103 protein-coding genes and 5 tRNA genes (2 of these 108 only partly in view) are annotated in these 111497 nt (G+C 68.6%); 37 read left to right on the forward strand and 71 right to left on the reverse strand.

Features of this window, described 5'->3' with window-relative positions; genetic code table 11:
- Positions 1-1719, forward strand: the 3' portion of a protein-coding gene (locus HPF_RS21410; protein ID WP_133157767.1) for an ATP-binding cassette domain-containing protein. The gene continues 180 nt to the left of window position 1, outside the view; 1719 of the gene's 1899 nt are visible here — the last part of the coding sequence; the start codon falls outside the window, past its left edge; it ends in the stop codon at positions 1717-1719.
- 97 nt (positions 1720-1816) lie between these two features.
- Here the strand turns inward: HPF_RS21410 and HPF_RS21415 are convergent, their stop codons facing one another.
- Positions 1817-3280, reverse strand: a complete 1464-nt coding sequence (locus tag HPF_RS21415; protein WP_133157768.1) for an aminotransferase-like domain-containing protein — start codon at positions 3278-3280, stop codon at positions 1817-1819.
- A gap of 122 nt (positions 3281-3402) precedes the next feature.
- On the opposite strand from HPF_RS21415, the gene HPF_RS21420 reads away from it, so the two are divergent.
- From HPF_RS21420 to HPF_RS21455, 7 genes are all read left to right on the forward strand, one after another.
- Positions 3403-4053, forward strand: coding sequence for a LysE family translocator (locus HPF_RS21420; protein WP_133157769.1), 651 nt, complete (start codon positions 3403-3405; stop codon positions 4051-4053).
- The gene (locus HPF_RS21425) at positions 4050-5012 is read left to right on the forward strand and encodes a DMT family transporter (protein ID WP_133157770.1); all 963 of its coding nucleotides are present in this window, start codon (positions 4050-4052) and stop codon (positions 5010-5012) included. Before HPF_RS21420 ends, HPF_RS21425 begins: the two co-directional genes overlap by 4 nt.
- A complete protein-coding gene (locus HPF_RS21430; RefSeq protein WP_066160413.1) occupies positions 5009-6184 on the forward strand; it encodes an aminotransferase-like domain-containing protein in 1176 nt (391 codons plus the stop codon). Before HPF_RS21425 ends, HPF_RS21430 begins: the two co-directional genes overlap by 4 nt.
- Before the next feature lie 88 nt (positions 6185-6272).
- The gene (locus HPF_RS21440) at positions 6273-6890 is read left to right on the forward strand and encodes a glutathione S-transferase family protein (RefSeq protein WP_079365044.1); all 618 of its coding nucleotides are present in this window, start codon (positions 6273-6275) and stop codon (positions 6888-6890) included.
- Between the two features lie 15 nt (positions 6891-6905).
- A complete protein-coding gene (locus tag HPF_RS21445; RefSeq protein ID WP_133157771.1) occupies positions 6906-7781 on the forward strand; it encodes a PhzF family phenazine biosynthesis protein in 876 nt (291 codons plus the stop codon).
- Positions 7778-8482 carry a VOC family protein gene (locus HPF_RS21450; protein WP_133157772.1) on the forward strand — a complete coding sequence of 235 codons (705 nt, stop codon included), beginning with the start codon at positions 7778-7780 and terminating at the stop codon, positions 8480-8482. The genes HPF_RS21445 and HPF_RS21450 overlap by 4 nt, the downstream gene beginning before the upstream one ends.
- Positions 8479-9447 (forward strand): threonine dehydratase, encoded by a 969-nt coding sequence (locus HPF_RS21455; protein ID WP_133157773.1) that lies wholly within the window; start codon positions 8479-8481, stop codon positions 9445-9447. The genes HPF_RS21450 and HPF_RS21455 overlap by 4 nt, the downstream gene beginning before the upstream one ends.
- An 85-nt stretch (positions 9448-9532) precedes the next feature.
- On the opposite strand, the gene HPF_RS21460 is transcribed toward HPF_RS21455, so the two are convergent.
- Entirely contained in the window at positions 9533-11845 is a 2313-nt protein-coding gene (locus HPF_RS21460) for a hybrid sensor histidine kinase/response regulator (protein WP_133157774.1), read from the reverse strand.
- A gap of 179 nt (positions 11846-12024) precedes the next feature.
- Here HPF_RS21460 and HPF_RS21465 point away from each other — a divergent pair, with 179 nt between their 5' ends.
- Positions 12025-12708, forward strand: coding sequence for a histidine phosphatase family protein (locus HPF_RS21465; protein ID WP_066160436.1), 684 nt, complete (start codon positions 12025-12027; stop codon positions 12706-12708).
- Between the two features lie 85 nt (positions 12709-12793).
- On the opposite strand, the gene HPF_RS21470 is transcribed toward HPF_RS21465, so the two are convergent.
- Both HPF_RS21470 and HPF_RS21475 read right to left on the reverse strand, forming a co-directional pair.
- On the reverse strand, positions 12794-13627 hold the full coding sequence (locus tag HPF_RS21470; protein ID WP_133157775.1) for a creatininase family protein: 834 nt from the start codon (positions 13625-13627) through the stop codon (positions 12794-12796).
- Between the two features lie 25 nt (positions 13628-13652).
- Positions 13653-14867: an SAM-dependent methyltransferase gene (locus tag HPF_RS21475; protein ID WP_084397580.1), complete on the reverse strand. Its 1215-nt coding sequence runs from the start codon at positions 14865-14867 to the stop codon at positions 13653-13655.
- A gap of 121 nt (positions 14868-14988) precedes the next feature.
- Between HPF_RS21475 and HPF_RS21480 the strand changes: the two genes are divergently transcribed.
- The gene (locus HPF_RS21480) at positions 14989-17160 is read left to right on the forward strand and encodes a protein-disulfide reductase DsbD family protein (RefSeq protein WP_133157776.1); all 2172 of its coding nucleotides are present in this window, start codon (positions 14989-14991) and stop codon (positions 17158-17160) included.
- A gap of 42 nt (positions 17161-17202) precedes the next feature.
- A complete protein-coding gene (locus tag HPF_RS21485) occupies positions 17203-17829 on the forward strand; it encodes a thioredoxin family protein (RefSeq protein WP_133157777.1) in 627 nt (208 codons plus the stop codon).
- A gap of 16 nt (positions 17830-17845) precedes the next feature.
- Here the strand turns inward: HPF_RS21485 and HPF_RS21490 are convergent, their stop codons facing one another.
- Genes HPF_RS21490 through HPF_RS21505 form a run of 4 tightly spaced genes read right to left on the reverse strand, consistent with a single transcriptional unit; the run spans position 17846 to position 19635 of the window.
- Positions 17846-18121 carry a DUF2164 domain-containing protein gene (locus HPF_RS21490; protein WP_127806912.1) on the reverse strand — a complete coding sequence of 92 codons (276 nt, stop codon included), beginning with the start codon at positions 18119-18121 and terminating at the stop codon, positions 17846-17848.
- 9 nt (positions 18122-18130) lie between these two features.
- Positions 18131-18613 carry a CYTH domain-containing protein gene (locus tag HPF_RS21495; protein ID WP_133157778.1) on the reverse strand — a complete coding sequence of 161 codons (483 nt, stop codon included), beginning with the start codon at positions 18611-18613 and terminating at the stop codon, positions 18131-18133.
- A gap of 24 nt (positions 18614-18637) precedes the next feature.
- Positions 18638-19099 carry a hypothetical protein gene (locus tag HPF_RS21500; RefSeq protein WP_133157779.1) on the reverse strand — a complete coding sequence of 154 codons (462 nt, stop codon included), beginning with the start codon at positions 19097-19099 and terminating at the stop codon, positions 18638-18640.
- 53 nt (positions 19100-19152) lie between these two features.
- Entirely contained in the window at positions 19153-19635 is a 483-nt protein-coding gene (locus tag HPF_RS21505; protein WP_133157780.1) for an anthrone oxygenase family protein, read from the reverse strand.
- A 297-nt stretch (positions 19636-19932) separates the two neighbouring features.
- On the opposite strand from HPF_RS21505, the gene hemE reads away from it, so the two are divergent.
- Both hemE and priA read left to right on the forward strand, forming a co-directional pair.
- Positions 19933-21030: a uroporphyrinogen decarboxylase gene (gene hemE, locus HPF_RS21510; RefSeq protein ID WP_133157781.1), complete on the forward strand. Its 1098-nt coding sequence runs from the start codon at positions 19933-19935 to the stop codon at positions 21028-21030.
- 390 nt (positions 21031-21420) lie between these two features.
- Positions 21421-23547: a replication restart helicase PriA gene (gene priA, locus HPF_RS21515; RefSeq protein ID WP_133157782.1), complete on the forward strand. Its 2127-nt coding sequence runs from the start codon at positions 21421-21423 to the stop codon at positions 23545-23547.
- A gap of 19 nt (positions 23548-23566) precedes the next feature.
- Here the strand turns inward: priA and HPF_RS21520 are convergent, their stop codons facing one another.
- The 6 genes from HPF_RS21520 to peaA form a co-directional block, all read right to left on the reverse strand.
- On the reverse strand, positions 23567-23980 hold the full coding sequence (locus tag HPF_RS21520) for a DNA-binding transcriptional response regulator (protein ID WP_066160458.1): 414 nt from the start codon (positions 23978-23980) through the stop codon (positions 23567-23569).
- The gene (locus tag HPF_RS21525) at positions 23968-24474 is read right to left on the reverse strand and encodes a GAF domain-containing protein (protein ID WP_066160461.1); all 507 of its coding nucleotides are present in this window, start codon (positions 24472-24474) and stop codon (positions 23968-23970) included. Before HPF_RS21525 ends, HPF_RS21520 begins: the two co-directional genes overlap by 13 nt.
- Positions 24475-24598: 124 nt before the next feature.
- The gene (peaD, locus tag HPF_RS21530) at positions 24599-25726 is read right to left on the reverse strand and encodes a quinohemoprotein amine dehydrogenase subunit beta (protein ID WP_133157783.1); all 1128 of its coding nucleotides are present in this window, start codon (positions 25724-25726) and stop codon (positions 24599-24601) included.
- A gap of 20 nt (positions 25727-25746) precedes the next feature.
- The gene (qhpC, locus tag HPF_RS21535) at positions 25747-26067 is read right to left on the reverse strand and encodes a quinohemoprotein amine dehydrogenase subunit gamma (protein WP_066160465.1); all 321 of its coding nucleotides are present in this window, start codon (positions 26065-26067) and stop codon (positions 25747-25749) included.
- Between the two features lies 1 nt (position 26068).
- On the reverse strand, positions 26069-27499 hold the full coding sequence (peaB, locus tag HPF_RS21540; RefSeq protein ID WP_133157784.1) for a quinohemoprotein amine dehydrogenase maturation protein: 1431 nt from the start codon (positions 27497-27499) through the stop codon (positions 26069-26071).
- Between the two features lie 25 nt (positions 27500-27524).
- Entirely contained in the window at positions 27525-29108 is a 1584-nt protein-coding gene (gene peaA / locus HPF_RS21545; RefSeq protein ID WP_133157785.1) for a quinohemoprotein amine dehydrogenase subunit alpha, read from the reverse strand.
- A gap of 189 nt (positions 29109-29297) precedes the next feature.
- Between peaA and HPF_RS21550 the strand changes: the two genes are divergently transcribed.
- Positions 29298-30293, forward strand: a complete 996-nt coding sequence (locus tag HPF_RS21550; RefSeq protein WP_133157786.1) for a helix-turn-helix domain-containing protein — start codon at positions 29298-29300, stop codon at positions 30291-30293.
- A gap of 17 nt (positions 30294-30310) precedes the next feature.
- On the opposite strand, the gene qhpG is transcribed toward HPF_RS21550, so the two are convergent.
- Genes qhpG through HPF_RS21565 form a run of 3 tightly spaced genes read right to left on the reverse strand, consistent with a single transcriptional unit; the run spans position 30311 to position 34048 of the window.
- Positions 30311-31657: a flavin-dependent monooxygenase QhpG gene (gene qhpG, locus HPF_RS21555; RefSeq protein WP_207959232.1), complete on the reverse strand. Its 1347-nt coding sequence runs from the start codon at positions 31655-31657 to the stop codon at positions 30311-30313.
- A complete protein-coding gene (gene qhpE / locus HPF_RS21560) occupies positions 31654-32316 on the reverse strand; it encodes a subtilisin-like serine protease QhpE (protein WP_133157787.1) in 663 nt (220 codons plus the stop codon). The genes qhpG and qhpE overlap by 4 nt, the downstream gene beginning before the upstream one ends.
- Complete coding sequence (locus tag HPF_RS21565) at positions 32309-34048, reverse strand: ABC transporter ATP-binding protein (RefSeq protein WP_133157788.1); 1740 nt, start codon at positions 34046-34048, stop codon at positions 32309-32311. Before HPF_RS21565 ends, qhpE begins: the two co-directional genes overlap by 8 nt.
- Positions 34049-34228: 180 nt before the next feature.
- On the opposite strand from HPF_RS21565, the gene HPF_RS21570 reads away from it, so the two are divergent.
- The gene (locus HPF_RS21570; RefSeq protein WP_133157789.1) at positions 34229-35920 is read left to right on the forward strand and encodes an AMP-binding protein; all 1692 of its coding nucleotides are present in this window, start codon (positions 34229-34231) and stop codon (positions 35918-35920) included.
- Between the two features lie 73 nt (positions 35921-35993).
- Here the strand turns inward: HPF_RS21570 and katG are convergent, their stop codons facing one another.
- Positions 35994-38210 carry a catalase/peroxidase HPI gene (gene katG, locus HPF_RS21575; protein ID WP_133157790.1) on the reverse strand — a complete coding sequence of 739 codons (2217 nt, stop codon included), beginning with the start codon at positions 38208-38210 and terminating at the stop codon, positions 35994-35996.
- 321 nt (positions 38211-38531) lie between these two features.
- Here katG and HPF_RS21580 point away from each other — a divergent pair, with 321 nt between their 5' ends.
- Together HPF_RS21580 and HPF_RS21585 are read left to right on the forward strand one after the other, a co-directional pair.
- On the forward strand, positions 38532-39044 hold the full coding sequence (locus HPF_RS21580; RefSeq protein WP_133157791.1) for a hypothetical protein: 513 nt from the start codon (positions 38532-38534) through the stop codon (positions 39042-39044).
- Positions 39045-39092: 48 nt separating this feature from the next.
- A complete protein-coding gene (locus HPF_RS21585; RefSeq protein WP_133157792.1) occupies positions 39093-40391 on the forward strand; it encodes a hypothetical protein in 1299 nt (432 codons plus the stop codon).
- A gap of 10 nt (positions 40392-40401) precedes the next feature.
- On the opposite strand, the gene HPF_RS21590 is transcribed toward HPF_RS21585, so the two are convergent.
- A complete protein-coding gene (locus HPF_RS21590; RefSeq protein WP_133157793.1) occupies positions 40402-41364 on the reverse strand; it encodes an AEC family transporter in 963 nt (320 codons plus the stop codon).
- Positions 41365-41478: 114 nt separating this feature from the next.
- Between HPF_RS21590 and HPF_RS21595 the strand changes: the two genes are divergently transcribed.
- Positions 41479-43551 (forward strand): ATP-dependent helicase, encoded by a 2073-nt coding sequence (locus HPF_RS21595; protein ID WP_133157794.1) that lies wholly within the window; start codon positions 41479-41481, stop codon positions 43549-43551.
- Positions 43548-44048, forward strand: coding sequence for a hypothetical protein (locus HPF_RS21600; protein ID WP_207959234.1), 501 nt, complete (start codon positions 43548-43550; stop codon positions 44046-44048). Before HPF_RS21595 ends, HPF_RS21600 begins: the two co-directional genes overlap by 4 nt.
- Positions 44049-44059: 11 nt before the next feature.
- Here the strand turns inward: HPF_RS21600 and HPF_RS21605 are convergent, their stop codons facing one another.
- The 30 genes from HPF_RS21605 to trpE all read right to left on the reverse strand — a co-directional run bounded on the left by HPF_RS21605 (position 44060) and on the right by trpE (position 72362).
- Positions 44060-44458: a hypothetical protein gene (locus HPF_RS21605; protein ID WP_066160503.1), complete on the reverse strand. Its 399-nt coding sequence runs from the start codon at positions 44456-44458 to the stop codon at positions 44060-44062.
- The gene (locus HPF_RS21610; RefSeq protein ID WP_066160506.1) at positions 44448-44870 is read right to left on the reverse strand and encodes a YkgJ family cysteine cluster protein; all 423 of its coding nucleotides are present in this window, start codon (positions 44868-44870) and stop codon (positions 44448-44450) included. The genes HPF_RS21605 and HPF_RS21610 overlap by 11 nt, the downstream gene beginning before the upstream one ends.
- A gap of 54 nt (positions 44871-44924) precedes the next feature.
- Positions 44925-45000, reverse strand: a tRNA-Phe gene (locus HPF_RS21615).
- 40 nt (positions 45001-45040) lie between these two features.
- Positions 45041-45733: a response regulator gene (locus HPF_RS21620; RefSeq protein ID WP_127806886.1), complete on the reverse strand. Its 693-nt coding sequence runs from the start codon at positions 45731-45733 to the stop codon at positions 45041-45043.
- A 30-nt stretch (positions 45734-45763) separates the two neighbouring features.
- Entirely contained in the window at positions 45764-48082 is a 2319-nt protein-coding gene (locus HPF_RS21625) for a sensor histidine kinase (RefSeq protein WP_079365072.1), read from the reverse strand.
- Entirely contained in the window at positions 48039-48668 is a 630-nt protein-coding gene (locus tag HPF_RS21630; RefSeq protein ID WP_243721642.1) for a DUF4390 domain-containing protein, read from the reverse strand. Before HPF_RS21630 ends, HPF_RS21625 begins: the two co-directional genes overlap by 44 nt.
- Positions 48669-48708: 40 nt before the next feature.
- A complete protein-coding gene (rsmB, locus tag HPF_RS21635; RefSeq protein WP_133157796.1) occupies positions 48709-50046 on the reverse strand; it encodes a 16S rRNA (cytosine(967)-C(5))-methyltransferase RsmB in 1338 nt (445 codons plus the stop codon).
- A gap of 4 nt (positions 50047-50050) precedes the next feature.
- A complete protein-coding gene (locus HPF_RS21640) occupies positions 50051-51034 on the reverse strand; it encodes a M48 family metalloprotease (RefSeq protein ID WP_133157797.1) in 984 nt (327 codons plus the stop codon).
- Between the two features lie 19 nt (positions 51035-51053).
- Positions 51054-51647, reverse strand: coding sequence for a LemA family protein (locus HPF_RS21645; RefSeq protein ID WP_079365074.1), 594 nt, complete (start codon positions 51645-51647; stop codon positions 51054-51056).
- A 161-nt stretch (positions 51648-51808) separates the two neighbouring features.
- On the reverse strand, positions 51809-56023 hold the full coding sequence (gene rpoC, locus HPF_RS21650) for a DNA-directed RNA polymerase subunit beta' (RefSeq protein ID WP_066160524.1): 4215 nt from the start codon (positions 56021-56023) through the stop codon (positions 51809-51811).
- A gap of 26 nt (positions 56024-56049) precedes the next feature.
- Positions 56050-60174 carry a DNA-directed RNA polymerase subunit beta gene (rpoB, locus tag HPF_RS21655; RefSeq protein WP_133157798.1) on the reverse strand — a complete coding sequence of 1375 codons (4125 nt, stop codon included), beginning with the start codon at positions 60172-60174 and terminating at the stop codon, positions 56050-56052.
- 262 nt (positions 60175-60436) lie between these two features.
- Entirely contained in the window at positions 60437-60814 is a 378-nt protein-coding gene (gene rplL, locus HPF_RS21660) for a 50S ribosomal protein L7/L12 (protein ID WP_066160529.1), read from the reverse strand.
- Between the two features lie 42 nt (positions 60815-60856).
- Positions 60857-61381, reverse strand: a complete 525-nt coding sequence (rplJ, locus tag HPF_RS21665; RefSeq protein ID WP_066160532.1) for a 50S ribosomal protein L10 — start codon at positions 61379-61381, stop codon at positions 60857-60859.
- A gap of 248 nt (positions 61382-61629) precedes the next feature.
- Positions 61630-62325, reverse strand: coding sequence for a 50S ribosomal protein L1 (gene rplA / locus HPF_RS21670; RefSeq protein ID WP_066160536.1), 696 nt, complete (start codon positions 62323-62325; stop codon positions 61630-61632).
- Between the two features lies 1 nt (position 62326).
- Positions 62327-62758, reverse strand: coding sequence for a 50S ribosomal protein L11 (gene rplK / locus HPF_RS21675; RefSeq protein WP_066160539.1), 432 nt, complete (start codon positions 62756-62758; stop codon positions 62327-62329).
- 113 nt (positions 62759-62871) lie between these two features.
- Positions 62872-63441 carry a transcription termination/antitermination protein NusG gene (gene nusG, locus HPF_RS21680; protein WP_066160542.1) on the reverse strand — a complete coding sequence of 190 codons (570 nt, stop codon included), beginning with the start codon at positions 63439-63441 and terminating at the stop codon, positions 62872-62874.
- On the reverse strand, positions 63441-63824 hold the full coding sequence (gene secE / locus HPF_RS21685; protein WP_066160545.1) for a preprotein translocase subunit SecE: 384 nt from the start codon (positions 63822-63824) through the stop codon (positions 63441-63443). The genes nusG and secE overlap by 1 nt, the downstream gene beginning before the upstream one ends.
- 152 nt (positions 63825-63976) lie before the next feature.
- A tRNA-Trp gene (locus tag HPF_RS21690) sits at positions 63977-64052 on the reverse strand.
- 30 nt (positions 64053-64082) lie between these two features.
- Positions 64083-65273: an elongation factor Tu gene (gene tuf, locus HPF_RS21695; protein WP_079364208.1), complete on the reverse strand. Its 1191-nt coding sequence runs from the start codon at positions 65271-65273 to the stop codon at positions 64083-64085.
- A 43-nt stretch (positions 65274-65316) separates the two neighbouring features.
- Positions 65317-65391, reverse strand: a tRNA-Thr gene (locus tag HPF_RS21700).
- A gap of 78 nt (positions 65392-65469) precedes the next feature.
- Positions 65470-65543 (reverse strand) — tRNA-Gly (locus HPF_RS21705).
- 33 nt (positions 65544-65576) lie between these two features.
- Positions 65577-65662 (reverse strand) — tRNA-Tyr (locus tag HPF_RS21710).
- A 17-nt stretch (positions 65663-65679) separates the two neighbouring features.
- Positions 65680-66477, reverse strand: a complete 798-nt coding sequence (locus HPF_RS21715; RefSeq protein WP_133157799.1) for a uracil-DNA glycosylase — start codon at positions 66475-66477, stop codon at positions 65680-65682.
- A gap of 9 nt (positions 66478-66486) precedes the next feature.
- Entirely contained in the window at positions 66487-67287 is an 801-nt protein-coding gene (trpC, locus tag HPF_RS21720) for an indole-3-glycerol phosphate synthase TrpC (RefSeq protein ID WP_133157800.1), read from the reverse strand.
- Positions 67280-67423, reverse strand: coding sequence for a hypothetical protein (locus HPF_RS23715; RefSeq protein WP_157576303.1), 144 nt, complete (start codon positions 67421-67423; stop codon positions 67280-67282). Before HPF_RS23715 ends, trpC begins: the two co-directional genes overlap by 8 nt.
- An 8-nt stretch (positions 67424-67431) precedes the next feature.
- A complete protein-coding gene (trpD, locus tag HPF_RS21725) occupies positions 67432-68499 on the reverse strand; it encodes an anthranilate phosphoribosyltransferase (RefSeq protein ID WP_079367427.1) in 1068 nt (355 codons plus the stop codon).
- A 15-nt stretch (positions 68500-68514) separates the two neighbouring features.
- Entirely contained in the window at positions 68515-69168 is a 654-nt protein-coding gene (locus tag HPF_RS21730; RefSeq protein ID WP_079367426.1) for a LysE family translocator, read from the reverse strand.
- Positions 69169-69187: 19 nt separating this feature from the next.
- Entirely contained in the window at positions 69188-70261 is a 1074-nt protein-coding gene (gene ltaE / locus HPF_RS21735; RefSeq protein WP_133157801.1) for a low-specificity L-threonine aldolase, read from the reverse strand.
- Entirely contained in the window at positions 70258-70857 is a 600-nt protein-coding gene (locus HPF_RS21740; protein WP_133157802.1) for an anthranilate synthase component II, read from the reverse strand. Before HPF_RS21740 ends, ltaE begins: the two co-directional genes overlap by 4 nt.
- Before the next feature lie 5 nt (positions 70858-70862).
- On the reverse strand, positions 70863-72362 hold the full coding sequence (gene trpE, locus HPF_RS21745; protein ID WP_133157803.1) for an anthranilate synthase component I: 1500 nt from the start codon (positions 72360-72362) through the stop codon (positions 70863-70865).
- A gap of 362 nt (positions 72363-72724) precedes the next feature.
- Here trpE and HPF_RS21750 point away from each other — a divergent pair, with 362 nt between their 5' ends.
- Entirely contained in the window at positions 72725-73330 is a 606-nt protein-coding gene (locus HPF_RS21750) for a chalcone isomerase family protein (RefSeq protein WP_133157804.1), read from the forward strand.
- Here the strand turns inward: HPF_RS21750 and gph are convergent.
- Both gph and rpe read right to left on the reverse strand, forming a co-directional pair.
- Complete coding sequence (gph, locus tag HPF_RS21755; protein WP_133157805.1) at positions 73320-74027, reverse strand: phosphoglycolate phosphatase; 708 nt, start codon at positions 74025-74027, stop codon at positions 73320-73322. The genes HPF_RS21750 and gph overlap by 11 nt on opposite strands.
- Positions 74027-74704, reverse strand: coding sequence for a ribulose-phosphate 3-epimerase (gene rpe, locus HPF_RS21760; RefSeq protein WP_066156694.1), 678 nt, complete (start codon positions 74702-74704; stop codon positions 74027-74029). Before rpe ends, gph begins: the two co-directional genes overlap by 1 nt.
- An 80-nt stretch (positions 74705-74784) precedes the next feature.
- Between rpe and apaG the strand changes: the two genes are divergently transcribed.
- Genes apaG through HPF_RS21790 form a run of 6 tightly spaced genes read left to right on the forward strand, consistent with a single transcriptional unit; the run spans position 74785 to position 80468 of the window.
- Positions 74785-75186: a Co2+/Mg2+ efflux protein ApaG gene (gene apaG, locus HPF_RS21765; protein ID WP_066157137.1), complete on the forward strand. Its 402-nt coding sequence runs from the start codon at positions 74785-74787 to the stop codon at positions 75184-75186.
- A 13-nt stretch (positions 75187-75199) separates the two neighbouring features.
- Positions 75200-77260, forward strand: a complete 2061-nt coding sequence (locus tag HPF_RS21770) for a site-specific recombinase (protein WP_243721643.1) — start codon at positions 75200-75202, stop codon at positions 77258-77260.
- A 4-nt stretch (positions 77261-77264) separates the two neighbouring features.
- Entirely contained in the window at positions 77265-78227 is a 963-nt protein-coding gene (gene thiL, locus HPF_RS21775) for a thiamine-phosphate kinase (RefSeq protein WP_133157806.1), read from the forward strand.
- 34 nt (positions 78228-78261) lie between these two features.
- The gene (locus HPF_RS21780) at positions 78262-78792 is read left to right on the forward strand and encodes a phosphatidylglycerophosphatase A family protein (protein ID WP_079367419.1); all 531 of its coding nucleotides are present in this window, start codon (positions 78262-78264) and stop codon (positions 78790-78792) included.
- Positions 78793-78795: 3 nt separating this feature from the next.
- Positions 78796-79284 carry a CinA family protein gene (locus tag HPF_RS21785; protein ID WP_066156705.1) on the forward strand — a complete coding sequence of 163 codons (489 nt, stop codon included), beginning with the start codon at positions 78796-78798 and terminating at the stop codon, positions 79282-79284.
- Positions 79285-79292: 8 nt separating this feature from the next.
- Positions 79293-80468: a DNA alkylation repair protein gene (locus HPF_RS21790; protein WP_133157807.1), complete on the forward strand. Its 1176-nt coding sequence runs from the start codon at positions 79293-79295 to the stop codon at positions 80466-80468.
- 18 nt (positions 80469-80486) lie between these two features.
- Here the strand turns inward: HPF_RS21790 and HPF_RS21795 are convergent, their stop codons facing one another.
- The gene (locus HPF_RS21795; RefSeq protein WP_133157808.1) at positions 80487-81266 is read right to left on the reverse strand and encodes a UPF0149 family protein; all 780 of its coding nucleotides are present in this window, start codon (positions 81264-81266) and stop codon (positions 80487-80489) included.
- Positions 81267-81327: 61 nt separating this feature from the next.
- Between HPF_RS21795 and HPF_RS21800 the strand changes: the two genes are divergently transcribed.
- Entirely contained in the window at positions 81328-82947 is a 1620-nt protein-coding gene (locus tag HPF_RS21800) for an FMN-binding glutamate synthase family protein (protein ID WP_133157809.1), read from the forward strand.
- A gap of 3 nt (positions 82948-82950) precedes the next feature.
- Here HPF_RS21800 and HPF_RS21805 read toward each other — a convergent pair whose 3' ends face one another.
- From HPF_RS21805 to argS, 8 genes are all read right to left on the reverse strand, one after another.
- Positions 82951-83388 carry a putative toxin-antitoxin system toxin component, PIN family gene (locus HPF_RS21805; protein WP_133157810.1) on the reverse strand — a complete coding sequence of 146 codons (438 nt, stop codon included), beginning with the start codon at positions 83386-83388 and terminating at the stop codon, positions 82951-82953.
- On the reverse strand, positions 83385-84713 hold the full coding sequence (locus HPF_RS21810) for a THUMP domain-containing class I SAM-dependent RNA methyltransferase (RefSeq protein WP_133157811.1): 1329 nt from the start codon (positions 84711-84713) through the stop codon (positions 83385-83387). Before HPF_RS21810 ends, HPF_RS21805 begins: the two co-directional genes overlap by 4 nt.
- A complete protein-coding gene (rpoN, locus tag HPF_RS21815) occupies positions 84710-86329 on the reverse strand; it encodes an RNA polymerase factor sigma-54 (RefSeq protein WP_133157812.1) in 1620 nt (539 codons plus the stop codon). The genes HPF_RS21810 and rpoN overlap by 4 nt, the downstream gene beginning before the upstream one ends.
- A 12-nt stretch (positions 86330-86341) precedes the next feature.
- Positions 86342-87091, reverse strand: a complete 750-nt coding sequence (gene lptB / locus HPF_RS21820) for an LPS export ABC transporter ATP-binding protein (protein ID WP_066156716.1) — start codon at positions 87089-87091, stop codon at positions 86342-86344.
- A 35-nt stretch (positions 87092-87126) separates the two neighbouring features.
- Entirely contained in the window at positions 87127-87726 is a 600-nt protein-coding gene (gene lptA, locus HPF_RS21825) for a lipopolysaccharide transport periplasmic protein LptA (RefSeq protein WP_066156719.1), read from the reverse strand.
- 177 nt (positions 87727-87903) lie between these two features.
- Complete coding sequence (locus HPF_RS21830; protein WP_066156722.1) at positions 87904-88542, reverse strand: thiol:disulfide interchange protein DsbA/DsbL; 639 nt, start codon at positions 88540-88542, stop codon at positions 87904-87906.
- A 70-nt stretch (positions 88543-88612) separates the two neighbouring features.
- Entirely contained in the window at positions 88613-89281 is a 669-nt protein-coding gene (locus HPF_RS21835) for an SPOR domain-containing protein (RefSeq protein WP_066156725.1), read from the reverse strand.
- Positions 89282-89295: 14 nt separating this feature from the next.
- The gene (gene argS, locus HPF_RS21840; protein WP_066156728.1) at positions 89296-90969 is read right to left on the reverse strand and encodes an arginine--tRNA ligase; all 1674 of its coding nucleotides are present in this window, start codon (positions 90967-90969) and stop codon (positions 89296-89298) included.
- Positions 90970-91084: 115 nt separating this feature from the next.
- On the opposite strand from argS, the gene HPF_RS21845 reads away from it, so the two are divergent.
- Positions 91085-91456 (forward strand): PsiF family protein, encoded by a 372-nt coding sequence (locus tag HPF_RS21845; protein WP_066156734.1) that lies wholly within the window; start codon positions 91085-91087, stop codon positions 91454-91456.
- Between the two features lie 119 nt (positions 91457-91575).
- On the opposite strand, the gene HPF_RS21850 is transcribed toward HPF_RS21845, so the two are convergent.
- From HPF_RS21850 to eat, 4 genes are all read right to left on the reverse strand, one after another.
- The gene (locus HPF_RS21850) at positions 91576-92487 is read right to left on the reverse strand and encodes an HTH-type transcriptional regulator ArgP (RefSeq protein WP_066156736.1); all 912 of its coding nucleotides are present in this window, start codon (positions 92485-92487) and stop codon (positions 91576-91578) included.
- A 43-nt stretch (positions 92488-92530) separates the two neighbouring features.
- Positions 92531-93358: an ethanolamine ammonia-lyase subunit EutC gene (gene eutC / locus HPF_RS21855; protein ID WP_079367410.1), complete on the reverse strand. Its 828-nt coding sequence runs from the start codon at positions 93356-93358 to the stop codon at positions 92531-92533.
- A complete protein-coding gene (locus HPF_RS21860; RefSeq protein WP_424955204.1) occupies positions 93355-94689 on the reverse strand; it encodes an ethanolamine ammonia-lyase subunit EutB in 1335 nt (444 codons plus the stop codon). Before HPF_RS21860 ends, eutC begins: the two co-directional genes overlap by 4 nt.
- Before the next feature lie 101 nt (positions 94690-94790).
- Complete coding sequence (gene eat, locus HPF_RS21865; RefSeq protein WP_133157814.1) at positions 94791-96185, reverse strand: ethanolamine permease; 1395 nt, start codon at positions 96183-96185, stop codon at positions 94791-94793.
- 235 nt (positions 96186-96420) lie between these two features.
- On the opposite strand from eat, the gene HPF_RS21870 reads away from it, so the two are divergent.
- The 4 genes from HPF_RS21870 to HPF_RS21885 all read left to right on the forward strand — a co-directional run bounded on the left by HPF_RS21870 (position 96421) and on the right by HPF_RS21885 (position 100626).
- Entirely contained in the window at positions 96421-97395 is a 975-nt protein-coding gene (locus tag HPF_RS21870) for a helix-turn-helix domain-containing protein (protein ID WP_133157815.1), read from the forward strand.
- A gap of 94 nt (positions 97396-97489) precedes the next feature.
- The gene (locus HPF_RS21875; RefSeq protein WP_079367406.1) at positions 97490-98131 is read left to right on the forward strand and encodes a LysE/ArgO family amino acid transporter; all 642 of its coding nucleotides are present in this window, start codon (positions 97490-97492) and stop codon (positions 98129-98131) included.
- Between the two features lie 16 nt (positions 98132-98147).
- Positions 98148-99815, forward strand: a complete 1668-nt coding sequence (locus tag HPF_RS21880) for a flavin monoamine oxidase family protein (RefSeq protein ID WP_133157816.1) — start codon at positions 98148-98150, stop codon at positions 99813-99815.
- Between the two features lie 4 nt (positions 99816-99819).
- The gene (locus HPF_RS21885) at positions 99820-100626 is read left to right on the forward strand and encodes a carbon-nitrogen hydrolase family protein (RefSeq protein WP_207959236.1); all 807 of its coding nucleotides are present in this window, start codon (positions 99820-99822) and stop codon (positions 100624-100626) included.
- Here HPF_RS21885 and HPF_RS21890 read toward each other — a convergent pair.
- The 5 genes from HPF_RS21890 to HPF_RS21910 all read right to left on the reverse strand — a co-directional run bounded on the left by HPF_RS21890 (position 100617) and on the right by HPF_RS21910 (position 105135).
- A complete protein-coding gene (locus HPF_RS21890) occupies positions 100617-101408 on the reverse strand; it encodes a S1 family peptidase (protein WP_165961756.1) in 792 nt (263 codons plus the stop codon). The genes HPF_RS21885 and HPF_RS21890 overlap by 10 nt on opposite strands.
- A 4-nt stretch (positions 101409-101412) precedes the next feature.
- Positions 101413-102411: a LysR family transcriptional regulator gene (locus tag HPF_RS21895; protein ID WP_079367403.1), complete on the reverse strand. Its 999-nt coding sequence runs from the start codon at positions 102409-102411 to the stop codon at positions 101413-101415.
- An 83-nt stretch (positions 102412-102494) separates the two neighbouring features.
- Positions 102495-102881, reverse strand: a complete 387-nt coding sequence (locus tag HPF_RS21900; RefSeq protein WP_164868453.1) for a DUF4189 domain-containing protein — start codon at positions 102879-102881, stop codon at positions 102495-102497.
- Positions 102882-102992: 111 nt separating this feature from the next.
- Positions 102993-103910 carry a hydroxymethylglutaryl-CoA lyase gene (locus HPF_RS21905; protein WP_133157819.1) on the reverse strand — a complete coding sequence of 306 codons (918 nt, stop codon included), beginning with the start codon at positions 103908-103910 and terminating at the stop codon, positions 102993-102995.
- 7 nt (positions 103911-103917) lie between these two features.
- On the reverse strand, positions 103918-105135 hold the full coding sequence (locus HPF_RS21910; RefSeq protein WP_133157820.1) for a CaiB/BaiF CoA transferase family protein: 1218 nt from the start codon (positions 105133-105135) through the stop codon (positions 103918-103920).
- Positions 105136-105258: 123 nt separating this feature from the next.
- Here HPF_RS21910 and HPF_RS21915 point away from each other — a divergent pair, with 123 nt between their 5' ends.
- The 3 genes from HPF_RS21915 (at position 105259) to HPF_RS21925 (ending at position 109202) form a co-directional block, all read left to right on the forward strand.
- Complete coding sequence (locus tag HPF_RS21915; protein ID WP_133157821.1) at positions 105259-106176, forward strand: LysR family transcriptional regulator; 918 nt, start codon at positions 105259-105261, stop codon at positions 106174-106176.
- Positions 106177-106252: 76 nt separating this feature from the next.
- The gene (locus tag HPF_RS21920; RefSeq protein ID WP_079367399.1) at positions 106253-106963 is read left to right on the forward strand and encodes a haloacid dehalogenase type II; all 711 of its coding nucleotides are present in this window, start codon (positions 106253-106255) and stop codon (positions 106961-106963) included.
- A gap of 34 nt (positions 106964-106997) precedes the next feature.
- Positions 106998-109202 (forward strand): malate synthase G, encoded by a 2205-nt coding sequence (locus tag HPF_RS21925; RefSeq protein ID WP_133157822.1) that lies wholly within the window; start codon positions 106998-107000, stop codon positions 109200-109202.
- Between the two features lie 138 nt (positions 109203-109340).
- Here HPF_RS21925 and HPF_RS23720 read toward each other — a convergent pair whose 3' ends face one another.
- A complete protein-coding gene (locus tag HPF_RS23720; protein ID WP_066156782.1) occupies positions 109341-109742 on the reverse strand; it encodes a tautomerase family protein in 402 nt (133 codons plus the stop codon).
- 2 nt (positions 109743-109744) lie between these two features.
- The gene (locus HPF_RS23725; RefSeq protein WP_066156786.1) at positions 109745-109951 is read right to left on the reverse strand and encodes a hypothetical protein; all 207 of its coding nucleotides are present in this window, start codon (positions 109949-109951) and stop codon (positions 109745-109747) included.
- A 138-nt stretch (positions 109952-110089) separates the two neighbouring features.
- On the opposite strand from HPF_RS23725, the gene HPF_RS21935 reads away from it, so the two are divergent.
- Positions 110090-111016, forward strand: a complete 927-nt coding sequence (locus HPF_RS21935; protein WP_133157824.1) for a LysR family transcriptional regulator — start codon at positions 110090-110092, stop codon at positions 111014-111016.
- Positions 111017-111023: 7 nt separating this feature from the next.
- A protein-coding gene (locus HPF_RS21940; RefSeq protein WP_066156791.1) for a hypothetical protein crosses the window boundary here: on the forward strand, positions 111024-111497 show its 5' portion. Its footprint extends 231 nt past the window's final position; 474 of the gene's 705 nt are visible here — the first part of the coding sequence; its start codon is at positions 111024-111026; the stop codon falls past the right edge of the window.

Raw genomic sequence — 111497 nt, forward strand, 5'->3', positions numbered from 1 at the left:
CAGGTGCAAACGGGGCTGCGAGTCGCCTATGTCCCGCAAGAGCCGGATCTGGACCCGTCGGCGTCAGTGTTCGAGGCGGCCAGCCTGGGTCTGGCTGAAGCCCGCCAAGCCAGGGACCTCTACCTCAGCGGCGCGGAAGGACTGGACCTGGACTTGCTCCAGGGCAGGATTGAAGCGCTTAACGCATGGAACTGGGAACAGCGGGTTGAGGAGACGTTGCAGAGGCTCCATCTTGATGGCAACCACACGGTGGGTCAGCTCTCTGGAGGCAACCGCAAGCGGGTGGCACTGGCTCAGGCCCTGGTGAGCCGCCCCGATGTGCTGCTGCTGGACGAACCGACCAACCACCTGGACATGGACAGCATCACCTGGCTGGAGGACCTGTTGCTGGAGTACCGCGGCAGCGTGGTCACCATCAGCCACGACCGGGCCTTTCTCGACCGGGTGGTCACCCGCATGGTCGAGCTGGACCGGGGGCGGCTGCTGAGCTACCCGGGCAACTTCGCCCAGTACCAGGCACTCAAGGAAGAGCAACTGGCCCAGGAGGCCGTGATCAATGCCCGGGCCGACAAGCTGCTGGCCCAGGAGGAGGTGTGGATCCGCAAGGGCGTGGAAGCCCGCCGCACCCGTGCACAGGGACGCATCACGCGGCTGGAACGCCTGCGCGAGCAGCGCGCCCAGCGGCGCGACGCCGTGGGTCGGGTGCGGCTGGAGGTGGCCAGCGGGGGTGCCAGCGGCAAGATCGTCGCGGAACTGGACCGGGTGTCCAAGTCCTTCCCTTCCGCCGATGGAGGCATCCGCACCGTGGTGCGCGACTTCAGCGCCACCATCCTGCGCGGAGACAAGGTTGGCCTGATCGGCCCCAACGGCGCCGGCAAGACCACGCTGCTCAAGCTGATCCTGGGCGAACTCTCACCCGACAGCGGCACTGTGCGGCAGGGCAGCCAGATCAGCGTGGCCTATTTCGACCAGTTGCGCGACCAGGTGAACCTGGACGCCACGCTGGAGGACTTCATCAGCCCGGGCAGCGAGTGGATCGAGATCGGCAATCGCCGCACCCACGTCAAGAGCTACCTGAACGACTTTCTGTTCTCGCCCGCCCGGGCCAACGCACCGGTGCGCACGCTCTCTGGAGGAGAGCGCAACCGCCTGCTGCTGGCGCGCCTGTTCGCCCGGCCGGCCAACGTGCTGGTGCTGGACGAGCCGACCAACGACCTGGACATCGACACCCTGGAACTGCTGGAAGACCTGCTGCAGCAGTACGAAGGCACGGTGTTCCTGGTCAGCCACGACCGGCGGTTTCTGGACAACGTGGTCACCAGCACCATCGTCAGCGAAGGCGATGGGGTCTGGCGCGAGTATGTCGGCGACGTGGAGGACTGGCTGACCCAGTCGACGCGTGCGCAGGAGCTGCAGCGCCAGCGCGCACCGGAACCGGCCAAGCCACTGGAGGCAGCCGCACCGGCGCCAGCACCGGCCAGCCCCCCTGCCGCGGGCAAACGCAAGCTCAGCTACAAGGAGCAACGCGAGTTCGATGACCTGCCCGCGAAGATCAAGGCGCTGGAGGACGAGCAGGCTGCGATCGACAGTGCCCTGGCCGGCGGCCAGCTGTTTGCCACCGATGCCTCCCGGGCGACTCAACTCAGCGCCCGCCATGCGGAAATAGAAGAGGAATGGATGCAGGCCCTGGAGCGCTGGCAGGCGCTGGGCGGCACGTGAGAACCCCAAGCGACCGGCCGCTGCCCCTGACCACGCCCGCCGAACCGCACGGGTGGCGCAGACGGATGGCCGCCCCCCCAGGCCCTTGCGGCGCTGCTCAGCTCGCCACCAGGCGCCTGAACACCTTCCAGAACGCCGCGTCCTGCGTGGTCGCGAAGTTGATGCGCATCAGCGTGCTGGGCGCGCGCGCCGCGTGGAACAGCGCCCCGGGCGCGATCAGGTAGTCCTCGTCCAGCATGCGCTGCGCCAGCGCCTCGGTGTCCACGCCCGTGTCGACCCAGCCGAACAGGCCCGAAGGCTCGGCCACGAAGCGACAGCCCGCCGCCTGTGCCAGCTTCACGCTGCGGCTGCGCGCGGCGTCCAGCCGGGTGCGGATGCGCTCGGCGTGGCGGCGCAGCTGACCGCTCTCGATGCAGTGCGCCAGCGCGCGCTCCAGCAGGCTGGGCGTGGTCAGCGTCGCCAGCAGCTTGGTGTCCAGCAGTCGCTCGGTCAGCTCCGGCGGCGCCACCAGGTAACCCACGCGCCAGTTGGGCGCCAGGATCTTGGCGAAACCGCTGACGTAGATGGTGCGCCGCAGACCGTCGAGCACGCTCATGCGGGTGGCGTGTTCGGGCGCAATGTGGCTGTAGGTGTCGTCCTCGACGATGTGGAAGTCGTGCTGCTGCGCCAGCTGCAGCACGCGGTGCGCGCTGGCGGGCGAGAGGCAGTAGCCCGTGGGGTTGTGCAGCACGCTGACGCTCACGAACAGCTTGGGTGCGTGTGCCTCGCAGTAGCGCGCCATCACCGCCAGGTCGGGGCCGGCCGGCCCGCGCGGCACCGGCAGGATGCGCATGCCCAGCGCATCGAGCCGCGCGAACTCCACCGCCCAGCCAGGCTCCTCGACCATCACGGCGTCGCCCGGTTTGAGCAGGGTGCGACTGACGATGTCCAGGGCGTGCGTGGCCCCCACGGTGGTGATGATCTGCGTCGGGTCGGCCGGCAGGCCCAGGCTCTGCAGCCGCGCCGCCAGCACGCGGCGCAGGTGACCGTCGCCCATGGGCTCGCCGTAGCGCAGCGAACTCTCGGCCAGTGCCTTCTGGCCGCTGACCTTGCGCACCGCGGCGGGCATAAAGCTCGATTCGAGCCACTCGGGCGGCAGCACCCCCATGCCGGGCTGGGGCAGGCTGCCGCTGGGGTGGAACATGCCGCGGATCAGCGTGGCGGCCGACAGCGGCGCGGCCCTGCGCAGTGCGGCGGGCGCTGCGGCCGGCGCCGCCGCATCGGCGTCGCGCAGCGGCGCCCGCTCGCGCACGAAGAAGCCCCGGTGGGGCCGGGCCTCCACCAGGCCCTGGGCCAGCAGCAGGTCGTAGGCCGCCACCACGGTGGACGGGTTCAGGCCGTGCTGCGCCGCGCACTGGCGCACGCTGGGCAGGCGCGCGCCCGGGGCCAGCAGGCGGTCGCGGATGCGGGCGGCGAAGCGCTCGGCCAGCTGTTCGGTGAGCGTCTGGGCAGCGGTCCGGGTCAGCGCCGCAACCGCCGTGGCGTCCGGCGCGGTGTCTCTGGAATCCTTGCTATGGAACATGCGGTGTATGGCCCTCATGAACCACACAGATTCATTCCGTGACCCGGCCATCTGTATGGTTTGTGTATGGCCCACAAGGATAAAGTGCATTGCATGTCCCCACAAGTCCTCTCGGTGCAGCCATGACCGCCAGCGAGTTCAGCGCCCTGCTGGTGCTGGCCACGGCCACCAGCTTCACGCCCGGCCCCAACACCACGCTGTCCACGGCGCTGGCGGCCAACGGCGGCCTGCCACGGGCACTGCGCTTCATTGCCGCGGTGCCTGTGGGCTGGGGCCTGCTCTTCACGCTGTGTGCGGCGGGCGTGGGTTCGCTGGTGGTCGCGGTGCCGGCGCTGCGCTGGGCCATCCTGCTGGGCGGCACGGTCTACCTGCTGTGGCTGGCGCGGCGGCTGTGGGGCAGCCGGTCGCTCAGTTCGGTGGACAGCTCGCGGTTGAACGTGGGCTTCTGGCAGGGTGTCGGTCTGCAGTTTCTCAACATCAAGGCTTGGATGCTGGCGCTGTCCATCGTCGCGGGCTGGATCGCCGGCCAGGCCGACGCCCAGCAGCGCTTCGTCGCGGTGCTGCCGGTGCTGCTGGCTTTTGCCTTCTTCAGCAATCTCAGCTACGCGCTGGTCGGCTCCCTGCTGCGCCACTGGCTGGCCGGGCCGGTGGTTCATGGCCAGCCCACCGGCGCGCGCCTGCTGGTGTTCAACCGCGGGATGGCGCTGGCCCTGGTGCTGACGGCCGCGTGGATGCTGCTGGGTGGTGCGGGCCTGAACGGGGGCGCGGCATGACGACCACCACCACGCTGCCGCACCACCGCATGAGCGACGCCACCCTCGGCCTCTGGCTGGGCCTGGTCGGCGTGGTGGTGTTCGCGCTCACGCTGCCCATGACCCGCCTGGCCACCGGCACTGCCGACGCGCCCCAGCTCTCGCCCTGGTTCGTGACCTGGGCACGTGCCGCGCTGGCGGGCGGCCTGTCGGCCGTCTACCTGCTGGCCACCCGCTCGCGCCTGCCGACGGCGGCCGAACGCAGGCCGCTGCTGCTCTCGCTGGCGGGCAACGCCATCGGCTACCCGCTGCTGCTGGGCTGGGCGTTGCGCCACGTCACGGCCAGCCACGCCGCCGTCATCACCGCCCTGCTGCCGCTGGCCACCGCCGCGGTGGCGGCCTGGCTGATGCACCAGCGCGCGCGGCTGGGCTTCTGGCTGTTCGCGGTGCTGGGCAGCGCGCTGGTCGCGGCCTACAGCCTGATCCGTGCGGTGCAGGCGGGACACGGCTTCGGACTGACATGGGCCGACGCGCTGCTGCTCGGCGCGGTGCTGGCCGCGGCGCTGGGCTACGTGGGAGGCGCCAAGGTGACGCCCTCGCTGGGGGCCGAGCGCGTGATCAGCTGGGTCTGCGTGATGGCCCTGCCGCTGACCGTGCCGGGTGCGCTGCTGACCTGGCCCGAACAGCCGATCCACCTGTCGGCCTGGCTGGCGCTGGGTTATGTGGGCGTGTTTTCCATGTGGGCCGGCTTCTTCGCCTGGTTCCGCGGTCTGGCCCTGGGCGGCGCGCTGCGTGTGAGCCAGACCCAGCTGCTGCAGCCCTTTGTCAGCATCCTGGCGGCCGTGCCACTGCTGGGAGAATCGCTGGACGCCATCACGCTGGGCTTTGCCCTGGCCGTGGTCGCCACCGTCTTCATGGGCCGGCGCATGGCCGCCCCCATACCCCGACAACCACCATCCCACCCGGAGAACCGCCCATGAGCGCCCACTGGACCCTCGCAAAACGCGCCCACAAGATGAACCCCTCGGTGATCCGCGAAATCCTCAAGGTCACCGAGAAGCCCGGCATCATCAGCTTTGCCGGCGGCCTGCCCTCGCCCAGGACCTTCCCGGTCCAGGCCTTCGCCTCCGCCTGCGACGCCGTGCTGAAAACCGACGGCGCCGCCGCGCTGCAGTACGCCGCCAGCGAGGGCCTGCCGGCTCTGCGCGAGTGGATCGCCGGCCAGCTGCCCTGGGACGTGAGCCCGGACCAGGTGCTCATCACCACCGGCAGCCAGCAGGGCCTGGACCTGGTGGCCAAGGTGCTGATCGACGAGGGCAGCACGGTGCTGGTCGAGACGCCCACCTACCTGGGCGCGCTGCAGGCCTTCACGCCGATGGAGCCCAAGATCGTCAGTGTGGACAGCGACGACGAGGGCATTGATGTGGCCGACCTGGCGAAGAAGGCGCCGGGCGCGCGCTTCCTCTACGTGCTGCCCAACTTCCAGAACCCCACCGGCCGCACCATGAGCGAGGCGCGCCGCCAGGCCCTGGTGGACGCCGCACAGGCCGCAGGCCTGCCGGTCATCGAAGACAACCCCTACGGCGACCTGTGGTTCGACCAGCCGCCGCCCAAGCCACTGACCGCGCGCAACCCCGAAGGCTGCATCTACCTGGGCTCGTTCTCGAAGGTGCTGGCCCCCGGCCTGCGCCTGGGCTACGTGGTGGCGCCCAAGGCCATCATGCCCAAGCTGCTGCAGGCCAAGCAGGCGGCCGACCTGCACAGCCCCACCTTCAACCAGCGCATGGTGGCCGAAGTGCTCAAGGACGGCTTCATCGACCGCCACGTGCCCACCATCCGCGCGCTCTACAAGCACCAGTGCGAGGTGATGCTGGACGCCCTGAAGAAGGACATGGCCGGGCTGGACGTGCAGTGGAACTCGCCCGTGGGCGGCATGTTCCTCTGGGCGCGGCTGCCCGAAGGGGTGGACGCGGTGGACCTGCTGCCCAAGGCCGTGGACAAGGGCGTGGCCTTCGTGCCCGGCGCCGCGTTCTACGCCGACCAGGGCGACCCGCGCACCATGCGCCTGTCCTTCGTGACGGCGAGCGAGGAGCAGATCCGCATCGGCATCCAGGCGCTGGCCGACGCCATCCGCGAAGCCGTCAAGGGCTGAAATGACCCCCACGCTCGCCACTTCGTGTGCTTCGCTGCCCCCCGAGGGGGCGTCAGTCGCCTTGGGGCGGCCCGGCGGAGACTGAGACATGCTGCGCATCTGGGGCCGGCTGAGTTCGATCAATGTGCGCAAGGTGGTGCTGTGCGCCCAGGTACTGGGCGTGCCATTCGAGCGCATCGATGCGGGGCTGAGCTACGGCGTGGTGAACACGCCGGACTACCGCGCCAAGAACCCCAACGGCCTGGTGCCGCTGCTGGAAGACGGTGACTTCACGCTCTGGGAATCGAACGCCATCGTGCGCTACCTGTTCGCCCGTGAGGCTTCGCCGCTCTACCCTCAGGACCTGCAGCGCCGCGCCGACGCCGAGCGCTGGATGGACTGGCAGCAGACCACGCTCAACCCGGCCGGCAGCCCCGGCTTCAAGCAGCTGATCCGCACGCCCGAGGCGCAGCGCGACCCGGCCGTGATCGCTGCGTCGGTGGCGGCCACCGAGCCGCTGTTCGCACAGCTGGACGAGCACCTCGCGCGCCAGCCCTTCATGGCCGGCGACGCGCTGACCATGGCCGACATCCCCATCGCCTGCGAGGTGCACCGCTGGTGGGGCCTGCCGCTGCCGCGCCCGGCCTGGCCGCACCTGGAGCGCTGGTACGCGCAGTGGCTGGCGCTGCCCGCCAGCCGCGGCGTGCTCGACCTGCCCCTGTCCTGATCCCGGAGAGCCTTCATGCAGCAACGCCCGTTCAAACAAGTCGACGTCTTCACCACCACGCCCTACCGCGGCAACCCGCTGGCCGTGGTGCTGGACGGCAGCGGCCTGTCGACCGAGCAGATGCAGCACTTCACGAACTGGACCAACCTGTCGGAGTGCACCTTCCTGCTGCCGCCCACGCCCGAAGGGGCCGCCGCCGGCGCCGACTACCGCGTGCGCATCTTCTGTCCGGGCCGTGAACTGCCGTTTGCCGGCCACCCCACGCTGGGCAGCTGCCACGCCTGGCTGGAAGCGGGCGGTGTGCCGCGCGGCGAGCACGTGGTGCAGGAATGTGGGGTGGGGCTGGTGAAGCTGCGCCGCGACGGAAACCGTCTGGCGTTTGCCGCACCGCCGCTGATCAAGAGCGGCCCGCTGGACGAGGCCGACGTGACGCTCATCGCCCGCGGCCTGGGCGTGGCGCGCGAGGACATCACCGCGCACGCCTGGTGTGACAACGGCCCCAACTGGCGCGGCGTGACGCTGCGCAGCGCCGAGCAGGTCCTGGCGCTCAAACCCGACACCACCGTGCTGGCCGGGCTGGACATCGGCGTCGTAGGCCCGCGCGGCAAGGTCGGCGTGGTCGGCCCGCAGGACGCGGGTGACACGCAGTTCGAGGTGCGCGCCTTCTTCCCGGGCAACAACGGCCTGGCCGAAGACCCGGTGACCGGCAGCCTGAACGCGGCCCTGGCGCAGTGGCTGATCGGCGCCGGCCTGGCCCCGGATCGCTACGTGGCGGCCCAGGGCACGGCGCTGGCGCGCGAAGGCCGCGTGCACATCGAACGCGCCGCGGACGGCACGGTCTGGGTCGGCGGCGCCAGCGTCACCTGCATCGCCGGCACGGTGCAGCTGTGAACCAGGCCAGCAGGGCCGGCATCGACCACCTGGTGGTGGCCGCGCCGTCGCTGGCCGAGGGCGTGGCCTGGTGCGAAGCGACGCTGGGCTTGACGCCCGGACCCGGCGGCGCCCACGCGCTGTTCGGCACGCACAACCGGCTGCTGCGCCTGCACAGCACGGTGCACCCCAAGACCTATCTCGAAATCATCGCCATCGATCCGGCGGCCACACCCACCCGGCCGCCCCCGCTGCGGCGCTGGTTCGACCTCGACGACCCGGCCCTGCGCGAGCGCCTGCGGCGCGAGGGGCCGCAGCTGATCCACTGGGTGGCCAGCGTGCCCGACATCGATGCCGCCTGTGCGCGGCTGCGCGCCCTGGGCATCGAGCGCGGCCCCGTCATCGACGCCTCGCGCCCCACGCCGCAGGGACTGCTGCGCTGGCGCATCACCGTGCGCGACGACGGCCAGCGCCTGTTCGGCGGTGCGCTGCCCACGCTGATCCAGTGGGGCGACACGCACCCGGCCGACGGCATGACCGGTGCCGACCTGGGGCTGCAGGGTCTGACGCTGCAGCACCCCGACGCCGGGCGCCTGACCGCCGCACTGACTGCCATCGGGCTGGACGGCGTGGCCGTGCACACCGGCCCGGCCGGTCTGCGGGCCGACCTCACCACCGCCGATGGCCAACCCCTGGTCCTGAACCCGAGCACACCCGCATGAACCTGCCCACCCTCACCGACATCGAAGCCGCCGCCCAGGTGGTCTACCGCAGCGTCCCGCCCACGCCGCAATACCGCTGGGGCCTGCTGAGCGAACGGCTGGGCACCGGCTGCTGGCTCAAGCACGAGAACCACACACCGGTGGGCGCGTTCAAGATCCGGGGCGGGCTGACCTACTTCGACCAGCTGCAACAGCGCGGCGAACGGCCGCGCGAAGTGATCAGCGCCACGCGCGGCAACCATGGCCAGAGCATCGGCTGGGCGGCGCGCGAACATGGTGTGGCCTGCACCATCGTCGTGCCGCACGGCAACTCGGTGGAGAAGAACGCGGCCATGCGCGCGCTGGGCGTGCAGCTGGTCGAACACGGCAGCGACTTCCAGGAAAGCCGCGAGCACGCCATGCGGCTGGCGGCCGAGCGCGGCGCGCACATGGTGCCCAGCTTCCACCGCGACCTGCTGCGCGGCGTGAGCACCTACTGGTGGGAATTCTTCAAGGCCGTGCCGCAGCTCGACGTGGTCTATGTGCCCATCGGCCAGGGCTCGGGCGCGTGTTCGGCCATTGCGGCGAAACAGGCGCTGGGCCACCGCGCGCGCATCGTCGGCGTGGTCAGCGCGCACGCCACCACCTACGCCGACTCGATCGCGGCCGGCCGGGTAGTGGAAGCGCCGGTGACGACGCAGCTGGCCGACGGCATGGCCTGCCGCGTGGCCGACGCCGAGGCGCTGGCGATCCTCGCGCCGGCGCTGGACCACATCGTGCAGGTGACGGACGACGAAGTGGCCCAGGCCATGCGCGCGGTCTTCGCCGACACCCACAACGTCGCCGAAGGCGCGGGCGCCGCCGCGCTGGCCGCGGCCCTGCAGGAAAAAGAAACGCTGAGCGGCCTGAACGTCGGCCTCAGCCTCAGCGGCGGCAACGTCGACAGCGCCATCTTCGCCAAAGTCCTGTCCGGCGCAAGTGCCTGATGCAAGGATGCGGTGGAACCGGCTTTGCCGGGCCAATCGCATCGCCCCCTGGAGGGGGTAACGCCGCAGGCGGCGCGGGGGTGGGTCAGTTTTTTGGGGACACGAGCCGTGCCACAACCTCGCAGAAGGCCTCCACCGCGTCGGTCTTGAACACCACCTCGGTCACGCCAGCCGCCGCCGCTTCGGCCTGCAACTCATCGCTGATGTAGCCCGATGCCACCGCCACCGGCAGTTCCGGATTGATGGCCAGCACCTCGCGCGCCACATCGACGCCCGACATGCCCGGCATGTTGTAGTCCGTCATCAGCAGCTGGAAGCCCTGCGGCTGGGCCCGCACCGCGTCGATCGCCTCCTGCTGGTCGCAGACCGCCGTGACCTTGTAGCCCCGGCGCTCCAGCAGCCGGCGCACCAGGAACACCAGGGTGTCGTCGTCGTCCAGGTAGAGGATGTGTGCAGGTGCGGCGCTGGGGTCGTCGGACATGGCTGGAGGCTCCACTGAAAAGGGTGCGGGCGGAGACGGCTCGCCGCCGGGGATGGGAGCCATTGTGCCGCCATCCGCGAAGACCACTTCCGGTACCGATTCGGGGGCCGGCGGCTTGTCGGCGGTGGCCGGGAAATACAGGGTGAAGGTGGAGCCCTCGCCCGCCCGGCTCTCGACCGTGATCGCACCGCCGTGGGCCTCGACAATGCCCAGCACCATCGGCAGCCCCAGCCCCGTGCCCTGGCCCACGCGCTTGGTGGTGAAGAAGGGCTCGAAGATGCGCGCGCGCGTGGCGTCGTCCATGCCGCAGCCGTTGTCGCTCACGGCGATGCGGACCGCACCCAAGCCGCTGCGCCGGCACGGCTCCAGCAAAGCTGGCGGCAGCGCCGGGTCGTCCGGCCCGACGGTGTCGATGCGGAACCCGATCCGGCCCGGCTGCCCTTGCAGCGCATGCACCGCGTTGGTCCCCAGGTTGAGCAGCACCTGCCCCAGCCGGGTCGCGTCGGCGAGGATGGCCGGGCCGTTCGGCGCCACCTCCTTGACCAGCTGGACGTTGGAGCCGATGGCGGTGCGCAGCAGGCTGCAGGTTTCGGTGACGATGGCGTCGGGACAGACCGGTGTGCGCGCCAGCGGCTGCTGGCGGCTGAAAGCCAGGATCTGGCGCACCAGTTCGCGCCCGCGCCGCGCCGCACTGCTGATTTCGTGCAGGCTCTGCCGCGCCGGATGGCCCGTTGGTAGATCCTGGCGTGCCAGGTCGGCGTTGCCCAGGATGGCGGCCAGGATGTTGTTGAAGTCGTGCGCCACGCCACCGGCCAGCGTGCCCAGCGCCTCCATCTTCTGCGACTGCGCCAGCTGCTGCTCCAGGGCCCGCTGCTGCTGCTGCATCTGGCGCAGCGCCGTGATGTCGACGAAGGTGAAGACCACGTGGCGCAGGCCGCCCAGCACGTCGTTCTCCGGGTAGGCGTTGCACAGCGCCCAGCGGATTTCGCCTGCGATGTGGATGCCCACCACCACATCAGACACGGGCTGCCCGGTCGCCAGCACGCGCTCGAACGGCATTTCGTGTCGTGGCAGTCGCTGCCCGTCGGGGCCCAGCAGGGGCCAGACACCGGTCGCAGGCGGTTGCCCGCCCTCCGGCCAGTTCAGGAAGCGACGGGTCGCGGCATTGATCCGGGCCACGGACCGATCAGGTCTCAGCACCAGCACCCCGGCGCCCAGGTTGTCGACCAGCGCACGCGACTCGGCATCCCGTTCGGCTATGGTCTGCCGGGCCCGCTGCGCCTCCTGACGCATGCGAAGCGACACCAGCGCGCCGTAGATCATCACGCGCACCAGCTTGGTCATCAGGAACAGCATGAGGAAGGTCGCGGCCACCTCGTCGAGCGGACTCAGGTGGCCGGCCATCCACACCAGCATGGACACCAGCACCAGGGCCTCGAAGGCGGAGAGCGCCGTCAGCGCCCGGAACTCCGGCGGCGCCCGCCGCAGCCCCACGCGCACCAGGTCGCGCAGTGACAGCAGGCTCAGCATCAGGCCGGAGCCGACGTAGAGCATCTGCAGCAAGGCCGCCGGCTGCGGGCGGAAAGATGCGGCCAGCAGCGCGACCAGCAGCCCCGCGGAAGACACGCCGACGAACTTCAGCGGAAGATCCCAGCGCAGGTAGCTGCGCAGACCGACCCAGGCAAACGCATTGGCAACGAACATCAGCAGCGCCGCCATCGCGCCCATCTGGGGCGACATGCCACCGGCGCGCGCCATCAGCGCCAGCGAGCCTGCAATCGACACCACCGAGCCCAGGGACCACCAGCCCGGGCCGCCCATGGCCGGGTAGCGCCGCATGAGCGCCCAGAACGCAAACGCGATCAGCACCTCCAGCAGGAGGCGCATCAGCAGCAGGGTTGCGAGATCAGGCGTCATGCGCCGGGTCGGAAACTGGCATCGGCCCATTGGATCACGGCGCCGCCCGGCCGGGTCCGGGCAAAACGCACAAAAAAGGCCGCCATTTAAGGGTTGTGCCGACCGGCGTGGCGCCTGCGCGACCCGCAGTCGCTGCGGGGACAAAGTCCGGGAGCGGGCTGCGCCCAGAATCCCGCCCCATGGGAACCCTCTACCTCGTGCGCCACGGCCAGGCCTCCTTCGGAGCCGCCGACTACGACCAGCTCAGCGACCTGGGCCAGCGCCAGAGCGAGCGCCTGGGCCGCTACTGGGCCGAGCGCGGGCTGCGCTTCGACGCCGTCATCACCGGCACGCTGCGCCGCCACGCCCAGACCTGGGCCGGCATCGCGCGCGGCGCCGGGCTCGACCTGCCGCCCACCGAATGGCCGGGGCTCAACGAGTACGACAGCGGCGCGGTGATCCGCGCCATCCTGCCGCGCGGACAGGACCAGGCGCTGGGCGATCCGCACAGCCCCGAGGGCTACAAGGCGCATTTCCGGCTGCTGCGCGATGGCCTGCGCCAGTGGATGGCCGGCACCATCAGCCCCGAGGGCATGCCCGCCTACACCGATTTCGTGCACGGCGTCACCAGCGCGCTGGAGCATGTGCGCGCGCACCACGCGGGGCAGAACGTGCTGCTGGTCTCCAGCGGCGGACCGATTGCCACGGCGGTGGGCCATGTGCTGGGCCTGAGCCCGGACGCCACCATCGACCTGAACATGCGCATCCGCAACAGCGCGGTGACCGAGTTCCAGTTCAACCCCAAGCGCCACCACCTGCTGACCTACAACACGCTGCCGCACTTGGACAGCCTGGCCTACAAGGACTGGATTTCCTACGCCTGATCAGACGGGCCGGCCGCCGGGCCGCCCCAAGGCCGGCCCAGCCCACTCGGGGGCAGCGACCCGCACAGCGGCGGAGCGTGGGGGCTCAGTTGAACGCGGTCTGCTCGCGCAGGGTGTCGGGCGGCAGTTGGTCGATCTCCACCAGCGCCTGGGCCAGCGCCCGGCCGGCCGCGTCCAGCAGCGCGCGGCCCTTCCCGGCCGTGGCCGCCGCCGCATTGCCCACGGCGCCCTGCGGGTTGTAGTCCTGCATCATCCAGCCGAGCTTGGCGCTGCGGCCGTTGCCCAGCGTGGCGAACCGCTCGGCGCGGTCCTGGGAGGTCGAACGAAAGTACTCGGCCTTGTCCATGCGCACGCGCTGCGGGTGCAGCGCCAGCATCATCGAGGTCTCGATCTCGCCGGCGTGGATGCCGAAGCGGTGTTCGTCGGCGCTGAACAGCGCGTTCACGTCGTTGCCGGCCGCGTCGCGCAGCGGCAGGTTGAACCAGCTGATGCTGTAGACCAGCATGCCCAGCCGCGCGCGCAGGTCGCGCGCCACCAGGTCCAGCGCCCCCACCTGGCCGCCGTGGCTGTTGAGCAGCACCAGCTTCTTCACGCCGCTGGCGGCCACCGCCTCGCCGATCTCGGTCCACACGCGCACCAGGGTCTCGGCCTTGAGCGTGAGCGTGCCGGCAAAGCGGGTGTGTTCGGGCGAGAAGCCGATGGCCTGCGTCGGCAGGAACAGCGCCGGCAGATCGGCCGGCAGGTGCGGCAGCGCCGCCGCCACCACGCCGTCCACGATGTCCGTGTCCACCGACAGCGGCAGGTGCGGCCCGTGCTGCTCGGTGGCGGCCACCGGCAGCACCGCGATGGCGCGCTCGCGGTTCAGCGCGGCGAAGTCGGCGGTGGACAGGTCGGACCAGTGGCGGATCGGGGCGTTCATGTGCCGGAGTGTAGGCCCGCGGATTTCAGGGGTACATCCAGCGCCGCGACCAGGGCAGGCCCTGCGCCGACTGGCCCGCCGGCCGGCACAGCACTTGGTAGAGCGCCACCTCGTCGTGTTCGAAGGCCCAGGCGCAGCCGGCCAGGTAGATGCGCCAGATGCGCCAGCGCGTCTCGTCCACCAGCGGCCGGACCTGCGCCGCGTGCGCTTCGAAGGCCTCGCTCCACAGCTGCGTGGTGCGCTGGTAGTGGCGGCGCAGGTTCTCCACGTCCAGCGCCTCCAGCCCGCCTTCCTGCAGGGTGCGCAGCACGGTGCCGATGTGCGGCAGCTCGCCGCGCGGGAACACGTAGCGGTGGATGAACTGGCCGCCGCCGTGACGCGTCTCGCCATCGTGCGCGTCGGTGCTGGTGATGCCGTGGTTCATGGCCCAGCCGTCGGGTTTGAGCAGTTCGCGGATGCGGCCGAAGTACGCCGCCAGGTGGTCCAGCCCCACGTGTTCGAACATGCCCACGCTGGTGATGCGGTCGAACGGGCCGTCGGCCACGTCGCGGTAGTCCTGCAGCCGGATCTCGACCCGGTCCTGCAGCCCGGCGGCGCGCACCCGCTCGGTGGCCAGGTCGAATTGGTTCTGCGACAGCGTCACGCCCACACAGCGCGCGCCGAAGCGCTGCGCCGCCCGCAGCACCAGCGCACCCCAGCCGCAGCCGATGTCCAGCAAGCGCTGGCCCGGCTGCAACCGGATCTTGCGCAGGATGTGGTCGATCTTCTTCTCCTGCGCCTGCTCCAGCGTCTCGTCACCCTGCTCGAAATAGGCGCAGGAATAGACCATGCCCTCGCCCAGCCAGGGGCGGTAGAAGTCGTTGGACACGTCGTAGTGGTACTGGATCGCCTCGCTGTCGCTCTCACGCGTGTGGCCGAAGCGGCGGCGGATGCGGCCGAGCAGGCCGGTGGTCGGCTGGGCGCTGGCCGCCAGCCCATGGGCCACCTCGACAATGTCTGACAAGCGCCCGTCCACATCGACCAGGCCTTCGACATAGGCCTGGCCCAGGGTGTCCAGCCCGGGTTCGATCAGCAGCGGCCAGGCCGCCGCCCCGCGCACCCGGACCTCGACCGTCGGCGCCTCGCCCAGCGCGACCGCCGACGCACCGTCCGCCCCCCAGCGCAGGCGCACCGGCACGTTGGCCTCGCGCCGCACCCGCTCGGCCCAGCTCTGCAGTGCCCGCTCCATCATCGAACCCATGGCGCATCTCCCGTGAGAACAACGCCCGGGTTGTAACATTTGCCGGCCGCTGCCGCACCCCTTTGAGGAACTTGGCGCGCCCGGCGCCCTCCTACCTCGGCGCCCTTCCACCCCACTCCCCATGCGTTCACTGCCTGCTGTCCTCGCCCTCCTGCTGCTGCCCCTGGCGGGCTTCGCCCAGAACCTGCTCGGCGGCGACGCCACCGTGGTCAAGACCGACCAGGTGCGCGCCGAGCTGCTGGCCCACGCGCCCGAAGGCGCCGCGCCGGGCGCCAAGGTCTGGGTCGGCCTGCAGCTTACCCACGCGCCCGAGTGGCACACCTACTGGAAGAACTCCGGCGATTCCGGCCTGCCGACCGAGCTGCAGTGGACCCTGCCGCCTGGCGTGACCGCGGGTGAGATTGCCTGGCCGACGCCGCGCAAGTTCCCCATCGGCCCGCTGGCCAACTACGGCTACAACGGCACGGTGCTGCTGCCGGTGCCGCTGACCGTCTCGCCCGACTTCCAGGGCCAGCAGCTGGACGTGAAGCTGCAGGCGGCGTGGCTGGTCTGCCGCAAGGAGTGCATCCCCGAAGAAGGCCAGTTCTCGCTGCGCATCCCGGTGATGGGCTCGACCGGGCTGAACGGCGCCGCTTTCGACGCCGCCTTCAACGCCGCGCCCAGAGACCAGGCCGCCGCCACCAGCGCGCTGGCGCCAGAAGCCGGCTTCCTGAACGTCTCGCTCGACACCCTGCCCGCCGCCTGGAAAGGCCAGAAGCTGGAGTTCTACCCAGAGCCCACCGGCCTGATCGACCCCGGTGCGCCCTGGACCCAGGCCTGGGACGGCGCGCGCTGGACCGCGAAGCTGCCGCTTTCGGCCCAGCGCGGCGACAGCCCGTCCGAAGTCGCCCTGGTGGTGGCGCAGGCCGACGCGCCCGGCGAAGGCCCGGGCCTGGCCGGCGTGCGCATGACGGTGCCGGTGCAGGGCGCCTGGCCGCCGGTGGCGGCCCTGCCGGCGGCCGGCGTCTCGCCCGCATTGCAGGCCGCGCTGGACGCCAACGCCGCCCGCGCCGCCGCACCGGCGTCCGGCGCCTCCGTGCTCACGCTGGGCGCCGCGCTGCTGGGCGCGCTGATCGGCGGCTTGATCCTCAACCTCATGCCCTGCGTGTTCCCGGTGCTGGCGATCAAGGTGCTGGCATTCGCCAAACACGCCGACGACCGGGCCGCCCACCGCCGCTCCGGCCTGGCCTACACCGCCGGCGTGGTGGTCTCCTTCCTCGCGCTGGGCGGCCTGCTGCTGGCGCTGCGCGCGGCCGGCGAACAGCTGGGCTGGGGCTTCCAGCTGCAGAGCCCGGCCGTGGTGGCGGGGCTGGCGGTGCTGTTCACGCTGATCGGCCTGAACCTGGCCGGCCTGTTCGAATTCGGCAGCGTGCTGCCCTCCGGCCTGGCCAGCCTGCAAGCGAAGAACCCGACCGCCGACGCCTTCCTGACCGGCGTGCTGGCCGTCGCCGTGGCCTCGCCCTGCACCGCACCGTTCATGGGCGCCTCGCTCGGCCTGGCCGCCACGCTGCCCGCCGCGCAGGCGCTGGCGGTGTTCGGCGTGCTCGGCCTGGGCATGGCCCTGCCCTACCTGGCCGCGAGCTGGTGGCCCGCCATCGCACGCGCGCTGCCCCGCCCCGGCGCCTGGATGGAGCGTTTCCGCCAGTTCATGGCCTTCCCGATGTTCGCCACCGTGGTCTGGCTGCTCTGGGTGCTGGGCCAGCAGAGCGGCATCGACGGCGCGGCCGCGCTGCTGATGCTGCTGCTGGCGCTGGCGCTGCTGGTCTGGTCGCTCGGGCTGTCGGGCAGGGGGCGTGTGGTGCTGGGTGGCCTGTCGGCCGCGGCCCTGGTCTGGATGGGCGTGGCCGTCGGCCCGAACGTGACCCGGCTGCAGGACAGTGGCCCGGCCGCCGTGGCCGAGACCGGCGTGCAGGGCGTGAGCTGGCAGCCCTGGAGCCCCGAGAAGCTGACCGCGCTGCAGGCCGAGGGCCGGCCGGTGTTCGTCGACTTCACCGCCGCCTGGTGCGTCACCTGCCAGTTCAACAAGCGCAACGCCCTGGCCGACGAGGGCCTGCTGCAGGACATGGCCGCAAAGAACGTCGCCCTGCTGCGCGCCGACTGGACGCGGCGCGACCCGGCCGTGACCGCCGCGCTGGCGCAGCTGGGCCGCAACGGCGTGCCGGTGTACGCGATCTACAAGAACGGCCAGCCACCCGTGGTGCTGACCGAGGTGCTGAGCGTGGGGGAGGTTCGAACCGTGCTGCAGGGGCTCTGACCCCGCAGCGTCGCCGTTTCAATCACCGACCGGAGATTCACGATGCAACGACGCCCCTTCATCACCAGCCTCGCCGCCCTGGGCTCCGCCGCCCTGCTGCCCCGTCTGGCCCAGGCCGCCGCCGCGGTGGGCCAGCCGGCGCCCGATTTCCGCCTCGCCGACACCGCCGGCCAGGCCGTCAGCCTGTCGCAGTTCAAGGGCAAGCTGGTGGTGCTCGAATGGAACAACCCGGGCTGCCCCTTCGTGCGCAAGCACTACAACGGCAACATGCAGTCGCTGCAGAAGGACTTCACGCAGAAGGGCGTGGTCTGGCTGGCGGTCAACTCGACCGAAACCCAGAGCGGCGACTACCTCGAACCCGAGCAGCTGGCGCGCTGGATGCGCGACAAGGGCGCCAGCCCCACGGCCACGCTGATGGACCCGGACGGCAAGGCCGGCGCCGCCTTCGGCGCCCGCGTCACGCCGCACATGTACATCGTCAATGCGCAGGGCCTGCTGGTCTACGCGGGCGGCATCGACAGCATCCCGTCGGCGCGCGAGTCCGACATCCAGAAGGCCACCAACCACGTGCGCCAGGGCCTGACCGAGCTGCTCGCGGGCCAGCCGGTCAGCGTCGCCTCCAGCCAGGCCTACGGCTGCAGCATCAAGTACAAGAGCGGCTCGGCCTGAGCCCCGCCCGCGGCGCTCACTTCTTCCCGCGGGCGCCGCGCTCGTACTTGCGCCAGTAGGCGAACTCGTCCTCGTGGACCTCCAGGTCCAGCTCGGACACGCGCTGCTGCAGCCGCTCCTGCACGTCGGCCACGGCCTTGTTGTAGACCACCGGGCCGATCTCTTCGAGGAAGAAGCCCAGCAGGCCACCGGCGGCGATGTTGCCGATGGGCTCGTCCATGTGTTCGCGGAAGTAGCGCTCGATGGACTGGATGGCCTGGGTGCGCTGGTCCTTGGGCAGTTCGATGGGCATCGGTTTCTTTCAGTCACGGGCGCCCGCCGCACCGCGCCATTGGCTGAACGGGTGGGTGGCCAGGTTGGAGTTGAAATAGCGGTGATCGTGCGTCACCTCCTCGCCCACCCAGGGCGGCAGGTCGACGGCCTGGTCCTCGCTCGCCAGCTCCACCTCGGCCACCACCAGGCCCGCGTTGTCCCCCAGGAACTCGTCGATCTCCCAGAGCAGGCCGCCGTGCTCGACCCGGTGGCGCACCTTGTCGATCAGCGGCCCGTCGCACAGGGCGAGCAGCGCCTCGGCGTCGGCCAGCGGAATGGCGTATTCAAACTCCGCCCGGGTGGCGCCGGTGGTGACACCCTTGATGGTGAGAAACGCCTGAGCGCCGGCGACGCGCACCCGCACCGTGCGGTGCTGGTCGCGGTTGAGGTAACCCTGGCAGATGCGCTGGCCATCGGCCGTGCGCCAGGCGGTGCCGGTGACCCGGAATTTGCGTTCGATTTCGATGGGCATGGCAAGGTCAATCAACAGGCAGGTTCAACGCGAGCGTCGTCTCTGATCGAGATGGTGGCCGATCCGTCCGTAGATCGCCGCCCACACGAGCCCATTGAGCAGGTAGTCGAGGAGCAGCACCGCAAGGCTGGTGTCTCCCTGCGGTTCAAGTTCAGCGAACCGGACGACGAGATAGGCAGGTGAGCCGTGAAGCGCCTCGGCCACGACCCCCAGCGCCCCCAGAAGCTGAAGCGGGAACGGCAGGACCAGCAGCGAGAACAAGCCATGGCTCACAGGATACGCGGCCAACCCGCAGGCAGCGCCGACGATCGCGCAGACATGTTCGCGCGACCGCCAGCGGGCATACAGCCAGGCCGTGAGCGGCAGGCAGACGGCCCACAGAAGCGTCGACAGTTTCCCGGGCCAGCCAGCAAGAAGGAGCAACGCGGCGGCTTCAGCCACCCCCAGGGCGAAAAGCTCAAAGCGCCCTGCGCGCGTGGTTTTCATGCGGTTGACCGGATGCAGACAACGCCGGACTCAGCGGAAGGCCCTGCCGAGCTTCAGGCTGCCCGGGTGTGGGAGGGTTCCGTGCGCTGACCGACCGCGGCAAACAATGCCAGCGCAAAGCCCCCCACCGCCAGGGCGGTGCGCAAGCTGTGCCACTGCCACCACGTGTCGCGCAGTTCCGCCCAGTTGCTCGCGGGGGCCTGGGCGCTCCAGGTCATGACGAGCACATTGATGGGCTGGTTCGCGAAGCGGGTGATGAGGCCCGCGGCCACCAGGCAGAGCGCCGCCACGACGAGCAGCGAGCGGGCGCGTCCGTCCCGCCGGGTCACCACGGCCAGGGCCGCCGTCAGAACGATGCAGGCCAGGCCGAGGGCAGGCAGCACCACGTTCAGCGCACGGATGGTGTTCTGCTGCATCTCGACATAGGCGCCCGCCGACAGCGCCGCGGGATTGAACCCGAGCCAGATGCCGAACATGGTGCCCACGAGCAATGCCGTGAGGAAAAGACCCGCGAATCGAAGGGTGGTGGCCAGCATGGCGGTCCTTGAACATGAGATCTGACGCCCGACTCAAGTCGTGCCGCGCAGCGGCAGCGGGTGGACGGATGGAATGGATTCCCCGGCTCGTTCGTGCGCGATGGACGCTCTGGTCTCGTGGGCGGGGATCCGTCTTCATCCAGACAAAAAGGTCGCCGGTCATGCTACACCCGAGGCCATTGACTTGGCAAAGTCTGCTCGCCGCCAGCAGACCCGCCTGCGCTCGCTCAAAGTGAGGTCACAGCCCACACGGGATAATCGCCGCTTCCCGTCAGATCACCGCAACCGGATACCCCCATGAGCTTCGCCCCCCTGCAGAACGACACCTTCCTGCGCGCCTGCCTGCGCCAGTCCACCGCACACACGCCCGTGTGGCTGATGCGCCAGGCCGGTCGCTACCTGCCGGAGTACTGCGCCACGCGCGCCAAGGCGGGGTCGTTCATGGGGCTGGCGACCAACGTGGATTACGCCACCGAGGTGACGCTGCAGCCGCTGGAGCGCTACGCGCTGGACGCGGCCATCCTGTTCAGCGACATCCTGACCGTGCCGGACGCGATGGGCCTGGGCCTCACCTTCCAGCAGGGCGAAGGCCCGAAGTTCGCGAAGACGGTGCGCACGGATGCCGACGTGGCCACGCTGGCCGTGCCGGACATGGACAAGCTGCGTTATGTGTTCGACGCGGTGACCAGCATCCGCCAGGCGCTGAACGGGCGCGTGCCGCTGATCGGCTTTTCGGGCAGCCCCTGGACGCTGGCCTGCTACATGGTGGAGGGCGGCGGCTCGGACGACTACCGCGCCGTGAAATCGCTGATGTACAGCCGCCCGGACCTGATGCACCGCATCCTCGCGATCAACGCGGACTCGGTGGCCGTGTACCTGAACGCCCAGATCGACGCCGGCGCGCAGGCGGTGATGATTTTTGACAGCTGGGGCGGTGTGCTGGCCGACGGCAAGTTCCAGGAGTTTTCGCTGGCCTACACGAAGCGCGTGCTGGCGCAGCTCAAGCGCACCGACGGCACGGGCGCGGTGATTCCGCGCATCGTCTTCACCAAGGGCGGCGGCCTGTGGCTGGACGACATGAAGGGCCTGGACTGCGAGGCGCTGGGCCTGGACTGGACGGTCAACTTGGGCCACGCCCGCGCATTGGTGGGCGACAGCAAGGCCCTGCAGGGCAACATCGACCCGAACGTGCTGTTCGCGCCGCCCGAGGCGATCGACCGCGAGGTGGCGGCCGTGCTGGAGAGCTTCGGCACGCCGCACCAGGGTGCCGGCACGGGCCCGACGCACATCTTCAACCTGGGCCACGGCATCAGCCAGTTCACGCCGCCGGAGCATGTGAAGGTGCTGGTGGACGCGGTGCACGCGCATTCGAAGCGCCTGCGCGCGCAGTCTTAAGACTCCATCGGCCTGGAAGCCGCGCCAGGCCTAGCGGAGCGCCGCCGCGACCCCGTGTCAAGTCACCCGGCGCAGTTTTTTCTGAGAAACAGCGCTTGACAGGCCTTGGTTATGCACAAATTTTTTGCTGCGGTGCAGAAGGTACATTGCATCACCATTGCCCACTACCCCGGAGGGGTTGGTTTTGCAAGTTATTGATTTCATTGAGCTTTGTGGTTTGCCATTTTTACGGGCAGTTTAAGAAAGCCCTTGATTTACAAGGGTTCCCGCGCCTGCAAACACATCTATCAACAAAGTTATCCACAGAAAATCTGGACAGCTGTGGAAGCCTTGACAAATCAATGACTTACCCGGCTTTTCGACAGTTCAACTGAGGAAAAAGCGCCAAATATGCCTACTTGGTCCAGCGTGGTCGTTGCGACCCCCGCCCACAGCGGTCTGGGGCCGGCGCTGAGTTACCGAAGTGAGTTGTCGCTCGCGCCGGGAACGCTGGTGCGTGTGCCGCTGGGCACGCGCGAGGTGCTGGGTGTGGTGTGGAACGGGCCGGACGAGCCGCCGCCGGGGTTGGACCCGGCGCAGGCGAAGTCGGTGATCGGGGCGCTGGAGGGACTCCCGCCGCTGAGCGCCACCTGGCAACAACTGGTTACGTTTGCAGCCCGCTACTACCAGCGCAGCCTGGGCGAGGTGGCGCTGGCGGCGCTGCCGCCGCAGCTGCGCGAGCTGGACGCGGTGCAGCTGGCGCGGCGACTCAAGCGCCGGGCCGGCAAAGCAGCCCCGGCCGGCCGGGACGGCAGCGCAGCGCCCGCCGTGCCGCCGTCCAGCGAGGAGCAGGCGGCGGTGCTGGCGGCGCTGCCGACGGCGACCGAGCCGGTGCTGCTGTATGGCGCCACCGGCAGCGGCAAGACCGAGGTCTACCTGCGCGCGACCGACGACGCACTGGCGCAGACCGCGCCCGAGGGCGAACCGCCGACCCAGGTGCTGGTGATGGTGCCGGAGATCAACCTCACGCCGCAGCTCGAAGCCCGCTTCCGCGAACGTTTTGCCCCGCGGTACGGCGAGGGCGCGGTGGTGTCCATGCACAGCGGCATGACACCCGCGCAGCGGCTGGGCAGCTGGCTGGCGGCGCACAGCGGGCAGGCGCGCATCGTGCTGGGCACGCGCATGGCGGTGTTCGCCTCGATGCCCGGCCTGCGCCTCATCGTGGTCGATGAGGAACACGACCCGAGCTACAAGAGCCAGGACGGCGCGCGCTATTCGGCGCGCGACCTGGCGGTGTACCGCGCCAAGGTGGAATCGGAGGCCCTGGCGCCGCGCGGCCAGCGCTGCCAGGTGATCCTGGGCTCGGCCACGCCCTCGCTGGAGAGCTGGCACGCGGCCGACCAGGGGCGCTACCGGCGGCTGGAGATGCCGGCGCGCATCGGCGGCGGCGCCCTGCCCCGGCTGCGCCTGGTGGACATGAACCACCAGCCCAAGGGGGCCAGCATCGCGCCGCCGCTGCTGGCGGCGATGGAGGCGCGCATCGCGCGTGGCGAGCAGTGCCTGGTGCTGCTCAACCGCCGCGGCTATGCGCCGGTGCTCTCGTGCGACGCCTGCGCCTGGAAGAGCCAGTGTCCGCACTGCAGCGCCTTCCGCGTGTTCCACAAGCTCGACCGCACGCTGCGCTGCCACCACTGCGGCTTCAGCTCGCGCGTGCCGCGGTCCTGTCCGGACTGCGGCAACCTGGACATCGCACCGGTGGGGCGCGGCACCGAGCAGATCGAGGAACAGCTGGCCGGCCTGCTCTCGGACGTGAAGCGCCCCGACGGCCAGACCGCCAGGGTGGCGCGCATGGACGCCGACACCACACGCCTCAAAGGCAGCCTGGAGCAGCAGCTGGCCGCCCTGCACAGCGGCGAGGTGGACGTGCTGGTGGGCACGCAGATGGTGGCCAAGGGCCACGACTTCCGGCGCATCACCCTGGTGGCCAGCATCAACGCCGACGCCGCCCTGTTCGCCAGCGACTACCGCGCGCCCGAGCGGCTGTTTGCGCTGCTGATGCAGGCGGCGGGGCGGGCCGGGCGCGACGCGGCGCAGTCCGGCGCCAGCGAGATGTGGGTGCAAACCTGGCACCCGGAGCACGCGCTGTTCGCCTCGCTGCGCAAATACGACTTCCCCGGTTTCGCCGCCACCCAGCTGGCCGAGCGCGAAGCCGCGGGCATGCCGCCCTTTGGCGCCCAGGCCCTGCTGCGCGCCGACGCGCGCACGCAGGAAGCGGCGCAGGCCTTCCTCAACGCCGCCGCCGAGGCGGCGGCCAGCCTGCCGTACCGGGACGAAGTGACGCTCTACCCGGCGGTGCCGCTGACCATCCAGCGCGTGGCCAATGTCGAACGCGCGCAGCTCCTGGTGGAAAGCGCCTCGCGCGCGGCGCTGCAGCGCTTCCTGGCGGCCTGGCAGCCGCTGCTGCTGGACGGCCGCAGCGTGCCGGGCGCGCGCGGGCTGCTGCGCTTCGCGGTGGACGTGGACCCGCTGGTGATATGAAGCTCCCGCGCTGCGCGCCTCAGCCGGGCACCGTGGCCGCGGCCAGCAAAGCCTCCACCGTGGCGATCAGATCGCGAATCTTGAACGGCTTGAGCAGCAGGCGCCGGATGCGCAGTTCCTTGAGCCGTGCGGCCATGGTGGCGTCGATGCCGGACGCTGTCATGGCCACCGGCATGTCGGCCGAGCAGACGAACGATCCCTCGCGCAGACGGGTGAGCAGGTCCAGGCCCGACCCGCAATCCGACAGGGACACGATGCCCGCCTGCAGCGAATCGTCCACCAGGAGCTTCGTCGCCAGGTCGCAGCTGCCCGCCTGAATGACGTGGGCCAGCTGAAGTTCGCGGCAGACGGACGCCACCGTCCCCCGGACCAGACCGTCCGGCTCGACCAGCAGGATGCGCGGCAACCGGCGGACGCCGATCAGGGTTGGCATGGTGCGGCCTCCTGGCGGAGCATTTCTTCCACCACGAGGTCGCGCAGGGACCCCAGAATGGACTGGTCCACCGGGTCCATCTGGCGCGGCCGGGTGTCCATCACGCACAGGGTGCCGAGCGCCACGCCATAGGGCATGCGCAGCACCGCCCCGGCGTAGAAGCGGATCCAGGGCTTGTTGACCACCAGCGGGTTGTCGTGGAAGCGCTCGTCCTTCAGCGCATCCGGCACCACCAGGATGTTGCGCTCCAGGATGGCGTGGCCGCAGAAGGAGATGTCCCTGGGCGTTTCCCGGTCCTCGATGCCGAAGTTCGACTTGAACCACTGCCGGTCCCGGTCCACCAGGGACACCAGGGCCATGGGCATGTCGAACTCCCGCATGGCGAACTGCGTGATGCGGTCGAACCGCTCCTCCGAGGGCGTGTCCAGGATGAGCAGCTTGCGCAGCGCCTTCAGTCGCTGGCTGTCGTACTCGGGAATGGGGGCCAGGATCATGGTGTTCTCCCAGGGCAGATGTACGCCCTTTGTGTTGCATTTCGGCAGACACGGCAGAAAACTTGAATCACAACCACCGCCGGGTGGTCGTGATCCTGGTCCACGGGTCCTGGCGGCCCCGTCCCTAGCGCGTGAAGGTCTGCGGCGCCGCGGCCCCCATGTCGCCGCCCGGCAGCGCGAGCGTGCTCAGCGGCTTGAGATCGGCCGCGTCGTACACCGCGAGGTTGTTCCAGGTGCCGCCCAGGTACACCTTGCTGCCGTCCCGGTTCATCGAGACCGTGTAGTGCGAGTGCGGGATCTCGGCGGCCTTGAGCAGCTTCTTTTGCCGGATGTCGTACTTGGCGAGCCGGTTGAGCACGCCGTACATCAGGTTCGGGTCCTTGGGCGAGCGCACGCCCGTGAAGTAGATCTCGGTGAAGGGCCCGAAGTCGCGCGTCTCGGTCTGGCCGGTCTTGAGGTTGACGTTGAAGTAGCCGTAGATCCAGTCGGCCGTGGCCGGGTCGTCGGTCTTGCCCTTGAACTTCGCCGTGGTGTAGAGGATGGTGAAGTCGTCGTTGGCGTTGCGCAGCGGCCAGACGCTCAGCACGTCGGGCTGGGCGTAGCGTGCGCGCTTCCAGTTGCGCGACGGGATGGCGACGGTGTGCTGGCCGGTCTGTGGGTCGAACTTGTAGATGTCCGGCCCGACCATGTAGAGCGAACCGTCGTGGCCGGTGGCCATCACGGTCACCTGGCGCGGCGCCGGCATGGTGCGCAGCGGTTGGGCGCCCTCGCCGGCCAGCGCGTCGTAGACCGCCAGCCGCGGCTGGCCGACGCGGTAGTGGTCGGGGTGGAGCGTGGTCGGCGTCTGGATGACGTAGAGCTGCTTGCTGTCGTTGCTCAGCGAGAGCGCGAACAGCGCTTTGGCGCGCTCGTCGGCCTTCTGCGACATCCTGGCGCGGAACACCAGCTTGCAGCTGTCGAGCGCGATGCCGTGCACCTCGTCGAAGCGGTTGGTGATGAGGTAGGCCGTGGCCCGGTCGGGCGACATGACCAGGGTGGCGGGGCCGACCGAGCCGGGCACGGCGCAGGTCTTGTAGAGGCTGTCGGTCTTGAGGTCGACGACGTGCAGGTTGTCGGGGTAGTTGCCGACCACCAGGTACTCGTCGCCCGGAACCAGGGGCTTGTCGGCGTTGAGCGGTGCGGCGTGCACGGCGGCGGGCGCCAGGGCGGCCAGCGCGAGGGCCTGCCACGCGGGGGCAAAGGTCTTGTTCATGCGGGTTCTCCGGTGGCGGGTCACTCGTTGGGGAAGACGGAGCCGAGATTGCGCCAGTCGTCCTTGGTGCTGGCGGTCTGCTTGCCCCAGTCCGGGTAGGTGTTCATGGTGTCCGGCACCTGGGCCGGCCACCAGCAGGGGTCGGCGCAGCCGTAGAGGTCGGCCTCCATCGGCTGGCACAGCGAGGCGACGCCGCCGAAGGCGTCGACCTCCCAGCCGGGGTCGAAGGTGGCGGTGCAGCCGGCCACGCTCTGCATGGCGACCACGTCTTCCACTTTGTTCTGTTCGGCCGCCTGGTCCAGCAGCTGGGCCTTCTGGTTGATGGCTTGGAGGTGTTTCATGTCAGTGCACCTTTCGCGGTGAGATGAAGCGGTCGATGAAGGACGGGTTCTTGGCCATGATTTCGCTGTAGACGCCGATGCCGAAATCCACCCAGTCGCGCATGAGTTCGCAGTAGTGGTAGGTCGGGTGGACGGGGTCCTGGTAGCGGGCGTAGCTCTCGTGGTAGCAGCCGCCGGCGCAGAAGTTGCGGATGCGGCAGGTCTCGCAGCCGGTGCCCGTGCGGTCCAGCCGCTGGTCGAGGAACGCGCCCAGGGCCTGTTTCTCGATGCCGGTCTTGACGTCGCCAAAGGTCGGCAGCGAGGAGCCGGTGAAGCGGTGGCAGAGGTTGAGGCCGCCCTCGTGGTCCACCGCCAGCATCTTCAGCCCCGCGCCGCAGGGCAGCGCCTTGCGCTGGCCCTCGTGCAGGTCGGTGATGAGCTGGTGCAGGTTGGAAAAGCCGGTGGTGCGGCCCTGCAGCGCTTCGGCGAGATACCGTTCGCCCAGCCGCTTGAAGCCGGCGAAGACCTCGTGCAGCTCCTCGACCGAGAGGTTGAAGGTGTCGATGTCGCCCGAGGTGACGGGCGCAAAACCGACCTCCGCAAAGCCCAGCTCGTTGAACAGGTGGTCCCAGATGCGCTCGACCTCGGTGGTGCCGTGGGTGAGCGTGACGCGGGCGCCGACGGGCCGCGCGTGGTAGCGGGCCAGCAGCTTGCGCGCCTTGTCGCTGACGGTGCGGTAGGTGCCCTTGCCGCCGACGGTGCGCCGGTTGCGGTCGTGGATGGCCTCGGGGCCGTCCATGCTGATCGAGAGGCCAAAGCGGTGCTCGTCCAGCCAGTCGACGATCTCGTCGGTCAGCAGCGTGGCGTTGGTGGTCATGACGAAGTCCACCTGCTTGCCCAGCTGGGCGAAGCGGGCCTCGCAGTAGTCCACCACGGCGCGGATCAGCTTGATGTTGGACAGCGGCTCGCCGCCGAAGAACACCACACTGAAGCGTTTCTCGTGGGGCGACTCGGACAGCATCAGCTCGATCGACTGCTTCGCGGTTTCCAGCGACATGCGCCGACCCTTGTCGGGCGTGTCGAGGTCTTCCTTGTAGCAGTAGGTGCAGCTGAGGTTGCAGCCGGTGTTGACGTTCAGCACCACGGTGTTGATCGCCAGGTTGCCCAGCGTGGTGACCGGCTTGGCGGCGGGCGCGGGGCGGCCGTCGCTCAGCAGGTCCAGCGTCAGCAGTTCGCCGACGGTCTCGCGCAGGTCCTGCTCGTCGAACCGGCCGCGCAGTTGCTGCACCAGCTGGTCGGCCGAGAGGGATTCGGCGCGCACCCGCTCCAGCACGGTGTCGGTCATCTCGTCGATGCCGTACAGCGCGTTGGTCGGGATGTGCAGCATCATGGTGCGCTCGCCCACCCGCACCTTGTGCAAGTTGTGTTCGCGCAGGCTCAGGATCTCACTCATGTCTGTGCTCCTTGGGGTGTGCGCGTCAGGGCAGCGGCGGGTTGTTCCAGCGCTGCACGGTGACGATGAAGTGGCCCTTGCCGGTCAGCGTCTTCTTGCCTTCGGTCACCGTCGCCACCGCGTTCAGGTTGCCGGCGTTGTTGGTGCTCATGCGGCGCTTCGGGTTGGGGCCGGCGCCGGCCGGCGTGAAGATGCCGGTGTCGGCGTCCATCAGGCCGGCGAACTCGGCGTCGCGGTCTTCCTTGGCGGTCTCGTTGAAGGGCTCGACCGACCACTTGGCGGGCACCGGACCGATGGCCCAGTCGTCCTTGGTGCCCTTCTTGCCGTCGCGCCCCACCGAGTGCGCGATGGCTTCGAAACGGCCCTGCACCACCGGCGTCGAACCACCGTTGCCACCGATGCGGCCCACCGCGTACTCGGGCGCCACCTTCACGTAGTCGATGCGGTCGAACACCGCCAGCGGGCTGCTCGCCGCGCCCACCTGCAGCGCCTTCACGCCCCGGGCCGCGGACTTCGCCGCGCTCACCTTGAGCACCAGCTGGTTCGCATCGCGCGAGACCGTCTCGGCCACGCTCAGGCCCTTGGGCAGCTTCACCTCGCCGTCGAGCCCGGTGCCGACGATGCGCAGCGTGGTCGTCTCGCCCGCGCGGATGAGCGCCGGCTGCACCGCCAGCACCACCGCGCCCTTGTCCTGCCGCGCCGCGTTCAGGTCGCCACCGCTGGCGTCCTGGTCGCGCTCGAACATGCGGCCGCTGGCGCGGTCGCCGTCCAGCGCCATCACCTGGCGCATCTTCACGCCGCCCACGTCGAGGTCGGCGCGCCACTCGTAGCCGGTGTAGACCAGGGCCGCGCCGCTGCCCTTGAGCGGGCTGCCGTCGGCCCAGCTGCCGTCCAGCTCCACCGCGTAGCGGTCGGCCGCGTTGCCTGCCGCCACCGTCATCACGCCCGCGTAGTCGCCCTTGCCGGGCCAGCGGCCGGCCACCGTCCAGCGGCCCACCGGGCTCACCGGCGCCTGGGTCTTCCAGTCGTCCCAGGCCTTGGACTCGTAGGGGTAGGTCTTGGCCAGGTAGGGCACCATCTCCTTGAGCGCAATGCCCAGCCAGTCGCGGTCGCGGCCGCCGGCCTGGTACTCGGTGGTCGGGAACTGGCCCAGGTGGAAGTGCACCAGGTGCTCCCACTCGGCCATCGGCCGGCGCTGCAGTTCCACCCGCGCGCCGGAGTGGCAGCGCGCGCACATCTGGCCGAACAGCTCCGTCTTGTGCTGCTCGATGGTGTTCAGGCGCCGCTCCATGGCGAAGCGCGCGCCCTGGGTTTCGGACGGCGCCAGGCCCTGGGTGTCGGCCAGGTGCTTCACCACGGTGCGCACCTCCTCGGGCGAGAGCTGCGCGCCGTGCATGGTGCGCATGCGGGTCACCGTCATCAGCCAGCTCTCGGGCGACTTACGCTGCTGCAGGCGGTTGACCTGGTCGCCCACCTTGGTGTGGCAGGTGACGCACTTGCTGTTGATGATCTCCTGCGCAGTGGCGGCGCCCGCGGCCGGCGTTGCCGCCAGCCACGCCAGCGCCGCACCCAGCGGCAGCAGCGACCTGAGTGTCTGTTTCCAGTTCATGGGGGTTCTCTCCTCGCAAAGTCACCGCCTTCGTGGCGGCGTGCGATTCACTTTAGGGAGATTCCCGATGGCGCCGTATCCACTTTTGGCAAACGCTTGCGGACCTGCCCGGCGGCATGTTTTTTGCACCGCAGCACAGGCGCGCACCACCCGTGTGCAGATCCCGCCCCACGAATTGCGAGTCGCCCCATGAACCGGTTCCTTGGCCCCACCACCCCGCGCAACGCCACCGCCGACGTGGTGGACGTGCGCGTGAGCGACACGCACGACGCCGACGAACAGGCCGCCTGCCTGACCGACTGGGGCCAGTGCTACGAGCAGATGAGCCACGGCAGTTTTGACGGGCACTTCGAGAGCTACCGCTTCGACGGCATCGAGATCTTCCGGGAAGACACCAACCAGGTGGTGCAGCAGTACGGCCAGCCCCAGGCCGGCACCATGACGCTGGCGGCCCTGCTGAACATCAGCGACGACGGGCGCTTCTGCGGCACCCCGGTCAGTCCCGACCACTACTTCTTCCTGCGCGGCGGCAAGGAGTTCCACTTCCGCACGCCGCAGCGCGTGACCCTGGCCGCGGTGACGGTGAACATGGAGCGTTTCGCCGCCTACTGCCAGCGCGTGGGCGAGCTGCCGCCGCCCGGCACCTGCGTGGACAACGGCCTGATCCACAAAGGCGAGCAGGACGAGCTGGGGGGCGTGCTCACCAGCCTGATGCAGAGCCTGCGCCACTCGCCCGACATGCTGCGCCACGACACCCTGCGCCGCTGCCTGGCCGAAGGCATCCACAGCACGGTGCTGGGCCTGTGTGGTCCGACCGAGAACACCGCCAAGGACCTGACGGCCTGCACGCGGCAGTACGTGGTGAACAAGGCGCGCGACTACATGCGCGAGCATGTGGACGAGCCCATCACCGTGAGCGACCTGTGCGCGCACATCCGCGTCTCTCGCCGCACGCTGCAGTACTCCTTCCAGGACGTGCTGGGCACCAATCCGGCGCGCTACCTGCGCAACATGCGCCTGAACGGCGCGCGGCGCGAGATCCGCCGCCAGACCGACGAGCGCGCACCGGTGGCCGACATCGCGGCGCGCTGGGGCTTCTGGCACCCCTCGCGGTTTGCGTCGGAATACAAGTCGCTGTTCGGCGAGCTGCCCTCGGCCACGCTCAAGGCCGCGGTGAAACACTGAGCGGCCGCGGCCGACGGCTACCGCCCGCCCTGCGCGCGCAGCCAGCGCAGCGCCGCCTGCGCCCGCGGCACCGAGCCGCCCAGCAGCGGCGCCAGGGCCTCGACCTCGCGCCCCGGCGCGGCCCGCGCAGCGCGCCACAGCGGCGCCACCTCGACCCCGTCCACATGCCAGATGCCCAGCGGCTGCTCGGTCGTGACCAGCACCTCGGCCAGCCGGATGCGGTCGCGGTCGACCACCGGGCGCTGTTCGATGTGCGGCGGTGCGTCGCCTTCTGCGCCGTGGGCCGGCAGTGCATCGGGCCAGGCGCGGCGCACGGCCCAGAAAGGCTCGCCGGCCCAGCGCGCCTCCTGCGCGTAGAAGTCGCGGCCGATGCGCGCGAAGCGCTGGAACAGGCCCTGCACCCGCTCGGTGTGGAAGCGCTGCGCGTGCGGCGCGTCGGCCGGGTGGTTCAGCAGGGTGTGCACCACCATCGGCGCCTGCAGCGCCGACGAAAGCGACTGGAAGATGCCGTTGCCAGAGAGCGGGTCGGCCGCCATGGCCGCGTCGCCCACGCGCAGCCAGGTGTCGCCGCAGACCTCGGGCGCGAGCACGGCGCCGCTGGTGCGCGCCAGCGCGTGCACCTCGGCCGCGGGACTATCCAGAAATGGCAAGGCCGCCTCGACCGCGGCCAGCTGTTCGCGGACGAAGGCGCCGAGCTGCGCGCGCGGCGGCAAGGTGATGGCCGACGGATCGACCGTGAGCTGCAAGGCCACCGCGCCACCCGGCAGCCGTGCGCACCAGGCCCAGCCGCCCGGCAGGCTTTCCACCGCCGACCCCGCAGCGCCGCCCGGTGCCCCCTGCCCGCGCCAGAGCAGCGCCACGGTCTCGGGCCCGCGGGTCACGCCCTGCGGCGGGTGCGGCGCGAGGCAGCCACGCGCCTCGACCACGAAGCGCGCGCGCAGGGTCTGCGGCTGCGCATCGTCGGGGCGCTGGATCTGCAACGTGTGCCCACCGTCGCCAGACTCGCCGGGCACCCATCGCATCACCCGCGCGAGCAGACACTCGACGCCGTGGTCCTGCAGCTCCTGCCACAGCAGCCGGTCGAAGGCGGCGCGGTCGACCAGGCGTTCGTGGTTCAGCGCGGTGGTGGAACCGGCCCAGGTGGCGCGGCGCGGCGAAGGTTCGGCGATGGCGGCCAACGCCGCCTCGATGCCGACGCCGCGCAACCCGGCCACCACGCGGTCCGACACACCTTCGATGGCGTCGAAGGCGCGCGGCGTGCCGACCACGGTAACGGCATGGCCGAGCCGGCGCAGGCCCAGCGCCACGGCGGCGCCGGCCGGACCGGCGCCCAGCACCACGATGCCGCGGTCGATCCGCGTCACCGCGTTCTCCTCTCAGGGCCGTGGAAGGCCGCGCTGTCGACCAGCGCCTGCCAGACGGCCGCCCGGTCCCGCGCCACCCCGCCCGCCAGCAGCGCAGCCACGCGCCCGCTCAGGTGCGCGCAACCCAGGCTGGCGCCGGCGTGCGCGCGGTCGCCATCGGGTGGCAGCACGCAGGCGCCGAAGTCGGCGTGCGGCAACAACAGCGCCGAGTGCTGGCCAGGTGTGCAGCGCGCGTCGCCCATGGCTCGGATCGCGCCCGGGTAGGCGGCCGGGAACACCGGATCGCCACGCGCGGGCGTGGACGCGACCAGCAGACAGCCGCTCGCCACGGCGCGCTCGCAGGCGGCGCGCAAGGCCGGGTAGTCCTGCCGCACGCCCAGGCTGAGGTTGATCACGGTGGCGCCCTCTTTCACCAGCCAGTCCACCGCGCGCGCGACCGTGGCCATGTCGGTGCGCAGCGCCTCGCCGAACACCTGGGCCACCACGAAGCGGGCGTCGGGCGCCAGGGCGGTCATGGCCTGCAGGGTACGCGCGCCGTGGCCCAGGCGGTCCATCGCGTCGCCGCCACCGGCCACGAAACTCTGCGCCGCGAGCACCCGGTCCTGCAGCGCCAGCGGCCAGCCGCTGTCGACCACGCCCACCCGCACCGGTTCAGCCATGGGTGCCCTCTGCGCCCTCGTGCGCCTGCACCTCGATGCGACCGCCAGCCAGGTGCAGCCGCATCGAACAGCCCGCCCAGGCGCTGGGCCGGTGGCTGACGATCAGCCGTGTGCGGCCCGCGAAGCAGGCGCCGATCTGCGCCAGGATCTGCGCCTCCATCGCCTCGTCCACCGCCGAGGTGGCCTCGTCCAGCACCAGCACGGCCGGGTCCTGCAACAGCGCGCGCGCGATGGCGATGCGCTGGCGCTGGCCGCCCGACAACGTCTGACCGCGCTCACCCACGGTGGTGTGCAGCCCCTCGGGCAGCGAAGCGATCCACCCGCCCAGGCCGGCGCGCTGCGCGGCCTGCGCCACCGCCGCGTCGTCGGCGCCCGGGCAGGCGTAGCGCAGGTTCTCCAGCAGCGGCGCACGGAACAGCACGATGTCCTGGCTCACCACTGCGACGGCGCGGCGCAGCTCGGCCAGGGCGAGCTGGCGCAGGTCCACGCCGTCGAGCGTCACCGCGCCGGCCTGCGGGTCGTGGTGGCGCAGCAGCAGGTCGATCAGCGTGCTCTTGCCCGCACCCGAGGCGCCGGTCAGGGCCACGCAGGCGCCGGCCGGGATGAGTGCGCTCGCGCCGGCCAGCACCGGCTCGCCACCGCCCGCGTGCGCGAACACCACCGCCTCCAGCCGCAATTCGCCCCGCAGTGGCGCTGGCAGCGGCACCGGCTCAAGCGGGTCGCTCACGGCCACCGGCTCGTCGCGCAGCTCGGCCACGCGCTCCAGGCTCACCCGCACCTTCTGCAGCCCCACGTACCAGCCCAGCAGGCTGTTCACCGGGCCGCTGGCCATGCCGAGGTAGGTGGAGAACGCGACCAGCGAGCCCAGCGCCCACTGGCCGTCGATGACCCAGGCACCACCGATCAGGAAGGCCAGCGCGCGGGTCCAGGCGGTGAGCTGGCCGGGCACGGCGTGGGTGGCGAACTCGATGATCTGCAGCCGCAGCAGCGACGAGAGGTAGCCCGCGTGCAGCCCGTCCAGCCGCTGCGCCTCGCGCGCCTCCTGCCGGCTGGCCTGCACGAACTTGAGCGCGGGCAGCACCTCGACGAAGAAGCTGGACACGTCGCCCGAGCGCTCGCGCAGCGCGCGCGTGCCCTCGGCCACGCGCGGGCGCATGCGCCGCAGCCACCACCACTCCAGCGGCAGCAGCAGCGCCACCAGCAGCGTCAGTTCCCACGACAGCCAGAGCATCCAGCCCACCGCGCCCAGCAGACCCAGCAGGTTGGACAGCACGGCAAACAGGCTGTCGACCGCGAAGCGCTGGATCTCGGCCATGTCGCCGTCCAGCCGCGACATCACGTCGCCGGTGCGGCGCCGCGCCCAGAACGAGGGCGAGAGCCGCTGCAGGTGCGCGAACACGTCGTGCCGCAGGTCGAACAGCACCGCGGCCGAGAGCCTGGTGTGCAGGTAGCGGTTGAGACCGGCCAGCAGCGTGGCCGCCAGCCCGGCCAGCAGCATGAAGAGGGCGGTGGTCCAGAGCACCTCGTGGCTGCGCGCGATCAGCCCGTCGTCGATCAGCCGCTTGACCAGCAGCGGCTGCAGCAGCACCAGGGCCGTGGCGATGACCGACAGCGCCATCACGCCGGCCATGGCGCGTGCGCGCGGCCGCACGAAACCGGACAGCCACGCCCAGTGCCGGCGCTCGCCCTCCGGGCGCCGCCGAGCCAGCAAGGGAACGAGCAGGCCGAACATGCGGGCATGGTGGCACAGCGCCGCGACGCGCCCAAGGACCCTGTGGCGGGCAGGCCGCAGGCCGCTACGATTGCCAAAAGTGGCTACCGGAAAGCGCGGCTTGTCGGCCAAGGTCGAGCAACAGGCGACGCGCCCGGACGACAAGGCCGCCCTGCCTTCCATCACAACAAAGGAGACCCCATGAGCGCCGTCCGCGACTTTCTGGCCGCACGCGACTTCCTGCTGCAGCACCGCAGCGACTACGCCACCGCGTACCGCGATTTCCGCTGGCCCCGGCTGGAGCACTTCAACTGGGCGCTGGACTATTTCGACGCCATGGCCGAGGGCAATCACCACCCTGCGCTCTGGATCGTCGAGGAAGACGGCCGCGAGGCCAAGCTGTCCTTCGCCCAGCTCTCGGCCCGCTCCAGCCGCGTGGCCAACTGGCTGCGCGAACAGGGGGTCCGGCGCGGCGACCGCATCCTCCTCATGCTCGGCAACGAGGTGCCGCTGTGGGAGACGATGCTCGCCGCGTTCAAGCTGGGCGCGGTGGTGATCCCGGCGACCACGCTGCTGACCGCGGACGACCTGGTGGACCGGCTCGACCGCGGCCAGGTCCGCCACGTGGTGGTCGGTGCGGCCCACACCGCCAAGTTCGACCCGCTGCCGGGCGACTTCGGCCGCATCGCCGTGGGCGGCGCCCCGGCGGGCTGGAAGGCCTTCGAGGACGCGGCGACCGCGTCCGACCGCTTCACCCCGGACGGCGCGACGCACGTCGACGACCCGTTGCTGCTGTACTTCACCTCCGGCACCACCTCCAAGCCCAAGCTGGTGCTGCACACCCACCAGTCCTACCCGGTGGGCCACCTGTCGACGATGTACTGGATCGGCCTGCAGCCCCACGACCGCCACATGAACATCTCGTCGCCGGGCTGGGCCAAGCACGCCTGGAGCTGCTTCTTCGCGCCCTGGAACGCGGGCGCCTGCGTGTTCCTCTACAACTACAGCCGCTTCAACGCCGCAGCCCTGCTCGATGTGCTGGTGAAGTACGAGGTGACCACCCTGTGTGCGCCGCCGACGGTGTGGCGCATGCTGATCCAGCAGGACCTGGCCGCGGTCAAGACCCGGCTGCGCGAGCTGATCGGCGCCGGCGAGCCGCTGAACCCCGAGGTGATCGACCAGGTGAAGCTGGCCTGGGGCATCACCATCCGCGACGGCTTCGGCCAGACCGAGACGACGGCGCAGATCGGCAACCCGCCCGGCCAGCCGGTCAAGCCCGGCTCCATGGGCCGCCCGCTGCCGGGCTACACGGTGGCGCTGCTCGACGTGGACGATCGGCCTGCGCGCGAGGGCGAGGTGGCGCTGGTGCTGGGTGAGCAGCGGCCCCTGGGCCTGATGGTCGGCTACGCCGGCGATGCCGGCAAGACCGCCGAGGCCACCCGCGCCGGCCACTACCGCACCGGCGACGTCGCCAGCGTCGACGACGAGGGCTACATCACCTACGTCGGTCGCGCGGACGACGTGTTCAAGTCCTCCGATTACCGCATCAGCCCCTTCGAGCTGGAGAGCGTGCTGATCGAGCACCCGGCGGTGGCGGAAGCGGCGGTGGTGCCCAGCCCCGACCCGGTGCGCCTGTCGGTGCCCAAGGCGGTGGTGGTCCTGGTCGGCGGACAGCAGCCCAGCCCCGAGCTGGCGCGCGACATCTTCGCCTTCACCCGCGAACGGCTGGCGCCGTACAAGCGCATCCGCCGCCTGTCCTTCGGCGACCTGCCCAAGACCATCTCCGGCAAGATCCGCCGCGTCGAGCTGCGCCGGGCCGAACAGGCGCGCGGCGTGGACGAGCGCCTGCCGGATGAGTTCTTCGACCGGGACTTCCCCGAGCTCAAGGACTGACCAAACAAGAAAAGCCCCCGGGGTCCTCTGCGGACACCGGGGGCCCGGGCAGCACGCGCGCCCGTTCAGGGTCTTACTTCTTCAGGTCGAAGCGGTCCAGGTTCATCACCTTGTTCCAGGCGGCCACGAAGTCCTTGACGAACTTCGTGCCGTTGTCGCTCTGGGCATAGACCTCGGCGATCGCGCGCAGCTGCGAGTTGGAACCGAAGGCCAGGTCGACGCGGGTGGCGGTCCACTTCACGGCGCCGCTCTTGCGGTCGCGGCCCTCGTAGGCGTTGTCACCGATCGGCTTCCAGGCGGTGGACATGTCCACCAGGTTGACGAAGAAGTCGTTGGTCAGCTGGCCCGGGCGCTGGGTGAACACGCCGTGCTTCGAACCGCCGTGGTTGGCGCCGAGCACGCGCAGGCCACCGACCAGCACCGTCATCTCCGGCGCGCTGAGCGTGAGCAGCTGCGCCTTGTCGAGCAGCATCTCCTCGGGCGAGACGCGGAAGGCCTGCTTGCGGTAGTTGCGGAAGCCGTCGGCCACCGGCTCCAGCACCGCGAAGGACTCCACATCGGTCTGCTCGGCCGTGGCGTCGGTGCGGCCGGGGGTGAAAGGCACCTCGACCGGGTGGCCAGCAGCCTTCGCAGCAGCCTCGACACCCGCGTTGCCGGCCAGCACGATCAGGTCGGCCAGAGAGACTTTCTTGCTGCCCGCGGCGCCGGCGTTGAAGCCGCGCCGGATCTCTTCCAGCACCGCCAGCACCTTGGCCAGCTGGGCCGGCTGGTTGGCCTCCCAGTCCTTCTGTGGCGCCAGGCGGATGCGGGCACCGTTGGCTCCGCCGCGCATGTCGGAGCCGCGGTAGGTCGAGGCCGATGCCCAGGCGGTCGAAACCAGCTCGCTCACGGAGAGGCCGCTGGCCAGCACGCGGGCCTTGAGCTCCCTGGCGTCGGCGGCGTCGATCAGGGGATGGTCGACAGCGGGCACCGGGTCCTGCCAGATCAGGTCTTCGGCCGGCACTTCGGGGCCGAGGTAGCGGGCCTTGGGGCCCATGTCGCGGTGGGTCAGCTTGAACCAGGCGCGGGCGTAGGCGTCGGCGAACTCGTCCGGGTTCGCGGCGAAATGGCGCGAGATCTTTTCGTAGGCCGGGTCGAAGCGCAGCGAGAGGTCGGCCGTGGTCATCACCGGCGGGTGCTTCTTGCTGGGGTCGTGGGCGTCGACCACCATGTCCTCGGGCTCGACGTTCTTGGCGCGCCACTGGATGGCGCCGGCCGCCGTGGTCATCTGCTCCCACTCATATTTGAAGAGCACCTTGAAGTAGCCCATGTCCCACTGCGTGGGGTTGGGCTTCCAGGCGCCTTCGAAGCCGCTGGTGGTGGTGTCACCCCCCTTGCCCGTGCCGTGCGCGTTCTTCCAGCCCAGGCCCATTTCTTCGGTCGGCGCGCCTTCGGGTTCGGGGCCGACCAGGGCCGCGTCACCGGCTCCGTGCATCTTGCCGAAGGTGTGGCCGCCAGCCACCAGGGCCACGGTTTCGTAGTCGTTCATGGCCATGCGGGCGAAGGTCTCGCGCACGTCCTTGCCCGAGGCCACCGGGTCGGGCTTGCCGTCCGGGCCCTGCGGGTTCACGTAGATCAAACCCATCTGCACGGCGGCCAGCGGGTTCTCCAGATCGCGCTCGCCGCTGTAGCGACTGTTCGGCTTGTCGCTGGTGGCCAGCCATTCCTTCTCGGCGCCCCAGTAGATGTCCTCTTCGGGCGCCCAGATGTCGGGGCGGCCACCGGCGAAGCCGAAGGTCTTGAAGCCCATGGTTTCCATCGCCACGTTGCCGGCCAGGATGAAGAGGTCGGCCCACGAAATGGCGTTGCCGTACTTCTGCTTGATCGGCCACAGCAGGCGGCGGCCCTTGTCGAGGTTGCCGTTGTCGGGCCAGGAGTTCAGCGGCGCGAAGCGCTGGTTGCCGGTGTTGGCGCCGCCGCGGCCGTCTGCCGTGCGGTAGGTGCCGGCGGCGTGCCAGGCCAGGCGGATCATCAGGCCGCCGTAGTGGCCGTAGTCGGCGGGCCACCAGTCCTGGCTCTGGGTCATCAGGTCGGCCAGGTCTTTCTTCAGGGCCTTGAAGTCGAGCTTCCTGAACGCTTCGGCGTAGTCGAAGTCCGGGTCCATCGGGTTGGACACCGGCTGGTGCTGGTGCAGGATGGACAGGTTCAGCTGGTTGGGCCACCAGTCGGCGTTGGACTGGGCGCCGTGCGTGGCGCGGGCGCCGCCGGCGGCGTGGAAGGGACACTTGGCTTCGGTGTTCGGGTTGCTCATGGTGATCTCCTGAGGTGGGTGGGCCGGAAACGGGACTCAGTGCGCAGCGGCCAGGGCCGCCAGCGCCTCGATCCAGTCGCTGTGAACGGTGAGAGACGATGAGGACGGCTTCATGACAGGCTCCGGTGTCTGGTTGATGAGCCCTGACTTTAGAAGTTCACTATCAAAAAGTCCAACCAATTGCTTTCATCAATTTCATAGCCATTGCCAATGCGGCGGCGCAACACGCCCTACTGGCAAGCCCTGCAAGGGGGATGGAGGCCGAGCGCCCGGCCATGCTCCAATGCGCGCCTGGGTGAAATCAACCGGGGAGGAAAGAAGATGAAGACGATTCAACGGTTCCAGCATCTGTGGCGCCGCTGGCTGGCGCTGAGCATGCTGGTGGTGATGGCGGGGTGTGCGACTGGGCCGAAGGTGGTGTCGCACTCATTTAACTACGACGGCTTCAACGACAAATGGGCCGACAAGGTCGACCTGCTGGCGTACAGCTACGGCGACCAGTATCCGAAGCTCAGGCGCAAGGCCGCAGAAGGTTCAACCGTGGGAGCGCAGGGAATCGTCAACGGTCCCATTCCGGTCGGCGACTTCCTGTATGTGCAATGGCGTCTCAAGGCCACAGGCGAAGTGCTGGAGCAACGGGTCGATCTGCGGGATCGACTGCCTCGTGACATGACCGATCACGAGCTGACCTTCTTGATGGATGGGCGGCAGTTGTACGTGTATGTGGTGACGCCTCGTCGCAAGAAGTCGTTCGACGAACCACCAATCCTCAAGACCTGGCGATCAGAGTTTGCCCACGCCTATGAGATCTACCCCACTCTGCGGAAGCCTTGAGGTTCATCCATGGGCACCTCAGATGTAAGACGCCTCACTGACGAAGAAATGGCGCGGCTGCCAGAGGCCAAAGCAGCCATGGAGGAAGCGGGCCGAGCCGGCACCTCCAGTCGTTTCAACTTTTTCGCCGCCTTCGATGGCACCAACAACGACCAAGGCAATTTGAAGCTGTCGGGTGACCCGTATCCGACCAACGTCGGCAACTTGGATCAGCAGGCCGAAGCTGCTGGCAGCAAATACCTGCGTCGCGGCTACTACCCCGGCGTCGGCACCGGCGGCGACCAGGGCAATTTCGTCAATGCAGGTCCGAACCCCACCCCTGCCATCGACGCGGCCGCGGAAAAAGCCTACAGGGACTTCAGCGATGCCGCGCAGACCTACCTGAAACAGACCCCCGGCGCCACCCCAGCCGACCTAGGCGCCTCCGTCACCGGCTTCAGCCGGGGCTGCGCCGCCGCCGTGCGCTTCGCCCAGTTGGTCAACGACCGGGGCCTGGTCGCGCCCGACGGCACCGTGGTGGCCCCGCCCGGCAGCGTTCCCATCACCGGTATGGCGCTGATGGACCCGGTGGCCACCGGCGTCCAGGGCGAAACGGGCATCCCGGCCAACGTCAAGGGCCAGGTGCTGGTGGTGCAGGCCGAGCACGAAAGCCGCAGCTGGTTCCGGCCCGTGGACTACAGCGACGACCCACGTGTGACCACGGTGAAACACCCGGGCAACCACGTCGGCGTGGGCGGCGGCTACGACCGCGACGGCACGGCGGCCAACGTGCACGAGGGCGTGACGGCCTATTTCCAGCGCCGCGGCGTGCCGCTGGCCGACGTGCCGGCCGAGCAGCGCCACAACCCGAACGAGCCGGCCATGATCCGCACGGAGAACTACCAGACCGCGCGCAACGGCGACGTGCTGACCGATGAGGACGGCAGGAAGCAGCTGCGCTGGATGGTCGACGACGAAACCAAACCCCGCATCACGGTCAAACCCCGCATGTCCGAGCAGACCAAGGCGCAGCTGCGCCAGTCCTACACCGAGCTGGCGCCCGGCCTGAAAGCGCGCGGACTGGACGGCGAACAGTGCCTGCAGGTCAGCGCGGCCTGTGTGGCCAAGGCGGCCGAGCACCCGGACTGGGGCGACCCGAAGCGCTATCTGCTCAGCAAGAACGGGGAACAGGTGGCGGTGCAGCACCAGAACGGGCGTTTCAACGAGGTCCGTGTGGACGAGGCGCTCCAGAGCAGCACCACCGCGCACCTGGACCGGGTACAGGATCTGCAGCAGGCGCAGGCCACACCGGCCGCGCAACCCGAGCGCGCCGCGCCCGTGCAGACCGAACCGGCCCTGACGCGCTGAGCCCACGGGCTCAGGTCAGCAGCGACACCGCGCCCGAGAAGGTGATGAAGGCGGCGACGGTGGTCACCAGGATGATGCGGGCGATGCGCCCGTTGTCCGCGCCCAGTCGCTCGGCCAGCAGCGAGACGTTGCTGGCGCTCGGCAGCGCGGCCACCAGCACGATGACCGTGAGCGCGAAGCCGTCCAGCGGCACGCCGAGCTGCCGCACCGCCAGACCCACCGCCAGCACCAGCAACGGGTGCAGCACCAGCTTCATGACCGCCACCGGCAGGTAGTCGCTCAGCGGCATCGGGTGGCTGGACTGGATCTGCGAACGCGCCAGCACCGCGCCGATGGTGAACAGCGCCACGGGCGACGCCGCGTCGGCCAGCAGCCAGGCGGTTTTTTCGACCGGGCCGGGCAGGCTGAACTGCGCGTACGACGCCAGGGCACCGAGCAGGATGGCCCAGGGCATGGGGTTGGCGGCCACCCCCTTGAGCGCCTTCTTGCCCGCGTCGATCATGGCCTCGCGCCCATGACCCTCGCCTTCGTCCAGGCGCGAGAGCGCCACGCACAGCGAGCTGGTGACGACCATGTCCACCAGCATGGTCAGGATGGCCGGCCCCGCCGCCGCGGGCCCCAGCAGCGCCACCAGCAGCGGCACGCCCATGAAACCCGAATTGGGAAACGCCGCCACCAGCGCGCCCAGCGAGGCGTCGTTCCAGCGGATGCGGCGGTCCATGGTCCAGACGATGGCGAACGCCACCATCACCAGGGCACAGAGCAGGTAGACGCCCGCCACGGTGACATCGAGCAGCTGCGCGATCGGCGTGGTCGAGCCGAAGCGGTAGAGCATGCAGGGCAGCGCAAAGTACAGCACGAAGCCGTTGAGCCCCGGGATCGCCTCCAGCGGCAGCATGCGCCGGTGGGCGGCGACAAAGCCCGCGGCCACGAGCGCGAAGAAGGGGAAGGTGACGATCAGGATGTTGAGCACAGGGGGCGATTGTCTCAGGGCGCACGTTTCGGCCGGTGCATCGGGTGTCGCGCCGGCGCGGCAGACACCCCCCGGTATCATTCGCCGCTCCGCCCTGCCCCCTCTCCCGCCCTCATGTCCTCCCCCGGCCCCGGCCTCAACCTTGCCCAGCTCGACGCTGTGAACCACCTGGGCGGCCCCAGCCTGGTGCTGGCGGGCGCCGGTTCGGGCAAGACGCGGGTGATCACGCACAAGATCGGCCGGCTGATCCAGGCCGGGCTGGCGGCCGACCGCATCGCGGCCATCACCTTCACCAACAAGGCCGCCGCCGAGATGCGCGAACGCGCTGGCCACCTGGTGGGGCGCGACGCGCGCAAGGTGCTGATCTGCACCTTCCACGCACTGGGCGTGCGGCTGCTGCGCGAAGACGGCCAGGTGCTGGGCCTCAAGCCACAGTTCTCCATCCTCGACACCGACGACATCACCAGCCTCCTCAAGGACTGTGGCGGCACCACCGACGCCAACACCGCGCGCGCCTGGCAGTGGACCATCAGCAGCTGGAAGGCTGAAGGCATGACCGCGGCCGATGCCCTCAAGCGCGCAAAGGACGAGAACGAGCGCGTGACCGCGACCATCATGGCGCGCTACGAAGAGCGCCTGACCGCTTACCAGAGCGTGGACTTCGACGACCTGATCCGCCTGCCGCTCAAGCTGCTGGGCGAGCACGCCGAGGTGCGCGAGAAGTGGCAGAAGAAGCTGGGCCATGTGCTGGTCGACGAATACCAGGACACCAACGCCACGCAGTACGAGCTGCTCAAGCTGCTGGTGGGCGAACGTGCGCGCTTCACCGCCGTGGGCGACGACGACCAGTCCATCTACGGCTGGCGCGGCGCCACGCTGGACAACCTCAAGAAGCTGCCCATCGATTTCCCGCAGCTGCGCGTGATCAAGCTGGAGCAGAACTACCGTTCCACCAGCGCCATCCTGCGCGCGGCCAACCACGTGATCGGCCCCAACCCCAAGCTGTTCCCCAAGACGCTGTGGAGCGACCTGGGCGAAGGCGAGCCGGTGCGGGTGGTGGACGCCGACAACGAGGAGCACGAGGCCGAACGCGCGGTGGCGCGCATCCAGAGCCTGCGCGCGAACTCGCAGTACAAGGAGTGGCGCGACTTCGCCATCCTCTACCGCGCCAACCACATGGCGCGCTCGTTCGAACAGGCGCTGCGCCGCGCGCAGATCCCCTACAAGGTCTCGGGCGGGCAGAGCTTTTTCGACAAGGCCGAGATCCGCGACCTCTGTGCCTGGCTGCGCCTGATCACCAACAACAACGACGACCCGGCCTTCCTGCGCGCGGCCACCACACCCAAGCGCGGCATTGGCCACACCACGCTGGGGCAGCTGGGCACCTTTGCCACGCAGTACAAGCTCAGCCTGTTCGAGGCGCTGTTCTCGCATTCGCTACCCAGCGCGGTGAACAGCCGCTCCATCACCGCGCTGCACGAGTTCGGCCGGCAGGTGAACGACCTGGAATACCGCGCCCGCCACACCGTCGGCCACGAGGCTGCGCTCGCCTTCCTGCTGCAGTGGCTCAAAGACATCGGCTACGAGCAGTACCTCTACGACAGCGAAGAGAACGAGAAAATCGCGGCAGCGCGCTGGACCAACGTGATGGACTTCATCGACTGGGTGGCCGGGCGCTGCGGCGGCAAGATGGAAGACGATGGCGCGGGCGTGCAGGTGGAGAGCGAGCGCAAGAGCCTGCTGGAAGTGGTGCAGACCATCGCGCTGATTTCCACGCTCTCCGACCGCGAGCAGGACCAGAACGTGGTCACGCTTTCCACCCTGCACGCGTCCAAGGGTCTGGAGTGGCCGCACGTGATGCTGGTGGGCGTGAACGAAGGTCTGCTGCCCTTCAGGACCGATGACGCCGACAGCGACCTCAGCGCTGAACTGCTGGCGCTGCGGGTGCAGGAAGAGCGACGCCTGATGTACGTCGGCATCACGCGCGCCCAACGCACGCTGGCGGTGAGCTGGCTCAAGCGCCGCAAGAAGGGCCGCGAGAGTGTGCCCGGCACACCCAGCCGCTTCATCAAGGAAATGGCGCTGGACCAGGCCACGGTGAAGGAAGACCCGCGCGAGAAGCTGCGCGCGCTGCGGGCCGAGTTCGCGCAGCGCGCGGCCGCCGCGCCCAAGCCGGAGGCGATGTGAGGCGGCCCGCACCTTCCGTGCTTGCCCTGGCGCTGACCAGTCTGGCGCTGCTGGGCCTGACGGCCACTGCCCGCGCCCAGTCGCCGCAGGCCCCGCGTGCAGCCTCCTGCCCCACCGCAACCGAGCTCAGGGCCCAGGACCTGCACGGCCTATGGCGCCTGGTCCTCTGGCCCGAAGGCGGCAGCGAATCGGCGCCCGCCTCCACCGGCGCCATGCTGTTCGGACCCCATCCCGAATACCCCGGCAGCGTGCGCGGACGGCTGCGCCGCTCCGGCCCGGGGGCCGACCTCGAAGCCGAGGTGGCGGGGGACGTGGGCGACGACGGCGAGTTCAATCTCGACGAATCGGCCGACGGCCGGGCCATGGACGCGGTGTGGAACGGCCAGCCCTCCGATTGCGGCCGGACCATCCGGGGCCAGCGCCGCCCCGCCGAAGGCCGGTCCGACGCCGGCCCGGCGCTGCAGTTCCTGTTGCAGCGGGCGCCCGCGGGACACTGAGCCGCCGGCCCTCAGGGCTGCGTGTCGTCCAGCAGCCCCGCGCCCAGTTCGCGAATGCGCTGGTCCTCGTAGTAGCCGCCGTATTCGGTGTAGCGCAGGAAGGGACGCGCGCAGGCCCTGCAGACCCACACATCGCACCGGTTGTAGGGAAAGAAGGCTGGGGCGATGGGCGCATCGGGCGACCAGGCGTGCGTGCCGCGCGGATGGTGTTCCAGCAGCGTGGGCTCGTCGATATGCCCGTCGCGCAGCGTGCCGACGCACCGCAGAGCGGACAGGTCGAAGGTGGCCGGCACCGAGTCCCAGCCGGCGCCCACCAGCGGCGCACAGGCCGAGCAGCGCCCCGGCTGTCGTGCCGCTGCCAGCGCACGCAGGTCGTCGGCCAGCAGGCGCGGCAAATGCTCAGCGGTCATGACCCGTGCCTCCCGTCTGGCGCTTCGCTCCGTAAGGGCAGTGGTTTGGCCGCGGCCCCACCTGCGGGTGCTTGCGGCAGGTGTCGGGCCGCTGCTCGTAGACGGTGCAGCGGCGCGTCTTCGCGTCCAGGAAGTGGCAGTCACCGCTGGCCCGCCGCGCGATGGTGAAGACCTCGTGCTTGAAGTTGAAGTGGTCGATCAGACCGGCTTTCTCCAGCCGCCGGGCGATCTGCTTGGGTGCCTCGTGCTCGACCTCGAAGACGTCCACGATGCCCAGCCGCACAAGATCGGGCAGCCGCACTTCCAGCGGCATGGTGCAGCAGTTGGCCTGGCAGCTGTCGCACATGCCGGCGCGGTAACGCGTCCAGGTCTCGGTGCGGTCGACGTCGACGATGTGGATCGAGGATCTCATGGAGGAGACAGCCACAAAGCAAAACGCCCAGCGGGTGCTGGGCGTTCTGGAATTTGGTGGCCTGGGGCGGAATCGAACCACCGACACGCGGATTTTCAATCCGCTGCTCTACCAACTGAGCTACCGGGCCAAGAGCTCTCAATTATAGCAGTACTTTTGCGCGAGGCCGATCAAAGTGCATTGCGCTTGCTGCGCGCCAGATCCACCCCCAGCTGCTTGAGCTTGCGGTAGAGGTGGGTGCGCTCCAGGCCGGTCTTCTCCGCCACGCGGGTCATCGAACCGGACTCCTTGGCCAGGTGGTATTCGAAATAGGCCTTCTCGAACTCGTCCCGCGCCTCGCGCAGCGGGCCGTCGAGGTTGAAGGACTGATGAGACTGCGGCCCGATGTCCAGCACCATCTCGGGCAGGGTGCCGCCGGTCATGGCCGCCTCGACCGTGAGATCGGCGGGTGCCATCTGCAACCCGGGCTTTTGCATCACCGGGGCCATCGGCTTGTGCATGGACTTGTTCAGACCAATATCCACTGCCTTGAGCAGCTTCTGAAGCGTGATGGGTTTTTCAAGAAAGGCGGTGGCGCCGATGCGCGTGGCCTCGACCGCCGTGTCGATGGTGGCGTGGCCACTCATCATGATCACCGGCATGGTCAGCATGCCGGAGCTGGCCCATTCCTTGAGCAGGGTCACGCCGTCGGTATCGGGCATCCAGATGTCCAGCAGCACGAGATCAGGTCTGAGCTGGGTGCGCACACTGCGCGCCTGGGCGGCGTTCTCCGCCAGTTCGACGGTGTGCCCTTCGTCGTTGAGGATCTCGGAGAGCAGGTCGCGGATGCCCAGCTCGTCGTCTACTACCAGAATAGTTGCCATGGTCCCGAAAGTGTCCCTCGTTCGATGTTGTCAATTCGCAACTGCGAATGATAACGACACTTGCGCCCCCGTCACTTTGTTCTCCGTCATGCGGTTGCCAATGTCGACCCGGCCGCCGTGCTCCTCCATGATTTTCTTGACCACCGCCAACCCCAGTCCGGTGCCCTTGGACTTGGTGGTCACATAGGGCTCGAAGGCGCGCTTGAGGATGTGTTCGGCAAACCCGGGCCCCTGATCGATCACCGCCAGCCGAACCCAGGGTCCGCTGTCCGACCGGCGCGTGCGCAGCAGCACAAAGGCGTCCGTCTGACCGGCCATGGCGTCCTGCGCGTTCTGGACCAGGTTGTGCACGATCTGACGCACCTGCTGCGGGTCCGCCATCACGGGTGGCAGCTGCTCGGCCAGCTCGGTCCGCACCGGAATCGCCGCATGGTCGTAGAGAACCAGGATGTCCTTGATCAGGGCGTTGAGGTCGGTCGGCGCCAGGTGCGCCGCCGGCAGGCGCGCGTAGTCGCGGAACTCGTTGACCAGGCGCTTCATGGCGTCGACCTGGTCGACGATGGTGCGCACCGACTTGTTGAGGATGGCCTGTTCGGAGGGCTGCACCTTGCCTTCGAGCTTCATCGCCAGCCGCTCGGCCGAGAGCTGGATCGGCGTCAGCGGGTTCTTGATTTCGTGCGCCAGACGCCGTGCCACGTCGCCCCAGGCCTGTGCGCGCTGGGCCGACACCATCTCGGAGACGTCATCGAACACCAGCAGCCGCTCGTTGTTGGGCAGCAGCGCGCCGCGGGCGATCAGGGTGATGCTGCCTTCGACCGGCAGGCGGTCGTGCTCCCCGAGCTCGAACGACTGCTGCCAGTGACCACCGCCATGCGGCGTGTCGTCCGACAGGAAGCGCTCGAACTGCTGCATCACCCCCTGTCCGAAGGCTTCCAGCCCCGGCAGCTCGGTCAGCGGCTGGCCCAGGTGCAGGGCCAGCGGTGTGCGCAGGATGCGCGAGGCGCCGGGGTTGACGCTGCGCAGCCGCCCCTGCTCGTCCAGCACCGCCACGCCTGCGGTGAGGTTGTCCAGGATCGTCTGCAGGTTGTCGCGTGCCGCGTCCACCTGCTGCATGCTGCGCTGCACCGTCTCTCGTGCATCGGCCAGTTCCTGGGTCATGCGGGCAAAGGTGCGCGTGAGCCCGGCCAGTTCGTCGCGCGAGGCCATGGCCGCCTTGGGCGAGAGGTCGCCTTGCGCCACCTCGCGCATGCCCTCGGCCAGCACCAGCAGCGGCCGCACCATCTGGTTGCCCAGCACCACGGCCAGCAGCACGGCGCCGAACACGGACAGGAACAGCGCCAGGGTCAGGGTGCCGATGTACATCCGCCGCAGGCCTTCGCGACCCAGGGCACGCTCCTGGTATTCGCGGTTGGCCACCTGGACCGCCAGCGCGTCGGTGACCAGTGCCTCGGACAGCGGCACCACCACCTGCAGGTAGCGCGGTTCATCGTCCAAATCGAAGCCCGGTGCGCTGACCAGGGCCAGCACCTTGATGCGGGCCTGGCCGAGCGCCAGCCCCTCGATGTCGCTGTCTCCGGCGTCCCGTTCCTCCAGTCCTTCGACCTGCGCCACCACCCGCTTGGCGCGCACGGTGCGCAGCACCGCCAGCGGCGGCCGGTTGGGTGTGAAGTCGAAGCGGGATGCGCCCGCCGTGGCCAGCGCCTGCCCGGACGCGCTCCAGAGCACCATGTCGCTGGCCCCCAGCCGCGTGCGCAGGCGTTCCATGGCCAGCAGCGCCGACGAGCGGGGCTGGCGCGCCAGCTCCTCCGCCACCATGCGGGTTTTTTCGCCCAGGTCGGCGCTCATGGTGTCCAGGGTGGTGCGCCCGAGGTTCAGGCCGGCGGCCAGGGCCGACTCGACGCGCACGTCGAACCAGCTTTCGATGGAACGCGACACGAACTGGTAGGACACGGTGTAGATGAGCACCCCCGGCAGCACGCCCACCAGCCCGATGATGGCGGCCAGCTTGAGCAGCAGCCGGCTGCCGAAGCGCCCGAGCCGGAACCGCATGTAGAGACGCACGGCCAGCCACACGATGATCAGCGCCAGCAGCACCGCCACCGCCACGTTCACCATCGCCAGCCAGCCGAAGTTCTGTTCGTAGAAGGCGCGGTTGCGGGTGGCCAGCGTGAGCAGGAACATCAGCACCAGGCCCAGACCCGCCATGAACACCAGCGCCACCAGCAGCGCCCAGCGCCGCCGCCGGGAGGCCTTGGGGTCGAGCTTGGGGTCGTCCCGTTTCACCTGGTTCACCTCCACCGCGGGGTCAGCGGGTGTCTCCCGTGGCAGTTGCGGGCGCGCCCTCGCCATCGTTGCGGGTCGGCAGGTCGAAGCTGCGCTGCACCTCGATCAGCCACTCGGGCTGGTTGGCCATGCCAATCTGGAAGGGTCGCGGCAGCAGCGACAGGTCCAGCCGGAAGCGCCACTGGGCGCGGTAGTCCACCCCCTCCTCCAGGCGTCCGGGCTCCACGATGGTCCAGCCCGCCACCCGGCTGACGGAGGCCAGCGCCTCGTCCAGATCGTCGAAGTTCTGGTGCAGTGCGTACTGCAGCCCCGCGGCGTTCGGGGCGCCGTCGGTGGAAACACTGACGCGCCAGCGTCGGGTCAGCGGCTGGTAGGCCAGACGAACCGTGCGGGAGGCCGAACCCATGCGCTTGTCGGTCCAGTACCAGCGCTCCCGGACCACGTCGGCCTGCCAGACGAAATAGAGCGGCACGCCCTTGAGCAGGGCATCCTCCACCGGGGGCGAGGCTTCCAGATCCAGCCGCACCGACAGCTTGGCGCCATCGGCGCTGCGCTGGACCGTGCTCTGCAGCACCTCCGGTTCGCGGGCCATGGCCGGCGCCGCCAGCATCAGGCACCACAGCAGCACGCCGGCCAGCAGACAGGTCCACACCCGTCGCCACTGCCGGACTGTCGGTCCGGGCGTCACGGGATCAAGGCCTCGCCTTGTCCATGCGGGCGTAGAAAAATCCGTCGTATCCACCCGGATCATTGTCGTTGAACTCCCCGTTGGCGATGACAGTTCCGGGTCGCAAATGCCCTGGGGAAGGGAGCGCAAGGGCGTCGGTGTGGCGCTCAAGGAACGCATCGACCTGTTCCTGCCCCTCGGCACGAAAGACCGAACAGGTGCAATAGACCAGGCGCCCGCCTGGCTTGAGCAGCGGCCAGAGGGTGTCCAGCAGCCGGCGCTGGATCGCCACCAGCTGCCCGACATCGCCCGGGCGGCGCAGCCAGCGCACGTCCGGGTGGCGGCGCACGATGCCCGACGCGGTGCATGGCGCATCCAGCAGGATGGCATCGAAGGGGCGGCCGTCCCACCAGCCCGAGGGCTCCCCAGCGTCGGCGGCCCGCACCTCGGCCTGCAGGCCCAGCCGTTGCAGGTTCTGGTGGATGCGCTCGCAGCGGCGCGGATCGACGTCCAGCGCCAGCAGGTCCAGATCGGCGCGCTCCAGCAGATGGGCCGTCTTGCCACCCGGCGCCGCGCAGGCATCCAGCACCCGGTCACCCCGGCGCCAGTCGCGGCCCTCCAGCAGCAGGCCGGCCGCCAGCTGGGCCGCACCGTCCTGCACGGAACACAGCCCCTGGTCAAACCCGGGCAACCGTTCCACGGGTTGCGGCGAGGCCAGCAACAGCCCGTCCTCGCCGAGCGGCACCGCGCCGATGCCCTGTTCGGCCAGCTGCGCCGCGTACGCCTCGCGCGTCACGCGGCGGCGGTTCACGCGCAGCACCATGGGGCCGGGCTGGTTGCTCGCCGCCAGGATGGCCTCCCAGTGGGCGGGATGGTCGCGCCGCACGCGCTCGACCCACCAGGCCGGGTGGTTCCAGAGGGCAGACGGGTCCTGCCGGGCCTGCGCCAGCAGTGCCGACGATTCGCGCAGGTAGCGCCGCAGGCAGGCGTTGAGAAAGCCGGACTGCATGCGCGTGTCGCGCCCGCGCTTGGCGGCGTCGACCGCCTGGTCGACCAGGGTGTGGGGCGGGTAGGAGGCGCCCTGCCCGTCGCCGATCAGCAGGGCCAGCGCGGTGTGCAGCAGTGCCAGCGCCGCGGGGGCCGGCGGGCGCCGGGCCAGCAGCCGCGCCACGGCGCGGGCCGTGCCCAGGTGACGGAGCACCTGAAAGGTCAGGGACTGCACGCCGGGGCGCAGGCCCGACGGCACCTGGGGCAGGACCTCGGTCAGCGAGCGCCCCTGTTCGACCGCGAGCACGCAGCGCGCCACTTCGTGCAACTGGTCGCTCAGGCGGGGCACCTGGCGCGGAGAAAGAGCGTCGTTCAAAGGATCAGGCCTGGTTCAAGGGCAAAGGCGCCATGCGCCGTCCGTAAATGCGGCGCACACGTTCTTCGAGAGAGGGATGGGAGTCGAACCAGTGTGCCATGCGCCCCTCTTCGGTACCGACCAGCAGCATGTGCTGCACCATGGAGCCGATGCGACGCGACTGCACACCCTCGTTCTGCTGGCTCATCACCTTGCGCAGCACGCCGCCGATACCGTCGCGGCTGCGCGTCCATTGCACCGAGCGGGCATCGGCCAGGAACTCGCGCTGGCGCGAGACCGCGGCCTGCAACGCGTGGCCCGTCATCCAGCCCAGCCAGCCAGCGCCCATCAGCGCCAGCCCGAGCAGGGTCGCAAGGGTGCGGTGTTCGCGGATGTCGGGTTCGGCCAGGTCCTGGCCCATACGAAACAGCATCTCCAGCCCGAACACCATGCCCACCAGCCGCATGTTAAGGCGGGTGTCGCCCTCGCGAATGTGGCTGAATTCGTGCGCCACCAGCCCCTGCAGTTCCTCGCGGCTCAGGTGTTCCAGCGCGCCGCTGGTCACCGCCACCACCGCGTCTTCCTCGTCCCAGCCGGCGGCGAAGGCGTTGATGCCCTCGTCTCGCGCCAGCACCATCGCCACCGGTCGTTTCATGCCCGACGAGATCGCCATCTCGTCGACGATGTTGGCAAAGCGCTGCTCGGCGAAGTCGCTGGACTGCGCCAGCCGGGCGCCCATCTGTTCTGCCAGCACCCGGCCGCCACGCGACAGGCGGGACGTCTCCAGCCACCAGCCCCCCAGCACGAACAGCAGGGTCACGGCGGTGTTGACCTCGAAGAAATAGTGTGGATACCCCGCGCCGGGCACCCAGAAGCTCCAGGTGAGCCCCCAGGCGAGGGCCAGCGCGGCATTGACCAGCACGACCAGCAGCAGCACCGCTACACCAAAGGCCAGCAGCAGCCGCAGCGTGCGGACGCGCGCTTCTCGCTGCGATTCGAAGATCAGCACGGGCCGGGGACAGCGCCGTTCAGAAAGACACCTTGACCGGCTGGCGCTCGGCCTCGCTGGTGGTCGAGGCCAGCATGGACTGGGTCTGGAAGTTGAACAGGCGCGCGATGATCAAGGTCGGGAACTGCGCCGCCGCGTCGTTGAATTCCAGCACGTGGTCGTTGTAGGCCTGGCGCGCGAAGCCGATACGGTTCTCGGTGCTGGCCAGTTCCTCGCTGAGCTCGCGCATGGTCTGGTCGGCCTTGAGTTCCGGGTAGGCCTCGGCAACTGCCATCAGGCGCCCGAGCGCACCGCCGAGCACCTGCTCGGCCCCGGCCAGCGCGCCGATGGCGCCAGCGTTCAGCGGACTGGCCGCGGCCGACTGCTCGGCGCTGCGGGCCTGGTTGCGCGCCGCAATCACAGCCTCCAGCGTCTGCGCTTCGTGGGCCAGGTACTTGCGCGCAACCTCGACCAGGTTGGGAATCAGGTCGTAGCGGCGCTTGAGCTGCACGTCGATCTGACCAAAGGCGTTGGCGATCGCGTTCTTCAGACGGGTCAGGCGGTTGAAGGCTCCGACGGCCCAGAACACCACCAGCAGAGCGGCAGCCAGCAGGATCCATGACACAGGCGACATCTCGAACGCTCCTTCGTGAGGCGCCGGGACCGCCCCGGCGGGCGTGCGCAATATAGCCCAAGCCCCTGTCCACCCCGGTGTGGAGCGCCCATGAAAAACGCCCCCGGCCTGACGACCGGGGGCGTTGAAGGATCGGACGGCGGTTCCGTCCTGGTGCCGGCTTATTCCGACGCTTCGCCGGAACCGGCGGCTTCGGCCTGGTCCGCGGCCAGCGACAGCGCGTCGGCCTCGGCGATGGCGCGGCGCTCCTCGTCGTCCATCTTTTCCTTGACCTTGCGGGCTTCGTGATAGGCCATGCCGGTGCCCGCGGGGATCAGGCGGCCGACGATGACGTTTTCCTTCAGGCCGCGCAGCTCGTCCTTCTTGCCCATGATCGCGGCTTCGGTGAGCACGCGGGTCGTTTCCTGGAAGGACGCGGCCGAGATGAACGAGTCGGTCGACAGCGAGGCCTTGGTGATGCCCAGCAGCACGTTGGAGTAGGTCGCGGGGATCTTGCCTTCGGCGCGCAGGGCGTCGTTGGTGTTGAGGATCTCCGAACGCTCGACCTGCTCGCCGGCGATGTAGGACGAATCGCCCGGGTTCTCGACCACGACGCGGCGCAGCATCTGGCGAACGATCACCTCGATGTGCTTGTCGTTGATCTTCACACCCTGCAGACGGTAGACGTCCTGCACCTCGTCGACGATGTAGCGCGACAGCTCTTCAATGCCCAGCAGGCGCAGGATGTCCTGCGGATCGGCCGGACCGTCCACCACGCTCTCGCCCTTGTTGACCACCTGGCCTTCGTGCACCAGGATGTTCTTTTCCTTGGGGATGAGCTCGTCCCAGACCTTGCCTTCCGGATCGGTGATCTGCAGGCGGACCTTGCCCTTGGTTTCCTTGCCGAACGACACGGTACCGGTCATCTCGGCCAGCATGCCCTTGTCCTTCGGGCTGCGGGCCTCGAACAGCTCGGCCACCCGCGGCAGACCGCCGGTGATGTCGCGCGTCTTCTGGCCTTCGACCGGGATGCGCGCCAGCACGTGGCCTGGGCCGACGTCCTGACCGTCGCGCACTTCCAGCAGCGCGCCGATCTGGAAGCCCACCGTCACCGAGTGGTCGGTGCCGGGGATCTTCACTTCCTGGCCCTGGGCATCCAGCAGCTTGACCAGCGGGCGCACCACCTTGGCGGAGCCGCGGTGCTTCGGATCGATCACCACCAGCGAGGACAGACCGGTCACGTCGTTGACCTGCTTGGCCACCGTCAGACCTTCTTCCACGTTCTCGAACTTCACCGTACCGGCGAATTCCGTGATGATGGGTCGGGTCAGCGGGTCCCAGTTGGCGAGGATGGCGCCGGCCTTGATCTGCTGGTCGGCCTTGACCGACAGCGTGGCGCCGTAGGGCACCTTGTGGCGCTCGCGCTCACGACCGTGTTCGTCGTGGATGATGATTTCGCCGGAACGCGCAATCACCACCAGTTCACCCTTGGTGTTGGTCACGTAGCGCATCGTGGCGTTGAAGCCGATCACGCCCGAGGACTTGGCTTCCACGCTGGAGGCCACGGCCGCACGGGACGCGGCACCACCGATGTGGAAGGTGCGCATGGTCAGCTGCGTGCCGGGCTCACCGATGGACTGGGCAGCGATCACGCCGACCGCTTCGCCGATGTTCACCAGACCGCCACGACCCAGGTCGCGGCCATAGCACTTGGCGCAGATGCCGAAGCGGGTCTCGCAGGTCAGGGCCGTGCGGACCTTCACTTCGTCCACGCCAGCGGCCTCAAGGTCGTCGAGCATGTCTTCGTCCAGCAGCACGCCGGCGCCCAGCAACACCTTGCGGGTTTCGGGGTGGATCACTTCCTCGGCCGTGGTGCGGCCCAGGATGCGGTCGCGCAGCGACTCGATCACTTCACCGCCCTCGACGATGGCGCGCATCAGCGTGCCATTGGTCGTGCCGCAGTCTTCCTGGTTCACCACCAGGTCTTGCGTCACGTCCACCAGACGGCGTGTCAGGTAACCGGAGTTCGCAGTCTTCAGCGCCGTGTCGGCCAGACCCTTCCGGGCGCCGTGGGTGGAGATGAAGTACTGCAGCACGTTCAGACCTTCACGGAAGTTCGCCGTGATGGGGGTCTCGATGATGGAGCCGTCCGGCTTGGCCATCAGGCCGCGCATGCCTGCCAGCTGGCGGATCTGGGCCGCGGAACCGCGGGCGCCCGAGTCGGCCATCATGTAAATCGAGTTGAACGATTCCTGGTCGACTTCCTTGCCCGACGCGTCAATGGTCTTCTGCTTGGCCAGCTGGGCCATCATGACCTTGGAGATCTCGTCACCGGCCTTGCCCCAGATGTCCACCACCTTGTTGTAGCGCTCGCCGGCGGTCACCAGACCGGAGGCGTACTGCTGGGCGATTTCCTTCACCTCGGCTTCGGCGCGCTCGATCACGCCGGCCTTCTCCTTGGGCACCAGCATGTCGTCCACACAGATCGAGATGCCGGCGCGGGTGGCCAGGCGGAAACCGTTCTGCAGCAGCTTGTCGGCGAAGACCACGGTCTCCTTCAGACCGCACTTGCGGAAGGAGGCGTTGATCAGCTTGGAGATTTCCTTCTTCTTCAGCGCCTTGTTCAGCACCTCGAAGGCCAGGCCCTTGGGCAGGATTTCCGACAGCAGGGCACGGCCCACAGTCGTGTCCACCAGCTTGGTGGAGGGCACGAACTCGCCGGTTTCCTTGTTCTTGGTCCACTCGGTCAGACGCACGCTGATCTTGGCGGTGATCTCGACCACGCCGTTGTCCAGCGCACGCTGCAGCTCGGCCAGGTCGGCGAAGACCATGCCTTCGCCCTTGCCGTTGATGCGCTCGCGGGTCGCGTAGTACAGACCCAGCACCACGTCCTGCGAGGGCACGATGGAGGGTTCGCCGTTGGCGGGGAACAGCACGTTGTTGGAGGCCAGCATCAGCGTGCGGGCTTCCAGCTGGGCTTCCACCGACAGCGGCACGTGAACGGCCATCTGGTCACCGTCGAAGTCGGCGTTGAAGGCCGCGCAGACGAGCGGGTGCAGCTGGATGGCCTTGCCTTCGATCAGGATGGGCTCGAAAGCCTGGATGCCCAGGCGGTGCAGCGTGGGCGCACGGTTCAGCAGAACCGGGTGTTCCTTGATGACCTCTTCCAGGATGTCCCACACCACCGGCGTGCCGGATTCGACTTCCTTCTTCGCCGCCTTGATGGTGGTGGCGATGCCCATGGCTTCCAGGCGCGAGAAGATGAAGGGCTTGAACAGCTCAAGGGCCATCAGCTTGGGCAGACCGCACTGGTGCAGCTTCAGGGTCGGGCCCACGGTGATGACGGAACGGCCCGAGTAGTCGACGCGCTTGCCCAGCAAGTTCTGGCGGAAGCGGCCGCTCTTGCCCTTGATCATGTCGGCCAGCGACTTCAGGGCGCGCTTGTTGGCGCCCGTCATGGCCTTGCCACGGCGGCCGTTGTCCAGCAGCGAGTCCACGGCTTCCTGCAGCATCCGCTTTTCGTTGCGGGCGATGATTTCAGGAGCCTTGAGTTCCAGCAGGCGGCGCAGACGGCTGTTGCGGTTGATGACGCGGCGGTACAGGTCGTTCAGGTCGGAGGTCGCGAAGCGGCCGCCGTCCAGCGGCACCAGCGGACGCAGGTCCGGCGGCAGCACGGGCAGCACGTCCAGCACCATCCACTCGGGCTTGATGCCGGATTTCTTGAAGGCTTCCAGCACCTTCAGGCGCTTGGCGTTCTTCTTGATCTTCAGCTCGGAGCCGGTCAGGTCGTTGCGCAGCTTCTCGATCTCGATGTCGAGGTCGATGGCCTGCAGCAGTTCCTTGATGCCTTCGGCGCCCATCTTGGCGATGAACTCGTCGCCGTATTCCTTGCGCTTGGCGTCGTAGTCGTCCTCCGACATGATCGCGAACTTCTTCAGCGGGGTCATGCCCGGGTCGACGATCACATAGGCTTCGAAGTACAGCACGCGTTCGATGTCACGCAGCGTCATGTCCAGGATCAGGCCCAGACGCGAAGGCAGCGACTTCAGGAACCAGATGTGGGCGCAGGGCGCGGCCAGGTCGATGTGACCCATGCGCTCGCGGCGCACCTTGGTCTGCGTGACTTCAACGCCGCACTTCTCGCAGATCACGCCGCGGTGCTTGAGGCGCTTGTACTTGCCGCACAGGCACTCGTAGTCCTTGATGGGGCCGAAGATCTTGGCGCAGAACAGACCGTCGCGCTCGGGCTTGAACGTGCGGTAGTTGATGGTCTCGGGCTTCTTGACTTCACCGAAGGACCAGGAGCGGATTTTTTCCGGCGAGGCCAGACCGATGCGGATCGCATCGAAGTGTTCGTCGGGCGTGAACTGCTTGAACAGGTCGAGCAAGGATTTCATGAATTGCTTTCCTTTTCTTCAGTGAATCAGGAGCGGTCCAGCTCGATGTCGATACCGAGCGAGCGGATTTCCTTGACCAGCACGTTGAACGACTCGGGCATGCCCGCATCGATCGAGTGCTCGCCTTTGACGATGGACTCGTACACCTTGGTGCGGCCCTGCACGTCGTCGGACTTGACGGTGAGCATTTCCTGCAGGATGTACGAAGCACCGTAGGCCTCCAGCGCCCACACTTCCATCTCACCGAAACGCTGGCCACCGAACTGGGCCTTGCCGCCCAGCGGCTGCTGGGTGACCAGGGAGTACGGGCCGGTGGAACGGGCGTGCATCTTGTCGTCGACCAGGTGGTGCAGCTTGAGGTAGTGCATGTAGCCCACGGTGGTCTTGCGCTCGAAGGCTTCGCCGGTGCGACCGTCGTAGAGCTGCGCCTGGGTGCGGGTCTCGGTCAGGCCCTTGGCCTTGGCGACGTCGTCCGGATAGGCCAGCTTGAGCATGTCCATGATCTCCTGTTCGGACGCGCCGTCGAACACGGGCGAAGCGAACGGGACCCCGTTGGTCAGCTCCTGCGCCATCACGCGCAGCTCGTCGTCGGACAGCTCAGACAGGTCTTCCTTCCGGCCGGTGGCGTTGTAGATCTGCTCCAGGAACCCGCGCACTTCGGTCATCGCGGCTTCGCGCTGCAGCATGTCGCCGATGCGCTGGCCCAGGCCCTTGCCGGCCCATCCCAGGTGGACTTCGAGCACCTGACCGATGTTCATGCGCGAAGGCACGCCCAGCGGGTTCAGCACGATGTCGACCGGGGTACCGTCGGCCAGATGGGGCATGTCTTCCACCGGGGTGATCTTGGAAACCACACCCTTGTTGCCGTGGCGGCCGGCCATCTTGTCGCCAGGCTGCAGGAGGCGCTTGACGGCCAGATAGACCTTGACCATCTTGAGCACGCCTGCGGGCAGCTCGTCACCCTGGGTGAGCTTCTTGCGCTTCTCTTCGAAAGCCAGGTCGAAGCTGTGGCGGGTCTGCTCCATGGAGTTCTTGATCGACTCAAGCTGGGCGGCCACGTCGTCTTCCGCCGGGCGGATGTCGAACCAGTGGTACTTCTCGACCTCGTCCAAGTAGGCCTTGTCGATCTTCGTGCCCTTGGCCAGCTTCTTCGGACCGCCATTGGCCACCTTGCCCAGCAGCAGCTTTTCGATACGGTCGAAGGCGTCGGCCTCGACGATGCGCAGCTGGTCGTTCAGATCCAGACGGAAGCGCTTGAGCTCGTCGTCGATGATCTGCTGGGCGCGCTTGTCGCGCTGGATGCCTTCGCGGGTGAAGACCTGCACGTCGATCACGGTGCCCTGCGAGCCCTGGTCCACACGCAGCGAGGTGTCCTTCACGTCGGAGGCCTTCTCGCCGAAGATCGCGCGCAGCAGCTTCTCTTCCGGCGTCAGCGTGGTCTCGCCCTTGGGCGTGACCTTGCCCACCAGCACGTCGCCAGGCTGCACTTCGGCGCCCACGTAGATGATGCCGGAGTCGTCCAGGCGGTTGAGCTGCTGCTCGGCCAGGTTCGGGATGTCGCGGGTGATTTCTTCGGCGCCCAGCTTGGTGTCGCGCGCCATCACCACCAGTTCCTCGATGTGGATGCTGGTGTAGCGGTCGTCGGCCACCACGCGCTCGCTGATCAGGATCGAGTCCTCAAAGTTGTAGCCGTTCCAGGGCATGAAGGCGATCAGCATGTTCTGGCCGATCGAGATCTCGCCCAGGTCCGTCGACGCACCGTCGGCGATCACATCGCCCTTGGCCAGCTTGTCGCCGCGCTTGACGATGGGGCGCTGGTGGATGTTGGTGTTCTGGTTGGAACGCTGGTACTTGATCAGGTTGTAGATGTCCACACCCACTTCGCCAGCCACGGCCTCGGCGTCGTTGACCCGGATCACGATGCGGGTGGCGTCCACGTAGTCCACCACGCCGCCGCGGCGGGCGGTCACCACGGTGCCGGAGTCGATCGCGGCCACGCGCTCGATGCCGGTGCCGACCAGCGGCTTTTCCGGACGCAGTGTGGGCACGGCCTGACGCGACATGTTGGCGCCCATCAGTGCGCGGTTGGCGTCGTCGTGCTCCAGGAAGGGCACCAGCGAAGCGGCCACCGACACGATCTGCGCCGGCGACACGTCCATGTACTGGATGGTGTCGGCCGGGGTCAGGATGGATTCACCCTTCTCACGGGCAGAGATCAGGTCACCGGTCAGGCGACCTTCGGCGTCCAGCGTCGCGTTCGCTTGGGCGATGACGTACTTGCCTTCCTCGATGGCCGACAGGTAGTCGATCTGGTTCGTCACCTTGCCGTCCACCACGCGGCGGTACGGGGTCTCGATGAAGCCGTACTCGTTCAGGCGGGCGTACAGGGCCAGCGAGTTGATCAGGCCGATGTTCGGACCTTCCGGCGTTTCGATCGGGCAGACGCGGCCGTAGTGGGTCACGTGCACGTCGCGCACCTCGAAGCCGGCGCGTTCGCGGGTCAGACCGCCCGGGCCCAGGGCCGACACGCGGCGCTTGTGGGTGATCTCGGCCAGCGGGTTGGTCTGGTCCATGAACTGCGACAGCTGGGACGCGCCGAAGAACTCCTTCAGGGCCGCGGAAATCGGCTTGGAGTTGATCAGGTCGTGCGGCATCAGCGGCTCTTGCTCGGCCTGACCCAGACGCTCCTTCACGGCCTTCTCGATACGCGCCAGACCGGTGCGGTACTGGTTCTCGGCCAGTTCGCCGACGCAGCGCACGCGGCGGTTGCCCAGGTGGTCGATGTCGTCGACTTCACCGCGGCCATTGCGCAGGTCCACCAGGATCTTGACCACGGCAAGGATGTCGTCGTTGGACAGCACCATCGGCCCGGTGGCTTCGTCGCGGCCCACGCGGGCGTTGAACTTCATGCGGCCCACGCGCGAGAGGTCGTAGGTGTCCGGGTTGTAGAACAGGCGGTGGAACAGGGCCTGCACGGCGTCTTCGGTCGGCGGCTCGCCGGGGCGCATCATGCGGTAGATGGCCACGCGGGCAGCGAACTCGTCGACGGTTTCGTCGGTGCGCAGGGTCTGGCTGATGTAGGCGCCCTGGTCCAGTTCGTTGGTGTAGATGCAGGGCAGTTCCTGCACGCCGGCCGAGCGCAGCTTCTTCAGCAGGGCTTCGGTCAGCTCGTCGTTGGCCTTGGCGATGATCTCGCCGGTGTCCGGATCGACGATGTTCTTGGCCATCACGCGGCCGATCAGGAAATCTTCCGGCACGCTGATGTGCGTGGTGCCCGACTGCTCCAGCTCACGGGTGTGGCGCGCGGTGATGCGCTTGTCCTTGGCAACCACCACCTTGCCCGACTTGTCGGTGATGTCGAAACGGGCCACCTCGCCGCGCAGGCGCTCGGAAACGAAGGCCATCTGGGCGCCGCTGTCCATCAGGCGGAAGTGGTCGTTGACGAAGAAGTTCGCCAGGATGGTTTCCGGCGTCAGGCCGATGGCCTTGAGCAGGATGGTGACCGGCATCTTGCGGCGGCGGTCGACACGGAAGAACAGGATGTCCTTGGGGTCGAACTCGAAGTCCAGCCAGGAGCCGCGGTAGGGAATGATGCGGGCCGAGAACAGCAGCTTGCCCGAGCTGTGCGTCTTGCCCTTGTCGTGCTCAAAGAACACACCCGGCGAGCGGTGCAACTGCGACACGATGACACGCTCGGTGCCGTTGATGATGAAGGAGCCCTTGTCGGTCATCAGGGGCACTTCGCCCATGTAGACCTCTTGCTCTTTCACTTCCTTGACCACCTTGGACTGGGCGGTCGAGGACTCGCGGTCGTAGATGATCAGCTGCACGCGCGCGCGCACGGCGGAAGCGAAGGTCAGACCGCGGGTCTGGCACTCGCGCACGTCGAACGCTGGCTTGGCCAGGTTGTATTCGACGAACTTCATCTCGACAAAACCGTTGTGCGAGACGATGGGGAAGGCGGCTTCGAAGGCGGCCTGCAGGCCTTCAGCGGTGCGCTTCTTGGGCGCGGTGTCGGCCTGCAGGAACGCGGTGTAGGCGTCCTTCTGCATCTGCAGCAGGTAGGGAATCGCGAGCACATTCTCGCGGCTGCCAAAGCTCTTGCGGATGCGCTTGCGTTCGGTGTAGGAATATTTCGATGCGGATGCCATGAGATCTCCGGGCTTGAGGTCTGCGGCGACTGATCAGCCAAACCGTCGCTCTCAAGGCGGCGGGTGACGGGCTTGGCGGCAGGCCACTACCTGCCGTTGGCGGACGACCTGCGCGTTGCACGCAGGCCCGGACCAAGTGGTCTTCTGCAGTCGGGGTCAGAAGACACGGATAAGAAGACTCTGCGAATCTGCTTATCGGTGTTCTGAAAGCACCAAAGGCTGGAGGCCCTTTCGAGCACTCCAGCCCCTGACCAGAACCGAATTACTTGAGTTCGGCCTTGGCGCCGGCTTCCACCAGCTTCTTGACGGCGGCTTCGGCGTCGGCCTTGGCAACGCCTTCCTTGACGTTCTTCGGAGCGCCGTCGACCAGATCCTTGGCTTCCTTCAGACCCAGACCGGTGATTTCGCGCACGGCCTTGATGACGGACACCTTGTTGGCGCCGGCTTCGGTCAGCACGACGTTGAATTCGGTCTTCTCTTCAGCAGCTGCGGCAGCGGCACCGCCACCACCAGCGGCCGGAGCAGCCATGGCTGCGGCGGACACGCCGAACTTCTCTTCAATGGCCTTGACCAGGTCATTGAGTTCCATGACGGTCATGCTGTCCAGCGCCGTCAGAAATGCGTCTTTATCGAATGCCATTTTGATTTCCTAACAATTGGTTAAACGAACTCACTGCGCCGATCAGGCTGCAGCAGCTTCTTCTGCCGGAGCGGCAGCGCCTTCGCCTTTTTTGGCCGCCAGGGCACCCAGCACCACGGCGGTGCGGGAGATCGGCGACTTCAGCAAGCCACACAGCTGGGCCAGCAGCACTTCCTTCGAAGGAATGCTGGCGAGCTGCTTCACGCCGTTCTGATCCAGGACTTTGCCGCCGTAAACGCCACCGCGGATGACCAGCTTGTCGTTGGTCTTCGCGAACTCGGCCACCACCTTGGCGGCGGCCACAGCGTCTTCGGAGAAGCCGTAGATCAGCGGACCGGTCATCTGGTCGCCGGCCACTTCGAACGGGCTTCCGGCCACAGCGCGGCGCGCCAGCGTGTTCTTCAGAACACTCAGGCTGACACCGCTGCTGCGTGCCTTCACGCGCAGTTGGTCCATGGCAGCAACCGTGATGCCGCGGTATTCCGCCATCACGAGCGTTTGAGCTTTTGCGGCGAGGCTGGTCACTTCGGAAATGACCGCTTCTTTCTCACTGCGATTCAGACTCAAGGTCTACTCCTTCAATGTGCTTGGGGCTTGCGCCCGTCCACACGCTTCATTGCAGCGACCAACTGTTGAGGGAAACGGGTTCCATCTGCAGCGGGATCGCCATCTGCGCTGGCTTTCTCCGATTAAGTCTCCGGATCCGGGGAGCCATTGACACCAGCGGTCTTGGATGGCCCCACCTGCTGACCTTGCGGCCGGCGGGCGGGCCCACCACACCCGGTACGCCGAAGCGCCCCGGGAATCTCTTGCGATTACGCCGAGATGGACTGGGTGTCCACGCGGACGCCCACACCCATGGTCGACGACACCGCCACCTTACGCAGGTACACACCCTTGCTGGTGGCCGGCTTGGCCTTGTTCAGCGCGTCGATCAGGGCTGCCAGGTTGCCTTGCAGCTTGTCGGCGTCGAACGAGCGGCGGCCGATCGTGCCGTGCACGATGCCGGCCTTGTCCACGCGGAATTGCACCTGACCGGCCTTGGCGTTGCGCACAGCCTGGGCCACGTCGGGCGTCACTGTGCCAACCTTGGGGTTGGGCATCAGGCCACGGGGACCCAGCACTTGACCCAGGGTACCGACCACGCGCATCGCGTCGGGAGAGGCGATCACGACGTCGAAGTCCATCTTGCCGGACTTGACCTCTGCAGCCAGGTCGTCCATGCCGACGATGTCGGCGCCAGCGGCCTTGGCTTCTTCGGCTTTGGCCCCCTGGGCGAACACGGCCACGCGCTTGGTCTTGCCGGTGCCGTTGGGCATCACGACGGCACCGCGCACCACCTGGTCCGACTTCTTGGCGTCCACGCCGAGCTGGATGGCCACGTCGATGGATTCGTCGAACTTGGCGTTGGCGCACTCCTTGACAATCGCCAGAGCGTCGGTCAGGGCATACAGCTTGTTGCTGTCGACTTTGCCTTCAAAGGCTTTTTGCTTCTTGGTCAGCTTGGCCATGTCACACGCCCTCCACGATCACGCCCATCGAACGGGCAGAACCAGCGATGGTCTTGACGGCTGCGTCGATGTCGGCAGCGGTCATGTCCTTCATCTTGGTCTTGGCGATTTCTTCCAGCTGAGCGCGGGTGATCTTGCCGACCTTCTGCTTGTTGGGCACCGGAGAACCCTTGTCCAGCTTGATCGCCTTCTTGATCAGCGTCGTGGCCGGAGGGGTCTTGATGATGAAGGTGAAGCTCTTGTCCGCGAAGGCGGTGATCACCACCGGCAGCGGCAGACCGGGTTCGACGCCCTGGGTCTGGGCGTTGAATGCCTTGCAGAACTCCATGATGTTCAGACCGCGCTGACCCAGCGCCGGACCGATCGGGGGGGAGGGGTTGGCCTTACCAGCTGGCACTTGCAGCTTGATGAAGCCGACGATTTTTTTCGCCATGTTTTAGCTCCTGCGAGTGCAGACGGCTGTCATGAAGACAACCTCCTCGCGGTTGAAACCCGGAAAGAACGGAAGCCGCGGGCGCCGGGTGAAACCGCCTGCGGCCAAAAACATCAGGTCTTCTCGACCTGACTGAACTCGAGCTCGACCGGCGTGGCGCGACCGAAGATGGTCACCGAGACACGCAGCTTGTTCTTTTCGTAGTTGACCTCTTCGACGGTGCCATTGAAGTCGGTGAACGGGCCTTCCTTGACGCGCACGTACTCGCCCACCACGAACTCCACCTTGTGGCGCGGCTTGTCGGTACCTTCCTGCATCTGGCTGACAATCTTCTGCACATCCTCTTCAGAGATCGGCGCCGGCCGGTTCTTGGCACCACCGACGAAACCGGTCACCTTGTTGGTGTGTTTCACCAGGTGCCAGGTATCGTCATCCATCACCATTTCCACCAGCACGTAGCCAGGGAAGAACTTGCGCTCGGTGGTGCGTTTCTGGCCGTTCTTGACCTCAACCACCTCTTCGGTCGGCACCAGGATGCGACCGAACTTGTCCTGCATACCAGCCCGGTTGATGCGCTCGACGATGTTGCGCTCGGCAGCTTTTTCCATGCCGGAATAGGCATGCACCACATACCAGCGCATGCCTTCCGTCGGCGTCCCCAGCAGACTGTTGTTTTCGCTCATTATTTTCTCCACCCCAGAATCAGATCGTAGAACAGCCACTCCAGGGTCTTGTCGGTCAGCCAGAGGAAAAGTGCCATCACCACGACGAAGGCGAACACATAGGCCGTCATCTGGATCGCTTCTTTGCGGGCCGGCCAAACCACCTTCTTGGTTTCTCGCCAGGAATCGCGCCCGAACGCTACCAGCTGCTTGCCAGACTCGGACACACCGAACACCGCCACCGCAGCCAGAACGCCCACGATCAGGGCACCCCATTGCGCAATAGCGCCTTGCGCGGACAAAAGGTAGAACGCGACAAATGCACCCAGAAGCAAGGCGACGGCAACCGCCAGCTTGGCCTTATCGGCACCTGTGTTGACGGTTTGTACTTCGGAAGTGGCCATGAGATACCAGAAGATGCTTGACTTGTGGGCGAGACCAGAACCCGAAAGCCCCAGACACGCAAGCCCACCAGAAGTCTCAAAGACTTCGGCGGGCCTGATGACACTCAACAGACAGGACCCAAGATCCTGAACGACTTACTCGTCCTGTTGGGTGGCAGGGGCAGAGGGAATCGAACCCCCAACCTTCGGTTTTGGAGACCGACGCTCTGCCAATTGAGCTATACCCCTACTTGGCTGAAATCCTGACGAGCAGGAAGATTACGCAATGATCTTGGCCACGACGCCGGCGCCGACGGTACGCCCGCCTTCACGGATGGCAAAGCGCAGACCTTCTTCCATGGCGATCGGGGCGATCAGCTTGACGGTGATCGACACGTTGTCGCCAGGCATCACCATTTCCTTGCCCTCAGGCAGCTCGATGGCACCGGTCACGTCCGTCGTGCGGAAGTAGAACTGCGGGCGGTAGTTGTTGAAGAACGGCGTGTGACGACCACCTTCGTCCTTGGACAGCACATACACCTCGCCAGTGAAGTGCGTGTGCGGCTTGATGGAGCCGGGCTTGCACAGCACCTGGCCGCGCTGCACTTCTTCGCGCTTGGTGCCGCGCAGCAGGATACCGACGTTGTCGCCAGCCTGACCCTGGTCCAGCAGCTTGCGGAACATTTCCACGCCGGTGCAGGTGGTCTTCTGGGTGGCGGCGATACCGACGATTTCGATTTCTTCGCCGACCTTGATGATGCCGCGCTCGATACGACCGGTCACCACGGTGCCGCGACCGGAGATGGAGAACACGTCTTCCACAGGCATCAGGAAGGCACCATCCACAGCACGCTCAGGCGTGGGGATGTAGCTGTCCAGCGCGTCGGCCAAGCGCATGATGGCCTGCTCGCCCAGATCACCCTTGTCGCCTTCCAGCGCCAGCTTGGCCGAACCCTTGACGATGGGGGTGTCGTCGCCGGGGAAGTCGTACTTGGAGAGCAGCTCGCGCACTTCCATCTCGACCAGCTCCAGCAGCTCGGCGTCGTCCACCATGTCGCACTTGTTCAGGAACACGATGATGTAGGGAACACCCACCTGGCGCGCCAGCAGGATGTGCTCGCGGGTCTGGGGCATCGGGCCGTCGGCGGCCGAGCACACCAGGATAGCGCCGTCCATCTGGGCAGCACCGGTGATCATGTTCTTGACGTAGTCGGCGTGACCGGGGCAGTCCACGTGGGCGTAGTGGCGGTTGGCCGTCTCGTATTCCACGTGTGCGGTGTTGATGGTGATGCCACGAGCCTTCTCTTCAGGAGCCGCGTCGATCTGGTCGTAGGCCTTGGCGGCGCCACCGAACTTGGCAGCCAGCACCGTGGTGATGGCAGCCGTCAGCGTCGTCTTGCCGTGGTCCACGTGACCAATCGTGCCCACGTTCACGTGCGGCTTGGTCCGCTCAAATTTCTCTTTTGCCATTTTTCAGCTCCAAAACAAAATTGCCGAAACACCAGAACAAAGATGGTGCCCTTGGCGGGAATCGGACCCGCGACCTCTCCCTTACCAAGGGAGTGCTCTACCACTGAGCCACAAGGGCCAAGACATCCGACACACGCCGGATACCCTGAAATTCAAAATCCACGCCCGCTGGTCAGGCGGAGTCAACAACCAAAGATGGAGCGGGAGACGGGAATCGAACCCGCGTCATCAGCTTGGAAGGCTGGGGTTCTACCATTGAACTACTCCCGCACAGATTTCCATCGCTCTCACATCTGCAGTCATTGGTGGAGGGGGCTGGATTCGAACCAGCGTACTCGCAAGAGGGCAGATTTACAGTCTGCTGCCATTAACCACTCGGCCACCCCTCCACAAACGCAGCCCGACATTATGCCACGGTTTTTTTGACCGTGTCACTCAACGCCATCAACGACCAGTCAATTGGAGCAACACCCTGCTCCGCCAGCCACCGGTTCGCCGCACCAAAGTGGCCACACCCCAGGAACGGGACCGGACCGCGACTGGCAGACAAGGGTGACGGGTGGTTGGCACACAGCACCTTGTGGCGGGACACATCGATCAAGTCGGCCTTCTTCTGGGCGTGAGCCCCCCACAACAAAAACACCTTTGGCACGGCAGATGCACTGCAAGCCTCGATGACGGCATCGGTGAGCACTTCCCAGCCCTGCCCTGCATGACTACCCGCCTGACCATCCTCCACCGTCAGGCAGGTGTTGAGCAGCAACACGCCTTGTCGCGCCCACGGCGCCAGTGAGCCATCTTCCGGCTCCGGCAGTCCGAGGTCACGGCATAGCTCCTTGAAAATGTTGCGCAGGCTCGGGGGTTTGCGCACACCCGACGCCACTGAAAACGCCAGCCCTTCGGCCTGACCTGGCCCGTGATAGGGGTCCTGCCCGACGATCACCACACGGACATCGGCCGCCCCCCCCCAGGACAAGGCCCGCAAAGGTTCCGGCGGATAGATCACCGCGCCGACCCGCAGGCGTTCGCGAAGGAAAGCCAGCAGCCCCTGTCCGGCCTTGTCCGACCAGAATCGGTCGAGCACCAGGCGCCAGGTCTCTGCGACCGGCCAACGCGCCGGGTCGATCTCCCTGAGCCAGGGCACCGGATCGGTCGATGGCCGCGTCGGCGCCACGCCGTCCCATTCAAAAGATTCCTGTCGCATGAACGCGATTCAGGAAAACAGCTCGGCCAGCGCCAGCCCGGGCTCGGGTGCACGCATGAAGGCCTCGCCTACCAGGAAAGCGTGCACACCAGCCTCGCGCATGGTTCGCACATCCTCTCGCCCGAGGATCCCGGACTCGGTGACCAGCAGCCGGTCGGCCGGCACCTCGGGCAGCATGTCCAGGGTGGTTTGCAGGGTCACTTCGAAAGTGCGCAGGTTCCGGTTGTTGATGCCCAGCAGTGGCGTTTTCAGCCTGAGCGCACGATGCAGTTCGTCGCGGTCGTGCACCTCGACCAGCACCGCCATGTTCATGCCCATGGCGATGGCCTCCAGGTCGGCCATCTGCGCATCGTCCAGGCAGGCGGCGATCAGCAGGATGCAGTCCGCCCCCATGGCCCGGGCCTCGTAGACCTGGTAGGGGTCGACCATGAAGTCTTTGCGCAGCACCGGCAGATCGCAGCTGGCTCGCGCCTGCTTGAGGTAGTCCGCGCTGCCCTGGAAGAACTGGCGGTCGGTCAGCACCGACAGGCAGGCTGCACTGACCCGGCCATCGCCCTCGGCATAGCCCTGGGCAATGTCGGCGGGAATGAAGTCCTCGCGAATCACGCCCTTGCTCGGACTGGCTTTTTTTATCTCGGCAATCACCGCCGCTTGTCCCGCGGCGATCTTGGCGCGCAACGCACCTTCGAAATCGCGGGTCAGCACACGGCTTTCGGCATCAAAGCGCATCGCCTCCAACGGCTTCTTCTTGCGCGCGGCGGCGATCTCTTCGCGCTTGACCGCGACGATCTGGTTCAGGATGTCACTCATGTTTCTGCGATTCCTCGGGCCGCGGAGTCTGCAGCACCTTCTTGATGACGCGGTGCATGACCACACCGGCGATGATGAACAGGGCGGAGACGCCCAACGCAATCCAGGCGCCTTCGCTCTGCAGCCACACGGGCACGGAGCACCTCAGACGCCCGCGCCAGCGACAGCCGACTGGGTGAACACCTGCAGCTCGCGCAGCTTGGCCGCCGCCGCGCCCGATTCAAGGGTTCGGCGCGCCAGCGCAATGCCCTGCGCCATGTCGGGGGCGACGTTGGCCGCGTAGAGCGCCACGCCGGCGTTGAGCGCCACGATGTCGCGGGCCGCCTTGAGCACTGGATCGTCCCGGTTCTCCAGCACGCCCAGCAGCATCGCCTTGGAGTCCTCGGGCGTCTCCACGCGCAGCGCGCGGCTGCTGGCCATGGTCAGGCCGAAGTCCTCAGGGTGGATTTCGTACTCGGCGATCTCGCCGTTCTTAAGTTCCCCCACCATGGTGGCAGCGCCCAGCGACACTTCGTCCATGCCGTCCCGGCCATAGACCACGACCGCATGCTCGGCGCCCAGCCGCTGCAGCGCGCGCACCTGAATGCCGACCAGGTCGGGGTGGAACACGCCCATCAGGATGTTGGGCGCCGAGGCCGGATTGGTCAGCGGGCCGAGAATGTTGAAGATGGTCTTGATGCCCAGCTCGCGGCGCACCGGCGCCACGTTCTTCATGGCCGGGTGGTGGTTGGGGGCGAACATGAAGCCCACACCCACCTCGGCGATGCTGCGCGCGATCACGTCCGGCGGCAGGTTGATGTTGATTCCCAGGCTCTCCAGCACGTCGGCGCTGCCGCTTTTGCTGGAGACACTGCGTCCGCCGTGCTTGCTGACCTTGGCGCCCGCAGCGGCAGCCACGAACATGGAGCAGGTGGAGATGTTGAACGTGTGCGAGCCGTCGCCGCCCGTGCCCACGATGTCCACCAGGTGCGTCTTGTCGGCCACATGGACCTTGGTCGAGAACTCGCGCATCACCTGAGCAGCGGCGGTGATCTCGCCGATGGTTTCTTTCTTCACGCGCAGCCCGGTGATCAGGGCCGCCATCATCACGGGCGACATCTCGCCACCCATGATCATGCGCATGAGGTGCAGCATCTCGTCGTGGAAGATTTCGCGGTGCTCGATGGTGCGCTGCAGGGCTTCCTGCGGGGTGATCTTGTGGGCGTGGGGCATGGGGGTCTCCGGAAATCAGCGGGAAGGATTGTCGGACAGGGCGAGCTTGAGGCCAAAGCCGATGAACATGAGGCCGGCCGCGCGGTCCATCCAGTGCATGGCGCGCTGCACCGCACCAACGCGGCGCGAGGCCCAGCCGGCCAGCCAGGCGTAGCCGAAGTTGATCGGCAGCGAGTTCAGGTTGAACAGCAGACCCAGCAGCAGAAAGGCGGTCACCTTGTCCTCGGTGCCCGGCGCGATGAACTGCGGCACAAAGGCCAGGAAGAACAGCGCCACCTTGGGGTTCAGGACATTGGTCAGAAAACCTTGGCGGTACACGCGCCACAGATTCACCGCCGCCACCTCCGCGCTCACGCCCGCCGGCACGATGGAAGAATCACCGCCCTTGGCCAGCAGCAACTTGACGCCCATCCACATCAGGTAAGCCGCACCCGCCCACTTGAGCAAGGTGAAAGCTGTGGCTGAGGTGGCCAGCAACGCGCCGACGCCGAGGGCGGCGGCAAACACGTGGACGAAGCAGCCGCTGACGATCCCCAGCGCGGCCACCATGCCGGCCCGCACACCGCTCTTGAGCGCGCTGCTGACGATGTAGAGCACATCGGGGCCGGGCGTGAGGTTGAGCAGCCAGCCCGCCGCGATGAACATGAGAAGTTGCGTCGAATCGGGCATGGCGTTGTTCCTGGACCGATCAGTAAGGGCCGGTGCGCCCGGCTGCGGTGCCCGCTGCGGGCGCCTCGACAAAGAAGCGGCGCACGGTGGCGAGGGCATGGTCGATGCCAGCGGTGTCCACATCGAGGTGGGTCACGAAACGCAGGCCGATCAGCCCGGTGGCCAGCACGCCGTTCGCTTTCAAGAACTCCAGCAACGCCGGACCTTGGCCATCGGCCACGTCGACGAAGACGATGTTGGTTTCAGCCGATTTCACCGTCAGACCATCGATGCCGCGCAGGCCGTCGGCCAGCCGCCGTGCGTTGGCGTGGTCATCGGCCAGACGCTCCGCATGGTGATCCAGCGCGTGCAGCGCGCAGGCTGCCAGCAGTCCCGCTTGGCGCAGGCCGCCGCCGGCCATCTTGCGGATGCGGCGCGCGCGCGCAATCAGTTCGTGCGACCCGCACAGGGCCGACCCCACCGGTGCGCCCAGGCCCTTGCTGAAGCAGACGGACAGGCTGTCGAAGTGGTCGGCAATCTCGCGCAGGCGGGCGAACGTGGTCTGCTCCGGCGCGGCCGACGCGACAGCAGCGTTGAACACGCGCGCGCCGTCCAGATGCGTATTGAGGCCCTTCTCCCGAGCCAGTGCTGTCGCGGTGCGCAGGTATTCGTCCGGCATCACGTGGCCGTTCCAGGTGTTCTCCAGACACAGCAACCGGGTGCGCGCGAAATGCGGATCGTCGGGCTTGATGGCTGCGGCGATGTCGGCCAGCGCCATTCGACCTTGCGCATCCTGTGTCAGCGGCTGCGGCTGGACACTGCCGAACACCGCTGCACCACCGCCCTCGTAGCGGTAGGTGTGGGCCAGCTGACCGACGATGTACTCGTCACCGCGTCCGCAATGCGCCAGGATGCCGCAGAGGTTGCTCTGCGTGCCCGAGGGCATGAACAGCGCGGCCTCCTTGCCGGTCAGCGCGGCAATGCGTTCCTGCAGCGCGTTGACCGTCGGATCATCGCCGAACACATCGTCGCCCAGCGGCGCGGCCATCATGGCCTCTCGCATGGCGGCCGTGGGTTGGGTGACAGTGTCGCTGCGCAGATCGACAGTGTTCATGCCTGCTCCAGGAAGTTCTTGAGCATGGCGTGCCCGTGCTCGGTCAGGATGCTCTCGGGGTGGAACTGAACGCCTTCGATGGCCAGGGTCTTGTGCTTGACGCCCATGATCTCGCCGTCCGGCGTCCAGGCCGTGACCTTGAGGCAGTCGGGGCAGCTTTCACGTTCGATGGCCAGCGAGTGGTAGCGGTTGACCGTGAACTGCTCGGGCAGGTTCGCGAACACCCCCTCCTGCGTGGTGGTGATCACGCTGGTCTTGCCGTGCATCAGCTCCTGCGCCCGGATGACCTTGCCGCCGAAGGCTGCTCCGACAGCCTGATGACCCAGGCAGACGCCGAGGATGGGCAGCTTGCCGGCAAAGTGCTGGATGGCCGGCACCGAGATGCCGGCCTCGGCCGGCGAGCAGGGGCCGGGCGAGATGACCAGGCGGTCGATCTGGCCGGCGTCGAGCCGGCGCTGGATCTCGTCCACCGTGATCTCGTCGTTGCGCACCACGGTCACGTCGGCACCCAATTCACCGAAGTACTGCACGATGTTGAAGGTGAACGAGTCGTAGTTGTCCACCATGAGCAGCTGGATTTTTTTGTTCGTGGTCATAGCGTTCACTCCAGACCTTCTTCCACCAGTTCCGCGGCCCGCAGCAGCGCCCGCGCCTTGTGTTCGGTTTCCCTCCATTCCATCTCGGGCACCGAGTCGGCCACCACACCGGCCGCGGCCTGCACGTGCAGGGTCTGGTCCTTGATGATCGCGGTGCGGATGGCGATCGCCACGTCCATGTCGCCGGCGTAGCTGAGATACCCGCAGGCGCCGCCGTAAATGCCGCGTTTGACCGGTTCGAGCTGGTCGATCAGTTCCATGGCATGCACCTTGGGCGCACCGGTCAGCGTGCCGGCCGGGAAGGTGGCCTTGAGCACGTCCATGTTGGTCATGCCGTCGTTCAGCACGCCCTCGACGTTGCTCACGATGTGCATGACGTGGCTGTAGCGCTCGACCACGAAGGCCTCGGTCACCTTGACCGTGCCGATCTTGGCGATGCGGCCGATGTCGTTGCGCGCCAGATCGATCAGCATCACATGCTCGGCGCGCTCCTTGGGATCGGCCAGCAGCTCGACCTCGGTCGCCTTGTCCTTCTCGGGCGTGGCGCCGCGCGGGCGGGTGCCGGCCAGCGGGCGGATGATGACCTTCTGCCCCTCTTCCGTGTGCTCCTGGCGCACCAGGATCTCGGGCGACGCCCCCACCACGTGGAAGTCCCCGAAGTGGTAGTAGTACATGTAGGGGCTGGGGTTGAGCGAGCGCAGCGCACGGTAGAGCGACAGCGGCGACTCGGTGTAGCGCTTGCTGATGCGCTGGCCCACCTGCACCTGCATGAAGTCGCCCGCGGCGATCAGTTCCTTGGCGCGTTCGACCGATTTCAGGTACTCGTCCTTGGCGAAGCTGCGCTGGGCCGGATGGCTCTGGCTGGGTTTGACCACCGGCGCCGCCACCGAGTATTTGAGTGCCTCCTTGAGCTCGCGCAGGCGCTTCTTGGCGTTGGCGTAGGCCTCCGGCTGGGCCGGGTCGGCGTAGACGATCAGGTAGAGCTTGCCCGAGAGGTTGTCGATGACCGCCAGTTCCTCGCACTGCAGCAGCAGGATGTCGGGTGTACCCAGCGTGTCGGGCGGACAGGTGTGTTCCAGCTTCTTCTCGATGTAGCGCACCGCGTCGTAACCGAAATAGCCCGCCAGACCGCCGCAGAAACGCGGCAGGCCTGGCCGCAGCGCGACCTTGAAGCGCTGCTGGTAGGCGGCGATGAAGTCCAGCGGATTGCCGTGGTTCGTTTCGACCACCACGCCGTCGCGGACCACCTCGGTCCTGGCCTCGGCACCGAAACCGCTGGCGCGCAGCAGGGCGCGGGCAGGCAGGCCGATAAAGCTGTAGCGACCGAAGCGCTCGCCGCCAACGACGGATTCGAGCAGGAAACTGTTGGCGCCATCGCCCCGGCCATGGGCCAGCTTGAGGTACAGCGAGAGCGGGGTTTCGAGGTCCGCGAAGGCCTCGACCATCAGCGGGATGCGGTTGTAGCCCTGTTGCGTGAGGCTCTTGAATTCGAGTTCGGTGATCACGGTTCTTGCTCCGGGGTGCCTGGGCGGTGCCAGGGACCGTCTGTGAGGGATGCAGCCGGATCGGCTGCAGGCTTGCGGGGCGCTGGACGGACGCTGCGGGCCGGCCCGTGCCCCTTCAGAGGGGGGAGTGCACGTTTACGCTGGCTTGCGCCAGGGCCAGGCTCCCCGACCATTGCGGCCAGGTGCGAAACCTGCAGAGAACGTGAGAGAAGCGAACATGACGGCGCAGTGTAGCAAAGCGCGTCGCCTGCGAGGCGCCGGTCATCGACCGGCAAACACCTCAGGGTCATCCCGAGCTTGTTTCCGGTTCCGGGTTTGCGGACAATGCAAAAACGAACGATCGTTCTATTTGGAGCCATCCCATGAATACGCCGCGTCTTCACCTGTTTGTGTCCCGGCTCGTCCTGGCGACCTCCCTGGTCGTGGCCAGCCTGCCGACCCTGGCTGCGACGGTGGAGGTGGCAGGCGTCAAGCTCGAAGACCGGGTGACATTGGCCGGAAAGCCCCTGACCCTCAACGGTGCCGGCGTCCGCTACAAGGCGGTGTTCAAGGTCTACACCGCTGGCTTCTACGTGGAGAAGCCCGCCAGCACAACCGACGCGCTGCTGGACCAGCCCGGACCCAAGCGCATGACCATCACCATGCTGCGCGACATCGACTCGGCCGAACTGGGCAAGCTGTTCTCCCGCGGCATGGAAGACAACATGGAAAAGGGCAGCTTTGCCAAGCTCATCCCGGGCGTGATGCGCATGAGCCAGGTGTTCACCAACCACAAGGTGCTCAAGACAGGCGAGAACTTCATGCTCGACTGGATTCCCGGCACCGGGACCGTGCTCACGGTCAAAGGCCAGGTGGAAGGCGAGCCGTTCCGGGAACCGGAGTTCTTCGAGGCCCTGATGCGCATCTGGCTCGGCCCCAAGCCGGCCGACTGGCAGCTCAAGGACGCCCTGCTCGGGATCAAGAAGTAAGGCGCTGCGCCAGTTCAAGCAGCGAGTCCACCAGCAGGTCGTGCGGAGCCTGCGCCACCGGCTGGCCGTGGTTGTAGCCGTAGGTGACCAGCGCGACCGTGCAGCCCGCCGCACGCGACGCCAGGGCGTCGTTCTGGGAATCCCCGACCATCAAGGCCCGTCCGGGCTCGACGCCCATGGCTGCGCAGGTGCCCAGGATGGGCATCGGGTCGGGCTTCTTGCGCTCGAAACTGTCGCCACCGAACACCCAGCCGAAATACCCGTCGAGCGCCTTGGCTTTGAGCAGGCCCTGCGCAAACGCCAGCGGCTTGTTCGTCAGGCAGGCCATCGGCAGCCGCATTGACTTCAGTATCGCCAGCCCCTCGACCACACCCGGGTAGACCGCGGAGAACTCGCCGTTGATGCGCAGGTAGTGGTGCTGGTAGCGCTGCCAGGCGGGCTCGTAGAGCGTGTCGACGCTGCGCGCCTGGCAGACATTGGACAGCCCGGTCACCTCGGGCAGGGCCAGCTGATGCGCAAGCACCGACCGGATCAGGTGCTCCGAACCTTTGCCGACGGTGCGCTCAATCAGGGCGCGCGTGACCGGCGGCAGGTCCAGGTCGGCCAGGGTGCGGTTGAGGGCCTCCTCGAAGTCGCCCAGCGTGTCGACCATGGTGCCGTCGAGATCGACGATCACCGCCTTGATGCCGGCCAGCATCAGGCGAGCGCAGCGCGCATCTGATCGATCACAGCCTTGTAATCCGGCTTGCCAAAAATCGCGCTGCCGGCCACGAAGGTGTCGGCGCCGGCGTCGGCCACGCGGCGGATGTTGTCGGCCTTGATGCCGCCGTCCACTTCCAGGCGGATGTCCTTGCCGCTGGCTTCGATGCGCTTGCGCGCCTGCTCGATCTTGCGCAGCGCCGAGTCGATGAAGCTCTGGCCGCCGAAACCTGGGTTGACGCTCATGATGAGGATCAGGTCGATGTCCTCGATCACCCAGTCCAGCACGTCCAGCGGCTGAGCGGGATTGAAAGTCAGGCCGGCCTGGGCGCCTTTGGCCTTGATGGCTTGCACGCTGCGGTGCACGTGGGCACTGGCGTCGGGGTGGAAGCTCACCAGATCGGCACCGGCGTCGATGAAGGCGCCGGCCAGCGCATCCACCGGCTGGATCATCAGGTGCACGTCGATCGGCACCGGCGTGCCGTCGGGCTTTTTCGCGTGTGGCTTGAGCGCCTGGCAGACCATGGGACCGAAGGTCAGGTTGGGCACGTAGTGGTTGTCCATCACGTCGAAATGGACCCAGTCGGCGCCGGCGGCGATGACGTTCTTCACCTCCTCCCCCAGGCGGGCGAAGTCGGCGGACAGGATGGACGGGGCAATGCGGTAGGTGGTCATAAAAAGGGTCCGGATGGGCGCAGTTCCGCCATTTTCGCAGGGCCTGCCGGGTTATGCGGCGCCGCGGTAACATGCCCGCCATGCCGAAATACCAGTTCACCTGCGAGGTCGAGCCACAGTACCTGGCCGAACAGTCCGCGCCGGACGAGGACATCTACGCCTTCGCCTACACCATCACCATCACCAACACCGGTGACGTGACGGCGCAGCTGATTTCGCGCCACTGGATCATCGACGACGCCCGCGGTCACACCGAGGAGGTCAAGGGTCTGGGCGTGGTCGGCCACCAGCCGCTGCTGCGGCCGGGTGAATCGTTCCAGTACACCAGCGGCACCCGCCTGGGCACGCGCTCGGGCAGCATGCGAGGCAGCTACTTCTGCGTGGCCGAAGACGGCGAGCGCTTCGAGGCCGAGGTGCCCGAGTTCGCGCTGGTGGCCGACTGCGGCGGTGGCAGCGACCAGCCGCCGCGCGTGCTGCACTGACGCAGGCCGGGCTGTGACCAGCGCTGTGGACCCGGTCCGACTGCTCGACCGGCTGGACCCCGAGGCGCCGCTGGCCGAGCGGCACCTCTGGCTGATCGAGGTGCTGCAATGGGTGCGTGGCACCGACGGCGATGCCCGGGCCAGCGTGGCCCGGTTGCAGGTGCTGCTGGACACCGCCCAGGCACGCCCCGGCTGGGTGCGCCGCTGGCGCGCCTGGTGGCGCCGCTTCACCGACACCGTGGACCTGGCGCCGCTGCTGGCCGACCACGGCTTCGCACCGCGCACCGCCTTCCTGAGCGAATTCGGTCACCGCGTGCGCAAGAAGCTGCTGCCCGGCACGCCCGAGACCACCGACCTGGGCGCGCTGTTCGACCTGCTGCTGCCCACGTCCGGCGACGTGCGCTGGCTGCGCGCCCTGGACAGCCAGACGCTGCACCGGCTGCACGCGCTGCTGTTCAGCCCGGGTCCGGACGAACCGGCGACCACCGGACCCGGCCTGTGGGAACGGTCCCTGCTGGATGCGCTGGTGTTCTGCGTGGGCCAGATCACGGCCACCGGCTACGCCGCCGAGATCCGCGTGCGCATGTCCGAGGCCGCCAAGTCGGAGCGCACCTTCCACCAGCTGCCGGTCGACATGGAAGACCTGCGCGACGCGGTGCTGGCCCATGGCGTGCACAGCGCCGAGGTGCAGGCCACGGCCACCCACCTGCGCACGCAGCTGGATGCCTGCCGCCACGCGGCCTACTCGGTCTACACCCACCTGGACGCCCACGGCGTCTCGGTCGGCATCGTGTTCCGGCTGCGCCAGCTGCGCGAGCGCGTGCTGCGCGCCAAGTCCCTGCTGGACTGCCTGCAATCGGCCCAGCCCGAGCGCGCCACGGCGGCCCTGCTGGCCGACCTGGCCCAGATGGGCCACGACAACCGCAGCCTGCGCGCGCTGATCGCCAGCAGCTCGCACCTGACCGCCGCCAAGGTGGCCGAACGCAGCGCCGAGAGCGGGGAGCACTACATCACCCGCGACGCGGCCGAATACCGGCAGATGCTGGGCAAGGCGGCCGGCGGCGGCGCGCTGATCGGCATCACCACCTGGGTCAAGTTCGCGCTGTATGGTCTGGGCCTGTCGCTGTTCTGGAACGGCTTTGCCGCCGGCCTGAACTACGCCTTCTTCTTCGTGCTGGTGCAGCTGCTGCACTGGACCGTGGCCACCAAACAGCCCGCGGTGACGGCGCCGGCCATGGTGGCCAAGCTGCGCGACATCCGCCAGCCGGGCGCGGTGCGGCGCTTCGTCGACGAGGTGGCCAACCTGCTGCGCTCGCAGATCGCGGCCATTCTGGGCAACGTCGGCCTGGTGATCCCGGTGGTCATGCTGATCAGCGGTCTGCTGAGCGCGTTCACCGGCGCGTCCATGATCGACGCCGAGAAGGCGCAGCACGTGCTGCACGACATGCAGCTGCTGGGGCCGACCGCGCTGTTCGCCGCCTTCACCGGCGTGCTGCTGTTCTCCTCCAGCATCATCGCGGGCTGGGTCGAGAACTGGTTCGTGTTCCACCGCCTCGACTCGGCGATCCGCCACAACCCGCGCACCACCCGCTGGCTGGGGCGGGCGCGCGCCGACCGCTGGGCCGGCTTCCTGCGCCGCAACATCTCCGGTCTGGCGGCCAACATCTCGCTGGGCCTGATGCTGGGCATCGTGCCGGCCTTTGCCGAGTTCTTCGGCCTGGGCCTGCAGGTGCGCCACGTCACGCTGTCTGCCGGCCAGGTGGCGGCGGCCGCCATGGCGCTGGGCTGGGACGTGCTGCACGAGCCGGCGTTCTGGTCGGCCGTGGCCGGCGTGGCCGTGGTCGGCCCGATCAACCTGGCGGTGAGCTTCTACCTGGCGTTCCGGCTGGCGCTGAAGGCACAGGCGATCAACGACGCGCACCGCAGCCGCATCTACGCCGCCCTGCGCCACCGCCTGCGCCACGCACCGCTGAGCTTCCTGCTGCCGCCGCGCCCTGGCGCGGAACCACCGCCGGACGCGAGCGACGACGGGTTGAGCGCCGACGCCCCCGACACCGAAACCACACGGGGCTGACGGCGTGGGCGAGTTCGAGCTGATCCGTCGGCATTTCCAGCGCGCGAAGTCCGGGCCGGCGGTGGCGCTGGGCATTGGCGACGACTGCGCCCTGCTCACGCCCAGCCCTGGTCACCAGCTCGCCATCTCCAGCGACATGCTGGTGGAGGGTCACCACTTCTTTCCCGATGTCGACCCGCAAGCACTGGGCCACAAGGCGCTTGCGGTCAATCTCAGCGATCTCGCGGCCATGGGCGCCCGGCCCCTGGGTTTCACGCTGGCGCTGGCCCTGCCCCAGGCCGACGACGGCTGGCTGCACGCCTTCTCTGACGGCCTGCTGGCCCTGGCCGATGACCACGGCTGCCCGCTGGTGGGCGGCGACACCACGCGTGGCCCGTTGAACCTCTGCATCACGGTGTTCGGCGAAGTGACACCCGGACACGCGCTGCGCCGCGATGCCGCCCGGGCCGGCGACGAGCTCTGGCTGAGCGGTCGCACCGGCGAGGCGCGGCTGGCGCTGGAGCGGCTGCGCGGCACCGCCTGGGCGCTGGCGGCACCGAACGACGAGGACCTGTGCCGCCAGCGGCTGGAGCGGCCGGCGCCCAGGCTGGCGCTGGGCCAGGCGCTGGCCGGAGTGGCGCACGCCGCACTTGACCTCAGCGACGGACTGGCCGGTGACCTCGGCCACATCCTCACGGCCAGCGGCGTCGGCGCAGAGATCGACCTGGCCGCACTGCCGGTGGCACCGGCCCTGCAACCACTGGCCGACGCGGACCGCCTGGAGTGTCTGCTCAACGGCGGCGACGACTACGAGCTGCTGTTCACCGCTCCCGCGTCGGCGCGGGACCACATCCTGCGCGCGGGCACCGCCAGTGCCACCCCGGTGCAACGCATCGGTTGCATCACCGCCGAAGCAGGGTTGCGCCTGCTCGGACCGGACGGCCGCATGCGGCCGATGAGCGCCCGCAGCTACGACCATTTCGCCTGAGTGCCGGCCGCGACGCGGAACCGATAATCCCGCCATGTCCGAGACCCTGGCCGCCGACGCTCCCACACCGGTCATTCACCGGCCCGACCTGAAATTCCTGCTCGCCCACCCGGCGCACTTCATCGCCCTGGGCGCCGGTTCGGGCCTGTCGCGCGCCGCGCCCGGCACCGTCGGCACGCTCTGGGCCTGGGCGGCGTTCGTGCTGCTGCAGCCCCTCATGACCGACCTGCGCTGGGCGGCGCTGATCGGGGCCGCCACCCTGGTCGGCTGGTGGGCCTGCACCGTCACCGCGCGGCACATGCGCATCGCCGACTCGGGCCACATCGTCTGGGATGAGGTGGTCGCCTTCTGGCTGGTGCTCTGGCTGGTGATGCCCACGGGCTTCTGGGGCCAGCTCGTCGCCTTTGCGCTGTTCCGGCTGTTCGACGCCGTGAAGATCGGTCCCATGGCCTGGGCCGACCGCACCTTCAAGGGCTTCGGCCCGCGCGGCGGCTTCGGCATCCTGCTCGACGACTTCGCGGCCGCCCTGTGCACGCTGCTCGTCATCGCCCTCTGGAAGTACTGACCCATGCACCCCATTCCGACCCTGGTGGAACAGCTGGCCATGGCCCTGCGGGCGCGCGGCCAGATGATGGCGACCGCCGAGAGCTGCACCGGCGGCCTGATCGCCGGCGCCTGCACCGAGATCAGCGGTTCCAGCGACTGGTTCGAGCGCGGCTTCGTGACCTATTCCAACGCCGCCAAGTGCGAGCTGCTGGGCGTGCCGGCCGCGCTGATCGAGGCGCATGGCGCGGTCAGCGAGGCGGTCGCCCGCACGATGGCCGCGGGCGCGGTGGCGAACGCGCACGCGCACTGGTCGGTGGCGGTCACCGGCATCGCCGGCCCCACGGGCGGCACCGCCGACAAGCCGGTGGGCACGGTCTGGTTCGGCTGGGCCACGCCCGAAGGCGTGTTCACCGAGCACCGCCGATTCGACGGCGACCGCGCCACCGTGCGGCAGGCCACCGTGGCGCACGCGCTGGACGGGCTGCTGCGGCGGCTGTCGCAACACCCCTGAGCCGCGGCATGGCCGAGCCGTTCAAGAACCTGATCAGCACCCGCACCGTCGACACCGCGGGCCGCCACCTGCAGCGCGTGTGGCCCCGCTTCAACCGCGCTGCGTTCGAGCAGCAGGCGGCCAGCGGGCTGGATGCGCTCGAGTTCAAGGCGCGTGCGATGCAGCTGGCCGACGCCCTGGAGGCCACGCTGCCGGATCGCTTCGCACACGCCGCGGACCTGATCGAGGCCAGCCTGGCGCCACCGACCCCGCTCGACGCCGACGGCGAACCGGTGGGCCTGGCCAACAACGAACACGGCGAGGCCGACGAACCCGGCCTGCGCGGCTGGGTGGTCTGGTCGCTGGCGGAATTCGTGGCGCGGCGCGGCATGGACGATGTGCCTCGCGCCCTGGCCTGCCTGCACGCCCTGACCCAGCGCTTCTCGTCCGAGTTCGCGATCCGCCCGTTCATCCAGCGCCATCCGGACGCCGTGTTCGCGACCCTGGCGCAGTGGGTTCATGATCCCAGCGCCCACGTGCGCCGCCTGGTCAGCGAAGGTTCGCGCCCCCGCCTGCCCTGGGGCCTGCGGCTGCAGGCGCTGGTGGCCGATCCGGCGCCGACGCTGCCCCTGCTACGCGCCCTGCAGGACGACCCCAGTGCCTATGTGCGACGCAGCGTCGCCAACCACCTCAACGACATCGCCAAAGACCATCCGGACCTGGTCGCAGCCTGGGTGCAGACCCACCGGCCCAGCGCGGGCGCGCAGCGGGAGGCGCTGCTGCGCCACGCCAGCCGCAGCCTGATCAAGCAGGGCCACGCGCCCACCCTGGCGGCCTGGGGCCTAGCGCGCGGACTGGAAGGCGAGGCCCGGTTGCAGCTGTCGGCGCGCAGCGCCGTCGTCGGCGGAGACATCGGGCTGGGGGTGCAGCTGCACAGCACGGCGGCGACCCCGCAGACCCTGGTGGTCGACTACCTGGTGCACCACGTGCGCGCCAACGGCGGCACCAGCCCCAAGGTGTTCAAGGGCTGGAAGCTGGTGCTGGCGCCGGGCGAACGCTGCACCCTGAGCAAGCGCCACAGCCTGCGCCCGGTCACCACCCGCACCCTCTACCCGGGCCGGCACCGCATCGAGCTGCAGGTCAACGGCGAGGTGTGCGCCGAGGCCGCGTTCGAACTCCTGGCCCAGGAGCCGGAAGGCGGCTGAGCCCCTTTCGGGTGGCGCTCAGGCGCCGTGGCACTTCTTGAATTTCTTGCCGCTGCCACAGGGGCATGGGTCGTTGCGGCCGGGTTCGGCCGACTTGCGCACGGGGTCCACGCGCGGCCCCAGGCTCTGCCAGATCTGGTGCAGGTCGTAGACCGCCCAGATCGCCGACCCGAAGGCGTTGGCACGCGCCTCGCTCACGCTGGGTGGCCCTTCTTCGGCGTGCATGTTGAACGCGGGCTGGCCGGTGTCGTCCTCGGTCAGCACCACGATGGCGTCCAGCGCCTCGTCGATCCAGCCGGCGGTCTCGGCGTCGCGCGGCGGCGCCCACTCCTCCTCCCAGTTCTCGACCACGAACATGAAGCCCAGCGCCCAGACCTGGCCGAAGGCCGGCAGCGGCTGCCCCTCGATCTCGGCCCGCTCCGCCTCGGGCAACATCGCCACCGCGCCGCGCACGTCCATCACCTCTGGGTGGTAGGCGCGTTCGTCGTCGAGCGATTCGACCTTGGCCGCGAGCGATGCCGCCACCTCGTTCCAGCGCCGCGTCCACAGGTCCCTGAACAGGGTGGCCTGCTCGGCGTCCTTGAACGACAGGTCACCCTCGTCCTCGCCGACGCCCACCACCACGGGCAGGGCTTCTTCGGCGCTCACCGGGCGGCGGGTGCACAGCAGGGCCGCGATCGCGCCTTCGCAGAACTCCCATTGCGGCACCTCCTCGTCGCCGACACGAAGGTCGTCCAGGATCGCCTCCAGGGCATCAAACTCGGCGTTGTCCATGGGGGGCAGGTTGTCAAAGCTCATCGGATCGGGGTGGGGTCTTAAGATGCGGGCCAGTGTAGCCGCGCCACCCAGGACTCCCGACATGCTCGACCGCCTCAACGCCCTCTATCCCGTGCGGTACACCGCGCTCGCGCTGTGCGTGGTGTGCGCCCTGCTGAGCCTGTTCACCCTGGTCGGCTTCGGCATCGGCGGCTTCTGGTTCCTGGTGTTCACCGGCCTCTCGGTCCTGGGCTACCGGGACCTGCGCCAGACCAATAGTGCGGTGCTGCGCAACTACCCCGTCATCGGCCACCTGCGCTTCATGCTGGAAAAAATCCGGCCCGAGATGCGCCAGTACTTCATCGAAGGCGACACCGAGGCCGCACCGTTCTCGCGCAGCCAGCGCAGCCTGGCCTACGCGCGCGCCAAGGGCGAGACCGACAAGCGGCCCTTCGGCACCCAGCTCGATGTCAAGGCCGATGGCCATGAGTGGCTGAACCACTCGCTGGCGCCGACCCACCTGGACTCGCACGATTTCCGCATCACCATCGGCGGCCCGGCCTGCGCCCAGCCCTACGAAGCGAGCGTGTTCAACATCTCGGCCATGAGCTTCGGCGCGCTCTCGGCCAACGCCATTCAGGCGCTCAACAGCGGCGCGCAGCAGGGGCGCTTTGCCCACGACACCGGCGAAGGCTCCATCAGCAGCTGGCACCGGCTGCACGGCGGCGACCTGGTCTGGGAAATCGGCTCCGGCTACTTCGGCTGCCGCGACGAACAGGGCCGCTTCAACGACGACCGGTTCAAGGCCAACGCGCTGGACCCGCAGGTGAAGATGATCGAGCTCAAGCTCAGCCAGGGCGCCAAGCCGGGTCACGGCGGTGTGCTGCCCGGCACCAAGGTCACCCCCGAGATCGCGGCCGCGCGCGGGGTGCCGGTGGGCCAGGACTGCATCTCGCCGGCCGCGCACAGCGCGTTCTCCACGCCCATCGAGATGCTGCGCTTCATCGCCCACCTGCGCGAGCTCTCGGGCGGCAAGCCCACCGGCTTCAAGCTCTGCATCGGCCACCCCTGGGAGTGGTTTGCCATCGTCAAGGCGATGTTGGAAACCGGCCTCACACCCGACTTCATCGTGGTCGATGGCGCCGAGGGCGGCACCGGCGCCGCCCCGCTGGAGTTCACCGACCACGTGGGCGCGCCGCTGCAGGAGGGCCTGCGCCTGGTGCACAACACCCTGGTGGGCGTGAACCTGCGCGACCGCATCAAGATCGGCGCCTCCGGCAAGATCGTCAGCGCCTTCGACATCGCGCGCGCCATGGCCATCGGCGCGGACTGGTGCAACAGCGCACGCGGCTTCATGTTCGCGCTGGGCTGCATCCAGGCCCAGAGCTGCCACACCGGACAGTGCCCGACCGGCGTCAGCACGCAGGATCCGATGCGCCAACAGGCCCTGGTGGTGCCCGACAAGGCCACGCGGGTCTTCAACTTCCACCAGAACACGCTCAAGGCCCTGCAGGAGCTGGTGCAGGCCGCCGGGCTGCAGCACCCCGGCGAGATCAGCGCCCAGCACATCGTGCGCCGCGTCAACGAGAACGAGGTCCGGCTGCTGTCCAACCTGCTGCCCACTGTGGCGCCCGGCGCGCTGCTGGGCGACATCCACAGCCTGCACCCGGTGTTCACCACCTACTGGCCCAGCGCCAGCGCCGAACAGTTCGCGCAGGTCTGAGGGTCAGACGCCCGGTGGACACGCCGGCCACTGCCGGCCGACCGCCACACCCAGCGTCGCCAGCCGCTTGCGCATGCACAGCACCGCCTTGTCCTTGCTCAGCAGCGTGGCACCGTGCTGCACGGCGAGGTCGATGAACTGCTGGTCGTCGCCGTCCTTGCAGGTGTAGGGCGCCTTGGGCGCCAGGTCCACGATCTGCACGCGCGCGTCGAATGCCGCCAGCACCCCGTCGGCGGTCAGGGCACGGGACGCCAGGCGCTTGACCACCTGCGGGTAGTCCAGCACGCGCCGCAGTTCCTCGCGCATCACCGGCGTCGCCAGCCAGCGCGTCTGCGCATCGGCCAGCCGCTCGCGCAGTGGCACCGTGGCCGGGTCTTCGTAGACGAAGAGGTCGAGCACGACGTTGGTGTCGAGCACCAGCACCGCCGTCGAGGCGGTCATGCCGATGGCTCGGCCGGCGCGCGCCGTGCGGTGAGGTCGAAGCGGAACAGCCGGCACTCGATGGGACCGTTCCACAGCGGCACGCGGCGCGACTCCTTGAAACGCATCTTGCCGGGCAGCTTGAGGTCGGGCGTGAGCAACCAGGCGCTCCAGCCGGCGTAGTGGCTCTTCCAGTGCGTGGCCAGCTGCGCGAAGAAATCGCTGCCGTCGCTGCCATCGGCCATCTGGGCGCTCTCGCGGCCTAAGCCGGGCTCGGGAGCGGCCTTGGCACCCACGGTGAAGGTGCGGGGCGCACGCGCACCGCGTTCGGCCGCCCGCACCTGGGCGCTCTGCCCTGCCACCCCGGCAGCCGCAATGCGCTCGCCATAGGGCGGGTTCAGCAGCATCACGCCGGGCTTGTCGGTCGGCGGCATGCGCTGCAGCGCGTCACCGCCACGCAGCTCCATCGCGAAGGCCACACCCGCGCGTTCGGCGTTGCGCTGCGCGAAGTCGACCATGCGGAAGGCCACGTCACTGCCGAACACGATGGGCTTGCGCCCGGCCGGCCACTCGCGGCGCTGCTTCGCGGCCTCGTCCTTGAGGGCGTGCCAGACGTGTGGCTGGAACGGCAGCAGCTTCTCGAACGCGAAGCGGCGCTGCAGACCGGGAGCGACCCGCAGCGCGATCTGTGCCGCTTCGATCGCCACCGTGCCGCTGCCGCAGCAGGGGTCGTACAGCGGCACGATGTCGTCCAGCGATTCGGCCTCGGCGCCGTTCCAGCCGGTGGCGGCGATCATGGCCGCGGCCAGCGTTTCCTTCAGCGGCGCGTCGCCTTTGTCCTCGCGCCAGCCGCGCTTGAACAGCGGCTCGCCCGAGGTGTCGATGTAGAGGCTCACCGTGTCGGTGGTCAGGTGGGCGTAGAGCCGCACGTCGGGCCAGGTGGTGTTGACGCTGGGGCGCTCGCCGCGCTTGTCGCGGAAGCGGTCGCAGACCGCGTCCTTGATCTTGAGCGCCGCGAAGTTCAGGCTCTTGAGCGGGCTGTGCTGCGCCGTGACCTCGACCTTGATCGTCTGCTGCGGCGTGAACCAGATTTCCCAGGCGACCTCACTGGCGGCCGCGTACAGGTCGTTCTCGCTGCGGTAGCCGCCGTGCCAGAGTTGCACCAGCACGCGCTGCGCGAGCCGGCAGTGCAGGTTGAGCTTGAGCGCGTCGCGCCAGGACGCCTGCAGCGCCACACCGGCGCGCGACTTCTGCACCGCGGTCTCGCCCGTGATGCGCGTGACTTCGGCGGCGAGGTAGTCCTCCACGCCGGCGGCGCAGGGGAGGAAAAGATTCAATTGGTTCAAAGCGCTTTTCTCAGGTTCGCCGGCGCGATGCGCAGCGCCTCGCGGTATTTCGCGACCGTGCGGCGCGCGCACTCGATGCCCTGCTCCTTGAGCAGGTCCGAGAGCTGGTTGTCGGACAGCGGCTTGGTCGGCTCTTCGGACGCGATGAACTGCTTGAGCAGGGCGCGCACCGCCGTGCTCGACGCATTGCCGCCGGTCTCCGTTCCCAGGCTGGAGCCGAAAAAGTACTTGAGCTCGTAGGTGCCGAACGGCGTGGCCATGTACTTGGCCGTGGTCACGCGGCTGATGGTGGACTCGTGCAAGCCCAGCTCGTCGGCGATCTCGCGCAGCACCAGCGGGCGCTTGGCCAGTTCGCCGTGCATGAAGAAGTTGCGCTGGCGCTCCACGATGGCCGAGGACACGCGCAGGATGGTGTCGAAGCGCTGCTGGATGTTCTTGATGAACCAGCGCGCTTCCTGCAGCCGCTGCTGCATGGCCGCGTGGCCCGCTTCGCCGCCGGCCTCGCGCCGCCCCCGCAGGGCGTTGGCATAGACATCGTGCACGCGCAGGCGCGGCATCACCTCGGCGTTGAGCGAGACCTTGAAACCGCGACCGGCGCGGGTGACGATCACGTCGGGCACCACGACGTTGCGCTCGACGTCGACGAAGCGCCGGCCCGGCTTGGGCTCCAGGCGGGCGATCAGCGCCAGCGCGGCGCGCACGGTCTCGTCGTCGTGCCCGGTGGCCGCACACAGGCGCTTGATGTCGCGCTTGGCCATCAGCTCCAGCGGCTGCTCGCAGATCGCCAGCGCCGCGCGGGCGGCGGGCGTGTTGCGCAGCTCCATGATCTGCAGCCGCAGGCACTCGCCCAGGTCGCGCGCGCCCACGCCCGTGGGCTCCATCTGCTGCAGCCACTGCAGGGCCATGCCCAGGCGCTGCTCAATGGCCTCGACTTCGTCGAAGCGCGGCTCTTCGTCGGCCGGCCGGCCCGCGGTCAGGCGCCAGCAGGCGCGCGCCAGCTCGTGCAGGCTGTCCTCCAGATACCCGTCGTCGTTGAGCGACTCGATCAGGAAAAACAGCGCCGCGCTGTCCTCGTCCGACAGGCGCAGGCAGCGCGCCTGCTCGTGCAGCTGGTCCTGAAGGCTAACCGGCACACGGGCCAGGTCGGCGGCCGTGGCGGTGTCGTCGTCGTCCCCGCCGGAACCGCTGTTGCGCGCGGGTGCATCGCCGCCCCATTCGCTGTCGTCGGGCGCCATCTCGACGGTGCCGTCGCCTTCCCAGCTTTCTTCGACCGGCGCGGCGCCGTCCAGCCGGCTCTCCACGTCGTCGCTGCTGTTGTCCGCGCTGTCGGCCTGGGTGGTGCGGGTGTCCGGCTCGGCGCTGCGCAGCTCGACCACCGGCTGCGCCGCTTCTTCCAGTTGCTCGCCGGCCACCACCGGCGCGTCCGCGGTCTGCACGCCGAAATCTTCGCGATCGGCCACTTCCTCGCCCCGTTCCAGGAACGGGTTCTCGTCGAGCATCTGCTCGACTTCCTGAGCCATCTCCAGCGTGGACAGCTGCAACAGGCGGATCGACTGCTGCAGTTGCGGCGTCAGCGCGAGGTGCTGCGACACCCGCAGCGACAGACCTTGCTTCATCGGCTCATTCCGTCACATGCGGAAGTTCTCGCCCAGGTAGACGCGGCGCACCTCGGCGTTTTCAATGATCTCGGCGGTGGTACCGCTGGCCAGCACATGACCGTCGCTGATGATGTAGGCGTGGTCGCAGATGCCCAGGGTTTCGCGCACGTTGTGGTCGGTGATCAGCACACCGATGCCGCGCGACTTGAGGAAACTGATGATGTGCTGGATCTCCAGCACCGCGATCGGGTCGATGCCGGCGAAGGGCTCGTCCAGCAGGATGAACCGCGGCCGGGTGGCCAGCGCGCGGGCGATCTCCACGCGACGGCGCTCACCGCCCGAGAGGGCGGGCGCGGGCGAATCGCGCAGGTGGTCGACGCGCAGCTCCTTGAGCAGCTCGTCCAGCCGGGCATCGATCTCGCGCGCCGACAACGGCTGGCCGTTCGCGTCCTGCTGCAGCTCCAGCACCGCGCGCACGTTCTGCGCCACCGTGAGCTTGCGGAAGATCGAGGCTTCCTGCGGCAGGTAACCCAGCCCCAGCCGGGCACGGCGGTGGATGGGCAAGGACTCGATGCGGTGACCGTCCAGCAGGATCTCGCCACCGTCGGCCCGCAGCAGGCCGACGATCATGTAGAACGACGTGGTCTTGCCGGCACCGTTGGGGCCCAGCAGTCCCACCACCTCGCCCTTGTCCACCGACAGGGACACGTCCTTGACCACCTTGCGGCTGCCATAGGACTTCTTGAGTCCCCGGACCTCCAGACGGCTGTGCGACGGCATGTCGCCCGACGGACTGGCGCTGGCGACGGTCTCCGTCACTTCTTGGGCTCGGTGATCTTGCCGCTGGGACGCAGCGTGGCCGGATCGGTCGCCGGGGCGGCGGGGCCGTTCTTCTCCTCTTCCGGGATCGGCGTGAGCATGGCGCGCACGCGGCCGGTGGGGTTGGCGGCGGTCTTGCTGGTGTCCCCACCCTTGACCGTGAACACCTCGGTCAGGCTGTTGTAGAGGATCTCGCTGCCCACGCTCTGGTCGTTGAGCAGGGTGCCGCGGTAGCGGCGCAGCACCGCGCGACCGGTGAACAGCACCGTCTGCGCCTTGCTGTCGTATTCGATGCGATCACCCTCGCCCTCGATCCATTCGTCCACGCCTTCCCGCTTCTGGCGGAAGAAACCGGCCTTTTCGGGGGTGCCCAGCAGCAGACCGTACTGATTGCCTTGCGGGTCCTGGCGCACGTCCAGCTTGGCACCGCGCATCAGGATGGTGCCCTTGGTGATCACCACGTTGCCTGTGAACACGCTGGTCTGGCGTGTCTCTTCGTAGCGCAGCGCATCGGCCTCCACGTTCATGGGCTTGTCCTTGTCGGCCTTTTCGGCCTGCGCCAGCAGGGGCAGCATCAGGCCAATGACGGCCAACATCCGGGCGATGGAACGGGGGGTTGGTGCGTGTGGGTGCATGGCGTTTGAGGGCACAGATCTTGCATTCATTGTAGCGGCGCCCAGAGCGTTTCGCCGCTGCGCCGGCACATTGTGCCCGCCATGAAACCAGGAAGCCCGCACAGGGCGGGCTCCGAAGGGAAGAGGGTCAGAAACCGGTCAGCCTTTGCGGGCCTCGGCAATCAGCGAGTCCGCCACCAGCAGGGTGCGCGGCCCTTGTCCGCCCACATAGAACTTGCCGGCGATGCCCAGGGCGGGCGTGCCTTCCACCTGGTAGGCGTCCTGCAGACCAACGGCCTTCTCCGCCAGCTTGGCAGCCTGGCCATTGAAGATGCCCAGAAACTGCTCGCGGTTGACACCCTGTTTTTCGATCCAGGCGGTGATGGCGGGCGCGGTCGTCAGCGGCTGGCGCTCTTCGTGGATCGCCTTGAACACCTTGACGTGCAGCGTGTCCACCAGGTTCAAGGCCTCCAGCGTGAAGTACAGGCGCTGCATCGGCACGAAGTTCTGGTTGAAGGCCACCGGCATGCGGCGCACCGTCACATGGGCCGGTTTGCGCTTGATCCACTCATGAAAGACCGGTTCAAAGTTGTAGCAGTGGATGCAGCTGTACGCGAAGAACTCGACCACCTCGACCTGCCCCGCCGGGCTCTCGGTCGGCGCCGGCTTGGCCAGCCGCTGGAAATCGGTGCCTTCCTTGAAGGCCACGCGCTGGGCCAGGGCCGGCGACAGGGTCAGCCCGCTGGCGGTGGCGGCACCAGCCACCAGGAGGCTGCGCGAAAAATCTCGACGATGCATGGAATCGGACTCCTTGAAATGACCTGAATCAGGCTCCCGGGACAGCGAAAAGTTCCTCGGTACCGTGCAATCAGCGCTGCACCCGCACCAGCGCCGCTTCCACCCCGTTCACCTCCAGCTGTTCGCGCGTGGCCTCGGCCATGGCCTTCTGGCCAAATGGTCCCATGCGGACACGGAACACGGTGCGCCCCGCCTGCTCGCGTTCGGTGATGGTGGCGTCCATGCCCAGCATGGCCAGCCGTGCTTTCTGCGCCTGCGCCTCTTCGGGAGACTTGAATGCCCCCGCCTGCACGAAGTAGGAGAAGGGGTCGGCCCCCTGCGCAGCCGCGGGCTCCGACGCCCCTCCGGCCTTGGCCCTCATGAGGTCGCCCAGCGGATCGCTGTCCGGCTTGGTGGCCGCGTCAGCGGCTTTGGCGGCCGGCGCCTTGTCGGGCTCCGCCGCTGAGGCGTCCTTCGGTGCCGCGTCGCCGGCGGCCGGCGGGGTCGTTTCGACTGGAGCCGGCAGCGGCGGCGGCTTGTTCACCAACCCGGCGTTCGGGTTCCAGCCCTTGTTGCGTTCGGCCTCGGCCGCATCGTCGGCCGGCTTGCGGGTGACACCGCGGTCCACGAATGGCACCGGCACGCGCGTCACATACACGGCCACCGAGAGCGCCAGGCCCAGGCCGACGAGCAGGCCGACCACAAAGCCAACCAGGGTGCCGCCACGCTGAGCGCGGGCCTGCGGGAATGAAATGTTCATGGGAGGTGGGAGGTTCACATCTTCTGCGGGGCGCTCACGCCCAGCACGGCCAGGCCATTGTGCAACACCTGTGCCGTTGCCCGGACCAGCGCCAGACGGGCGCGTTTGACCGCTTCGTCGTCCACCAGGATGCGCTCGGCGTCGTAGTAGCTGTGGTAGGCCGCGGCCAGCTCGCGCAGGTAGAAGGTCACGTCGTGCGGCGCAAAGCCCTCGGCCGCTGCGGTCAGCATGGCCGGGTACTTGGCCAGCAGCAGCATCAGCGACTGCGCGGCCGGCGTGTGCAGGGGCGACAGGTCGGCGCCGGCGAGCGAGTCCACGTCACCGCCCCAGGCCGCCAGCACCGAGCAGATGCGCGCGTGGGCGTACTGCACGTAGTAGACCGGGTTGTCGTTGTTCTTCTGCACCGCCAGATCGACGTCGAAGGTGTATTCGGTGTCGGGTTTGCGACTGAGCAGGAAGAAGCGCACCGCATCCTTGCTGGTCCACTCGATCAGGTCGCGCAGCGTCACATAGCTGCCGGCACGCTTGCTGATCTTGACCTCTTCGCCGTTGCGCACCACGCGCACCATGGTGTGCAGCACGTAGTCGGGGTAGCCCTGGGGGATGCCCACGCCCGCGGCCTGCAGGCCGGCGCGCACGCGGGCGATGGTGCCGTGGTGGTCGGTGCCCTGGATGTTGATGACCTTGGTGAAGCCGCGCTCCCACTTGGCGATGTGATACGCCACGTCGGGCACGAAGTAGGTGTAGGACCCGTCGCCCTTGCGCATGACGCGGTCCTTGTCGTCGCCGTAGTCGGTGGACTTGAGCCACAGCGCGCCATCCTGCTCGTAGGTCTTGCCCGCCTCGCGCAGCTTCTGCACCGCCGCGTCCACACGGCCACTGGTGTAGAGGCTGGACTCCAAGTAGTAGTTGTCGAACTTCACCGCGAAGGCCTTGAGGTCCAGGTCCTGCTCGTGGCGCAGGTAGGCCACGGCGAACAGGCGGATGTCGTCCAGCGCCTCGGGGTCGCCGCTGGCGGTGAATTCGCGGTCGTCGGAATGCACCGTCTTCTTGGCCAGGTAGTCGTTGGCGATGTCCTGGATGTAGTCGCCGTTGTAGGCGGCCTCGGGCCATTCGGCATCACCGGGCTTGAAGCCCTTGATGCGCAGCTGCGTGCTGGTGGCCAGCGTCCCGATCTGCACGCCCGCGTCGTTGTAATAGAACTCGCGGTACACGTCCCAGCCCTGGGTTTCATACAGGCTGCAGATCGCGTCGCCCAGCGCGGCCTGACGGCCGTGGCCCACGTGCAGCGGGCCGGTGGGGTTGGCCGAGACGAACTCCACCATCAGGCGCTGGCCGTTGGACGGCTGGACGCCGAAGGCCTCGCCGGCCTGCAGCACCTCGGTCACGATGGCCTGCTTGGCCGCGGGCTTGAGCCGCAGGTTCAGGAAGCCGGGCCCGGCGATCTCGATGTCGGCCACCCACTGCTGGTAGACGGGCAGCGCCATCAGCGCGGCCTTGAGCTGCTCGCCCAGCTGGCGCGGGTTGGCTTTCAGCGGTTTGGCCAGCTGCATGGCGGCCGTGACGGCGTAGTCGCCATGGGCGGCGACCTTGGGCGATTCGAAGGCGGCCTTGTCGCCGGCACCGGGCGAGAGCTGGTCCAGCGCCTGCGCGAGGCCGGCCAGCAGTTCCTGTTTGATCTTGAGCATAGGGACGGGATTTTAGGTTCGGGAAAGCCCTGCCCCCGGCTGTCAGACAGCCTTAAGACAAACGCGGGTATCGTTTCCGGGCCCGTTTCGGGCGCTTCACCCCACAAGGCACCACATGAAACAACTGCTGACCCTGCTCGCCCTGACCGGAACCCTCTCCCTGGCCCTCGCCCAGACGGCGGCTCCTGCGGCCGCACCCGCCGCCGCTGCGGCACCCGCTCCCGCCGCGGCACCGGCGGCAGCCCCTGCGGCCGACAAGAAGCCGACCGCCCAGCAGAACCGCATGAAGACCTGCAATGCCGACCCGAAAGCCAAGACGCTCAAGGGCGACGAGCGCAAGGCCTTCATGAGCAAGTGCCTGAGCGGCGAGGAAGAGGCCGGCAACAGCCAGCAGAACAAGATGAAGACCTGCAACGAGGAGGCCGGCAAGAAGGCGCTCAAGGGCGATGTGCGCAAGAAGTTCATGAGCGAGTGCCTCAAGGGATGACCCCCCTGCGCCGCTGACGCGGCTTCCCCCCTGCTGCGCGGGGGGACCACACCTGCGGCCGTGCGAAGCCCGTTCCGCGGTGTGCCTGGACAAGGCATTTCGCGCCGGGAACGCTTGTCTTATGAGCTTGATTGCTGCGGCAGCGCAGCATGCGCAGCCGCTTTGACCGCCTGCGTCAGCCGCTGCGCCGACAGCGGCTCGCGCGCCCAGTGCTGCCAGTACAGGGTCACGTCCACCGTGGCGCCGGGCAGCACTTCCTGCAGGCCCGGCCGCCCGGGCAGGTTCTGTTCGGGCACCATGCCCCAGCCCAGCCCCAGTTCGATCGCCCGCTCGAAGGCGTCCACCGCCGGCGCGTAGTGGCGCGGGTAGCTGGGCTGCCTCAGGCCGAAGTGCTGCAGCAGGAAGGCGTCCTGCAGCGCGTCCTTGCGATTGAAGATCACCGCCGGCTGGGCCAGCAACCGGTGGGGCGACACCGCCCCGCGCGGTGTGCGGCAGCGCTGCACCACCTCGGGCGCCGCCACACAGCGGTAGCGCATCACGCCCAGCGGCTCGGCCACGCAGCCGCGCATGGGTTCGGCCAGGGTGGTGACGCAGCCGATCACGTCGCCGCTGCGCAGCAGGTCGTGGGTGTGGTCCTGGTCGTCGATCATCACGTCCAGCAGCAGCCGGTGTTTCTGCAGCACCGGCGCCACGCCGGGCAGGAACCAGCTGGCCACGGAGTCGGCGTTGGTCGCCACGCTCAGGCTCTGCCAGGCCGCACCGGCCCGCGACTCGGCCCCGCCCTGGAGCCCCGCCAGCAGGTCGGCCTCCATCATCTGCAGCTGCTTCACATGGGCCAGCAGGGCCTGGCCGGCGGCCGTGGCGCGCACCGCCTTGCCGCGCACCAGCAGGCGCTGACCCAGGTGTTCTTCGAGCGACTTGATGCGCAGCGACACCGCCGCCAGCGTGAGGTTCAGGGCCTGGGCAGCCGGGCCGAAGCCGCGGTGCTCGACCACGGCGGCCAGGGCTTCGAGTTGGCGGGCGTCCAGCATGTCTGATTGAAACTTGAACGAACCAGAAACGGTTCAGCCCAGTTTAACCAGACAGCCCTTGCGTGGAAGTGGCCGCCACCATGGGCAGGCCGCTGTGGTCCTTGAGGCCGACGCCGGTCAGGCCCAGGCGCAGGCCTTCGTGCACCAGCCAGGCCAGGCGCCGCGCGGCGGTCACCGGGTCCTGGCCGGCCGGGCGCACGTTGGAGATGCAGTTGCGTTCGGCGTCGGTGCGGCCGACGCGCGGCGCGTGCGTGAGGTAGATGCCCACGCTGTCGGGCGAACTCAGCCCGGGGCGCTCGCCCACCACCATGGCCACCATGCGGGCACCCAGCAGCTCGCCCACCTCGTCGGCCACCGCCACCCGGGCCTGGCCTACCAGCACCGGCGGGCTCTGCACGAAGGCCCCGCCCAGCGCCTCGCGGATGGCACCGAACAGGGCCACGGTGTGGCGCTGGATGCCCAGGGCCGACAGGCCGTCGCCCACCACCAGGGCCAGGTCGGGCACGGGGTTGTCGGCGCGCCAAGCCTGCAGCGCGGCGACGCTGGCCTCATCCAGCCGGCGCCCCAGGTCGGGGCGCAGCAGGTACTCGTGGCGGTCGTGGGCCCGGCTGCGCAGCCGCAGCGGCGCGGGCCAGCCGTCGGCCTGCAGCTGCCCGGCCAGCAGGTCCATGTCCAGCGGCAGGTGGATGGCGTCGCGCGCCTGCGCATGAGCGAGGGTGAAGTCCAGCACCTCGCGCGTGGGCAAGCTGGCGCCGGCGCGCCCGAGGGCGATGCGCGCGGGCGTGAAACGTCTGAGGTGGGCCCAGGGGTCGGCGCTGACCTCGATGGTGTGGTGCGGTTCGTCCGGCACAGGCGAGAGGTCCTTCGTCATGCGGGCTCCGGCAGGGTCCACAGGCGCTGAGACAGCGGCAGCTGCGCCGAGGCGGGCAGCAGGCGGCCGTCGGCGCCGGTCACGCCCACGCGCTGCAGCCAGGCCTCGAACTCGGGTGCGCGCTTCAGGCCCAGCAGGTCGCGCAGCACCAGCGCATCGTGAAACGAGGTGCTCTGGTAGTTGAGCATCACGTCGTCGGCGCCGGGCACGCCGATCAGGAAGTTCAGCCCCGCGCTGGCCAGCAGGACCATGAGGTTGTCCATGTCGTCCTGGTCGGCCTCGGCGTGGTTGGTGTAGCAGATGTCGCAGCCCATGGGCAGGCCCAGCAGCTTGCCGCAGAAGTGGTCTTCCAGCCCGGCGCGGATGATCTGCTTGCCGTCGTACAGGTATTCCGGGCCGATGAAGCCGACCACGGTGTTGACCAGCATCGGCCGGTAGCGCCGCGCCACCGCGTAGGCGCGCGCCTCGCAGGTCTGCTGGTCCACGCCGTGGTGGGCGTTGGCCGAGAGGGCACTGCCCTGCCCGGTCTCGAAATACATCACGTTGTCGCCCACCGTGCCGCGCTTGAGTTCGAGTGCGGCGGCGTGCGCCTCGTCCAGCAGCGACAGGGTGATGCCGAAGCTGCGGTTGGCCGCCTCGGTGCCGGCGATGGACTGGAACACCAGGTCCACCGGCGCGCCCAGCTGCATGGCCTGCATCGTGTTGGTGACGTGGGTGAGCACGCAGCTCTGCGTGGGCACGGCGCCGCGCTCGATCACCTCGGCCAGCACGTGGTTCAGGCGCACCAGGTCGGGCACGCTGTCGGACACCGGGTTGACGCCGATCACCGCGTCGCCCGCGCCGTGCAGCAGGCCGTCGATCAGGCTGGCGACGATGCCGGCCGGGTCGTCGGTCGGGTGGTTGGGCTGCAGCCGCACCGAGAGGTGGCTGCGCAGCCCTACGGTGTTGCGAAAGCGCGTGACCACCTCGCGCTTTTTCGCCACCAGCATGAGGTCCTGGTTGCGCATGAGCTTGCTGACGGCCGCCACCATCTCGGGCGTGAGCCCGGCCGAGAGCCGCTCCAGCACCGCGGGCGTGGCCGCGTCGGACAGCAGCCAGTCGCGCAAGCCGCCCACCGTCAGCCCGCTGACCGGCGCGAAGGCCGCGCGATCATGGCCGTCGATGATCAGCCGCGTGACCTCGTCGCTCTCGTAGGGAATCAGCGCCTCGTCCAGGAAGCGCTGCAGCGGCACCTCGGCCAGCACCCATCGCGCGGCCACCCGCTCCTGTTCGGTGGTGGCGGCCAGGCCCGCCAGGGCGTCGCCCGAGCGCAGCGGCGTGGCCTTGGCCATCACCTCGCGCAGGCTGCCGAAGCGATGTGTGTGGTGTCCCAGCGTCGCGCTCAAGTTCACGTCAGCGGCTCCTCGGTGGGGGTCGGATCAAACGGTGGATTTCATTCTGCCGCAGCGGCCAGCATCGCGTCGTGCGGCGCGGCGTCGCGCTGGGCGACGGTGAGGCGGAAATAGAGATAGCACACGGCCATGAAGCCCAGGAAGATGACCGAGAGCAGCTGGTTGAAATACACCACCGCCGCCAGGCAGACCAGGCCACAGACGATGGCAATCGCCGGGAACAACGGGTAGAGCGGCGCACGGAAGGGGCGGTCCAGCTTCGGCTCGGTGGCGCGCAGCTTGAACAGCGAGGCCATGGACATGATGTACATCACCAGCGCGCCCAGCACCGCCATGGTGACGATGTTGGCCGTCAGCGGCAGGCCGCCGATGGTGACCCACTGGTCGCTGAACACGGCCGCGATGCCCACGATGCCACCGCCGACCAGCGCATTGACCGGGGTGCGGAAGCGCGGGTGGACCTTGGCGAACCAGGCCGGCAGGTAACCGGCGCGGGCCAGCGCGAACATCTGGCGCGAGTAGCCCAGCACGATGCCGTGGAACGAGGCGACCAGGCCGAACAGGCCGATCCACACCAGCATGTGCAGCCAGCCGCTGGACTCGCCCACCACCATCTTCATGGCCTGGGGCAGCGGGTCGTTGATGTTGGACAGCTTGGACCAGTCGCCCACGCCGCCGGCCATGACCATGACCAGGAAGGCCAGCGCCACCAGGGTCAGGATGCCGGTGATGTAGGCGATGGGGATGGTGCGCTTGGGGTCCTTGGCTTCTTCGGCGGCCATGGCCGCGCCTTCGATGGCCAGGAAGAACCAGATCGCGAACGGGATGGAGGCGAAGATGCCGGCCCAGGTGCCCATGCTGAAGTCGGGCGAGCCGGCCCAGCCGTTGGCGGTGAAGTTGGCCAGCGACCAGCCCGGGGCGACGACGCCGGCGAACACCAGCAGCTCGATCACGGCCAGGATGGTGACGAACAGCTCGAACGCCGCCGCAATGCCCACGCCCACGGCGTTGAGCGCGATGAAGATGACGTAGGCGCCGACCGCCGCCCACTTCGGGTCCAGCGACGGGTACTGCACGTTCAGGTAAGCCCCGATGGCCAGCGAGATCGCCGGTGGCGCAAACACGAACTCCACCAGCGTGGCAAAACCCGCGATGAAGCCGCCGGTGGGCCCGAAGGCACGGCGCGCGTAGGCGAACGGGCCGCCCGCGTGCGGGATGGAGGTGGAGAGCTCGGTGAAGCTGAAGATGAAGGTGGTGTACATCAGCGCCACGAACAGCGTGGCCACCAGAAAGCCCAGGGTGCCGGCGCTGGCCCAGCCGTAGCTCCAGCCGAAATACTCGCCGGAAATGACCAGACCGACGGCGATGCCCCAGAGCGAGAAGGTGCCCAGCACGGGCTTGAGCTCCCGGGCGACCTGTTTGGATGCGGATGACATGGCGTGTCCTCGTGAGGTGTGAAAGTGATGCCCGAGACCTGGCTCGGACGACCCGGCGTGCATCGTGCGGCGTCCACCGCCCTCCGCGGTATCCCGGATCGGAAACTCGCTCCCACCCCGGTGCATTTTTCCGAAATGGGATAGCCGGGTGCGGGTTTTCCATCAGTCCGCGCGTGGCACGGAACTTGATACTCCCGCTGCATCCCGGCGCTGCGCGTGCCGAAGGAGCCCTGCCATGCCCACATCCAGCCCTGCCCAGCCCGCCTGCTTCCGCGTCAAACGCACGCGCGAAGTGGACGTGCACGCCCGCAACCTCGACGCCTGGGACCAGGACTACGTTCAGACGTCGCCGGGCGTGTTCCAGGGCCAGGTGCGGGAACTGTTCGACGGCCCGCTGCAGGCCTTCGAGGAAGTGGCCAACTGCGCCACCAGCCAGCACTGCCGACCCTGGCGGGGGGGCGTCTGGCTGGGCCTTTCAGTGCCCGAACAGCCCGCCGGCCTGCGCTTCATGGGCCGGCCGGTGGGCGGGCACGAACTGATGATTTCCGACGGCAGCGAGGCCTTCGACCTGCAGGTGCCGGCAGGCCACGGCCTCTACGGCCTGGTGTTCGACCCGGCCGAGCTGCAGGCCCATGTGCGCACCCGCGACCAGGCCGATGCGGCCCCGGTGCGCGGGCCGGGGGTGCGGGTGCAGACCCTGACACCCACCCTGCGCTTTCGCCTGGTCGGGCTGATGCGCGAGGTGCTGCGCGGCCTGGAGGCCGACCCCGGCGTGCTGCACCACGAGGCCAGCCGCCGCAGCCTGCGCGAGGCGCTGTTCTCGGTGCTGGGCGACACGCTCATGCCGAACGGCCAGGCCGACGCGGTCACGCCGCGCCAGCAGCGCCGGCAGGACGTGGTGCGCCGCGTGCGCGAACTGGTGACCGAACAGCCGCAGGAGTACCTGGGCGTGGAACGCCTGTGCGAGGCGCTGCACATCACCCGCCGCACACTGCAGAACTGCTTCCAGGACAGCCTGGGCATCAGCCCCGCCAGCTACCTTCGCCTGGTGCGGCTGAACGCGGTGCGGCGCGAGCTGCGCGACGCGGACGCCGACCAGACCATCGGCGACGTGGCGGCGCGCTGGGGCTTCTGGCACATGGGCCATTTCAGCCACGACTACAAGGCGCTGTTCGGGGAATCCCCCTCGAACACGCGCACCGCGGCTTGAGCAACCCATCGAATTGGTTGATTCCTTTTTAACAAACTAGATTTCGAGTTGAAATGGTTTAACAAAACCAGCGGCGGCGGCAGACTCCTGCCCCATGACCCTCGCATTCCCCACCTTCACCGCCGGCATGGTGCTCAGCATGTCGCTCATCATGGCCATCGGCCCGCAGAACGCGCACGTGCTGCGCATGGGCCTGCAGCGCCAGCACCTCTGGCTCACCGTCGCCGTCTGCGCGCTGGCCGACATCGTGCTCATCTCGCTCGGTGTGTTCGGCCTGGCCCAGCTCGGTGGCCTCTCTGACAAGCTGCTGGGCGCGCTCATCGGCGCCGGCGTGCTGTTCCTGGGCGTGTACGGCTGGCAGGCGTTCCAGCGCTTCCTCAGGCCGCAGGCGGCCGCCCCGCTGGCCACCGCCCAAGCAACGAGCCAGCAGGCGCCCGCCCCGATCAGCCAGCGCCAGGCCATCCTGTCGGCCCTGGCCTTCTCCTGGCTCAACCCGCACGCCTGGCTGGACACCGCCGTGCTGATCGGCACCGCCTCGCTGGCCTATGGCCCGGGCAGCAAGGCCTTCGGCCTGGGCGCCGCCACCGGCTCGGTGGTGTGGTTCCTGGTGCTGGGCGCCGCGGCGTTCTGGCTCGGCCGCCGGCTGAACTCGCTGCACATCTGGCGCGTGCTGGACGGTGTGGTCGCGCTGATGATGTGGGGCACCGCCGCCTGGCTGGTCGCCGGATTGTTCTGAAGCCCAAGGAGCCCCCATGAGCGCCACCCGTCCCGCCAATGCCCCGGTCACCACCTTCGGCCCGGACTTTCCATTCGCCTACGACGACTGGCTGACCCACCCGCAGGGCCTGGCCACGCTGCCGGCCAGCGCGCGCGGCACCGAGGTCGCCATCGTCGGCGCCGGCATGGCCGGCATGACCGCGGCCTACGAGCTGATGAAGCTCGGCCTCAAGCCCGTCATCTACGAGGCCTCGCGCATGGGCGGGCGCCTGCGCTCGCAGCCCTTCGAGGGCGGCCAGGGCGTGGTGGCCGAGCTGGGCGGCATGCGCTTCCCGGCCTCGTCCACCGCCTTCTTCCACTACGTGAACCTGCTGGGGCTGGAGTCGAAGCCCTTCCCCAACCCGCTCACGCCCGCAGCCGGCAGCACAGTGGTCGACCTGGAAGGCCAGACCCACTACGCCCGCACACTGGCCGACCTGCCGCCGCTGTTCCGCGAGGTGGCCGACGCCTGGGCCGCGGCGCTGGACGAGCTGGGCTTCGGCGACCTGCAGCAGGCGCTGCGCCAGCGCGACGTGCCCAGGCTCAAGGCGCTGTGGGACGCGCTGGTGCCGCTGTGGGACGACCGCACCTTCTACGACTTCGTGGCGCAGTCGAAGGCGTTTTCGAAGCTGTCGTTCCGCCACCGCGAGGTGTTCGGCCAAGTCGGCTTCGGCACCGGTGGCTGGGACTCGGACTTTCCCAACACCATGCTGGAGATCCTGCGCGTGGTGCTGACCGGCTGCGACGAGGACCAGCACCTGATCGTGGGCGGGGTGCAGCAGGTGCCACTGGGGCTGTGGCAACACGCGCCCGAACAGATCACCCACTGGCCGGCCGGCACCTCGCTCGCCCGCCTGCACGGCGGCGCCACGCGGCCGGGCGTCACCGCCATCCGGCGTGCCCCCTCGGGACAACTGGCCGTCACCGACAGCTGGGGCACCGAACGCGAGTACCCCGCCGTGCTGGTGACCTGCCAGAGCTGGCTGCTGACCACGCAGATCGCGGTCGAAGAGTCGCTGTTCTCGCAGAAGCTGTGGATGGCGCTGGACCGCACGCGCTACATGCAGTCGAGCAAGACCTTCGTGATGGTGGACCGCCCGTTCTGGAAGGACGTGGATCCGGCGACCGGCCGCGACACGATGAGCATGACGCTGACCGACCGGCTCACGCGCGGCACCTACCTGTTCGACAACGGGCCGGACAAACCCGCGGTGATGTGCCTGAGCTACGCGTGGATGAGCGACGCGCTCAAGATGCTGCCGCACCCGCCCGCCAAACGTGTGCAGCTGGCGCTGGACGCGCTGCGCAAGATCTACCCCACGGTGGACATCGCCGGCCACATCGTCGGCGACCCGATCACGATCTCGTGGGAGGCCGACCCCTACTTCCTGGGTGCCTTCAAGGGCGCCCTGCCCGGTCACTACCGCTACAACCAGCGCATGTACGGCCACTTCATGCAGGACAGCCTGCCGGCGGCCGAGCGTGGCATCTTCCTGGCCGGCGACGACATCTCGTTCACGCCCGCCTGGGTCGAGGGCGCGGTGCAAACCTCGCTGAACGCGGTCTGGGGCATCGTGCACCAGCTGGGCGGGCAGTGCCCCGCCGACAACCCCGGGCCAGGTGAGCTGTTTCCCACACTGGGTCCTGTGGCCTTGCCAGAATGACGGCGTGAACGACCTGCACATCGCCCTCTGGCAGACCCCGCACCCGGCCAGCACCGCCGAGGCGCTGCAGCGCCTGGACACGGCCTGCGCGCAGGCGCGCGCGCAAGGCGCCGAGCTGCTCATCACGCCCGAGATGTTCCTCACCGGCTACGCCATTGGCCTCGAACGCGTGGCGGCGCTGGCCGAGCCGGCCGACGGCCCGCTGGCGCAGGCGGTGGCGGGCATCGCGCAGCGCCACGGCATCGCCGTTGTCTATGGCTACCCGGAGCTGAACCCGCACGGCCGGCCGTTCAATGCAGCGCAGGCCATCGCCCCCGACGGCACGCGGCTCATGAACTACCGCAAGACCCACCTGTTCGGCGACATGGACCGCGTGCAGTTCAGCCCGGGCGGCGCGGCGTCGCAGGTCTTTGAATGGCGCGGCTGGCGCCTGGGGCTGCTGATCTGCTACGACGTGGAGTTCCCGGAAACCGTGCGCCTGCTGGCACTCCAGGGTGCCGACGCGGTGCTGGTGCCGACGGCCAACATGGTGCCGTTCGACGAGGTGCAGCGCGTCCTGCTGCCCGCGCGGGCGCTGGAGAACCGCCTGTTCCTGGCCTACGCCAACGCCTGTGGCCGGGAAGGCGGGCTGCACTACAACGGCCTGAGCCAGGTGAACGCGCCGGACGGGAGCGCTCTGGCTCGGACCGGCGCAGGAGAAACCCTGCTGAGGGCCGCCCTGCAAACCTCGGCGCGGACCGCCACTCCCGCGGCGCAGCTGCAGGACCGGCGCAGCGACCTCTGCGGGCCGCTGGCGCAATCTCAGAGGTAGGCCGCTTCGGGCGCCTGGGCGCGGATGAAGTTGATCACCGACGGCCCCTGGGCGTTGGTGAACAGCGAACCGTCGCCCTTGCCGCAGTCGACCACCGTGCCCGAGGACGTGATGCCGATCAGCGCCGGCTGACCACCCACCGTGCGGTAGGCCGGACCACCCGAATCGCCGCTGCAGGTGTTGCTCAGCTCACCCGAGTAGGTGTAGCCGATGCTGGTTTCGTTGACCGTGGTCAGCGTGGCAAAGCCGACCGCCAGGTCGAAGCCGGGCGCGCCCCAGCCGGCCACGTAGATCGGCTGGCCGGGCGAGGACGGCTGGCTCACCAGCAACGGCATGGTCGGGTTGGGCAGCGCCTGCTGCAGCACGATCACCGCCGCATCGTTGAGCAGCGCGTTGGTGCTGCGCTGGTACTGCGGGTGCACGGCCCAGCGGCTGGCGGGCACGCCGACCACGGTGCCGTCCCCACGCCAGAGCCCCGCCAGCACGCGCCGGGTGCCACCCGGCAGGCAGTGCGCCGCCGTGAGGATCTTGGTGGGGGTGATCAGCGTGCCGGAACACACCGCCGTGCCCGAGCTGGTGGACACGTTGAGCAGGATGACCGACGAGCGCTCCGGAGTCCCGCAGTTGGCGCCGTTGAGCACCTTGGGTTGCAGGCCCATGCTGCCGCACATGGACTCCGCGCTGGGCAGCGAGGCGTCGTCGCCGCCCCCGCAAGCCGCCAACAACACCGCCGCAGCGGCGGCTGCCACCGTGGCCATCACTCCCTTGCCGATCCTGTTCATGGATTCACCCTGTTGGTTGAGAAATGGGGAAGGGCCGACCCGCCGGCCCCGTCGCAGCCGCCAATGTACCGCCGGCCCAGAAGTCGGCCTGCGCATAGTGGTGCTTGAGGAAGTCGATCCACAGCCGCACCCGCAGCGCCAGGTGCTTGCGCTGAGGGAACAGCGCGTAGATGCCGTTGGGCGGCGCGGCGTACTCGTCCAGCACGGTTTCGAGCCGGCCTGCCGCGATGTCGGCCTCCACCTCCCAGGTGCTGCGCCAGGCAATGCCGTAACCGGCCAGGCACCACTCGCGCAGCACCTGCCCGTCCGAACAGTCCAGCGGCCCACCGGGGCGCAGGTGCACGATCTCGGCCTCGGCTCCTTCGGAAGCGCCTTCGCCGGGCGGCATGCGAAAGGCCCAGCCCCGGGTCTGGGACGCGTCGGACGACAGGGTCAGGCAGTCGAAGCGTGCCAGGTCGGCCGGGTGGGCGGGGCGGCCGTGCCGCCGCAGGTAGTCGGGCGTGGCCACGCACATGCGGCGGTTGTCCGCCAGCCGCACGCTCACCAGGGACGAGTCCGGCAGGTCGCCGACCCGCACCGCGCAGTCGTAGCCCTCGCCCGCGAGGTCGACCACCCGGTCGCTGAGATTGAGCGAGATCGTGACCTCGGGGTGCAGTTCGCGAAAACGCGGCACCAGCGGCGCCACGTGGCGGCGCCCGAAACCGGCAGGGGCCGTGATGCGCAGGTGGCCGCTGGCCTTGACGCCGCCCGCGCTGACGCTGGCCTCGGCGTTGGCCAGGTCGGTCAGCAGGCGCTGGCAGTCCTCGATGAAGGCGCTGCCCTCGTGGGTCAGCGTGATGCGGCGCGTGGTGCGCACCATGAGCTTGACGCCGAGGCGGGACTCCAGCGCATCCAGCCGCCGGCCGATGATGGCCGGCGCCACGCCCTCGGCCTTCGCGGCGGCCGTCAGGCTGCCGCGCGTGGCCACCGAGACGAAGGTTTCGAGCTGCTTGAGCTTGTCCATGGGCCCGCAGATTACCCCATCAAAAGGAGGCAATCAACGGGACTTCTGGACAGATTTTTTACCTGGGTGTTACGCCGGAGCGATCAGTTGCACTGGGCAGGCAGGTTGGGAATCTCGGTGCAAGCCTGTCCGCCCTTGGCCGCACAGGAATTGTTCGCCGCGGTCTGCGCGTCGAAGGCCGAGCCCCCGGCGCCCACACCCCAGACCCAGGCACCGGATGCCGTCTGTCCCTGGGCAATGGCACCGCACTCCTCGAACTGCAATACCACCTGGCAATCGCCGGCATCGCACTCGTCGCGCGCTGCGTCGTTGGCGATCGACTGGGTCAAGGCTTCGGAAGCAATGCCCACCCGGTTGGTCGACGCACTGACAGCGATGGAGCCGTAGCCATTGCTGTCGCCGCCCCCCCCGCAAGCCGCCAGCGTCACGGCGGCGATCAGGGCCGCACCCCAGGTCCACAACTTCTTCATGGGTTTCCTCCTCAGGAATGGATAAGCATGGACGCCCGATGCGCCCATCGCGAGCAGTCTAAGACAGCTCGCGCTCCACGTCTTGATCCAGATCGCCACTTTGCGCACGAATCAGAGGGGCCACCCCTTGGGCAACCCGGCCTCGGGCGTCATGCCGTACACCGGCTCGCCGGGCAGACCGGCCTGGAGCGGTTCGCGCGCGGCGATGAGCTGGCCGATGTCCACGCCCGTGGACACGCCCATGGCCTCGAACATGAACACCAGGTCTTCCGTCACCACGTTGCCGCTGGCGCCCGGCGCGTAGGGGCAGCCGCCCAGGCCGCCGAGCGAGCTGTCGAAGGCGCGCACGCCCACGTCGTACGCCGCCAGGCAGTTGGCCAGACCCAGGCCACGCGTGTTGTGCATGTGGGCCGCGCCGGCCCTCTCGCCCAGTTCGGCGCGCAGGCGGGTGAACAGGCGCCTGACTTGGGCCGGATTCGCCATGCCGGTGGTGTCGGACAGGCCGACCTCGTCCACGCCCGCGTCCACGCAGGCCACGGCCAGCGCGATCACCTCGTCCTCCGGCACCAGCCCCTGCAGGGTGCAGCCGAACGCGGTGGACAGGCCGACCTCCACCGGCACGCCGGGCGCGACCTCGTTGCGCAGCGCCACCACCTCGCGCAGCTCGGCCACCATCTGCTCGCGCGTCTTGCGCACGTTGGCCAGCGAATGCGCCTCGCTGGCCGAGACCGGCAGCGTGAGCTTGTGCACCCCGGCGGCCAGCGCGGCCTCGGCGCCGCGGCGGTTGGGCACCAGGGCCATCACCGTCAGACCCGGCAAGGTGACGGCGTGGCGCACCACCTCGGCCACGTCGGCCATCTGCGGCAGCAGCCTGGCGGGCACGAAAGAACCCACTTCGATTTCGCGCAGGCCGGCCGCGGCCAGCGCGTCGATCCAGCGGCACTTGTCCGCCGTCGGCATGGTGGCCTTGACGGACTGCAGGCCATCGCGCGGCCCCACCTCGCTGATGTGAACGTCGGGTGTGCTCATGCCGGCCTCACGCGACCACCGCCTGCTGGCGCAGACGTTCGATGTCGGACGCCGCGTAGCCCAGGCCGTGCAGCAGCTCGGTGGTGTGCGCGCCCATGCGCGGTGGGTCCAGCCGCACGCCGGGGCGCTGGCCGTCCAGCGTGAACGGGAACAGCGTGGTCTTGACGGTCTGGCCGGCGCGCTCGCCGTCGGGCAGGGTGATGTCGGCCAGGCCACCAGTGGCCAGCAGGTGCTCGTCGGCATACAGCTCTTCGGGCTTGCGGATCGGGGCAAACGGCAGGCCGACCTTCTCGAACAAGGCCGCCAGGTCGGCCGCGCGCCAGCCGGCCAGGCGCTCGCGCAGGATGGGCAGCAGCTGCGAACGCAGCTTCACGCGGGCGTTGTTGTCGGGGTACCGCGGGTCGGCCTTGAGGTCGGCAAAACCCAGCGCGTCGCAGAAGGTCACCCACTGCGCGTCGCTGACGGCCGCCAGGAAGATCTGCTCGCCGTCCTTCACGGTGAACACGTCGTACACCGCCCAGGCCGATATGCGCTCGGGCATGGGCGCCGCCGGCTTGCCGGTGATGGCGTACTGCAGCATGTGCTGGCCCACCAGGAAGACGTTGTTCTCGAACAGCGCGCTCTGCACCTCCTGGCCCTTGCCGGTGATGCCGCGCTGGATCAGCGCACCCAGCGCCCCGATGGCGCCGAACATGCCACCCATGATGTCGTTCACGCTGGTGCCCGCGCGCAGCGGGTCGCCGGGCCGGCCGGTCATGTAGGCCAGGCCGCCCATCATCTGCACCACTTCGTCCAGCGCGGTGCGGTGGTCGTAGGGGCCGGGCAGAAAGCCCTTGAGGCTGATGTAGATGCAGTGCGGGTTGACCTGCGAGAGGGCCGCGTAGTCCAGCCCGTACTTGACCATGGTGCCGGGCTTGAAGTTCTCGGCCACCACGTCGGCGCTGGCGGCCAGGCGGCGCGCCACCTCGGCGCCCTCGGGCTGGCGCAGGTCGATGGCGATGCTCTTCTTGTTGCGGTTGAAGAGTGGAAAAAAGCCCGCGCCCGAGCCCAGCAGGTGGCGCGTGCGGTCGCCGTCGATGGGCTCGACCTTGATGGTCTCGGCCCCCATGTCGGCCAGCACCATGCCGCAGGTGGGGCCCATGACCATGTGGGTGAATTCAACGACGCGCAGGCCGGTGAGCGGCAGCGGGCGGGAGGGGGCGGCGTCCCCGGCGGTCTGGTTCATGCGAAGTCTCCGTTCTGGGCATCTGGGTGTACGGCCCGGCGAACGGCAGTTTAGGCTTTACCAAAACAGCGCAAAGCGGTATTTTTTCGCCCTTGGTATTCCATACTGGAAATTCTTGACCTCATGCGCGACCTGGATCTCACCAATTTGCGGCTGTTCGTGGCCGTCTGCGACCACCGCAACATCGTCCGCGCGGCCGCCGAGGCCCACCTGACGGCCAGCGCGGTCAGCAAGCGCCTGGCCCAGCTGGAGGCGCAGATCGGCACGCCGCTGCTGACCCGGCGCCGCCACGGGGTCGAGCCCACGCCCGCCGGCGAGAGCCTGCGCGAACACGCGCGCGAACTGCTGCTGGGCGCCCAGCGCATCGAGCGCGACATGGCGGCCTTCGCGGCCGGCGTGCGCGGCCAGGTGCGCCTGCTGGCCACCGCGTCGGTCATGGCGGCGCCACTGCCGGGCGATGTGGCCGGTTTCCTGGCACAGCCGGCCCACGAAGGCATTCAGGTGGAACTGGCGTCGCGGTCGGGCGCGCAGGTGGTGCAGGGCATCCGCGACGGCGTGGCCTCGCTGGGCATCTGCTGGCACAGCCCGCACGGCACCGACCTGCGCGGCCTGTCGCACACCCCCTACCGCAGCGACCGGCTGGGGCTGGTGCTGCCCCGGGGGCATGCGCTGGCCGGGCTGGCGCGGGTGCGGCTGGCGCAGGCGCTGGACAACCCCTTCGTCGGCCTGCCGGTGGACAGCGCGGTGCAGGCGCTGATGCTGCGCGCCGCGGCCGAGCTGGGCCACACGCTGCGCTACCGCATGATCGTGACCGACTTCGATGCCGCGCTGCGCGTGGTGGCCACGCGGCTGGCGGTCAGCGTGATGCCGGTGGCGGTGGCCCTGCCCCGGGCCGAGGGCCTGGGGCTGACCGTGGTGCCGCTGGACGAGGACTGGGCCGAACGCCGCTTCGCGATCTGCTACCGGGACGAAGCCGACCTGGGCCCTGCCGCCCGCCTGCTGCGGGACCACCTGGTGCGACAGGCCGCCGTCGCCAGCTGATTACATTCTTTTTTGTCACAGATAAATCAAAATTCAGGTGATTAATAAGGAGACAAGTCTCGAATAAAGTGGCGGGATGGAAAAACCCCGCGCGGTTCTGTTCGACGCCTACGGCACGCTGTTCGACGTGTACAGCGTGGGCCTGCTCGCCCAGCAGCTGTTCCCGGGCCAGGGCGCCCGGCTGGCCACCGTGTGGCGCGACAAGCAGATCGAATACACCCGGCTGGTGACCACCAGCGACCAGGGCGCGCCCCATCAGCCCCACTACCGCCCGTTCTGGGAACTGACCCAGGCCGCCCTGACCTACGCCATCAAGCTGATCGAACCGGCCGCCCGCAGCGACTGGGCGGCCTACGAGGCCAAGGCCACGCAGCTGATGAACCAATACCGTCACCTGAGCGCCTTCCCGGAGAACCGCGAGGTGCTGCAGGCCCTCAAAAGCCGCGGCATCGTCACCGGCATCCTGAGCAACGGCGAACCGCAGATGCTGGGCATCGCCGTGCGCAGCGCCGGGCTGGAAGGCCTGCTGGACCACGTGATCAGCGTGGACGGCGTGCGCAAGTACAAGACCCACCCCGACGCGTATGCGCAGGGCGAGAAGGTGACCGGCCTGACGCGCCAGCAGATCGTGTTCGTCAGCAGCAACGCCTGGGACGCGCTGGGCGCGACCTGGTTCGGCTACCGCACGCTGTGGGTGAACCGCCAGAACCAGCCCTTCGAGGAACTGGGCACCCCGCCCACGCGCACGGCCACGAACCTGCGCGAGGTCCTCGCCTTCTTCGACTGATTTCCTTTTCCTTTTGAACCGACGGAGTCCTTCCATGACGCAACGCACCAGCATCCACGGTCTGCAGGTTTCCACCGACCTGTACCAGTTCATCAACGAGCAGGTCCTGCCCGGCACCGGCGTGAGCGCCGAGAGCTTCTGGAAGGGCTTCGACGCCATCGTCACCGACCTGGCGCCCAAGAACGCCGCCCTGCTGGCCGAGCGCGACCGCCTGCAGGCCGAGCTGGACACCTGGCACAGCGCCAACCCCGGCCCGATCCTGGACATGGCCGGCTACCGCAAGTTCCTGGAAACCATCGGCTACCTCGTGCCCGAGCCCAAGAAGGTCAAGGCCACCACGAAGAACGTGGACGACGAGCTGGCCACGCAGGCCGGCCCGCAGCTGGTGGTGCCCATCCTGAACGCCCGCTACGCCCTGAACGCCGCCAACGCGCGCTGGGGCAGCCTGTACGACGCGCTGTACGGCACCGACGTGATCAGCGAAGACAAGGGCTGCGAGAAGGTCGGCAAGAAGGGCGGCTACAACCCCAAGCGCGGCGCCAAGGTCATCGAGTACTGCCGCTACGTGCTGGACCGCTGCGCCCCGCTGAAGAAGGGTTCGCACGTCGGCTCCACCGGCTACAAGGTCAACAAGGACGGTGAACTGGTCGTGGGTCTGGCCGAAGGCGGCACCTCCAAGCTGGCCGACAAGAGCCAGTTCATCGGCTTCCAGGGCGAGGCCAAGACGCCCACCGCCGTGCTGCTCAAGCACAACGGCCTGCACCTGGAGATCCAGATCAACCGCGCCACCGCCATCGGCAAGACCGACGCCGCCGGCGTGAGCGACCTGGTGGTCGAGGCCGCGCTGTCCACCATCCTGGACCTGGAAGATTCCGTGGCCGCGGTGGACGCCGAGGACAAGGTGCTGGCCTACCGCAACTGGCTGGGCATCCTGCAGGGCACGCTGACCGAGTCGTTCGAGAAGGGCGGCAAGACGATGACGCGCGGCCTGAACGCCGACCGCGAATACACCGGGGCCAACGGCAAGAAGGTCCGCCTGCACGGCCGCTCGCTCATGTTCGTGCGCAACGTGGGCCACCTGATGACCAACCCGGCCATCCTCTGGGGCGCGGAAGGCAAAGAGATTCCCGAAGGCATCATGGACGCGATGGTCACCACCGCCATCGCCATCCACGACCTGAAGAAGAGCAAGAAGGACGCGATCCGCAACTCGCGCAAGGGCTCGGTCTACATCGTCAAGCCCAAGATGCACGGCCCGCGCGAAGTGGCCTTTGCCTGCGAACTGTTCAGCCGCGTCGAGAAGGTGCTGGGCCTGGCCGACAGCACGGTCAAGCTGGGCATCATGGACGAGGAGCGCCGCACCTCCGTCAACCTCAAGGCCTGCATCGAAGCCGCCGCCAGCCGCGTCGCCTTCATCAACACCGGCTTCCTGGACCGCACCGGCGACGAGATGCACACCGCCATGTTGGCCGGCCCCATGGTGCGCAAGGGCGACATGAAGACCAGCGCCTGGATCCAGAGCTACGAGCGCAACAACGTGCTGGTGGGCCTGTCCTGCGGCCTGCGCGGCAAGGCACAGATCGGCAAGGGCATGTGGGCCATGCCCGACCTGATGAAGGCCATGCTGGAGCAGAAGATCGCCCACCCCAAGGCCGGCGCCAACACCGCCTGGGTGCCCTCGCCCACCGGCGCCACGCTGCACGCCCTGCACTACCACCAGGTGCTGGTGTCCGACGTGCAGAAGGAGCTGGAGAAGGTCAAGGCCGACAAGCTGCGCGACGACCTGCTGACCGGCCTGCTGACCGTGCCAGTGAGCGCCAACCCGAACTGGACCGAGGCCGAGAAGCAGGCCGAGCTGGACAACAACATCCAGGGCATCCTGGGTTACGTGGTGCGCTGGGTCGACCAGGGCGTGGGCTGCTCCAAGGTGCCCGACATCAACGACATCGGCCTGATGGAAGACCGCGCCACACTGCGCATCTCCAGCCAGCACGTGGCCAACTGGCTGCACCACGGTATCGTGACCGAGCAGCAGGTGCGCGAGACCTATGAGCGCATGGCCGCCAAGGTGGACAAGCAGAACGCCGGCGACAAGCTCTACCAGCCCATGGCGGGCAACGTGGCCACCAGCAAGGCTTACCAGGCGGCCCTGGACCTGGTGTTCAAGGGCAAGGAACAGCCGAGTGGCTACACCGAGCCGCTGCTGCACGCGTGGCGTCTGAAGGTGAAGGCTGCCTGAGGCCAGAGCCCACCCCCGCGCCGCACCTGCGGTGCGTCACCCCCTCAAGGGGGCAACGCCTGCGGCCTGGCAAAGCCAGTTCCGCGGCGTTCTGGACCAAAACACGGCGCTCCGAGGGGCGCCGTTTTCTTTGGGTGTCTACAAGGTGGCGCGCGCCAGCTGCCTCGCCCGCTGTGTCCGGCCTCCGTAGCCCCAGTCCGTCGCCGGCAGCTCGCGCACCGTGACGTAGCTCGCCACCTCGAAGCCGCCGTCGGGTGCCAGCTGGCGCTGCAGCTCGTCGAACGCGGCGGCGATGAAGCGGGCCTTCTCGTCCTCTGTGTTGGTGCCGGCGGTGATGCCGATCTCCAGCAGCGCCGCGGTGCCCGCCACCGTGCGCCCGCCGACGCACCAGCGGGCCCGCGGCAGGTCGTCGATCACCACCGCAGTGACCTCGGGCCGCTTGTGCAGGAGCTCGGCGGTGAGGGCGGTGAGCGCCGCGGCCAGCGCCTGGTAGCGCTCGGGGTTCTGCAGTGGGGTCACCTTGAGCAGCAGCGTGGGCATGGTCAGACCTCCATCAGGCGGACTGCGTGAGCGCCATGTCCGCGATGCGCAGCGAGGCGGCGGACCCGTGCGCCCAACCGCTCGGCCCAGCCCTGTCCGAAGCGCTGCACCGCTGCCTGCCGCTCGCGCTTGGCCTGGTGCTGCAGGGCGTCGAACAGGGCCGCGTGGGCCTGGGGCGAAAGGGTCTGGTGCAGGTGTTCGGTGCGCATGGCGGGCTCCTGTCGGCATGAAATGAAGGGGTGCAGCGACTCTAGGCAAGCCCCCTTCAGCGGGAAACGGCGGGCGGCTCAAAACGGTTTTGCAATCCGTGCAAGGCCCTGCGCACCGACGCGGACTACCATCGCCGCATGGACGCGCTCGCCTTCGACGACCTCAAGCTGTTCGCCCGCGTGGCCGCGCTGGGCAGCCTGTCGGCGGCGGCGCGCGAGCGCGACGTGCCGGTGAGCCAGGTCTCGCGCGCGCTGAGCCGGATCGAGAAGACCTGCGGCGCCCGCCTGGTCCACCGCTCCACCCACGGGCTCTCGCTCAGCGCCGAAGGCGAGATCTTTCTTGAACACTGCCAGCGCATCACCGGCGCACTCGACGGGCTGCAGGCCGACTTCGCGCAGCAGTCGGGCGAGGCGCGCGGCCTGGTGCGCGTGGCGGCCAGCACCGTGATCGCGCAGTACCTGCTGCTGCCCAGCCTGAACGCACTGAGCGCGCAGCACCCCCAGCTGCGGGTGGAGCTGGAGGTGAGCGACCGGCTGGCGGACATGGCGCGCGAGGGCATCGACATCGCCATCCGCACCAGCACCGACCTGCCCGAAACCCAGGTGGCGCGGGCGCTGGGCCAGCTGGGCCGCGCGCTCTACGCATCGCCCGCCTACGCGGCCCGCGCCGGCCTGCCGCAGCACCCCGACGAGCTGCACCAGCACCGGCTGATCAGCAACACCGCGGCGCCAAACCTCAACCGCTGGCCTTTCGTGGTCGACGGCACGCCCTGCCGCCGGACCATCGACGGCCACTGGCGCACCAACGACACCGGCCTGGCCGCCAACATGGTGGTGCAGGGCCTGGGCATCGGCCGGCTGGCCACCGTGGCCGCGGCTCCGCTGGTGCAGCAGGGCCTGCTGGTGCCGGTGCTGGCGGACTTCGTCGATCCGCAACCGGTGCCGCTGTACGCGGTGACCGCCAGCGCGCGCCAGCGGCTGCCCAAGATCCGCGCCTGCATCGACTTCTGGGCTGGCTGGATCGCCAGCGACCGCACGCCGAATCTCGCGGCTTCCGCGGGGTGATCACGCCATGCGCCTGCCCTTCGCCCTGCCACTGACCCTCGCCTTGAGCCTGTCCCTGCTGCCCGCTCCGGCGCTGGCCCAGCAGCCGTCCGTCCGGTGGCAGGCCCAGTGTGAGGCGCAGCTGCCGCCCACGGTGATCGAGGTGAACGCCGAACCGGCCCCCGTGCGCCACCGCAACGACCGCAGCATCGCCGACCTGATGCAGGTCCAGCGCCTGCCGCAGGAACACGCCTTCACCCTGGGCCTGACCGAGTTGCAGCTGGGCACGCGCATCGCCTTCCGCAGCCCCACGCTGAGCCACCCGCGCGAGCGCCTGGTGTGCATGCGCCCGGCCATCACCGTCACGCTCAGCCTGGACCCGCACGTGGTGTCGGTGGCCAGCGAGTTCGAGGAAGGCAGCTGCGCGCACCGCCACATCCTGGCCCACGAGATGCGCCACGTGCAGGTCAACCAGCTCACGCTATCGGCAGCGGCCGAGCGC

The organism is Hydrogenophaga pseudoflava (genome assembly GCF_004353865.1).
GTDB classification, from domain to species: domain Bacteria; phylum Pseudomonadota; class Gammaproteobacteria; order Burkholderiales; family Burkholderiaceae_C; genus Hydrogenophaga; species Hydrogenophaga pseudoflava.

What these genes read in the sequence shown, in the direction of transcription:
- HPF_RS21455 (WP_133157773.1), top strand. Translation starts at nt 8,479, where the DNA reads ATGAACCTGCCCACCCTCACCGACATCGAAGCCGCCGCCCAGGTGGTC.
- HPF_RS21740 (WP_133157802.1), bottom strand. Translation starts at nt 70,857, where the DNA reads ATGACCACGAACAAAAAAATCCAGCTGCTCATGGTGGACAACTACGAC.
- argS (WP_066156728.1), bottom strand. Translation starts at nt 90,969, where the DNA reads ATGCTCAAGATCAAACAGGAACTGCTGGCCGGCCTCGCGCAGGCGCTG.
- HPF_RS21850 (WP_066156736.1), bottom strand. Translation starts at nt 92,487, where the DNA reads ATGCTGGACGCCCGCCAACTCGAAGCCCTGGCCGCCGTGGTCGAGCAC.
- HPF_RS21785 (WP_066156705.1), top strand. Translation starts at nt 78,796, where the DNA reads ATGCACCCCATTCCGACCCTGGTGGAACAGCTGGCCATGGCCCTGCGG.
- tuf (WP_079364208.1), bottom strand. Translation starts at nt 65,273, where the DNA reads ATGGCAAAAGAGAAATTTGAGCGGACCAAGCCGCACGTGAACGTGGGC.
- HPF_RS21905 (WP_133157819.1), bottom strand. Translation starts at nt 103,910, where the DNA reads ATGAGCACACCCGACGTTCACATCAGCGAGGTGGGGCCGCGCGATGGC.
- HPF_RS21430 (WP_066160413.1), top strand. Translation starts at nt 5,009, where the DNA reads ATGAGCGCCCACTGGACCCTCGCAAAACGCGCCCACAAGATGAACCCC.
- HPF_RS21790 (WP_133157807.1), top strand. Translation starts at nt 79,293, where the DNA reads ATGGCCGAGCCGTTCAAGAACCTGATCAGCACCCGCACCGTCGACACC.
- HPF_RS21890 (WP_165961756.1), bottom strand. Translation starts at nt 101,408, where the DNA reads ATGAACAGGATCGGCAAGGGAGTGATGGCCACGGTGGCAGCCGCCGCT.
- rpe (WP_066156694.1), bottom strand. Translation starts at nt 74,704, where the DNA reads ATGACCACCTACCGCATTGCCCCGTCCATCCTGTCCGCCGACTTCGCC.
- katG (WP_133157790.1), bottom strand. Translation starts at nt 38,210, where the DNA reads ATGAGCAACCCGAACACCGAAGCCAAGTGTCCCTTCCACGCCGCCGGC.
- eutC (WP_079367410.1), bottom strand. Translation starts at nt 93,358, where the DNA reads ATGACGAAGGACCTCTCGCCTGTGCCGGACGAACCGCACCACACCATC.
- HPF_RS21875 (WP_079367406.1), top strand. Translation starts at nt 97,490, where the DNA reads ATGACCCTCGCATTCCCCACCTTCACCGCCGGCATGGTGCTCAGCATG.
- HPF_RS21610 (WP_066160506.1), bottom strand. Translation starts at nt 44,870, where the DNA reads ATGAGATCCTCGATCCACATCGTCGACGTCGACCGCACCGAGACCTGG.
- HPF_RS21935 (WP_133157824.1), top strand. Translation starts at nt 110,090, where the DNA reads ATGGACGCGCTCGCCTTCGACGACCTCAAGCTGTTCGCCCGCGTGGCC.
- apaG (WP_066157137.1), top strand. Translation starts at nt 74,785, where the DNA reads ATGCCGAAATACCAGTTCACCTGCGAGGTCGAGCCACAGTACCTGGCC.
- qhpC (WP_066160465.1), bottom strand. Translation starts at nt 26,067, where the DNA reads ATGAAACACCTCCAAGCCATCAACCAGAAGGCCCAGCTGCTGGACCAG.
- HPF_RS21835 (WP_066156725.1), bottom strand. Translation starts at nt 89,281, where the DNA reads ATGAACATTTCATTCCCGCAGGCCCGCGCTCAGCGTGGCGGCACCCTG.
- HPF_RS21520 (WP_066160458.1), bottom strand. Translation starts at nt 23,980, where the DNA reads ATGCCAACCCTGATCGGCGTCCGCCGGTTGCCGCGCATCCTGCTGGTC.
- HPF_RS23720 (WP_066156782.1), bottom strand. Translation starts at nt 109,742, where the DNA reads ATGCCCACGCTGCTGCTCAAGGTGACCCCACTGCAGAACCCCGAGCGC.
- HPF_RS21485 (WP_133157777.1), top strand. Translation starts at nt 17,203, where the DNA reads ATGCAACGACGCCCCTTCATCACCAGCCTCGCCGCCCTGGGCTCCGCC.
- nusG (WP_066160542.1), bottom strand. Translation starts at nt 63,441, where the DNA reads ATGAGCGAAAACAACAGTCTGCTGGGGACGCCGACGGAAGGCATGCGC.
- rpoB (WP_133157798.1), bottom strand. Translation starts at nt 60,174, where the DNA reads ATGGCATCCGCATCGAAATATTCCTACACCGAACGCAAGCGCATCCGC.
- HPF_RS21800 (WP_133157809.1), top strand. Translation starts at nt 81,328, where the DNA reads ATGCTCGACCGCCTCAACGCCCTCTATCCCGTGCGGTACACCGCGCTC.
- rplL (WP_066160529.1), bottom strand. Translation starts at nt 60,814, where the DNA reads ATGGCATTCGATAAAGACGCATTTCTGACGGCGCTGGACAGCATGACC.
- HPF_RS21470 (WP_133157775.1), bottom strand. Translation starts at nt 13,627, where the DNA reads ATGAACGCCCCGATCCGCCACTGGTCCGACCTGTCCACCGCCGACTTC.
- HPF_RS21715 (WP_133157799.1), bottom strand. Translation starts at nt 66,477, where the DNA reads ATGCGACAGGAATCTTTTGAATGGGACGGCGTGGCGCCGACGCGGCCA.
- HPF_RS21780 (WP_079367419.1), top strand. Translation starts at nt 78,262, where the DNA reads ATGTCCGAGACCCTGGCCGCCGACGCTCCCACACCGGTCATTCACCGG.
- HPF_RS21625 (WP_079365072.1), bottom strand. Translation starts at nt 48,082, where the DNA reads ATGGCGAGGGCGCGCCCGCAACTGCCACGGGAGACACCCGCTGACCCC.
- HPF_RS21805 (WP_133157810.1), bottom strand. Translation starts at nt 83,388, where the DNA reads ATGACCGCCTCGACGGCGGTGCTGGTGCTCGACACCAACGTCGTGCTC.
- ltaE (WP_133157801.1), bottom strand. Translation starts at nt 70,261, where the DNA reads ATGAACACTGTCGATCTGCGCAGCGACACTGTCACCCAACCCACGGCC.
- peaA (WP_133157785.1), bottom strand. Translation starts at nt 29,108, where the DNA reads ATGAACTGGAAACAGACACTCAGGTCGCTGCTGCCGCTGGGTGCGGCG.
- HPF_RS21645 (WP_079365074.1), bottom strand. Translation starts at nt 51,647, where the DNA reads ATGTCGCCTGTGTCATGGATCCTGCTGGCTGCCGCTCTGCTGGTGGTG.
- lptA (WP_066156719.1), bottom strand. Translation starts at nt 87,726, where the DNA reads ATGTTGGCCGTCATTGGCCTGATGCTGCCCCTGCTGGCGCAGGCCGAA.
- HPF_RS21415 (WP_133157768.1), bottom strand. Translation starts at nt 3,280, where the DNA reads ATGTTCCATAGCAAGGATTCCAGAGACACCGCGCCGGACGCCACGGCG.
- HPF_RS21480 (WP_133157776.1), top strand. Translation starts at nt 14,989, where the DNA reads ATGCGTTCACTGCCTGCTGTCCTCGCCCTCCTGCTGCTGCCCCTGGCG.
- qhpE (WP_133157787.1), bottom strand. Translation starts at nt 32,316, where the DNA reads ATGGCTGAACCGGTGCGGGTGGGCGTGGTCGACAGCGGCTGGCCGCTG.
- hemE (WP_133157781.1), top strand. Translation starts at nt 19,933, where the DNA reads ATGAGCTTCGCCCCCCTGCAGAACGACACCTTCCTGCGCGCCTGCCTG.
- HPF_RS21525 (WP_066160461.1), bottom strand. Translation starts at nt 24,474, where the DNA reads ATGATCCTGGCCCCCATTCCCGAGTACGACAGCCAGCGACTGAAGGCG.
- HPF_RS21730 (WP_079367426.1), bottom strand. Translation starts at nt 69,168, where the DNA reads ATGCCCGATTCGACGCAACTTCTCATGTTCATCGCGGCGGGCTGGCTG.
- HPF_RS21880 (WP_133157816.1), top strand. Translation starts at nt 98,148, where the DNA reads ATGAGCGCCACCCGTCCCGCCAATGCCCCGGTCACCACCTTCGGCCCG.
- HPF_RS21505 (WP_133157780.1), bottom strand. Translation starts at nt 19,635, where the DNA reads ATGCTGGCCACCACCCTTCGATTCGCGGGTCTTTTCCTCACGGCATTG.
- HPF_RS21845 (WP_066156734.1), top strand. Translation starts at nt 91,085, where the DNA reads ATGAAACAACTGCTGACCCTGCTCGCCCTGACCGGAACCCTCTCCCTG.
- secE (WP_066160545.1), bottom strand. Translation starts at nt 63,824, where the DNA reads ATGGCCACTTCCGAAGTACAAACCGTCAACACAGGTGCCGATAAGGCC.
- HPF_RS21795 (WP_133157808.1), bottom strand. Translation starts at nt 81,266, where the DNA reads ATGAGCTTTGACAACCTGCCCCCCATGGACAACGCCGAGTTTGATGCC.
- HPF_RS21465 (WP_066160436.1), top strand. Translation starts at nt 12,025, where the DNA reads ATGGGAACCCTCTACCTCGTGCGCCACGGCCAGGCCTCCTTCGGAGCC.
- HPF_RS21440 (WP_079365044.1), top strand. Translation starts at nt 6,273, where the DNA reads ATGCTGCGCATCTGGGGCCGGCTGAGTTCGATCAATGTGCGCAAGGTG.
- HPF_RS21495 (WP_133157778.1), bottom strand. Translation starts at nt 18,613, where the DNA reads ATGCCCATCGAAATCGAACGCAAATTCCGGGTCACCGGCACCGCCTGG.
- HPF_RS21895 (WP_079367403.1), bottom strand. Translation starts at nt 102,411, where the DNA reads ATGGACAAGCTCAAGCAGCTCGAAACCTTCGTCTCGGTGGCCACGCGC.
- HPF_RS21860 (WP_424955204.1), bottom strand. Translation starts at nt 94,689, where the DNA reads ATGGCCAAGGCCACGCCGCTGCGCTCGGGCGACGCCCTGGCGGGCCTG.
- eat (WP_133157814.1), bottom strand. Translation starts at nt 96,185, where the DNA reads ATGTCATCCGCATCCAAACAGGTCGCCCGGGAGCTCAAGCCCGTGCTG.
- gph (WP_133157805.1), bottom strand. Translation starts at nt 74,027, where the DNA reads ATGCTGGCCGGCATCAAGGCGGTGATCGTCGATCTCGACGGCACCATG.
- trpD (WP_079367427.1), bottom strand. Translation starts at nt 68,499, where the DNA reads ATGCCCCACGCCCACAAGATCACCCCGCAGGAAGCCCTGCAGCGCACC.
- rplA (WP_066160536.1), bottom strand. Translation starts at nt 62,325, where the DNA reads ATGGCCAAGCTGACCAAGAAGCAAAAAGCCTTTGAAGGCAAAGTCGAC.
- lptB (WP_066156716.1), bottom strand. Translation starts at nt 87,091, where the DNA reads ATGCCGTCGCACAGCCGTCTGGAGGTCCGGGGACTCAAGAAGTCCTAT.
- rpoN (WP_133157812.1), bottom strand. Translation starts at nt 86,329, where the DNA reads ATGAAGCAAGGTCTGTCGCTGCGGGTGTCGCAGCACCTCGCGCTGACG.
- HPF_RS21595 (WP_133157794.1), top strand. Translation starts at nt 41,479, where the DNA reads ATGTCCTCCCCCGGCCCCGGCCTCAACCTTGCCCAGCTCGACGCTGTG.
- peaB (WP_133157784.1), bottom strand. Translation starts at nt 27,499, where the DNA reads ATGAGTGAGATCCTGAGCCTGCGCGAACACAACTTGCACAAGGTGCGG.
- HPF_RS21550 (WP_133157786.1), top strand. Translation starts at nt 29,298, where the DNA reads ATGAACCGGTTCCTTGGCCCCACCACCCCGCGCAACGCCACCGCCGAC.
- HPF_RS21585 (WP_133157792.1), top strand. Translation starts at nt 39,093, where the DNA reads ATGGCGCGGCTGCCAGAGGCCAAAGCAGCCATGGAGGAAGCGGGCCGA.
- HPF_RS21915 (WP_133157821.1), top strand. Translation starts at nt 105,259, where the DNA reads ATGCGCGACCTGGATCTCACCAATTTGCGGCTGTTCGTGGCCGTCTGC.
- HPF_RS21620 (WP_127806886.1), bottom strand. Translation starts at nt 45,733, where the DNA reads ATGGCAACTATTCTGGTAGTAGACGACGAGCTGGGCATCCGCGACCTG.
- HPF_RS21830 (WP_066156722.1), bottom strand. Translation starts at nt 88,542, where the DNA reads ATGCATCGTCGAGATTTTTCGCGCAGCCTCCTGGTGGCTGGTGCCGCC.
- HPF_RS21750 (WP_133157804.1), top strand. Translation starts at nt 72,725, where the DNA reads ATGAATACGCCGCGTCTTCACCTGTTTGTGTCCCGGCTCGTCCTGGCG.
- HPF_RS21925 (WP_133157822.1), top strand. Translation starts at nt 106,998, where the DNA reads ATGACGCAACGCACCAGCATCCACGGTCTGCAGGTTTCCACCGACCTG.
- rpoC (WP_066160524.1), bottom strand. Translation starts at nt 56,023, where the DNA reads ATGAAATCCTTGCTCGACCTGTTCAAGCAGTTCACGCCCGACGAACAC.
- HPF_RS21445 (WP_133157771.1), top strand. Translation starts at nt 6,906, where the DNA reads ATGCAGCAACGCCCGTTCAAACAAGTCGACGTCTTCACCACCACGCCC.
- rplK (WP_066160539.1), bottom strand. Translation starts at nt 62,758, where the DNA reads ATGGCGAAAAAAATCGTCGGCTTCATCAAGCTGCAAGTGCCAGCTGGT.
- HPF_RS21460 (WP_133157774.1), bottom strand. Translation starts at nt 11,845, where the DNA reads ATGACGCCTGATCTCGCAACCCTGCTGCTGATGCGCCTCCTGCTGGAG.
- HPF_RS21500 (WP_133157779.1), bottom strand. Translation starts at nt 19,099, where the DNA reads ATGAAAACCACGCGCGCAGGGCGCTTTGAGCTTTTCGCCCTGGGGGTG.
- HPF_RS21475 (WP_084397580.1), bottom strand. Translation starts at nt 14,867, where the DNA reads ATGGGTTCGATGATGGAGCGGGCACTGCAGAGCTGGGCCGAGCGGGTG.
- HPF_RS21580 (WP_133157791.1), top strand. Translation starts at nt 38,532, where the DNA reads ATGAAGACGATTCAACGGTTCCAGCATCTGTGGCGCCGCTGGCTGGCG.
- HPF_RS21910 (WP_133157820.1), bottom strand. Translation starts at nt 105,135, where the DNA reads ATGAACCAGACCGCCGGGGACGCCGCCCCCTCCCGCCCGCTGCCGCTC.
- HPF_RS21900 (WP_164868453.1), bottom strand. Translation starts at nt 102,881, where the DNA reads ATGAAGAAGTTGTGGACCTGGGGTGCGGCCCTGATCGCCGCCGTGACG.
- HPF_RS21490 (WP_127806912.1), bottom strand. Translation starts at nt 18,121, where the DNA reads ATGCCCATCGAACTGCCCAAGGACCAGCGCACCCAGGCCATCCAGTCC.
- priA (WP_133157782.1), top strand. Translation starts at nt 21,421, where the DNA reads ATGCCTACTTGGTCCAGCGTGGTCGTTGCGACCCCCGCCCACAGCGGT.
- HPF_RS21870 (WP_133157815.1), top strand. Translation starts at nt 96,421, where the DNA reads ATGCCCACATCCAGCCCTGCCCAGCCCGCCTGCTTCCGCGTCAAACGC.
- HPF_RS21425 (WP_133157770.1), top strand. Translation starts at nt 4,050, where the DNA reads ATGACGACCACCACCACGCTGCCGCACCACCGCATGAGCGACGCCACC.
- HPF_RS21565 (WP_133157788.1), bottom strand. Translation starts at nt 34,048, where the DNA reads ATGTTCGGCCTGCTCGTTCCCTTGCTGGCTCGGCGGCGCCCGGAGGGC.
- peaD (WP_133157783.1), bottom strand. Translation starts at nt 25,726, where the DNA reads ATGAACAAGACCTTTGCCCCCGCGTGGCAGGCCCTCGCGCTGGCCGCC.
- trpC (WP_133157800.1), bottom strand. Translation starts at nt 67,287, where the DNA reads ATGAGTGACATCCTGAACCAGATCGTCGCGGTCAAGCGCGAAGAGATC.
- HPF_RS21920 (WP_079367399.1), top strand. Translation starts at nt 106,253, where the DNA reads ATGGAAAAACCCCGCGCGGTTCTGTTCGACGCCTACGGCACGCTGTTC.
- HPF_RS21570 (WP_133157789.1), top strand. Translation starts at nt 34,229, where the DNA reads ATGAGCGCCGTCCGCGACTTTCTGGCCGCACGCGACTTCCTGCTGCAG.
- HPF_RS21605 (WP_066160503.1), bottom strand. Translation starts at nt 44,458, where the DNA reads ATGACCGCTGAGCATTTGCCGCGCCTGCTGGCCGACGACCTGCGTGCG.
- HPF_RS23725 (WP_066156786.1), bottom strand. Translation starts at nt 109,951, where the DNA reads ATGCGCACCGAACACCTGCACCAGACCCTTTCGCCCCAGGCCCACGCG.
- HPF_RS21420 (WP_133157769.1), top strand. Translation starts at nt 3,403, where the DNA reads ATGACCGCCAGCGAGTTCAGCGCCCTGCTGGTGCTGGCCACGGCCACC.